Genomic DNA, 114,633 nt, shown 5'->3' with positions numbered 1-114,633 from the left:
CCGCTGACGCTCGCCAGAGACTGCATCGCCCAGCCGTTCAGCATGCCCGCGGCGTAGCGCATCCCCTGATAGTCGCGCTCCCACATAACCGCGTTCATCTGGGTATCGCTGCTGTTCTCGTTGACGTAGCCAGAGCCGTCGATCAGCACATGATCGACGCCCATTGAGATCCAGTTTCTCGCGTTCAGATAGCCCGACGACCAGCTGTCACCGTAGCCGCTCTCGGTGTGATACGCTCCGAGGTTGTAGGAGAACGTGCCGCTCAGGTCGTCAGACTCCGGCGCATCAATGTCCACCTCACGCGGGCGAATATTCACCCCGTAGTCACTCTGCGACAGATTCAGCAACAGGCGCATTTTTTTCTGATCCAGTTCGAACGCCGAACCCGCGCTAACCGGAATACGCATCTGGTCATCAAACTGCTTATCGTTAATGCTTTGCAGTAACGCCCGCATCTCTTTTGACAGACGAATGCCGTTATCAGACTCCTGGACCTGAACATCCCTCAACCCCAGCTTCAGATCTTTTGCAAAGAGCGTCACGTCACCGATACGAACATATTCGTTCGCCGTGCCTTCGTGGTTCCCTTGTTGTGCTGAGTGTGGACGCGTATTCACCAGATAAACGGGAATTTTGATCCCCTGCTCCAGCAGTGCATAAAGCGAGTCGGGAAAACGGTAATTAGCGATAACCACGGAGCTTGAGGCTGCATGCGCAAGCGCGGGCAGCGTGCCGGATGCGCAAGCCATCATCACCGGCAACACTAATTTATTTTTCACCATGCATCCTTACTTAACAGGAATGAACTGTTTCAGGTCCCATATTCCGAGATGAAAATGGTTATCCGTAACGTTGATATCCTCGATAGCGCGCGAGGTCTCTGGCATCAGGTAGAAGTTTTTGCTACACGGCGTGCCGGGGGATTCCGGATTCGGCTTCAGGCAGGTCCCGGTCGCATTGACGCGAAACGAGGTGTTCCCTTTATTGGTTATTTTTCCCGCCACATAGACGAAATCAATCTTCTTATCCCGGGGCTGAACCACCAGAATGGTGCTCACCACCGCACGCGTCATCCCGGTGCCGTTTTTTGGCGAACCGCTGTCCACCTCTTCGCTTACCCCTTCATCCGTGAAGGTAATGCGGTAGTAACGCTCTTTGTTATCGGCGTTCCCGTGATAGTAAAATTTGACGATATTGCTGGTACCGGCGGGCATTACCATGCGCGTGGGCGTCAGCAACAGTTCGTCCACTTTCTCCGGATTAATGACGATCCCTTCATCCATTGGGCTGCTGATCCGCTGTGCGCGAACAGAAACAATACGCACGCTGTCTGCTTCGTTTTTTATTTCCTTGGCGGTGGAGTCAGCATCCGCAGAAATAATGGTGGTGACTTTTCCCACATTAATGGCCAGCGCGGAGGAAGAGATAAATAATAAAAATAAGAAGGTGGATTTGAGGTTAAACATGCTATTTCCCTAAACAGGGGCTTGCGCCCCTGGATCGATCAGGCCTTAGCCCCAGGTTGCGCGGAACGCAACAGACACGGTCCCTTCCCACAGGCTGTTGGTCAGGTCTTTGAACTCTTTCGCAGTACCCGCGTTGTCCTGAGCGGAGTCAACGTAGAAGACGAATTTGTCCTGGCCGGTAATTTCGGTATCTGCCGCCGCGCCTGCGCTGGTGGTCAGGTTCCACAGGCCAGAAGAGACGCCGGTGTTAGAAGAAGAATCAACCAGCGTGGTCCATGCGGTCGATTTCGCCCCCACGGTGCCACCGATAGAGCCCAGGTCGTTACCGCCCCAACGCGCACCCACTTTCAGCTTGGTCGCTTCACCACCCACGCTGAACAGCGTGTTGTTTGAATCGTCGAGGATAGCTTCGAGTTTGAAGCTGGTCGCCGTAGAGTGATCGCCACGGATAGCCACATCAAACAGACCGGTATCGGTGTTGAAAGATTTGGTATTGGCGCTGTAAACGAAGTTCAAAGCACGCGTTGGCGTAACAACCAGATCGGATTCGCTGTCTTTGGTCGCGGTTGCCTGCCAGGTGGCAGAAGCCGTCGTTTCAGCTGCATTAACTGCGCTCAGGGCAGAAACAGACAGCAGGGAGCCCAGAACGATAGCGTTCAGTTTGTTCATTTATTTAGTCCTTCAAAAAAGAATCCACGTGTATAAAAAGGGGAGCCCCTTTTTCGAGGCGGAGTATAGACAGCCGCAAAATAACGAGGCAATACAGAAAAATTCACTCGACGGAGAGTAACAATAAAAATATAAATAAATTTCTCGTATCTTATTGTTACGTATTGAGTAAATTACTCAATTTCCCGAGTAATAGATAAATATCGATTTTTCAATAAAGAGAAATATCAGGACGTCGGGACAGCTACACACATCATTACAGGCAACACCAGCCCCTTAATTAACCACGCATGTTTTTTTACGCTGGTAATATAGAAGAAGTTGATATTATCAAGTAACATTTCGTTTACAACGCCATCCGGCGCCGCATCATCTTCAGATTTATTCAGCTTTTTATCCTTAATATAAAAGATATTGCTGCCGTCGACCTTTTCCACGCTGAGCGTGTAATTTCTGTCAATCAGGTAGCTTTTGCCCTCTTTCTTGAGTACGCCTTTATGAATAACCGTCACAACATCTTTGTTGTTAAACAGGAAAAGCGTGGTTAGCGACATATCGGTTGACTCACCCGTGGAATAGGTTTTCCAGGAAATGGTATCTGACTGGCAGCCAAACCCCTCATCCTGCGTTCTGGTAAAATAGACCCATAACAACGCGATGACAGACAGCGCCAGTACGATACTGAACAGTACACTCATTTTAGTCCTTGACATATTTTAACTCCCGGTCAGGCTTCTGTAAGAAATGCAGTTCTTATAATCGTCGATACTGTCCTGCTGATAACAGATGGCCAGGAAATAATTTTCTATCTGCGACTTTTTAAACCTGGAATAGTAAGCATCTGCAACCTGATGCTGACAGTCGATATGTTGACTGGCGATGACCTCTTTTACGTGATTAAAGTAGTGCTGTCGCGGCTGATACATATTCTTATCGATCAGGTATATCGTACACCTGTCCACTTTACCGAGCAGATGCATATCAGAATCTTTCAGGCTCTCGGCATAGGAATCCCGTTGGTGCAACAGTAAAACAGCGGTGCCGGTAACAATAATCAGTAATAACGTGCAGAGAGAAATAAAGAGTCTGTGCAGCGATATTATTTGTTTAGGCGGATCGGCATCTTTCTTATGCGCTAGCGTATCGAATGCTTCAGAGGCAGATTCTTCGCTAAGCGTTGAAATAACCGGCGGCCTGACCGTGTGGTGTTCAATATGCGCGGCAAGGCTAAATCCCTTGCCACGTATCGTTTTTATCAGTAAAGGGTCGCAGCCTAATGTACGAAATGCTTTTCTGATTTCACTTATGGCAACATTTAGACTCACCGAAGAACCAGAGAAACCATGATCCTCCCAGACCTTCTTTATCAGGTCGTCTCTGTCGAGTGTTTTACCATTATTGATGATAAGTTCATAGAGCAGACGACCCGCCTGGTTAGATAACTTAATGGATGACTCTTCCTCTCCATTAATCATGATCATACCGGTGTCGACTTCATAAAGCATTGTAAGATCAATGAGATACTTCATATTATTATTACGCCATTGTTAAATTTTTGTGCATTTGCCAGGCAATAATAAGTCTAAAGTTTGTGTGGTCAAGTCGCGTGATATTAATTGAGAGATGAATTCATAAAGCTTCATTAATTAACGATTATTAAAGCATTAATAAAAATCTTCGAACCAACGTATTTAGGTTAAAACATTAAAAAAAACATACTGACAAGATTATAATCTTAAACTTTAGAAGTTATTGGAATAATGTTTTGTTATGTACTTTTTTAGTGCAACATAATATCGTCAAAGCATTCTCCCGAGTCGCCATGCGTCTAGCCGGTACATCAGGGACATGTGTAGCCGATTAACATTCATTTTAAATAACACAAATCTTCATGGAGTTTATCATGTTCAAATCGATCATGACCGTATCACTGCTGGCCGCCGCTATTGCCTCTACCAGCGCAGTGGCCGCAGACAATTCGGCGGGTGGTATCATTAACTTTACCGGCGCTATTACCGATACAACCTGTACCATTAACGGCGGTAAAAGCGCGGACTTTACCGTTGCGCTTTCCCCTATTTCGGTAAAAGATGCGGGCACAACGGTTGGCCTGATCACCCGAAATAAAAAATCTATTGCGCTGACATTCTCTGGTTGCTCACCAGCAGCCGGAACGACCGGTACCCCGCTGAAAGTTTATTTCTCCAGCGCGGATAATATTTCCACTGACGGTAAATACCTGCTGAATAACAGCGTGAACGAAAGCGATGCCAGCGTGGCACGTAATGTCGGCTTTGCGTTAGTGGAGCCAGGTTCGTCTACGCCTATTACCCTGAACCAGCCTTATACGACAAATATTATGGGTACAGCGACCGCGCCAGATTCCGAAACGCTGACGCTGGACGTTTATTACTATAAAACAAACGCCGCTGCCGCCACCGTGGGCGAGTTAAGCTCCAACGTAACGTATACCATTTCCTACCTGTAATAGTGATTATTCAGGCTCTGTTTTCGCAGAGCCTGTATTTAAGGTTGCAATCATGCGCAAGGCAATTTTGCTGGCAGGCTTACTGCTAAGCACGGGTCACTCATGGGCCAATATTGTCATTAATGGCACCCGTGTCCTTTATCCTGAAAATAACAAAGAGGTGATCGTCCAGTTAATGAATACGGGCGATGCGCCGGCTCTGGTACAATCCTGGATAGATGACGGTGATATTAATTCCACGCCGGAAACAGCCAATGTGCCGTTTCTGTTGTCGCCGCCGGTGATAAAGGTTAACGAACATAATGGTCAACAGCTTCGTATTAAAAAGCTACCGTCCAGCTTGCCTGCGGATCGCGAATCCGTCTTTTTCCTGAATGTCCTCGACATTCCGCCCAGACCTGAAAATCTGCAAAACCAGAATACCGTTCAGCTGGCGATTAAATCCCGTATCAAACTTTTTTATCGGCCCGCTGCGCTGAAAGGCACGCTGGATGACGCGGTGGCGAAACTGACGCTCGCCGCCGACGGCGATCGCTTTCGCATTACAAATAACAGTCCGTTCCATATTACGGTCGCCAATATTTCGCTGGGTAAAACGAAATTGCTCCAGGAGTCCCCGATGGTTTCCCCGTTTGGGCAGCTGACGGTCGCCGCCAAAAATACGGTTAAGCGCGGACAGACCTTCCAGCTGATGTATGTGGACGATCTTGGCGCGTATAAAACCCGGACTTTCACCAGTCAGTGATCGGAAAGACTCACCATGAAAATGAAACAAAACAGACTCTGTCTGCTGGCAGTCTGCACGCTTCTGCTTTCGCATAAATCAGGGGCCGTCTCGTTTGATCCCTCCCTGCTTGCTGGCGCATCCGGTGAGTCCGATCTGTCTCGCTTTTCCGAAAACAACGCCATGCCTGCCGGCAGTCAGGAGATGGATATCTACGTAAACGGCAGCTGGAAGGGACGTTATACCGTCATCTACGGCGAGCAGCGTGACGACATCCGCCTTGCCTGGAAAGATGCCCGGTCGCTTGGCATCAACACCACGTCCGTGCCTGCGCCCGCCATTGCGCACGGGCAGGTCCAGCTGCGCGATCTGGTTCAGGGCGGTGAAGTCAAAACCGATACCAGCACCCTGAGTCTGGCGCTTACCGTTCCGCAGGCGGCCGTGCAGCGTACTGAAGAAGGTTACATTGCCCCCCAGTTCTGGGACGAGGGGATCCCGGCGCTGATGCTCTCGTGGAACACGACCTGGTACAACACCCGCGCGAAAGGCACTGCGAAAGACACAAATGATGATTTTTATGCCGGGCTGGATTCCGGCGCCAACCTGTTCGGCTGGCAGTTTCGCGACAGCAGCGCCTGGCGGAAAACCGCCAGCGGAGAGAGTAGCTGGCAGAATAATACCCGCTACCTGCGCCGTCCCCTGGCCTCGCTGAAATCCAACCTGACGCTGGGTGACTTTTATATTCCTGGCGATCTGTTTGATTCCCTGCGCGTGCGCGGCGTGTCGCTGGCGTCGGATATGAAGATGCGCCCAAATTCACAGCAGGGTTTTTCACCGGTGGTTCACGGCGTGGCAAGGACGAACGCCCTGGTGAAAGTTATCCAGAATGGCAACGTGATCTATCAGGAGAACGTGCCGCCGGGCCAGTTTACCCTCGACAGCATTCAGCCTACCGGGTCCGCGGGCGATTTGCTGGTGGTGGTGCGTGAAGCGGACGGTTCACAGCAGTCCTTCACGGTGCCGTTTTCCGCCGTGCCCGGGATGCTAAAAGAAGGGGTGAGCCAGTACAGCGTAGTGGCGGGTAAAGTGCATCAGAACACGCTCGATGCCGAACCCGCATTCATGCAGGCCACGCTGCGCTACGGGTTTAATAACCTCATCACCGGGTATACCGGGACGATTATTAGCGATAACTACCAGGCCGGGCTTGTCGGTACCGGGTGGAACCTTCCGTTTGGCGCGGTTTCGTTTGATGTCACCCACGCCAAAACCACCCTACAGGATCGCACCAGCAGCGGTCAGAGTTATCGCGTGTCGTACAGCAAATTTATCGATACCACCGCCACCAACTTCACCCTGGCGGCCTATCGCTATTCCACTAAAGGCTATTACAGCTTCAGCGACGCGCTCTATTCGCGCGAAGGGTATCAGCGCCTGAGAGCGCAGTACGACGACTATGAAGATCGGTTTGGCGTTGCGCCCGACATGTCGCTAAGCACCTGGGACGCCCTGCGCGCGGCGCAGCCCAAAAATACCTTTACGCTTAACCTTAATCAGCGCCTGCTCAATAACTGGGGCACGGTGTTTGTCTCCGGCACACAGCGCGATTATTGGAACTCACAGCAAACCACGCGCGAATATCAGATGGGCTATTCCAACGCCATCGGTCGCGCCAGCTATACCCTGTCGGCCAGCCGGGTACGGAACAGGGACAGTGAAGAAGAGACGCGCCTTTACCTCTCCCTCAGCCTGCCGTTCTCGCTGTTTGATAATAATGCGTGGATCACCTCCAGCCTGACGGCCAGCGATTCGCATTACGAACAGAGCAATATCAGCATGAGCGGGAACGCGCTGGCGTCGAACCGCCTGAGCTATACCCTCTCCGGCAGTAATGCGCGTGGGGGTAAAAATGCGGCAAGCGTTAACGCCGCGTACCGTTCGAACTTCGCGACACTCGGTGGCTCTTACAGCGAATCCTCCGACTACCGCCAGACCGGGCTCAGCGGGCGCGGAAGCCTGGTGGCCTACCCGTGGCACGTTCTCGCCTCAAACGAAACCGGCACAACCATGACTATCGTCGATGCGCCAAAGGCGGAGGGACTGATGGTGAACGGCGATGAAAGCATTATGACGAACCGCGATGGCGTGGCGCTGGTCCCTTACGCCACCCCGTATCGCAAAAACGCCATTACGTTAACTGAAACGGAAAACAGCACTGGCGCGGAGGTGATCGGCAATATGGCTAACGTGGCTCCTTACGACGGGGCGGTGAGTTATATCCGCTTCGACACCGATAAGCGCCAGTCATGGGTACTTCATGCGACGCGCACCGACGGCAAACCGCTGCCGTTTGGCACCGAAGTGCTGGATGAACACGGTGGATCTGTCGGGTATGTCGGCCAGGCCAGCGTACTGTATATCCGTGCTGAACAGCCGCCACGCGCGCTCAACGTGCATCTCCGCGGCGGAAAGTGCGAAATCTCCTCCCCGGCCTGGGGGCTGAACAGCTCCTCATCGGTTTGCCATTAATTACGGATTATCAAAATGTTACGATCATTCATGTTCCTGCTCCTCACCAGCATTAGCGGAATGAGCTATGCCACCTGCTCCGGCAGCAGCATCGTTTATGGCACACCGATTACCATTGATTTATCGGATAAGCTGAGCCCGGCCACGCCCACATGGACCGGCAGCTTCAGCACCCAGTACAGCGGCTCGTTCAACTGTACGACGGGTAACAGTGAATTTTCTTACACGCCGATCCTCTCGACCGACAGCAAATACGCTACCATCCTCGGGTTCAGCAATAACAAGTATATGGTGCGGGCGGAGATCACCAATCCCCCGGCCAATAAAACCCTGTCTGCCAGCGGTAGCCATACGGCATCTGAGCTGAACACACCGTTTACGGTTCGCTTCACCCTCGTTAACCAGAGCGGTACCACCCTGACGGGGGATACGGCGAACATGAGCGACGTTCTGTTCGTCAGCGACATGAGCGGGTTATCCATCTGGGAAATCATCACCTGGCCAATCAATCAGGTCATCAAGATAGCACAGTGGTTATTCAGCGGGTTCAAGTGGCCTTACGACAACCGAGATATGTTTGGTCAACCGATGATCATCAAATACGCGCCGAAACTGACTACCTGTTCCTTTGATAATGCGGGGCTGACCGTGGCGCTGCCGACGCTCGGCATTCCCCAGCTCAGTGCATCCTCACAGCCGGGGCTGACGCCTTTTTCACTGAACATGAGCTGTCAGAACGTCGGGGTTAATGGCAATTCCGATCGGGCAATTGAGATGTTTCTGTCCAGCACGCAGCTGCTCTCAACCGACAGCTCGGTGCTGATCGACAGCAGCAGTAGCGCGGCGCAGGGCGTGGGGCTCCGCCTGATAAAACGTGACGCCCCGCAAACGCCGGTGACCTTCTCTACCTCAACCACCAGCCGTGGCAACGCCACGATGATTTTCAGCGTGGCGGCTGGCGCGGCGCTGGACGAACATTTCACCCTTCCGATGGCGGCGTACTATTACGTGTGGGCGCCCGCCCAGGTGAGCCAGGGTAAGATCAATACATCGGCTACGCTGAATATTATCTATCCCTGATGTGAACTATTCCTCCATCTTTCCAACCGCTTGCACATACTTAATCAGTTCGCTGTGGTTGGAAAGATTCAGCTTTTTCATTGCATTGTGTTTCTGTGTCGCAATGGTACTGACCGAACGGTTTCGATGACGGGCAATCTCCGTCGTTGAAAATCCTTCCACGATAAGATGAAGCACCTCCCACTCTCTGGCCGAGAGGATGGAACGCGCCCGGGAGCCGGACCGCATTACCCGCCTGAGCCACGAAGAGATCGACGGTTTTTGCCCGTCCGCCATGAGCAACGCGGGTAATTCCTTTTTCAGTTCAGTCAATTCATCCTGCTGACTGATGGTTAATTCAAATTTCATCTCCAGAACTTTTTTTAACAGCCCGTAAGGCAGCTCGGGCACCAACAGAACACGCCTGACGTGATGGGTTTTACATAAAGATGTAAAACGGCTGCTGACCTCCGCACTCCACTCTTTATGATTAAGCAGATAATTAAATTCAGTGAAGAAAACATCCACGTTATTATCCGCCACCGCCGCCAGCGCCTGTTCTGTGGAATCGACCTGAGTAATGTTCAGTATGTAATCGGGTAAAAGATCCTGGAGCGCCCGGAATATTATCTCTTTAAATATATTTATTTTGTAAAACACCATTACCCTTACGATACGTTCAGTATTATTCATGTCTTTTCTAAATTCTCGTGACCGGAGGAAAATGATAATAGTTTATGTACTCACCACTCACAACCTCTTCGCGCCAGGATTTTATCCTTCTCAGGCTTAAAAATCTGAACAAGGACATTAAATTCATAGAAAAAATTCTATTTTATTCTGCGCGCCGTTTCCCCTCGCAGATAAAGCCCTGTCGATAACCCTGCCACGATCACAATTTTTCTTACAGAAACAGCAGTAAATCACTGAAAAGGCGGTGGATTAACCCCATTAATCAACCTTCTGATGCTTATTATTCTCTCATTTACAGAATAAAAATCTGGCATGAATATTATTAGAAGATTAAAACAATTGCATATACCATTAAAACCATTTTTCAATTTTATCTTCCGCTAATAATTGGCTTCAGCTTTACTCGACGGTTTGTATTGGCTTACATTGATGCCATCGCATCGCGTTATTTAAAAAAGTGCTCGCTATTCTTTTAATAAGAGAGTGCGAACCGCCATTTTCTCTTATATGGACTGTTTACTCAGCGAAAGGAGAATGCCAATGCAAAATAAAAAAACAATTCACGTTGCCGTTGTTGACAGCTGCGAATTCACGATGATTGGCCTGCAATCGCTTGGAAAGCGTGAGCCTAATGAAAAACACGACGTTATTTTCCATGGATTTACCCATATCGAAGAACTTGCTATGAGTGAACAACTCTTTGATATCATCATTTATGATCCGTTGAATACGCGTCATTTCCGGGTGACGACGAATGACGACATTCTCTGTATTAAACAGAAACAAGTGACGGCGAAGATCTATATCTATTCGTTATCCGCCGGCTATTTGAAATTCAAACATGTTGATGGAGTCATCAGCAAAAGAGTCTCCCTGGGGGATATCAAAGCGCTGTGGCAAATACTGATGAGCCAGACGCCGCAAGAGTCTGGCCGTTACAACGTAGGCATGACGACCCGCTTACGCACCCCGGCGAGGCTGTCCAGCGAGGAGGCAAGCGTATTGCGCGGCTATTCCTGTAATCTCAAAACCAAGCAAATCGCCCGTCAGCTGGGGTGTAACGTCAGGCTGGTTTACTTTTATAAGAACAACGCCATGAACAAGCTTAAGGCCGTGCGTGGCCCCTCGTTTTACCAGAGCATTCGCTGGATCCTGAATTAAGAATTTGACCGTGTGTCGTTTGCCTTTTGTTCCCGTGTCCGCGGGAACCTTTTTTCATTTCCTGAAGGCTGTTCCATGTATACCGTTCTTCCCTCTCCCCTGTTGCAACGTATCTCAGGGCTGCGATTCCAGCCTCTTGTCGATCTTCATTCGGGCCAGGTGTTCGCGCATGAAGTTCTCGTGGAGATCCATAACGTCAATCTTGAGGTGCTGTTTGCCTCGCTGCCCTCGCGCAGCGCGCTGCAAATCTTCTTCTGGCAGGCCAACACCCTGTTACAGATACCCGCCCGGGACGCTTACTGGCTAAACCTTCCGGCAGAACACCTTCTCAACGAACGCGCTATCCGGTTGTTGCTAGCGTTACGCCATCAGCAGCGGTTAACGATTGAAATTCAGGATCCCCTCACCATCACACGGCTGAGCGAGGATGAGCAACGTCGCCTTCATGCCACGCTTGTTCGGTTAAAAGAGGCGGGATGGCAAATCTGGCTGGACGATTTAACCCGGGAGTTGGCGGAGGCGTTCGCGCGGCTTGCGCTGCCGCTGGATGGGGTGAAAATTGACCGCTCAGCGCTGCGCGAGCGCGCGCCGCTTGCCCCGTTTGTACAGGAGGTCAGGGCAGGTATCGCGCAATCAATTCTTATAGAAGGCATCGAAAACTCGCGGGATCTGGCGCGCGCCCGCACGTCCGGCGCACAGTCTGGTCAGGGTTTTCTGTGGCCCGAAAGCCGAACCGATGCCCGCGTAACGCTTTGACGGCCAGCGGAGCGCTGGCCTTTTTACCGGGGCTTACCAGCCCGGCACCGCGCCACCGTTAAAAATGGTCTCCGCCGCTTTCGCCACTTCCGGCGACTGATAGGACTGGATAAATTCCTTCACGTTTTCGGCGTCTTTGTTCTCTTCACGCGTGACCACAATATTCACGTAGGGTGAGTTTTTGTCTTCGATAAAGACGCTGTCGTGTACCGGGGAAAGCCCCGTTTGCTGGAGATAGGTGGTACTGATGATGGCCACATCCACTTTCGGATCGTCCAGCACGCGCGGCAGCTGCGCCCCTTCCAGCTCCATAATCTGTAAGTTTTTCGGGTTCGCGGTAATATCCAGCGCCGTTGGCAGCAGGCCAACATCCGGTTTAAGGGTAATCAGCTTCTCTTTTTGCAGCAGCAACAGCGCGCGGCCAAGGTTGGTGGGATCGTTTGGAATCGCAATGGTTGCGCCGTCCTTCAGCTCAGAGACCGATTTAATCTTTCGGGAGTAACCCGCCATCGGGAAGACGAAGGTATTGGCCACGGCGACCAGCTTGTAATTGTGCGCCTTGTTATCTTCTGCGAGGAACGGGCGATGCTGGAAGACGTTGGCGTCCAGTTCGCCCTGGTTGGTGGCATCGTTGGGCAGCAGCGAGCCGCTAAAGCCCACCAGCTCAACATCCAGACCGTATTTCTCCTTTGTCACCTTTTTGGCGACTTCCGCCACGTCCTGCTCAGCGCCATTGATCACGCCGACTTTAATGTGTCTGGCATCATTGCCGCCCTGATCACAGCCCGCGAGCAGCAGGCCAGTCAGGAGAAGCGCACCCAATCGAAGTTTCACGAGACAGTTCCTTTTGATAGACGTTATGAAGACTATATCGACAACGAGACGGCAGGCTAAAAAACGAAAAGGAATCAGTAAGACGGTTAAGTTATATGCGGCCTGTTGCCGGGTGGCGCTGCGCTTACCCGGCCTACGTAACGGGCGAAGTGTAGGCCCGATAAGCGTAGCGCCACCCGGCGATGGGCATCAGGCTACGGTAGTCCAGGCGCAAGCAGAACCGCTTCCCTCACGCCTGCCGACGCAGCGGCGCTTCGCGCAAAAACCACGACAGCACAAACGCCAGCACCATAATCCCCGCCGCCAGCATGAATACCGCATGGATCGCCGAGCCGAACGCATCCAGATAGTCCAGACGCAGGGCATCAGGCAGATGGTGTATGGCAACGGGATTAAGTTCGCGCGGCAGTTCCGCCCCTTCCGGCAGCCTGTCGATCAGGCCTGATTGCAGAATATGGGTGAACACCGCGCCAAACAGCGCAACGCCAATCGCCCCGCCAATGGAACGGAACAGCGTCACCCCAGACGTCGCGACGCCGTATTGATCGGCTGACACGCTGTTCTGCACCGCCAGCACCAGCACCTGCATCACCAGTCCCAGCCCCATGCCCAGCACGCCGGTAAACAGGTACAGCTGCCAGGTTGGGGAGGTGATTGAAATGCGCGTCAGTAATACCATCCCCACCACGCCGAGCAGCGTGCCGAGGATCGGGAACAGACGATATTTCCCGGTACGGCTGATGATGCGCCCGCTGATAATGGAGGTGAGCAACAGCCCCCCCATCAGGGGGATCAGCTGCAAACCGGCCTGCGTCGGCGTGGCGTCTTTTACCACCTGTAAATAGAGCGGCAGGAAAGTGACGGAGCCAAACAGCGACATGCCGATAATAAAACCGATCAGGCTACAGAGCAGGAAGCTGCGGTCGCGGAAGAGCGACAGCGGGATAATCGGCTCCCACGCCAGCCGCTCTTCGTAGATAAACCCGGCGATCCCCGTCAGGCCGAAGGCCAGAATGCACCACAGCTGCGGGTCGCTCCATTGGCGGATCGTCCCGCCCTCGGTGGTAAACAGAATGATGCACAGCAACGCCATGCTGAGGTAAATCGCCCCCAGGTAGTCAATCTCATGCTTGCTGCGCCGCGCGCTGCCGTGGAAAACCGCGCCAATCACCAGCAGGGCAAACAGCCCCAGCGGCAGGTTGATGTAGAAAATCCAGCGCCAGGATGCGTGCTGAACGATAAACCCGCCGATCAGCGGCCCTATCACCGTCGCCAGGCCAAACACGCCGCCAAACAACCCCTGATAGCGACCCCGATCGGCAGGCGGGATCACGTCCGCCACGGCAGCCATGCTGATCACCATCAGACCGCCGCCCCCCAGCCCTTGCAGGGCGCGCATCAGCACCAGCTGGGTCATGTTCTGCGCCAGACCGCACAGCGCGGACCCTACAAGAAACAGCACAATCGCGATTTGCAGAACGATTTTTCGGCCAAACAGATCGCCGAATTTGCCGTACAGCGGCACCACGATGGTCGAACTGAGGATATAGGCCGTTACCACCCACGAGAGCTTATCCAGCCCGCCCAGCTCACCGACGATGGTCGGCAGCGCGGTGGAAACAATGGTCTGATCCAGCGCCGAGAGCAGCATCACCAGCAGGAGTGCGCTGAACAGCAGCTTAATCGACGGCGCCTTTTTCGCAGGTTGAGTCATTACGTCGGACTCCATAAGACATCACTTGAAATTAATTAATCGTATAATTAATATTTGTGGAAGTGATGAATAAGATCAAGAGATACGGTGACCATGCCAGCACAAAAGGACAATTCTGAACCCCGCCGCCCCGGTCGGCCACGCGGCGGCAAGCGCGTTACCGCGAGCCGTGAACAGCTGCTGGACATCGCCCTGAACCTCTTTTCCCGCCAGGGGATCGCCAATACGTCGTTGAACGCTATTGCCCGCGAAGCAGGCGTGACGCCCGCCATGCTGCACTACTACTTCAACTCCAGAGAACAGTTACTGGATGCGATGATTGAGGAGCGCTTCCTGCCGTTACGCGAGCGGATCGGGGCGATTTTCGCCGACAACCGGGATTCGCCGGTGGATGCCCTGACGGAAATGGTCAGGGTGCTGGCCGAACTGGCGGAAAAGTATCGCTGGTTTGCCCCGCTGTGGATGCAGGAGGTGATTGGCGAGATGCCGGTACTGCGCACCCATTTGCAGGCACGCTTTGGCGATGAGAAATATCACACCACGCTGGCAACCATCAAAGGCTGGCAGCAGGAAGGAAAGCTGAATCCGGCGCTGGCCCCCGAACTGCTGTTCACTACGCTGCTGAGCCTGGTGCTGGTGCCGTTCTCCCGCATGCGCAATGACGAGAGGCTTAGCGCCCTCTCGCCGGAGATCGTGGTGCGCCACGTGTTAGCCGTGATAGGCACCGGGATAGGCGGTTAAAGATTTTTGGACAGATAATGTCTCTGCATTCCCTGATAAGGGTAATCCTGCAAGGACATCTGCACCTGATAACCCTGCTTTTCATAGAACGGGCGCGCCTGGAAGCTGACCGTATCCACCAGCGCGTGACGACAGCCTTTGCGACGGGCCTCCTCTTCAGCCGTTTTGATAAGCTGGCTTCCCACGCCCGTTCCCCGCACGCTGTCGCTGACCCACAGATAGTCGATGTTCAGCCAGTCGCCTTTCCGTACGCCGATTAACCCGCCCAGCATGACGCCATTGTCGTCTCGCATATATACGCCAATATCGCCGCCAAATGTCGACAGATCTAAAAACTGCGCGTTATAGGCTCTTAGCCCCGTTAATAATTCTTCTTTTTCTTCGGCTGTGACATTATCTGTAATGCTCAGATGCATAATTCTCTCCTTATTTTCAGCGCAATCTGAATATCTCACAGCTTAACCTTCATAAAAACTCCTTATTTTCTCCATTGTTTATACCTGGAAATATTCATTCAATATGTAAATAAAAAAAGCCTTTCCAATAGTCTCCGAAAACGTATAATGAGAACGATCATTCTCACTTTTTACGGTAGCCGACAATGAGTACAAAGCTGGAAGAACGACAAAAACTGCGGCAGGACGAAATCATTACCGCCGCGCGCCGCTGCTTTCGCGCCAGCGGGTTTCACGCTGCCAGCATGTCGCAGATCGCCAGCGAAGCCAGGCTCAGCGTCGGACAAATCTATCGCTATTTCAGTAACAAAGACGCGATTATTGAAGAGATGATCCGGCGCATTATCGACTCACGTATTGAAGAGATGCAAGGCAAAACCCTGGTTGAAGGGATGCCGCAGGCGCTTGCCTGGCGCCAGACGCTTAACGAAGACGATGACGCGCTGATGCTCGAAATGTCCGCAGAGGCCACGCGCAATCCGCTGGTGGCAAACATGCTGATCGAAGCCGAAGCCCGCATGTTCGCCAATGCCTGTGAGCACCTGAAAAAGCAGTTCCCTCACCTGAGCGATGAGCATATTCGCTGCTGCGTGGAGATTACCGCCGTGATGATCGAAGGCACGATTTACCGTCGACTCACGCCTTTAAAAGTACCATCAGAACAATTAGAGCCTATATACCAGAATATTTTAAATATGATTTTCTCTGCGAAGTAATCGCATGTGAATAATTAGCGGAAATAAGTAATTCCCTTTTTCATTTCTGGCTCAGCCAGAGATGCGGGATCGCTGTGCTTTTAATTAGCCCTCCTCCCTGTTAAGCGATTAACAGGGCAGGCTTCGTTCACCCTGGAAAAAGATTATGAAAACCATAACAACCTCCATCGCGGCATTACTCCTCCTGACAGGGTGCGATAATGCGCAAACATCTGCTCCTCAACGTCCTCTTCCGGAAGTGGGGATTGTCACACTCATGAGCCAGCCGGTGTCCGTCGTCAGCGAGCTGACCGGCCGCACCGCCGCCGCAATGAGCGCCGAAGTGCGCCCCCAGGTAGGTGGCATTATCCAGAAGCGCCTGTTCACCGAAGGCGATACGGTCAAGGCCGGGCAGGCGCTGTATCAGATCGATCCTTCCAGCTACCGCGCCGCGTATGATGAAGCCGCCGCCGCACTGAAACAGGCGCAGGCGCTGGTGCAGGCCGACTGCCAGAAAGCCCGGCGTTATGCGCAACTGGTGAAGGACGACGGCGTATCACGTCAGGATGCGGAAGACGCGAAGTCCACCTGCGCGCAGGACAAGGCCAGCGTCGAGTCAAAGAAAGCCGCGCTGGAAAGCGCCCGCATTAACCTCAACTGGACCACCGTCACCGCGCCGATTGCCGGACGTATCGGCATCTCCTCTGTGACCCCCGGCGCGCTGGTGACCGCCCAGCAGGATACCGCGCTGGCCACCATTCGCGGGCTGGACAGTATGTACGTCGATTTAACCCGTTCCAGCGCCGATCTGCTGCGTTTACGCAAGCAAACCCTCGCCAGCAACAGCGATACGCTGAACGTGTCGTTGATTCTCGAAGACGGCAGCAGCTACAGCGAAAAAGGCCGCCTGGCGCTGACCGAAGTGGCGGTGGAAGAGTCTACCGGCTCAGTCACCCTGCGCGCCGTCTTCCCGAACCCGCAGCATCAGCTTCTGCCGGGCATGTTCGTCCGCGCCAGAGTGGATGAAGGCATCATGAATGACGCGATCCTCGCCCCGCAGCAGGGCATCACCCGCGACGCCAAAGGCACCGCCACCGCGCTGGTGGTGAACGCCAGCAACAAGGTCGAACAGCGTCAGCTCGAAACGGGCGACACCTACGGCGACAAATGGCTGGTGCTGAGCGGTTTGAAGGCGGGCGATAAGCTGATTGTGGAAGGCACCGATAAAGTCACCGCCGGGCAGGAAGTGAAAGCTGAAGAGATGAAAACCAACGGAGGAAACGCCTGATGTTTTCCCGTTTCTTCGTGCGTCGCCCGGTCTTTGCCTGGGTTATCGCCATTCTCATCATGCTCGCCGGAATGCTGGCGATCCGCACGCTGCCCGTTGCGCAGTACCCGGACGTGGCTCCGCCGTCGATCAAAATCTCCGCCACCTATACCGGTGCCTCCGCACAGACGCTGGAAAACAGCGTGACGCAGGTGATCGAGCAGCAGCTCACCGGGCTGGATAACCTGCTCTACTTCACCTCCACCAGCAGCTCGGACGGGTCGGTGAGTATTAACGTCACGTTTGAACAGGGAACCGATCCGGACACCGCTCAGGTACAGGTGCAGAACAAAGTCCAGCAGGCGGAATCGCGCCTGCCGACCGAGGTGCAGCAGTCCGGGATCACCGTCGAAAAATCCCAGAGCAACTTCCTGCTGATCATGGGCGTATATGACAAAACCGACACCGCCAGCAGCTCGGATATCGCCGACTGGCTGGTGAGTAATATGCAGGATCCGCTGGCGCGCGTGGATGGCGTCGGTAGCCTACAGGTGTTCGGTGCAGAATACGCGATGCGCATCTGGCTCGACCCGGCGAAGCTGGCGTCGTACTCGCTGATGCCCTCCGACGTGCAGAGCGCGATTGAAGCGCAGAACGTGCAGGTTTCCGCCGGTAAAATCGGCGCACTGCCCTCGTCGAACGCCCAACAGCTGACCGCCACCGTCCGCGCTCAGTCGCGTCTGCAAACGGTCGATGAGTTCAAAAAGATCATCGTCAAGAGCCAGTCCAACGGTGCGGTGGTGCGCATCAGCGACGTCGCGCGCGTGGAGATGGGCAGCGAAGATTACACCGCCACCGCGAAGCTGAACGGCCATCCGGCGGCGGGTATGGCGGTGATGCTCTCACCGGGCGCCAACGCGCTTAACACCGCCACGGCGGTAAAAGATAAGATCGCCGAGTTCAAAAAGTCGATGCCGGAAGGCTACGATGTGGCCTACCCGAAAGACAGCACCGAGTTCATCAAGATCTCCGTTGAGGACGTGATTCAGACGCTGTTCGAAGCCATTATCCTCGTGGTGGTGGTGATGTACCTGTTCCTGCAAAACATCCGTGCGACGCTGATCCCGGCGCTGGCGGTGCCGGTGGTGCTGCTGGGCACCTTCGGCGTGCTGGCGCTGTTCGGTTACTCCATCAACACCCTGACGCTGTTTGCGATGGTGCTGGCGATAGGGCTTTTGGTGGATGACGCCATCGTGGTGGTGGAAAACGTCGAGCGTATTATGCGCGACGAAGGGCTGCCCGCCCGGGAAGCGACCGAAAAATCGATGGGCGAAATTTCCGGCGCGCTGATCGCCATTGCGCTGGTGCTCTCTGCGGTATTCCTGCCGATGGCCTTTTTCGGCGGCTCCACCGGGGTGATTTACCGTCAGTTCTCGGTCACCATTATTTCGGCGATGTTCCTCTCCGTGGTGGTGGCGCTGACCCTGACGCCCGCGCTGTGCGGCTCGATCCTGAATCACACCGCTCCGCACAAAAAGGGCTTCTTCGGCGCGTTTAACCGCTTCTACAGTAAGACCGAGCACGGCTATCAGAACAAGGTGCTGCGCGCCCTGCGCCGTTCCGGTGGCATGCTGGTGATCTACGCCCTGCTCTGCGGCGCGATGGGGTTCGCCATGCTAAAACTGCCGGGCAGCTTCCTGCCAACCGAAGACCAGGGTGAAATCATGGTGCAGTACACCCTGCCCGCCGGCGCAACCGCGGTGCGTACCGCCGAGGTAAGCCGCCAGGTACGCGAGTGGTTCCTCACCAAAGAGAAAGCCAATACCGACGTGATCTTCACCATTGAAGGCTTCAGCTTCAGCGGCAGTGGCCAGAACGCCGGGATGGCGTTCGTCTCCCTGAAAAACTGGTCAGAGCGCAAAGGCGATGAGAATACCGCCCAGGCCATTGCCCTGCGCGCCACGCAGGAGCTGAGCACCATTCGGGATGCCACAATTTTCGCCATGACGCCCCCGGCGGTGGATGGTTTAGGCCAGAGCAACGGCTTTACCTTTGAGCTGATGGCCAGCGGCGGCACCGACCGCGACGCGCTGCTGAAACTGCGTAACCAGCTGATTGGCGAAGCCAACCAGGACAACTCGCTGCACGCCGTGCGCGCCAACGATCTGCCGCAGATGCCGCAGCTTCAGGTGGATATTGATAACAACAAAGCCGTGTCGCTGGGGCTCTCCCTGAGCGATGTTACCGACACCCTCTCCAGCGCCTGGGGCGGCACCTACGTGAACGACTTCATTGACCGTGGCCGCGTGAAAAAGGTCTACATCCAGGGCGACAGCGACTATCGCGCGGTGCCATCGGATCTTAACAAATGGTATGTGCGCGGCAGCGACAGCACCATGACCCCGTTCTCCGCCTTCGCCACCACCCGCTGGGAGTATGGCCCGGAAAGCCTGGTGCGCTACAACGGCTCGGCGGCGTATGAGATTCAGGGCGAAAACGCCAGCGGCGCCAGCTCCGGTACGGCGATGAGCAAAATGGAGCAGCTGGCGAATAACCTGCCGTCCGGCAGCACCTGGGCATGGAGCGGTTTGTCGTTGCAGGAAAAACTGGCGAGCGGTCAGGCAATGAGCCTCTATGCCCTCTCGATCCTGGTGGTGTTCCTGTGCCTGGCGGCGCTGTATGAGAGCTGGTCGGTGCCGATTTCGGTCATCATGGTGATCCCGCTAGGGGTGCTTGGCGCAGCGGTTGCCGCCTCCCTGCGCGGCCTGAACAACGACGTCTATTTCCAGGTGGCGCTGCTGACCACCATCGGTCTGTCGTCGAAGAACGCCATTCTGATTGTCGAGTTTGCCGAAGCCAAAGTGGCCGAAGGCTACTCCCTGACGCGCGCCGCCCTGCGGGCCGCCCAGACGCGTCTGCGTCCGATCATCATGACCTCGCTGGCGTTTATCGCAGGCGTGACGCCGCTGGCGATTGCCACCGGCGCCGGGGCCAACAGCCGCGTGGCGATCGGTACCGGTATTATCGGCGGGACGCTGGCCGCGACGCTGCTGGCCATCTTCTTTGTTCCTTTATTCTTTGTACTGGTGAAACGTCTGTTCTCCGGTAAGCACGCAAACCGGAGGTCATAATGTTTCGTGTAACCGTATTAACGTTAGCGCTGCTGAGCGCGGGCTGTGTGTCATTAGATCCCACGTATCAGCGCCCGGACGCCCCCGTCCCGGCGACGTTGCCGGGCGCCCATGGCGAAGCCAACGCCGTGGTGAGCCAGTGGCAGCAGGTGATGAATGATGCGCGGTTGAAAAGCGTGGTGACGATGGCGCTCAACAGCAACCGCGACGTGCAAAAAGCGATTGCGGATATCGACGCCGCCCGTGCCCAGTATGGCGAAACGCGCTCATCCCTGTTCCCGACGGTGGACGCGGAACTGAGCCACACCCGCAGCCGCACGCTGGCGAGCGGCGTCGCGACAAGTGACGAAGCCAACGGCGCGGTCTCCAGCTTCGAACTGGATCTGTTTGGCCGCAACCAGAGCCTGTCGCGTGCCGCGCGTGAAACCTGGCTTGCCAGCGAATTCACCGCGCAGAACACGCGCCTGACGATGGTCAGCGAGCTGACCACGGCCTGGGTGACGCTGGCGGCGGATAACAGCAATCTGGCGCTGGCGAAGTCCACCCTGGAGAGCGCCGCAAACTCGCTCAAGATTGTGAAGCGCCAGCAGGAAGTGGGTGTGGCAGCGGCAACGGACGTCAGTGAAGCGATGGCGGTTTACCAGCAGGCGCGCGCCAGCGTGGCGAGCTACCAGACGCTGGTGATGCAGGACAAAAACGCTCTCAACCTGCTGGCGGGCGATACGGTGCCCGAGAACCTGCTGCCCGGCACGCTGGAGAGCCTGAGCGACAACGCCATCACGCTGATCCCGGCGGGCGTCAGCTCCAGCGCGCTGCTGCGTCGTCCGGACATTCAGGAGGCGGAACATAACCTGCTGAGCGCCAACGCCAACATCGGCGCGGCGCGCGCCAACTTATTCCCGACCATCTCGCTCACCGCCAGCGCGGGCGTCGGCAGCGATTCGCTGTCGTCCCTGTTCAGCCACGGGATGAAGGTCTGGTCGTTTGCACCTTCCATCACCCTGCCGCTGTTCAGCGGCGGCAACAATATGGCGCAGCTGCGCTATGCGGAAGCCGAGAAAAAAGGGTTAATTGCGACCTATGAGAAAACCATCCAGAGCGCGTTCAAGGACGTGGCCGACGCGCTGGCCCGGCGCGAAACGTTGAGTGAACAGCTTGATGCCCAGCGTGAATACGTGGCGGCGGAGCAAAAAACGCTGGATGTGGCGACGCGCAGTTACAAGGCTGGCGCGGGCGATTATCTGACGGTGCTCACCGCGCAGCGGTCGCTGTGGTCGGCGCAGGAATCACTGATTGCCTTGCAGCAAACCGACCTGGAAAACCGCATCACGCTGTGGCAGTCGCTGGGCGGCGGGATTCAGTAACATCACTGCCGGGCGGCGCAACGTTGCCCGGCCATCAGAGTAAATACCTATGGCAAAACTATCTTTTTCTTTCGCGGCCATCCTTGGCCTGCTGACGGCTATCGGGCCGCTGTGTTCCGATTTTTATCTTCCGGCGCTGCCGGAGATCGCCACCCAGCTCAACACCTCCACAACGCTGACGCAGCTTTCTCTTACCTCGGCGCTGATTGGCCTGGGGCTGGGACAACTCTTTTTCGGCCCGCTAAGCGATCGCATCGGACGTAAAACGCCGCTGCTGTTCTCACTTTTGCTGTTTGTACTGGCTTCAGTGCTTTGTGCCAGCACGCAGAATATTTACGCCCTGATCGGCTGGCGATTTGTGCAGGGCATTGCCGGGGCGGGCGGCTCCGTACTTGCCCGCTCCATCGCCCGTGATAACTATCATGGCACGATGCTAACGCAGTTTTTTGCCCTACTGATGACGGTCAACGGCATCGCGCCCGTGGTGTCCCCGGTACTCGGTGGCTATATCGCGTCGCATTTCGACTGGCGGATGCTGTTCTGGGTAATGGCAGGAGCGGGTCTGGCGCTGCTGATCGCCAGCCAGCTTTTTATCCGCGAGTCCCTCACAGAGAAACAGGGCGGGGGATCGCTGACGCAAACCGCCAGGACGGTACTTAAAAATCGTCGCTTTATGCGCTACTGCCTGATCCAGGCCTTCATGCTGGCGGGGCTGTTCGCCTATATCGGGGCATCCTCCTTTGTGATGCAAAACGAGTATGGCCTGAGCGCCATGCAGTTCAGCCTGCTGTTCGGTGTGAACGGTATCGGCCTGATCGTCTCAGCGCTGATTTTCTCCCGTCTGGCACGCCGACACCCGGCGGAAGGGTTAATGCAAATAGGTCTGGTGTTGGCCGTAACCTGCGCGGGGCTGACGTTGCTCTTTGCGTGGATGCAGCTTTCCGTTCCGGCACTGATTGCACTCTTTTTCACCGTCGCATTTAACAGCGGGATCAGCACCATTGCGGGTTCAGAAGCGATGAGCGCAGTCGACGCGAAGGAGTCCGGCACAGCGTCAGCCATTCTGGGCATGCTGATGTTTTTATTCGGCGGGATCGCAGCGCCTCTCGCCGGTATCGGCGGAGAAACGATGCTGAAAATGAGTCTCGCGGTGTTAGTAAGCTATGGCATTGCACTGGCGATCGGATCTCGCACGCAGAATGCGTAAATTCATACTTTTGGCTTGAATCGCGTTGATGAATGTAACGATATATTTCAGGGGAAGCATGTGACTTTCAAAGGAGGTTTCGATGAAATCTGCACACCTGGTTTGCCTGCTCGTTTGCCTGATTTTCGCTGCGTTTGTTCACGCGCAGGAGAAGAGCGCTCCGGAGAAAGAGGCCCAGATAAAACAGCAGGTCCTGAAAGATGTGAAGAAAACCTGTACCCCGCAGAAAAAGCAGAGCGATAAGGCCTGGCAGGCGATGATTTTGTCGTCTGAGGCCAATCAGCTGCTGATCAAAAACGCCATCACCGCCGTGAAGCGTGACAACCTGGACGCCTACTGGGATGCAGTAAGTCAGGTGGATTGTATGGAAGATTACTGAGGGTTGAGGGCACCAGACCGCACCCTACAAGGTTTTGTAGGCCGGGTAAGCGTAGCGCTACCCGGCAAGATCCCATGTTATGCTACAAAAAAACCAACATAACAGGGGAGAACATGGGTTCCACACGCAAAGGGATGCTCAACGTCCTGATCGCCGCCGTTTTATGGGGCAGTTCCGGGGTTTGCGCGCAGTACATCATGGAGAAAAGCCACATCTCTTCGCCTTACCTGACCATGGTTCGTCTGCTTTTTACCGGCGTGATCCTGCTGACGCTCTCCTTCGTTCACGGCGACAAGATTTTCTCGGTCATCAAAAACCGCAAAGACGCCCTCAGCCTGCTGTTTTTCTCGCTGGCTGGCGCGCTTACCGTGCAGCTCACCTTCCTGCTGACAATTGAAAAATCCAACGCCGCGACGGCCACCGTGCTCCAGTTTCTGTCGCCGACCATTATCGTGGCATGGTTCGCGCTGGCGCGGAAAACGCGTCCCGGCATATTTGTCTTATCCGCGATTTTCACGTCGCTTGTGGGTACCTTCCTGCTGGTAACCCACGGCGACCCGACGTCGCTCTCCATCTCGCCGGCCGCGCTGTTCTTCGGTATCGCCTCGGCGTTTGCCGCGGCGTTTTATACGACGTACCCGTCGACGCTTATCGCCCGCTACGGCACGCTGCCGATTGTCGGCTGGAGTATGTTGATTGCGGGACTAATGCTGACGCCGTTCTACGCCGGACGCGGCACCACCTTCGTGATCGACGGCGGCCTGCTGCTGGCGTTTTTCTACCTGGTGGTGATTGGCACCGCGCTGACGTTCAGCCTGTATCTGAAAGGCGCACAGATGATCGGCGGGCCGAAGGCGAGCATTCTGAGCTGCGCCGAGCCGCTGAGCAGCGCGCTGCTGTCGGTGGTGTTGCTGGGGGTGGCATTCACCCTGCCGGACTGGCTGGGGACGCTGCTGATTGTGTCGTCGGTGGTGCTGATTTCGATGGATTCGAGAAGACGGGTTCAGACATCGGCGTAGCCTGATGCCCTCACCCCAACCCTCTCCCACGGGAGAGGGAGAAAAGCACTACTTCGCCTTAACCTTCCCCGCCACCAGCAGCGCGGTCAGCAGCATCAGCGTGCCGGAAATTACCAGCGGCGAGGTCAGCCCCAGGTGGTCGAGCGCTACGCCGCCCACCGCCGCGCCGCAGGTATTCGCCAGCTGGATCACCGCCACCTGAATCGACCCGGCTTTTTCCGCCTGATCGGCAAGCGAGCGGGTGATCCACGTCGACCAGCCCACCGGCACCAGCGCAAAGGCAAAGCCCCAGATAATCGCGATCGCCGAAGCCACCCACTTATCGCTGCCCCACAACACCAGCACCGCGGCGCTGATCGCCAGCACCAGCGGGGCACCCGCCAGCGCCACCTTCAGGGAGCGCTTCAGGAACTGGGACGACAGCGAGGTGCCGACAAAACTGGCGATCCCGAAGCTCAGGAGCACCAGCGTCAGGCCGTCCACGTCAAAGCCCGCCATGGTCATATACACCGGGCGGATATAGGTGAAGAAAGCAAACTGCCCGGCAAAGGCCATGAAGATGGCGGTCATCCCCGCCAGCACGCCCGGGCGCTTCAGCAGCGCGAACATGTTCTGTTTGTGGTGCGCCGCTTCCCCCGGAAGGGACGGCAGCGCCTTCCACACCCAGATAATGCACAGCACGCCCATCACCGCCGCCGCGTTAAAGACGTTGCGCCAGCCGATAATTCCACCGAGGAAACTGCCCAGCGGCGCGGCGATCACCAGCGCGATCGAGACCGCACCGAAGATAACGGACAAGGCTTTTGGCACCGTACGCGCAGGCACCAGGCGCATGGTCAGCGAGGCGGACATCGCCCAGAAGCCGCCTAATCCCAGCCCCAGGCAGGCACGGCCGAGCAGCAGCAGGGTGAAGCTTTCAGCGAAAGAGACCAGCAGGCAGGAGAGCGTCAGCAGCACGCTGAACAGAATAACCACCTTGCGACGGTCAATGGTGCCGATCGCCTGCGTGATAAACAGGCTGGCGAACATCGCCACAAACGCGGTGACGGTCACCGACTGCCCCGCCACGCCCTCGGAAATGCCCAGATCCTGCGCCATCGGCGTCAGCAGGCTGACCGGCAGGAACTCGACGGTGATCAGGCAGGCGACGCAAAATGCCACGGAGAAAACCGCCGACCAGTTGGGGCGTGAAACCTCTTTGGCCTGCGGTGTAGTCGTGGGCTGGGTATGTTCTGTCATGGCATCACCTGAAGATAAAAACGTGCGGAAAAGTCGCGCAGTTTATCATCAAAAGTGTGACGAATTTAACGTTTCGACAACTTTTGTCGTTTTTTAATGCCGGGCGGCGCTGCGCTTGCGCCGGCCTACGGGCTTGTAGGCCCGGTAAGCAAAGCGCCACCGGGCAAAATTACCCGCGAGCCTTAAGAGCGGCATTCGCTAATCCCACGATCCACTCCTGATGCCCGTTAATCATTGGGTTCGGCACCGTGCGCGCTAATTCCTGTGCCGGCACGCCTTTCTGCGACTCCTGAGTCAGAATGCGCACGCGGTTTCCCGGCAGGTCTTCAAACAGCCAGGCGTGGATCACGTCCAGACGCGAATTTGCATCCCCTTCTACCCAACCGTGCCACGCGATACGCGCGGCTTCGCCCTCCACGGGCGGAACATACTCCGTCACCTGCGCCTCAACCGGAAAGCCAAAGGTGGTGAAGCGGAAGCGGGCGTTGGCGCTCAGCGCCGGGCCGCTGCCGTCGTGAAAACGGATATCTTCGGCGTTGCTGTAGTAGTTCGGCCACAGGGTGGTGTCGTTGAGCTGCGCCCAAATCTCTTTTGCGCTCAGCCCGGCGACGATGATTTCGTTGGAGGCAAAGTTATCGGTGGTGCCGGGCAGGTAGTCGTTCGGCCAGATAATGGCGGATTGTTTCATGGTTCACCTCATCGGTTAGTTGATAAGGTGATGGTGCGCCTGCGGGTGATATAAATCTAATGACGATGCTTTATACTCTTCATCACGTTTTGTGATATCAGTGCAGGTAAAACACGCCCTCTTCCGGCAGGAAAAGCTGGTTGTAGCGCAGCTGGAAGGCGTTGAACTCCTGCGGGTCTGGCTCTATCTCGCGCATAAAGCCGAGCGCGAGGCGGATTTGCGCGTCGGTGATCGGCGCGGCCAGACGGGCTTTACGCAGCATGCGGTGCCAGGTATGCAGATTCTCTTCGCTGGCGTCGACGATGCAGACCTGCCAGATCAGCAGCACCTGGGCGGCATTTTGCAGATGCGCCTCGTCGGGGCGTTCAAGATAGCGGATAAACTCATTGCCCGGCGTTTTACCGAACTGGTCAATCATCGACTCGACCGGCATCGGGGTGATCCCCAGCCGCTCGCTTAAACGTTTGATGGCGCGGCGGGAGTCTGAGGTCAGGACACGAAATCCAATCACAAACACCACGGCAAGCGTTGCCAGCATTATCCAGACCATGCGTTCTCCTTAGACTAGCCGCCCATCATAGCGGGAAACGCAGCGCGTCAACAGCGGGCAGCGCCATAATAGTAAACGGAAAAGAGGTGGAAAAACGTCATGAAAGCGGATCTGCGCACGCTGGATCTTAACCTGCTGAAAACGCTGGATGCCCTGCTGGACGAACGCAGCGTCACCCGCGCGGCGGCGCGTCTTGCCCTGACCCAGCCAGCGGTAAGCGGCATGCTTAACCGCCTGCGGGATTACTTTGAAGACCCGCTGTTTATCCGCGCGCCGCACGGCATCGTGCCTACCACCCGGGCGGAAGCAATGGCGGCTCCCGTCAAACGCATTCTGGCAGATATCGACGAGCTGCTTCAGCCGATCGCCTTTGATCCGCTCACCGCAACGTTCACCTTCACGCTTGCCGCGACCGACTACGCCCTGCGCGCGGTCGTCGTGCCGTTTATCGCTGCGCTTAAGGTACAGGCGCCGGGTATTCGCGTGCGCGTGGTGCCTGTGGAATCTGACCGTCTGGTCAGCCAGCTCGAACAAGGCTCTGTCGACGTGGCGCTGATCACCCCGCACACCACGCCAGATGAGCTTCACAGCCGGGCGCTTTATGATGAACGGTACGTTTGCATGATGCGTGCCGACCATCCGGATGCCGGACAGCCCATGACGTTAGACCGGTTTTGCGCCCTGGAGCATGTGCTGGTCTCTTACGAGGGCGACGGTTTTCGCGGCGTAACGGATGGCGCGCTGGAGAAAACTGGCCGAACGCGGCATGTTGGCTTATCAGTGAGTAACTTTTTAGTCCTGCCGGACGTGCTGGCCCTCAGCGATATGATTGCCGTTGTGCCATCACGCATAGCGGAAAAGCAGACGGGGATGTTCGTCTGCGAGACGCCGGTTCCCGTGCCCGGTTTTACCAAAAGCATGGCCTGGCACGGCAGAACGCACCGCAACCTCGCGCAGGCGTGGCTGCGCGGGCTGTTGCTGGAGACCAGTCAGCGCGCCTGAAGCCCTTTCAGCAGCACCTCGTGGAAGCGGGCAGGATCCTGCATCTGCGGCGCGTGGCCCATGTCGTTAAATTCAACCAGCGTCGCGTGCGGAATGCGCTTCGCCGTCTCTTTACCCAGCACCGCGTAATTGCCGAGCGTCTTGCGGATCTCCGGTGGGGCGAGATCCTTCCCGATGGCGGTGTTGTCCTTCGTGCCGATCATCAATAATACCGGCATCTTCAGCTCGCTAAATTCATAGACGACCGGCTGGGTATAAATCATGTCGTAGAGCAGCGCCGAGTTCCACGCCACGCGCGCTTTGCCCGGCCCGTTGTTTAACCCGGCAAGCATGGTGACCCAGCGCTCGTACTCCGGCTTCCACTCCCCGGCGTAGTAGGTGTTTTTCTCGTACTGACGAACACCGTCGGCACTGACCTTCAGCTCACGCTGGTACCACTGGTCGACCGTAATATGCGGCACGCCGCGCGCTTTCCAGTCTTCAAGCCCTATTGGATTCACCATCACCAGCTGCTCCACCTGCTGCGGCCACATCAGCGCGTAGCGGGTCGCCAGCATGCCGCCGGTCGAGTGGCCGATGACCGTCACGCGATCAACGCCGAGCGTTTTCAGCAGCGCGTGGGTGTTATCCGCCAGCTGCTGGAAGGTGTACTGATAATGCTCCGGCTTGGTGGATTTGCAGAAGCCGATCTGGTCGGGTGCGATCACGCGATACCCGCTGGCTGAAAGCGCGCGGATCGTGCTGTCCCAGGTGCCAGCGCAGAAGTTTTTGCCGTGCATCAGCACCACGGTGCGGCCGTTGGGTTTTTCCGGCTTCACGTCCAGGTAAGCCATATCCAGAGGCTGGTTCTGCGAGGTAAAGGTAAAGTGTTTTACCGGCCAGCCGTAGTCAAAACCTTCCAGCTTCTCGCCGTAGGTGGGGGCATCCGCGGCCATTGCGGGGGAGGCCAGCGCCATCAACAGCGCCAGGCAGGACAATCGTCGGGTCAACATGCAAGCTCTCCGTTAGCAAAAAGGGCTAAGGCTGCACGAAAAGCGGCAGCAAAAAAAACTGTAGAGCATACGGGGGAGCGGGTGTGTAAAGCGGGGTAAAGGTAAAAGGCAGGCCGTGAAAAATAAAAAAGCCCGGCATCACACACCGGGCAAAGAAGTTACCTGCACACTCAGGCTACTTTTAATTTCTGCGCACGATTCTCTCGGCGGATTTTACGTTCTTCCAGCACCGCAACCATCGCCATCAGGACGATACAGCCAATCGCTGCCGCATCCAGCGCGGCGAAGGTGCCCGCCCAGCCGGTGAGGCCGAAAATTGGCGTGCCGTCGGCGATCATGCCCAGACCGAGCTTGGCGAAGCTGTCGCCGATCAGGTAGGCGAAGGTGCCCTTAATCCCATCGGCTGCGCCGATCGCTTTTTTCGGCACAAAGCCAACCGCCGCCACGCCGATCAGCAGCTGCGGACCGAACACCAGGAAGCCGAGCGCAAACAGCGACGCCAGGTAAACGTACTGGTTGCTGGCGTGCTGGTAAACGCCGAGCGTGGCGATAATCAGCGCCAGCGCGACGCAGGCCACCAGCGCGCGACGGCCGTTGGCAAGATCGGAGAGCCAGCCCCACAGCAGGGTGCCGACCAGCGCGCCTACTTCGAACAGGGTGAAGCCCTGAATCGCGACCTCTTTCGAGAGCTTCAGCTCCTGGAAGGCATACACGGTGGACCACTGGTCGATACCGATACGCACCACGTACAGGAAGATGTTCGAGAAACATAACAGCCAGATCACTTTGTTTTTCAGCACGTACTCAACAAAGATCTGCCATTTGGACATCTCGTTTTCTTCGGTCTCTTTGTCCTCCTCGCTGATCTCCTCCCCGAACAGCTCTTCTGCTTTGCCGAGGCCGTACGATTCCGGTGAATCACTGCCGTAGCGCAGGCCGATAAAGCCGACAATCAGGGCGATAATCGACGGGAAGATAAACATGCCGATCACGTGGCCGTCGAACAGGTAGTTCGCACCGAACAGCGCCACGCCGGCCGCGCCCGCTCCGCCGAGGTTGTGGGAGATGTTCCACATGCCGAGGTACGAACCCCGCTTGCGGCGCGGGGTCCATTTGGTGATGGTGGAGTAGCTGCACGACCCGCCGGTACTCTGGAAGAATCCGCTCAGGGCGTAGAAGGCGATCATCAGGAACAGGCTGACGGAGCCCGCGCCCATGCTGGCGCTGAAGCCGAGCATACAGATGGCGGAGAGGATCAGCATAAACGGCAGGAACTGCTTGGTGTTTTTGCCGTCCGCGTAGTAGGACACAACCGTTTTCCCCACGCCGTAGGTGATGGAAAAGCCCAGGCCAATCATCCCCAGCTGCGTCATGCTCAGCCCGTAGGTGGAGATCATGTCGTTCTGCGCGATGTTAAAGTTTTTGCGGATCAGGTACATGGTCAGGTAGCCGATGAAGACCACCAGATAGGACTGCATGAACGGTTTGAACCACATCTTGCGCCGCACGTCGAGCGGCAGATCCAGGGTCGGCTTGCGCACCTGATTTAAGAAGGCCAGCATGACTGAGTTACTCCTGAGCTGATTTTTGCAGCATTGTAAAAACCAGCCAGGAGAGATGCCTGAGACAGCGTCCAGGTGAAACCGGGAAAATTTCTTAGTTTTGCGCGTCTCGGCAGCAAAAGGTGAGGCGCGTCACGCTTCGCGCGGTGCCTGCGCGTGCAAAAACGGCAGCAGCAGCAGGGCGGAAATCCCCGCCGCGATGGCGATCACCGCAAAGAAACCGCTCCAGTGCCAGATATCGATTACCCGTGCCAGCGGCCAGCCGGAGAGCGACGCGCCGAGGTAGGCAAACAGCCCGACAAAGCCCGTCGCCGCGCCAGCCGCCTCTTTGTGGGAACACTCCGCCGCCGCCATGCCGATCAGCATCTGCGGGCCAAAGACGAAGAAGCCGATGGTGAAGAAGCACGCCGCCTGCATCACGTAGCTGGCGAACGGCATCAGCCACAGCGAGCCGACGGAGAGCAAAATCCCGGCGGCGAAGATCAGGTTCATCGGGCCGCGGTTGCCGTTGAACAGCTTGTCCGAGCCCCAGCCCGCCACCAGCGCGCCGATAAACCCGCCCAGTTCAAACATGGTCACCGCCGAGTTGGCGGTCACCAGGTCCACGCCGAGCGTTTCGGACATGTACAGGTTGCCCCAGTCGTTGATGGCCGCGCGCACCACGTAGACCAGCACGTAGCAGAGCGACAGCAGCCAGATGTAGGGGTTTTTCAGCACGTATTTGGTGAGGATCTCCTGGCGGGACAGCCCGGCGCCTTCCTGCTGCTGGGCGATCTCCATCTCGTCGTGCCGCCAGTCGCCCACCGCTGGCAGGCCGACGGTTTGCGGCCTGTCGCGCAGGCGCCAGCAGAGGTACAGCCCGGCGACAATCGCGAGGCCACCGGCAATCATCATCCCCGCGCGCCAGCCGTAGTGCAGCGCCGCCGCGCCGACCACCATCGGGATCAGCGCCCCGCCGACGTTATGCGCGGTATTCCAGATTGCCCACCAGCCGCCGCGCTCGTTGCGTGAGTACCAGGCGGTGAGCAGGCGGGCGCAGACCGGCGCGCCCCAGCCCTGGAAAAAGGCGTTCAGCGCCCACAGCAGGGCGAAGGCCCACAGCGAGGTGGAGAAACCAAACAGGATGTTCACCACGCCGGTGGCGATCAGCCCGACGCCCATAAAATAGCGCGCGTTGGAGCGGTCGCTGACGATGCCGGAGAAGAACTTCGACAGGCCGTAGGTGATGTAAAACAGCGTCGCCAGCAGGCCGATATCAGTGCGCGTCATCACGCCGCTGGCGAGGATTTCCGGCGCGGCGGCGTTGAAGCTTTTGCGGGTGAAGTAGAACAGCGCGTAGCCGAGCCAGATGGTAATCAGGATATGGCGACGCCAGTAGCGGTAGCGGGCATCGATTTCCGCTTTGTTGCTTAGCGGGGCGGCGCTGGCGGGGGTTTTAAACATGGTGCGTCCTTAACGGCAAACTGACGCTGACGCGCGTCCCGTGGGTGCAGGAGATCGTCAGCGTGCCGCCCAGCGCCTTTACGCGCTCGCGCATGCCCGCCAGGCCAAACCCCTGCTGGCCGGAGCCCGGCGGCAGGCCGCAGCCGTCGTCTTCAATCACCAGCATCAGGCGCTCGTCCTGCTGCCAGCCCTGGATCGTTACCGCGCTGGCGCTGGCGTGTTTGACGATGTTGTTCAGCCCTTCCTGGCAGACGCGGAAAAGGGTCACGCGCTGGCCTTCGCTCAGGGTAGCTTCATTGATGCGCCAGTCGAGATGGCTGACAATCCCGCGGCTCTCCAGCTCCATCTCACGCATCAGAGAGCGTATTGCCTGCTCGAGCGAGAGATCGTCAAGCTGGCGCGGGCGCAGCCGCCCTAACAGGCGACGAACGGAGTCATAGACACCCAGCGAAAGCTGTTCGATATGCGCCCCGCCCTGCTTCACGCCCGCGTTTTCTGCCGCCAGGCGCTGAACAATGCCCGCCTGGGTGCGGATGGCGGTGATGGTCTGGCCGATGTCATCGTGCAGCTCGCGAGCAACCTCCTGGCGCACGCTCTCTTCCGTCTCCAGCAGACGCTCCGCCAGACGGCGGTTGCGCGCCAGCTCGGCTTGCAGAGACTGGTTCAGCTCGCGCAGGCGCTGTATGCCCGCGCCGAGCAGCAGCCCGGTCAGGCTTTGGGCCAGCAGCGAGAGCAGCAGATCTACCGGGTGATCGTGCCAGGTCTGGCTGGCAATCAGCGCGATGGCGTTCATCAGCGTGGCGATCAATGCGCCCTGCCAGCCGTAATGCCAGGCAAGGGCGATGATCGGCAGCGCCAGACAAAACGGCGTAAAGCGTGATAATTCAGCGGGCAGACCAAGCTGCAACCACAGGCTCACCATAAACAGCAGCAGATACCAGATCAGGTGCCGGGCGCGCCAGTTCACCGGCTGGGAGACCAGCGCCGGGCCGAGCGGCTGCCAGACGGTGCTGGTAAGGTAATGCCAGAAAACCAGGCAGGTCGGGGCCAGCGTCAGGCCGCCGGTGAGGGTCAGCAGCAGGGCGTTGAGCCCCTCCTTTTCACCCACCCACGGCAGGGACTGCAACAGCGCGGCGGCAATTAGCGCCGCACCCTGACGCAGCAGCGTGCGCCAGTCGCGCTGGTGACGGTAGCGGGAAATCAGGGCGACCGGGATAAGCGTGAGCAGGCTTCCGGTCATCAATAAAGGCAGGTGCGCGAGGGCCACTTCCTGCGCCAGCCAGATCAGCATCAGCCACTCTGCGCCCAGCAGCACCGGCCAGTAGCCGCGCGGGCATTGCAGCATTAGCCCCAGCCGCAGGCCAAAGGGGAACAGCAGCACCGCCAGCTCCGGGCGCTCGACAAGATGCAGGCTGATACTCCACAGACAGAACCACGCGGCGGAGAAGATGAAAAAGCTGGCAACAACGGCGATCAGCCGCGAAAACAGGGAGTTCATTGCCAGCTGTCAAACATACGGCGCGCCAGCTCGACATCGTTACTGACGTTGAGTTTTTCCATCAGGTTGGCGCGATGAACGTGAACGGTCTTTGGCGACAGCCCCAGCTCTACGGCAATCTCTTTCACCGACATGCCCTGGGCAAGTTTCTCTGCCACCTGGCGCTCGCGTCTGGTGAGCGGATCCTGCCGTCCCGCCGCCAGCTTGATGGCAATATCCGGCGTCAGGTAGCAGCCGCCGGTGGAGACGGTACGCACGGCGGCAATCAGCTCGTCCGGGCTACAGCGTTTAGAGAGAAACCCGCGCGCCCCCGCGTTGAGCGCCTGCTCGACCAGCGCCGGGCTGTCGTGGACCGAGAGCATAATCGTCGCCATCCCTTTCGGCAGCTGGCTTAAAAGCTCCAGCCCGGAGAGGTCCGGCATTGAGATATCGCAGATACAGACCTGCACCCCGCGTCCCGGCAGGCCCGCCAGCGCCTCGCGTCCTGAGCCAAACTCGGCCACGACCTGAAAATCCGGTTCGAGGTTTAAAAGCTGGGCAAAGCCGGAGCGAACGATAAGGTGGTCGTCGATAAGGGCGATGGTGGTCATGGTTTGATCCTGATGCGTGAACGCGCCGGATGGCGGCGCAAACGCCTTATCCGGCCTACGTGTAACGTCCTTGCAGGCCGGATAAGCGCAGCGCCATCCGGCAAAAGCCTCTTACCTTAAGTGATTTACTCAAAAAACACCGCAATTTTGTTAAACATGGTGGGATCGGACTGGTTGCGTGCCACTTTGGTGACGTCCTCCAGCTTGTCGATCTGCGCCATCATCTGCTCCAGACGCTGGTCGTCGTTCACCAGTAGCCAGATGCGGCTGTGCTCGCTGCCCTGAATCGGCAGGCACAGAATGCCTTCCACGTTAAACGCCCGACGGGCAAAGAGCCCACAGACGTGGGTCATGACGCCTGGGTGGTTGCGGACGGTGAGTTCCAGAATGACGTTATCACATTGTTTCTGCATGGCTTATTCCCCCACCATCTCAGTATTTGCCGCACCCGGCGGCACCATCGGATACACTTTTTGTTCAGGGTCGATACGCACGTGGATCAGCGCCGGGCCAGGGCGAGAAATCGCATCCTGCAACGCCGCGTGGGCATCTTCTTCGGCGTTCAGATCGCAGGTGTGCAGGCCAAAACCAGCGGCAATCTGCATAAAGTTGATCATCCCCGGATAGGTCGCCGCAAACACGCCCTGCTTATAGAACAAGCTCTGCTGCTGGTGCACCAGACCCAGCGCCTCGTTGTTCATCAGAATGATTTTAACGTCTAACTGGTTTTCGGCCGCCGTCGCCATCTCCTGAATATTCATCATCAGGCTGCCGTCACCAGAGAAGCAGATCACCTTGCGCTCCGGGTTGGCGAGCGCCGCGCCAACCGCTGCTGGCAGGCCGAAGCCCATGGTGCCAAGGCCGCCGGAGGTCAGCCACTGGCGCGGACGGTTCAGCGGATACGCCTGAGCGGTCCACATCTGATGCTGGCCGACGTCGGTGGTGATAATCGCGCTGTCATCCACGCAGGCGGCGACGGCGTTGATAAGACCATAGTGGCTCAGCGGGTCGCCCTCGGTTGGGATAGCGCCCGGGAACTCCCGTTGCAGATCGGCCACCAGCTGGCGCCAGTCGGCGCGGTCGGTTGCCTCCGTCTGCGGGATCAGCTGCGCCAGCACCTCGGCCACGTCGCCCTGGATCGCCACGTGCGGCTGCTTGATTTTACCCAACTCGGCGCGGTCGATATCCACGTGAATGATTTTGGCGTTCGGGCAGAACTGCTCGGTTTTGCCAATCGCCCGGTCATCAAAACGCGCCCCCATAACTATCAGCAAATCCGCCTCTTGCAGGATGTAGTTGGTGCTGCGCGCGCCGTGCATGCCCAGCATGCCGAGAGAGAGCGGGTGCGCTTTTGGCAGCATACCCAGCGCCATCAGGGTCATGGTGGTGGGCAAATTAGCTTTTTCAGCGAACTGGCGGATTTCATCCGCGGCGTTGATCGTCCCGCCGCCCAGATAGAGCACCGGGCGTTTGGCGGCGTTGATCATCGCCGCCGCATCGCGCACGCTCTCAGCGCTGAATTCTGGCGCGGGGGCACGGTCACCCGGCTCCGGCAGAACGTCGATCTCAATTTCTGCGGTCTGGACATCCTTAGGAATGTCTATCCACACCGGGCCCGGGCGGCCAGACTGCGCAATGCGGAACGCATCGCTGATAACCTGAGGCAGCTCGCTGATATCGCGAACTAAATAGTTATGTTTGGTGATGGGGATAGAGATGCCGTAGGTGTCGACTTCCTGGAACGCATCGGTGCCGATCATCGAGGACGGCACCTGGCCGGTAATGCAGATCAGCGGAATGGAGTCGAGACGCGCATCGGCGATGGCGGTCACCAGGTTAGTGGCGCCCGGCCCGCTACAGGCCATACAGACCGCCGGTTTACCCTGGGTACGCGCCATGCCCTGGGCGATAAAGCCTGCGCCCTGCTCGTGGCGCGCCAGCACGTGGCGGATCTGTGTGCTTTGGCTTAACGCATCATACAGCGGCAGTACGGTCCCACCCGGGATGCCCGCAACGGTGGTGATGCCCTGTCGTTCCAGTAAATGAACAATCAGCTGCGCGCCTGTAAAACGCGTCTTTGTGGATGTTGTGCCCGAACTTGCCATGCTCCAGTCCTTTTCTTCTGAGCCAGCCTTCCGGGGAGGGTCCTAAACGAAAAACCCCGCCCGGTTTGCGCCGGCGGGGTTTTGGATTCGTGTGTTGATCCAGTCCCTACGGCGCATTGCCGACGACCACCACCACACGCACGACGACCACTGCGGCAGGTTGCGCAGTTTTTAGTAGGGTCGAAGTGAAGATGGATGAAGTCATTGGGGACCTGTGTTTGGAATCATTGATTGAATTTATACAAACACAGGTTTTCGGATGTGACAATGGAAATATTTTCATCTGCGCAAAAATGCGTCAGGGATCACGTTTCAGTACGTTGCTCGCTCATTCCAGGTGTCACTATAGATGACATTGCCGTCGCAATGCTTCCAGGTGATTTTCTCGTAGCGTATGAGAACCGTTTCAAGGTGGGTTCCGGTGTTTGCGCCGGGATACAGGTCTGGTGTGATTGAGGTTATTTTCACATTCTCCAGGAAGATATTAAAATACTCCTGTTCAAAACCCGCCTCATTAATCTGATACATCTTAATAGTGGCTGACTTGAGCGTTCTTCCCGTACTCAATGCGCGAAAGAGAAGCGGGGTTACACGATCAAATTCTTTTTGAAACATGATGGGCATGTGTATACGCGTACCCGTCAATTTCCCGGTATTCCCGTCGACCGGGACGTTGACATTATGAGTGAACGTTTTAAGTTCAATTGCACCTTCACGCCCTGACACAAGGCAAGGGCCAACCATGGGAGAACCATTTTCATCTTTTAAAAACAAATAAGCTGGGTTTGACATAAAAATCCTTTTAATAACATTTAATCGTATTTATCAAAGTGGCCAAAAATCATCGGGTGAACAATAATAAACACAACGATAGCAATGAATGTTAGTAAGACCCAGTGGTCAGGTACCAACCACAGGAACAAAGAGGCGCACGCAAAAATATAAACAGGGAATAAAATATCCGTAAATAGAATTGATAACAGACTTTTAAACATGCTCCTTGCCCTTTAAGTCTTTATAAATTGCATCGAAATCCTTATAGAATCCCAACTGCACCTTCTTAATGAGTTCAGACAGGAAAGGCTCAAAAAAGTAGTAAAGCATCTCCAGTTGTGCGGCATAGAGGGTGGCGTAATACTTAGGGTCCAATGTTTTCAGGCGACGAGCAGCAAGAGCGCACTTCTGTTCCGTTCCAATCAATTGAAGCGCCATGACAACGTTAGGTACGCGGCGTGCAAGCCTTTCGACGACGATTTCAGACAGCAGGCCAGATTCGGAAAGGGATTTGGCCAGACCCCATGCTATCGCTAAACGCGCGGCCTTGCTGGTCGGTATGTTATTAACAAGCCCGGTTACTTTTGAATCCGTCTTACGAACGCGATTGTGTTCATTTCCATTTTCAGAATCGGAAATAACACTTTCAAAATAAAGATATAGCATGTGGGCTATTACATCGCGATAACGGTAAAGCGAGAGAATTGAGAGGTACATTCTCTTTTCTTCTGAGAGAAGCTCGTCACACACATCGTGATAGCTGGGGATTAAGCATGATGAGTACCAACTTACACGCTCAATTCCTGAGTAAATATCAGAGCCGATCCCCTGTAATGCTTTCCACGTCCCTGCAACGCCCTGCTGCCCATAAATAGCCAACTGCCTGTCGCTTTGGAACTTCATCTTTAAATAATCAGATGCCTGCATAATGTATCCATACTATACGTGTGGTTATAGATAGTACAATGAAAAATCGAATAATTCAAATTAAGGAGGGTTAACCCCGCAAATATTTAAGAAAAATATAAATTAGTTCATTATTATTTACTGCAATTATAGTCGATACCATTTTTTCACTTTCAGAAGAGTATTGATGTCTGGAATGAGTTTATGTATTGAGAGACGTAAACTTGTATAAGTGGCCTAGAACCAGAACCACTGCTTATTAGAACTTATTAAATTAATCATTGAATCATACTGCATGCCAGCCGCACCCATTGCCAATAAGTCAACAAGCACCTTTTCTGGGCTGCCCTGAAAACAAAAAACCCCGCCTAAGCGAGGTTTTTATCAGGGTTTTGCGGTTGGTTGCCGCAGAACACACTGTGTTACGTCAACGCGAAAAGTATACGCGATCGAAGACGAACGCGCAATTCCGGCACGGATTTTGACGTTTTTGAGTATGGATCGCCTTCCAAATTTTGTCCATAAAATACTGTTCATGCATACAGTATTTATCTATACTGAGGGTGTTCGCAGTGAGCGAGGGGGCCGCAGTTTACCGGCGCAACGAAGTCCTGGCTGAAACGGGTGGTGCCGTCAGTGCCTTAACCCCTGAAGTGAGCACACTGTGTTACGTCAATCCAGGTGCTGGCCACAGGCAGCGGAAAGGTACGCCAGCATCGTGCTCCTTTTAACCAAAAGGAGACGCGTATGAGCGTCGTGGATATGGTCATACTTGTCCTCAAACTCATTGTTGCTGTATTGCAACTGCTTGATGCTGTCCTGAAATACGTTCGGTGATTCAGGTTCAAGTCGCACCTGAGAGGGGCGGGCAACCGCCCCTCTTTAATAACGAGGGAATGCTATGTCGCGTCTGTTAATTGAGCCCGTCACGCCCGATGAACCCGGGTATATCGCCCTGAAGGCGGAGAGTATCGCGTTGAATTTCAATATGCTGCGCAGGCTGGAAGAGAACTGGCAGCGGGGTGAAAACCGCTTTAACGCGCCGGGTGAAAAACTGCTGGGGGCGTTTCTTAACGGCAGGCTGGTGGGCGTGTGCGGCCTTAATCGCGATCCGTTCAGCCAGCAGCCGCGCGCCGGACGTATTCGTCATCTTTACGTCAGCGAAAAGTGCCGTGGGCAGGGCATAGGCAAACAGCTTTTGACCGTGGTGATGGCGGATGCCAGCATCTGGTTTGATTTTCTTAATACCCATGCGCCGGAAACCGCGTACGGATTTTACCATCGGGCGGGCTTCAGGCTGGTGTCAGACGAACCCCGGGTGACGCACCGCCTTTTTTGCGCAGTGTAAGCGGCTGGCAGCATCGACGGGTGAATGTTACAGTTGGATGACATTTCACCAACCGATACGCCATGACCATCACCGTTTTCTGCATTTTACTGTTCGCCGCACTGCTGCATGCCAGCTGGAACGCCATCGTTAAAGCCGGAACGGATAAACTCTACTCGGCGATCGGAGTCAGCGGTTCAGCCGCGCTTATTGCCCTGATTTTACTGCCCTTCTCTCCTCAGCCAACTGCCGCAAGCTGGCCATATTTGTTCGTCTCCTGTGCGTTACAGGTGGTGTACACCGTGCTGGTAGCGAAGACCTATCAGGTCTCCGACATGAGCCAGACCTACCCCCTTATGCGCGGGACGGCCCCCCTGCTGGTGGCGCTGATCAGCGTATTGGTGCTCGGGGATCATCTCTCCTGGCTTGCCTGGTCCGGCATTGGGGTCATTTGTCTGTCGATTCTGGCCATGGCGATGAACGGCCGCATGCAGTCACGCAAGGGGATCTGGCTGGCGCTGCTGAACGCCTGTTTTATCGCCGGGTATACCCTGGTGGACGGCACCGGTGTGCGACTCTCGGACACTGCGCTGGGCTATACGCTCTGGACCTTCTTCATGAACGGTTTCTGCCTGCTGAGCTGGGCAATGGTGGCGCGGCGTCGCGAAGCGTCCAGCTACCTGCGCCTGCACTGGAAAAAAGGGCTGCTCGGCGGTGTCGGGACGATGGGATCTTACGGTCTGGCACTCTGGGCGATGACCCAGGCACCGCTGGCTGTGGTCGCGGCACTGCGTGAAACCTCTATTCTCTTCGGCGCATTAATCGCATTTGTGCTTTTAAAAGAGAAGGTTGCCGGCCTGCGCATCGCGGCGGCACTGGGTATTGCTGCCGGTGCGGTCCTGCTGCGCCTGGCGTAATTCGCTGGCAACATTAGTTGCCGATCTTGTTTACAAATCCTGCCTTCACGCCTTCTGTCATTCATCACAGTAATGCTTAAATTGTCATCTCTCTGTGGTAGATTCCTCGCGCATTTATGGGAATGCGTAGTCACTTATTCTTTATTTATCTCTTTTGGCAAAAGTATTCAGCGACATGAAAAAGCAACGGAACGTGAACTTATTGTTGATGCTGGTGTTACTGGTGGCCGTCGGGCAGATGGCACAAACCATCTACATTCCGGCGATTGCCGATATGGCAAAAGATCTGAGCGTCCGCGAAGGTGCAGTCCAGAGCGTGATGGCAGCCTATCTGCTGACCTATGGCGTTTCACAGCTGGTTTATGGTCCCCTGTCCGATCGCGTCGGGCGTCGTCCGGTCATTCTGGTGGGCATGAGCATTTTCATGGTAGCGACGGTGATTGCCATTACCACTCACAGCCTGACCGTCCTGATTGCCGCCAGCGCCCTTCAGGGCGTGGGCACCGGCGTTGGCGGGGTTATGGCGCGTACCCTGCCGCGTGATATGTACCAGGGCACACAGCTTCGTCACGCCAACAGTCTGTTAAATATGGGCATTCTGGTCAGCCCGCTGCTGGCCCCGCTGATTGGGGGTCTGCTGGACACCGTCTGGTCCTGGCGCGCCTGTTACGCCTTCCTGCTGGTGCTGTGCATTATTGTCACCTTCAGCATGGCGCGCTGGATGCCGGAAACCCGCCCAAAAGACGCGCCGCGCACGAAGCTCATCGCCAGCTACAAAACGCTGTTCGGTAATGGGTCCTTTACCTGTTATCTGTTGATGCTAATCGGCGGCCTGGCGGGAATTGCGGTGTTTGAAGCCTGTTCCGGCGTGCTGCTGGGCGCAGGCCTTGGCCTGAGCAGCATGGTGGTGAGTATTCTGTTTATTCTGCCGATCCCGGCGGCGTTCTTCGGCGCATGGTTCGCCGGACGTCCGAACAAGCGTTTCTCCACGCTGATGTGGCAGTCGGTGATCAGCTGTCTGCTGGCCGGGCTGATGATGTGGATCCCGGGGCTGTTTGACGTGATGTCGGTCTGGACGTTGCTCATCCCGGCGGCGCTGTTCTTCTTCGGCGCGGGCATGCTGTTTCCCCTCGCCACCAGCGGCGCGATGGAGCCGTTCCCGTTCCTCGCAGGCACGGCAGGCGCGCTGGTGGGCGGTTTGCAGAACATCGGTTCCGGCGCGCTGGCCTGGCTTTCGGCTATGATGCCGCAGACCGGGCAGGCGAGTTTAGGCTTGCTGATGACCCTGATGGGGCTGCTGATTTTGCTGTGCTGGCTGCCGCTGGCGTCGCGTGTCTCGCATCACGAACAGCCGGTTTAACCGCATGATGGCCCGGCTTCTCGCCGGGCTTTTCACAGACGGGCGCAATCATCGCCTGCAATAGCCGCTCTGAGGCAGGCCGCCACGCCCCCTCTTCCCCGTCATAAAACTGAACATCGGCGTTTATTGCATACGGGATGTTGGCCTGTTTCAGCTCGCACGCCATAAACGTGGTAAACGCCATCTGCGAGGCGGTTGGCATCAGGCTTTTCGATTCGCCCACCCCCCAGCCGCCAACCCAGCTCACATGCCCGGTTTTTTGTTGCCAGTGCAGCGCGGCGTTGATTCGGTTACGGATAGCCGCTTTCTCAGCCGCAGTTCCGGACGTCCACGGGTATTTACCGTTCGTTTTCAGCGGGCCCCAGGGGAAAATATGCCACTCCGCCAGAAGGTAATTCTGGCTGTGCGCGGGCAGCTTCAGGCTGGATAAATCCTCCGGCGCGGCGCGCAGACGAGGGGCGATAAAAATCATGCGGCTGGCATCAATGGCGTGAATGTCTTTGATCGCTTTCTCATACACCCGGTTGAGCGAAGCAACGTTGTGGTTGAGCTTGTCCGCCGGTTCGTAGATCAGGTCGAAGCCCAGCAATGGCGAGCGCTGACCAAAATAGTGCGCCACGGCAATCCACCAGTTAATCACCTCTTTTTCGGTATCCGCTTTCGGGTCGTTTTTATATTCATCGGCCTGATAAGCGATGATGGGGATGACGCCGTATTGCTCGCAGGCCTCCACCAGCTTACGCAGGTGAATCAGCCGCGCTTCCGTCGGTTCGCCCGCCACCCGAATACGGACATGGTGTATGCCTTTCGCCTGAAAATCACGGACCACCAGCGGGTCGAACTCGCGGATACCGCGCTCGGTGCGTGCCCAGTCGACATCCATTCCGACGCCCAGCATCTGCGCGTAACGGGCAGCCGTCAGCGGCGGCTCAGCGGCAATCGCCCAGCCGGAAGAGAGTAAGATCGCAGTGGCAATAAAAGGCTTTAACACGGTTTACCCTGGATAAATCAAAAGCATTACCTGTATTTAGCACGCTTTTTCACATTTGGTGTAGAGCGAAAGCGTAATAATTCTTCAACCCGCCAGCTCTCTTAGCCAGCCGATAAAGGCGTCAATTTTCGGCCACTGACGGCCGGGAAGCGTTGAGACGTAATAATGCTGATGGCACTTGAGAGTTTTCCCATCAAAGGGTGCGATCAACTCCCCCCGTTCGAGACGTTTTTGCACCAGCCGCTTTCTCCCCATCGCCACCCCCACATTATTCATGGCCGCGATAATGGCTAAATCAGAGCGATCGAAGCCAATACCCGATGATAACGGCATATTCGCCGCGTAATGCTGCGCCCAGCTCAGCCACTCATCCGTACCGGAATCATTGCTCCAGGCCTGACGGTCGTGCAGTAACGTGCAGTGGCTGAGGTTATGGGGGTTTTTCAGCAGTTCATGCTCCCGGGCATACGCCGGCGAGCAGACGGGCAAAATCTCTTCATCCATCAAAAAGTGATGAGAAAGGTGGTTTGGCGGCGTATCGTCGAAATAGAGCGCCAGATCGATGCCGGTTCGCTGCATGTTGACGTAATCATTACCAGTCAGAATAGTAAGTGAAATCGACGGGTAGCGGCGGGTAAAATCCCCCAGCATCGGCACCAGCCAGCACTGGGCGATCGACGGCCGGGAGTACACCGTTAGCGTACCTGACAGCGCCTGGTTTTTAATATCCAGGATCTCCTGATTCAGGGTGTCGAGGGACGATTTCAGCGTCCAGTAAACGCGCTTGCCTTCCTGCGTCAGCTCCACTTTACGGTGTGAGCGGACAAACAGCTGAATGCCCAGCTCCTCTTCCAGCAGGTTTATGCGGTGGCTCACCGCGCTGGGGCTGAGCGACAGCTCCGCCGCCGCCAGCGCGAAGGACTCATGCCGGGCGGCCACTTCAAAGGTGTACATTTTCGACAGTTGCCAGCCGTTTAACAGCCGGTTTCTGCCTTCATTCGCATCGGTCATCACAATTCCCACACGTAATTTCTGCGTTCAGCATACCGCTCAAGAATGAATTTATGTGAACCTAATACGAGTTAAGTGCGCTTTTTAGAACACAGTCACTCAGTTGATCCAATCTGGCTCATCTGAACGCCAATTTATATCGTTTGTCAGCCCACGCCGTTTTTTCGTCCAATACCCCCAGATGACATAAGGGTGAGGTGAGATATGGGATCTCAGGTCTGGGTTGTGGCAACGCTGCTTGTCAGCATCGTATTGATTGTTTTAACCATCGTAAAACTGAAGTTTCACCCGTTCCTCGCGCTGCTGCTGGCAAGCTTTTTCGTCGGCGCGATGATGGGGATGAGCCCGCTGGATATGGTGAACGCCATTGAGAGCGGGATTGGCGGTACGCTGGGCTTCCTGGCGGCGGTTATCGGTCTTGGCACTATTCTCGGCAAAATGATGGAAGTCTCCGGCGCGGCAGAGCGCATCGGGATTACGTTGCAGCGCTGCCGCTGGCTGTCGGCGGACGTGATTATGGTCCTGGTCGGCCTGATCTGCGGCATTACGCTGTTTGTGGAAGTGGGCGTGGTACTGCTGATCCCGCTGGCGTTTTCCATCGCCAAAAAGACCAACACGTCGCTGCTCAAGCTGGCCATTCCGCTCTGTACCGCACTAATGGCAGTGCACTGCGTGGTGCCTCCGCATCCGGCCGCGCTGTTTGTCACCAATAAATTAGGGGCGGACGTCGGGACGGTGATTGTCTACGGTCTGGTGGTGGGCCTGATGGCGTCTCTGGTTGGCGGCCCGCTGTTCCTGAAGCTGCTCGGCGATCGTCTGCCCTATAAGCCGGTTCCGGCGGAATTTTCAGACCTGAAGGTGCGGGAAGAACACACGCTGCCATCGCTGAGCGCCACGCTGTGCACCGTGCTGCTGCCGATTGCCCTGATGCTGGTGAAAACCATTGCCGAGCTGAACATGGCAAAAGAAGGCACGCTTTATACCCTGCTGGAGTTTATCGGCAACCCTATCACCGCGATGTTTATCGCCGTGTTTGTCGCCTACTACCTGCTGGGGATCCGCCAGCACATGGGCATGGGCGCAATGCTGACCCATACGGAGCACGGCTTTGGCTCTATCGCCAACATTTTGCTGATTATCGGCGCGGGCGGCGCGTTCAACGCCATCCTTAAAACCAGCGGTCTGGCGGAGACGCTGGCGCATATTCTCTCGAACCTGCATATGCACCCTATCCTTCTCGCCTGGCTGGTGGCACTGGTGCTGCACGCCGCCGTCGGTTCGGCAACGGTAGCGATGATGGGTGCCACGGCGATAGTGGCGCCGATGCTGCCGCTCTACCCGAACGTAAGCCCGGAGATCATCACCATTGCCATCGGGTCCGGCGCTATTGGCTGCACGATCGTGACCGATTCTCTCTTCTGGCTGGTGAAGCAATACTGCGGCGCGACCCTGAACGAGACCTTCAAATACTATACGACGGCGACGTTTATCGCCTCGGTGCTTGCACTTGGCGGCACATTCCTGCTTTCTTTCATTATCTGAGCGCGAAGAGACGTATTATGGAAAACGCAACTATCACTACTTTAACCGCACAGTTTCCTCTGGTTGAGGATCTGATTGCCCTGAAAGAAACCACCTGGCTTAACCCGCGCACCACGACGCTGGCGGAAGGATTGCCGTATGTCGGGCTGACCAAAGCCGACGTGGACGACGCGCACGCGCGCCTGAAACGCTTCGCGCCGTATCTGGCGAAAGCGTTCCCGGAAACGGCGGCAACGGGCGGGATTATCGAATCCGACCTGGTCGCGATCCCGGCGATGCAGGCGCGGCTGGAGAAAGAGTCCGGTAAGGCCATTCCAGGCACGCTGCTGCTGAAAAAAGACAGCCATCTGCCGATTTCCGGCTCGATCAAAGCGCGCGGCGGCATCTATGAGGTGCTGACCCATGCGGAGAAACTGGCGCTGGACGCCGGGTTGCTGAGCCTTGAAGACGACTACAGCGTTCTGCTGGAGCCGCGCTTTAAGAACTTCTTCAGCCAGTACAGCATCGCGGTGGGCTCAACCGGCAACCTGGGGATGTCCATCGGCATTATGAGCGCCCGCGTTGGCTTTAAGGTGACGGTGCATATGTCCGCCGACGCCCGCGAGTGGAAGAAAGCCAAACTGCGCAGCCACGGCGTGATGGTCGTGGAATATGAGCAGGATTACGGCGTGGCGGTGGAGCAGGGACGCAAAGCGGCGGAAAGCGATCCGAACTGTTTCTTCATTGACGATGAAAACTCCCGTACGCTGTTCCTGGGCTATGCGGTTGCTGGCGAGCGCCTGAAGGCGCAGTTTGCCGAGCAGGGCCGCGTGGTGGATGCCGATCATCCCCTGTACGTCTACCTGCCGTGCGGCGTCGGTGGTGGCCCCGGCGGCGTGGCGTTTGGCCTGAAGCTGGCCTTTGGCGATAACGTCCACTGCTTCTTCGCGGAGCCAACGCACTCCCCGTGCATGCTGCTGGGCGTTTACACCGGCCTGCACGATGAGATTGCCGTGCAGGATCTGGGCATTGATAACGTGACGGCGGCGGACGGTCTGGCGGTAGGACGTGCCTCCGGCTTCGTGGGCCGCGCGATGGAGCGCCTGCTCGACGGGTTCTATACCCTCTCCGATCAAAGCATGTACGACATGCTCGGCTGGCTGGCGCAGGAGGAAGGGATTCGCCTGGAGCCGTCGGCGCTGGCGGGGATGGCCTGGCCGCTGCGCGTCGATGCCGATGAGAACGTTACCCACCTGGTGTGGGCGACCGGCGGCGGCATGGTGCCGGAGGATGAGATGGCGAAGTATTTAGCTAAAGGGAAGTAATTATGCCGGGTGGCGGCTACGCCTTACCCGGCCTACAGTTCGCGGCAGTTGTAGGCCCGGTAAGGCGCAGCCGCCACCGGGCTTATAAGCTCATAATTTGCTGAATGTGAGTAACTGCAAAGAGTAAAGACAGAGACAGCACAGCCAACGCAATCAGGAACTTATCCCGCACCGCTTTCGGCTGCGCAAAGTCGTTCTGCGCCACGTCCATCAGGTTACGGCTGCGGGTGTAGCGCCATAAAATGACGGCTACCAGCGCCAGCACAACAATGGAGATCCAGAATGGCGCCCCCGTGCGGTGCCAGTTGTGCTTAATGGCAAGAGCGATCAGCGCGCCATACCCCAGCAGCGTGCGCAGCCAGGCCAGCGAGGTTCGCTCCGGCTGAAGCCCGGGGTCCGCTTCCCGCCGCGCTTTGCGGCTATCCGGCATACAACACCAGTAACATCACTACGCCCGCAACCATCAGCAAAATCGTACTAATGATGAGCAAGCCGCGCGTGTAGGGGAGATCCTGCTTCAGACGCATCGCCTTTTCATTTCTAAGCCAGCGCAGATAGCCATAAATCGCCAGCACGCCGGCAATCAGGCACAGCAGCAGGGCCAGCACTTCGCGAATCAATGGGGTGGCAAAATCGGGGGCGAGCTGATCAAGACCGACACCTGCGGCCAGAAAGCCCAGGGCGGTGCGGATCCACGCTAAGAACGTGCGTTCGTTAGCCAGTGAGAAGCGGTAGTCCGGCGCTTCACCGAGACGGGAAATGTTCATCAAGGTTCCTTGTCGTGCTGCATGCAGGCTTCAGCATAGCGTAATTCAGCCTGGACAAGGAGACCGGCATCAGGCGATGCCGGTCAGAAAGATTAGTACAGCTCTGGCCAGTAATCCTTATTCGCTTCAATCAGATCGTCCAGAATCGCCTTCGCCACCGATGCGCTCGGTACGGTTTTCGACAGGGTAATCGCCTGCCAGAGTTTCTGATACGAGCGCTGCTCCCAGGCGTCCACCACCAGTTTTTCCACTGCCACCTGCTGGCTCATGAGCCCTTTCTGGAAGTGCGGAATATCACCCACGGTCAGCGGCTCCGGTCCGTTGTGGCCGACCAGACAAGGGATTTCTACCATCGCGTCGGCGTCAAAATTATGGATAGCCCCATTGTTAGGCACAATCAGCAGCATGCGTTCCTGGGTATTAAAGGCGATCGCGGTCGCCAGATCGACGATGTACGACGCATGTTCGTCGATTTCCAGTTCACCGGCAGAAGAATGACCGGCTTCGATAATCGCCCGGCATGAACTGAATACATGCTTCTCACGGTGATCCATCACTTCATTGGCGCGGGTACGCTCCGGGTTGGAATGGGCGACCACATAGTCCGGGAACAGGTAATACTTCAGGTAGGTGTTCGGCATGGTGTCCGGATCCAGCGCCTGTACGTCTTTAGCCTTGGCGAATGTATCATTCCAGCTCGCTTCAGTATGCGCATCTTCCGAAGGCGGAACATAACCGTTTTTCGCCACGTATTCGCGCAGTTTCGGCATCAGATCGTTGCCGTTCAGATCTTCAATCGACGTCCACCAGCCGAAGTGGTTCAGACCGTAGTAGCGCACGCGCATCTCTTTGCGGTCTTTCAGACCGACGATTTGCGCCATACGTCCTTCAATGCCGATCGGCATGTCGCAGATGTTGAGAATTTTCGCATTCGGACGCAGGCGGCGCGTGGCTTCCGCGACAATCGCCGCCGGGTTGGAGTAGTTCAGCATCCACGCGTTCGGGGAGTACTGCTCCATGTAATCCACCAGCTCCAGCACGCCGCCGATGGAGCGCATGCCGTAGGAGATGCCGCCCGGCCCGCACGTTTCCTGGCCCAGCACGCCGTGGCGCAGCGGGATTTTTTCATCTTTTTCACGCATGGGGTATTTGCCCACGCGAATATGCGCCATCACGAAATCCACATCGGTAAAGGCCGCTTCAGGATCGGTGGTGTAACTAAATTCAATCTCCGGCGCCTGCTCCTTAAGGATGATTTTGCACGCCTCGGCGATGATCTCCTGACGTGCTCCGTCATTGTCATAGAACTTCAGCGCACGCAGCGGGAAACGGTCACGGTTGGCTAACAGCATCAGGACGATACCAGGCGTGAATGTACTGCCGCCGCCTGCAATAACAACTGAGAATTTTTTCATGATATAGCCTCTGTCAGAGTGGTTTGTTCGTTTGTTAAAGGGGTTTTCATCAGCGATTCCAGCTGGTCGCGCACCTGAGGAACGTGCAGACCGACAATCACCTGTATGCCGTTGCCGCGCCGCACCACACCGTGTGCGCCCAGGGCTTTGAAGACGTCGTCGCTTTGGGTTTTCGTCATATCCACCAGGGCGATACGCAAGCGGGTGGCGCAGTTATTGATACTTTCGATGTTTGCTGCGCCGCCGAGCGCCTGTAAGAACCCAGCAGCCTGCCCGACCTGCTGGCTGGCTGCCGCCGGGGCGGTGGTTTGCCCGCGCGCGGCCTTATAGTCGGCTTTGTTGTAGAGTTTGATTTCGCTCTCTTCCCGGCCCGGCGTTTTGAGATTCAGACGTTCGATAAGCGTTCTGAAGACCACGAAGTAGATCCCGGTGAAGCAGAGGCCGATGCCAATCTGGGTGAATACCGTCGAGGCGTGGTTATGGAACATCGGGATCCAGTTTTGCGGCAGGAACTGGTCCAGCAGACCGCCCCCCATGTTCCCCACCACCCCGAAGGTATACATCACCGTCGCCATCGTTGCGGCCAGCACGGCGTGGATGGCAAACAGCAACGGCGAGATAAACAGGAAGGTGAACTCCAGCGGTTCGGTAATGCCCACCAGCACGGCGGTAAGCGTGGCCGGGATCAGCAGACCTGCCACTTTGACGCGGTTCTCCGGCGACGCGGTATACCAGATAGCCAGCGCAATACCGACTGAGCCAAACACCTTAGAGTTGCCGTGCAGCGCGAATCCGCCCTCCGGGAACAGCGTTTTCAGCGGCACAATGCTCTGGCTGAATTCCTGAAGGTGCTGTGCCCAGTAGACCTGAATGCCGCCTTCTACCGCAGCCGGGCCGAAGATAAACGGGCCGTAGACAAAGTGGTGTAATCCGGTTGGGATCAGAATGCGTTCCAGGAAGGTATAAACCCATACGCCCAGCGCGCCAGCGGTACGTAGAAAGGCCTGCAACGACTCAATGCCCATCTGCACTTTCGGCCATCCCAGCAGCGTCAGCCAGGCGCAAGGGATCATGACGAAGAACGCGAGGATAACGACAAACGAGGTGCCCTGGAAAATCCCCAGAAAGACCGGCAACGGCTTGTCGAAAAATCGGTTGTGGATGGCGGTGACGAGCCCGGAAATGATAATCGCCCCGATGATGCTGGTATCAAGCGTTTTGATTCCGGCAATCATCGCCAGCCCGCTGCCGGCATTGGGTTCAGCAGAGAAGTCGACGCCAAAGAAGTGACCCCAGGTCATCCCCATCGCGTTGATAAAGTAGTTCCAGGTCAGGAAGCTAATCAGCACCGCCAGACAGGCGCGGCCCTGCGCCTGCTTTGCCAGGCCAATCGGTAAGCCGACAGCAAAAATCAGCGGCATATTACGGAACACCGCCCAGCCGCCCTCTTCGATGATGTGAACAATTTGCGCGAACAGATTATCCGGCGCGGTTAAGGCCTCACCGACAAACAGCGGATTGCGAAGCATGATGGCGATCCCAACCACGATCCCGGCAAAGGGAAACAGCAAAACCGGGGTGAACATGGCGCCGCCAAAACGTTGTATTTGACTGAGCATTTTTAAATCCTCATGAAACAACCTGTAGGGGATAGAGGCCTTTATGGTTTTTTACTGGCCTGAGGTGAGCATAAGAACTTACTGATGCAGCAACATGGTATGCCGCTGCGATTCGTGATCGCATTCATGGTTTTAATTTGACCAATAAGGTCTACTTTTTAAACTAAACATAGACAAGTTAAGACGTAATCCACGCCATGATGTGCGCAGAGAGGTCTACTGGTGATCTACAAATCAATTGCCGATCGGCTACGGCTGCGGCTGAATTCCTCGGACTACAACATTGGCAGTCCGTTACCCGGAGAAAAAGCGCTGGCAAAGGAGTTTGGCGTAGCCCGGATGACCATCCGCAAGGCGCTGGATCTGCTGGTAAGCTGGGGGCTGGTTGAACGTCGACACGGCAGCGGGACGTTCGTGGCGCGCAAAGACGTTCATCATGAAACGACTAACCTGACCGGGCTGGTGGAGGTGCTGCGCCAGCAGGGGAAAGAAGTGCAGAGCAAGGTGTTGCAGTTTGAAGTGATGCCCGCGCCGCCCGCTATCGCCAGCCAGCTGCGGATTCAGGTTGATGAGCGGATCTATTTTTCAAGGCGGGTGCGTTACGTGGACGGAAAACCGCTGATGCTGGAGGACAGCTTTATGCCGGTGAAGCTGTTCCGCAATCTTTCCCTGGCGCATCTCGAAGGGTCTAAGTTTGATTACATCGAGAAGGAATGCGGGATCACCATCAGCGGCAACTACGAGAGCCTGACGCCGGTGCTGGCAGATAAACAGCTGGCCGGTTATATGAATGTGCCGGAACAGACGCCGCTGCTACGCATCACCTCCCTTTCCTACAGCGACAGCGGCGAGTTCCTCAATTATTCCGTGATGTTCCGGAACACCAGCGATTACCAGGTGGACTACCATCTGCGGCGCATCCACCCGGAAGACTTGTTAGCCCATCCCCCAGAACAGCACCGCCAGTAGCTGCGGGGTGATGATGCGCAGAAACATCACCAGCGGATAAACCGTGGCGTAGGACAACGCCGCCGCGCCGCTGGTGGCGTGCAGGTTGTTGGCGAACGCCAGCGCGGGCGGATCGGTCATGGAACCGGCCAGCATGCCGCACAGCGTGAGATAGTTCATTTTAGCGAAGATACGTGCCAGTAATCCGACCGTTATCAGTGGGATAGCGGTAATAAATATGCCGTATCCTACCCAGCTCATCCCTTCGCCGTTGACCAGAGTATCGACAAAATCGCCGCCGGATTTCAGCCCCACCACCGCCAGAAACAGCACGATGCCTAACTCCCGCAGCGCCAGGTTAGCACTCGGCGGCATAAACCAGTAGAGCTTACCGATGGAGCCGATACGCCCGAGGATCAGCGCCATAATGAGCGGCCCGCCTGCCAGACCCAGCTTCAGTGCTACCGGGAAGCCGGGCACGTACAGGGGGATGGAGCCAAGCATGACGCCAAGCCCGACGCCGATAAAGACCGGCAGCATCTGCACCTGCTGGAGTTTTTGCTGGGCGTTGCCTACCATGTCCGCTACGGCATCAATGGATGAGGGACGCCCGACGAGGTTGAGAATATCACCGAATTGCAGGCTGGCATCCTGGCTGGCCACCAGCTCGACACCGGCGCGGTTAAGCCGGGAGATCACCACGTCATAACGCTCTTTAACCTGCAAATCGCGTATTTTCTTGCCCAGGACTTTCTCATTGGTCACTACCACCCGCTCCACGCGCATGTCCGTTCCACGGGTTGAGAGTGAGGTATCCACCTCCTGACCAATCACCAGCCGGGCATTGTTTAAATCCGCCGGTTGCCCTACCAGATGCAGGAGATCGCCGTGCTGAATAAGGGTATCCGGTGAAGGCACCATCAGCGTTTCATCACGTTTCAGGCGGGAACAGATAATGGTCGCGCTGTTCAGAATGGGAACATCCTGAATCGCCATATTGTTCAGATTAGGGTTTTCGACGCGAATATTGATAGTTTTAATGAGCGCATGGCCGTTGGTCAGCGTGCTTTCATGCTCTTTTGCCTCCTGCTCGACGTTAACACGGAACAGCACGCGCACCAGCCACATCGAGAGCAAAATACCGCAAATGCCAAACGGATAGGCCATGGCGTAGCTCATCCCCATCTGATCGACGACATCAGCAGGGATACCCAGATCGCGCAGAATTTGCTGGCCCGCCCCGAGCGCGGGCGTATTCGTGACGGCGCCGGAGAAGATGCCCAGCACAACGGGCAGCGGAATCGCGAAGAGTTTATGCAGAATGGCGGTAACCAGCCCACCCATCACGACGATGCCGAAGGCAAAGAGATTAAGGCGTAAACCGGAGACGCGCAGGGAAGCGAAGAAGCCCGGCCCCACCTGAATACCGATGGTATACACAAAGAGGATCAGGCCGAACTCCTGGATGAAATGCAGCATATCGGCGCTGAGCACCCACCCAAGCTGGTCGGCAAAATGGCCGACAAAAATCCCGCCGAACAGCACCCCGCCGATGCCAAATCCGACGCCGCGGATTTTGATATTCCCCAGCCATAGCCCCACTACCGCGACAAGGGCCAACACGCTAACGGTTAACGCGATATCACTCATGATCCACATCCTGTGTATAACCATAGTTATGCTAAGGATTCTCTCAGAGCTGACGGCGGTTGTATGGGCGATGGCGCACAAAAAAGCCGAAGGTAAAAGCAAAACGGTCACCCGAAGGTGACCGTTTTTAGTGTTTGCACCCTCTCCCTGTGGGGAGAGGGGCGGGGTGAGGGCACCAGCCCGCACACGATTCGTTTTGTAGGCCGGGTAAGGCGTAGCCGCCACCCGGCAAAAACGTGGTTTAGCTGTTCAACGCCGGGCGTTCGCTAATGGCGATGCGCTGAGGCGCAATGGCTTCCGGCACGTTACGGGTGAGGTCAATGTTCAGCAGCCCGTTAGTGAACGTCGCGCCAGAAACTTCCATATGGTCTGCCAGGGTAAAGCTCAGGCTAAACGGCTGAGTGACAAGCCCCTGATGCAGCCATTTGGTCTCGGTGTCTGGTTTTTCCGGTGACCCTTTCACGGTCAGGCGCGTACCCTCCAGCTGGATGTCGAGATCTTCCTGGCGGAACCCGGCCAGCGCAAGCGTGATGCGGTAGTGGTTATCATCGCTTTTTTCGATGTTGTACGGTGGAAAGGTCTGCTGTTCGGTTGCGCTTTGCAGCGCGTTAGCCAGTTTGTCAAAACCGATCCACTGACGCAGCAGGGGGGATAAATCGTAGTTACGCATACTAAATCTCCTTCTGAGAAGCGAGTGCGGCACAGTTTAATTTTGTGCACAGTTGTACCTGCAAACCCTTGTGGATTCGCATATGCTCCCGTTACGGCAAGCAAGTCCGGGTGGGCCGCTCACGCGACCCGCGTAATTAGTTGATTTCGATACGACGCGGTTTTTTCTCTTCCGGAATCACACGTTCCAGTTCGATAAACAGCAGGCCGTTCACCAGGTTCGCGCCCTTGACGTGGATGTTCTCAGCCAGCTGGAACTTGCGCTCAAAGTTGCGCTCTGCGATGCCCTGGTAGAGGTAGGTTCGTTCTTTCTGCTCGGCCGTATGGGAGCCTTTCACCACCAGCAGATTGTCCTGCGCGGTGATCTCCAGTTCGCTCTCTGCGAAACCGGCAACAGCAATCGCAATGCGATAGTGGTTTTCGTCAACCAGTTCAACGTTGTAAGGAGGATAGCCGTTGCTCTGGCTCTGGTTGTTTTCTAAGTGGTTGAACAGACGATCGAAACCAATGGCAGAACGGTATAGCGGAGAGAGATCGAAATTACGCATGGATAAATGCTCCTGAAATCAGCGAGAAAATGTAGCCTTCCACCATGGACAGGCTTCTGCTTCCCCGAACACCCATCAGGCGTGTCCGTTATCGGGTTACATTCTTAAAATGGGTCTGGATACGGCCTTTTCAAGACTGTTGATGTGAGATTTTTTTGCACTTTGCTGGTTGTCGCATAGACTCAGGGGCACAGCACAAAGGGTTAAATTGCGATGACGACCACAGTGCGGGAGTTTTGAGCTATCCATTTTGGACGCGCCTCGCTATAACCCTGAGTTGCAGGTCAATGCCGTGCTACTAAAGATGACTGAGTGATGATGAGAAATGTTCTGATTAAGCTGGCGTCGTTCAGCGGGGTTGTTTTACTTTGCGGGTGTTCGAGCGTGATGTCGCACACCGGCGGTAAAGAAGGAACATATCCGGGGACGCGCGCCAGTGCCGCAATGATCTCTGATGATGAGACAAACTGGGGTACCAAATCTCTGGCGATTCTTGATATGCCGTTTACGGCGGTTGCCGATACGCTTCTGCTGCCGTGGGATATGTTCCGCACCGACAGCTCAGTGCGTTCGCGCGTTGAGAAAAGCGAGCAGGAAAAGCTGGCGACCAATTCCGTCATCCCGCCCGCAGAGATGCCTCCACGCTAATTCTGTGCGGTTTCCGTTAGCCACAGCTGGCGGAAACCGTCCTTCTCTTCCATCCATGCAATAAATCGTCCGTCCGGGGAAAACACCACAGCGTCAGCAGACGGCGGATTGCCGTGATCGGACGTCAAAAACGTCACCTCTCCGGTCTGCGCATCGCAGCAGGCAATACGGCCTGCAAGCACAAATCCCAGCCCGTTGCCGGAAGGATGCCAGTTAAAGGCCGACTGAATATCACGCTCAGTGTGGGTCAGCTGACGCGGCTCGCCGCCCTCAGGGGAGATAAGCCACAGCTGCACAACGCCGTTATCGTCCCGCATTAAAAACGCAATCTGCGTCCCCTGCGGATTGCTGCGCACCCAGTGGCGCGGTACGTTCACCAGCCCCGGATACGCCTTCTGATGGGTGAAGGTTAAGCGACGTTGCGTTACACCCGCAGGCGGCGCGGGCATTGTATCAGGCGTTCCCTGCAACGGCGCATCGCCCGCCCGTTTCCAGCCCTGCTCGTCTTTGGGGAGATCGACAATAAACAGTTCGGGCACTTTCTCGCCTTTCGCAGACACCGTATCGCCGATAAACGCCAGCCTGTCGTTGCCCACCCAGCCCTCTTCATAGGCGCGGTTTACCTCATCGCTGCCCGGTTTCGGGTTCGGCGTTGCCCGGCTTACCAGTACGCTCCAGAAGGTGCCGGCATATTCCCGCGGATGGTTCCCCTGTGGGTTTACTGGGCCAAAAGGCGCCGCCACCCCGACATTACGCAAATCCAGCTGCGGATCGCGCGCGTGCAGCACATGGTCGTTGTAGGTAAAGCTGACGAACTGCCCGTTCGGGCTAAAAACGTGGACGTGGCTGCCGCCACGCAGCGCGCCTGCGGTGTAAGGCGCGGTGATATCCATCGCATCAAGATTGCTCACCTGACCATTGTGCGCAATCACCCCCTGACGATGGTGAAAATCATACTGCCAGTCTGCATCCGGGTTTTTCGGGCCGTGGATAAAAACATATTTTTCCTGCGCCGGATGAACGGTTACCACGCCGACATGCGCGCCGTCAGTCGCACGGTAGATCACCTCAACCTCGCCCGTACTGACATTGACCCGCTCAATGGTTTCACCGGTAAACGACGCGCCGGACGGGCGGACATCATAGACAAGCCACTGGCTGTCTGGCGTCCAGGTGTTAATGTTGGTGAGCTGGTGGTTGCGGGAAGCGAAGGTGATTTGTTTCATGAAAATACCCTGATGCGCGGTTATCGCATCAGGGTAAAACATCCGAAGGGATTAGCCCACTCGTTTAACGTCGCCGACCAGCAGGATGTAGGAGAGCGCGCCGATCAGCGCCACGGCAGAGATATACACCAGCGCCGGACCAAAGCCGTAGTCCTGCGCCAGGTAACCGATGACCAGCGGTACGGTGATCCCGCCCAGGCCGCCAACGAAGTTAAACACGCCACCGGTCAGGCCGATCAGACGCATCGGCGCCAGCGACGACACCAGCGACCAGGTGATAGAGGCAAAACCGTTTCCGAAGAACGCTACCGCCATCAGGGTCATGATCCACACCGGATCGTTGGTGTAGTTCGCTCCCATGATGCAGGTAGAGATCAGCAGTCCGCAGATAATCGGCGTTTTACGCGCAACGCCCAGTGAGAAGCCTTTTTTCACCAGCTTATCCGCCAGCCAGCCCGAGAGCAGCACGCCGAAAAACGCCGCAAGGAACGGTACGGTGGTCATAAAGCCCGCCTTCAGCGCGGTAATCCCCTTCTCCTGCGTCAGATAGTTCGGGAACCAGGTGAGGAAGAACCATAGCGTGGAGGTCACCGCGAACTGGCCCAGATATACGCCCACCAGCTTACGGTGGAAGACCAGCTTCCAGTCCGCTTTGGTTAACGGCTGGCGCGCCTCTTTTTTCACGGGCGCATCGCCGTCCACCAGGCCACCGCCGTCGCGGATGTAGTCCAGTTCGGCTTTGGAGATGCTTTTGGTCAGGCGCGGCGGCTGATACACCTTAAACCAGATTAACGACCAGATAATGCCGATCCCGCCGGTGACGATGAACACCCAGTGCCAGCTCAGCAACTCCTGGATCCAGATTAACAGCGGCGTCAGAAACGCCAGACCAACAAACTGCCCGGAGGTGTAAAAGCCGACGGCAGAGGCTCGCTCATGTTCCGGGAACCAGCTGGTAACCATGCGGTTGTTGGTCGGAAACGCGGGCGCTTCAAACACCCCGGTGATGGCGCGCAGGCCAATCAGCGACATCAGTCCGGTCGCGAAGCCCTGGAACAGGGTCGCCACGGACCAGCCAAAAATAGCGATAAAGTAGGTCAGACGTGAACCCACGCGGTCAAGGAACCAGCCACCGGGGATCTGACAGAGCGTATACAGCCAGGCAAACGCCGAGAAGACGTAGCCCATTTCCGCTTTGGTGATGCCAAACTCTTCCTGAATATGAGCCGATGCCACGGCAAGGTTGGCGCGGTCGACATAACAGATGACCACGGTAATAAAGATCATGATCAGCGTCAGGTAACGACGACGCCCGGTTTTTGCAGCAGTAACTGGAATATCCATCGCAATCTGTCTCCAGATTTTGGGCATAGCGAAGCCGCTCACCATGCCCTGTAATTTACAGAGGGTTATATTTTTTCTATGTACGTTTTTTTGCCCGGTGGCGCTTCGCTTACCGGGCCTACGAGAGAGTAGGCCGGATAAGCGTAGCGCCATCCGGCGATTTACCACTCGGCTACGGAACCGTCTTCATGACGCCACAGTGGGTTACGCCAGTCCGGCGCACTTTTACTCAGCTCAATGACTTTGGCTTCGTCGATCTCCACGCCAAGGCCCGGCTTCGTTAACGGTTTAAAGAAACCACCTTCCATGCTGAAGTCTTCTTTGTTTTTCACAAAGTCGAGCAGCTCCGCGCCCTTGTTATAGTGAATGCCCATGCTTTGTTCCTGGAACACCGCATTGCGGGAGACGAAGTCGACGTGCAGGCAGGCCGCCAGCGCAATCGGCCCAAGCGGACAGTGCGGCGCCAGCGCCACATCGTAGGCTTCTGCCATTCCGGCAATTTTGTAGCATTCGGTGATGCCGCCCGCGTGGGAGAGGTCCGGTTGCAGGATCGCAATGCCGCCCGCTTCCAGCACGCGTTTAAACTCGAAGCGCGAGAACATGCGTTCCCCCGCCGCGATGGGAATGTGCGTCTGTTCAGCCAGTTTCGGATAGTATTCCGCCTGCTCGGCCAGCACCGGCTCTTCGATAAACAGCGGGCGATACGGCTCCAGCTCTTTAATCAGCACTTTGGCCATTGGCGCGCTGACGCGGCCGTGGAAATCCAGACCAAACTCAATCTCGTTGCCGAAGGCTTCACGGATTTGCGCCACGGTATTCACCGCCCGGTCTACCGCGCGCGAGTTGTCGATAACGCCCATTTCTTCGCAGCCGTTGAGTTTGAAGGTGTCAAAACCGATGTTGCGCAGTTGCCGGATACCGTCGATCACTTCCGCAGGGCGGTCACCGCCCACCCAGCTGTAGGCTTTGATTTTGTCGCGCACCAGGCCGCCCATTAATTGCCAGACCGGGGCATTGAGCACTTTGCCTTTGATATCCCACAGCGCCTGATCAATACCGGCGATGGCGCTCATCAGAATCGGCCCCCCGCGGTAGAAGCCCGCGCGGTACATCACCTGCCACAGGTCGTTGATGCGCGCCGGATCCTGGCCAATCAGGTATTCGCCCAGCTCGTGCACCGCGGCTTCAACGGTGCGCGCACGGCCTTCAATCACCGGCTCGCCCCAGCCAACCACGCCTTCGTCGGTTTCGATTTTCAGGAACATCCAACGCGGGGGTAAACGGTACGTGGTGAGTTTGGTTATTTTCATTGCACTGCCTCTCGATACGCTTTCACAAATGCTGCCGCCTGCTGTGCGGTACGCTCAACGGGCTGACCGGCACGATAGAGATCGCTGCCCAGCCCCACGCCCACACAGCCCGCGCTCATCCACTGGCCCAGGTTTTCCGGCGTGACGCCGCCCACGGCAAAGACCGGCACGCTGGCGGGTAAGACCGCTTTCAGCGCTTTGATGTAATCCGGACCAAAGGCCGACGACGGGAAAATTTTGAGAGACTGTGCGCCCGCATCGAGGGCGGCAAAGGCTTCTGTGGCCGTGGCGCAACCCGGGCAGACGGTCATGCCGTAATCCACCGCCCGGCGGATCACCTCGGGGTTGATATTCGGTGTGACGATAAGCTTGCAGCCCATTTTCGCCAGTTCATCCACCTGCTCCGGTTGCAGCACGGTGCCTGCGCCAATCAGCGCCTTATCACCAAACGCCTTCACAATTGCCGGAATGCTTTTTTCCCACTCCGGGGAGTTGAGCGGGATTTCCACCGCGTCGAACCCGGCGTCGATCACCGCGCCAACGTGCGCTAAGGCCTCACCGGGCGTGATACCGCGCAAAATCGCGATCAGGGGAAGTTCAGTTTGCCACTGCATGAGCGATGCTCCTTATGCCTGCCTGAAATGCCGTGTCGCCTTCCACCGCAGCAACATCCCGTCCGATAGCGTGGAACGCCTGGCGGTAACGAGACGTCAGCGATGAACCCGCGACGAGCGTGATGGCCTGCTGCCCGGCGAACGCGTCGCTCAGAGTGGCGACTTCTGCGCCAATCAGCAGGCCGGACAGAAATTCGCTGACCTGTTCGCGCGGAAGATTTCCCAGCACGTGCGAGGCGCGAACCTCAAAAAGTTGCGGCAAAACGGCAGGGGATGCGATCCCGCGCTCAAGCCCGGCGGCAAACGCTTCCGGCGAAGGGGTCTGCTCCGGCAAACCGGCCCCCACCAGCGAATGCTTAAGCAGCAAGTGGTGCAGTTCGCCGGTCATCACGGTGCGGAAATCATGAATTTGCTCAGCATCCGCCTGGACCCATTTGCAGTGCGTCCCGGGCATGACGTAGACAGAAGAAGGAGAAAGGGTGCGCGCCCCGAGCAGCTGCGTCTCTTCGCCGCGCATCACATTATGGTTATCGTCGCGAGAGACGCATAAACCGGGAATAATCCAGACATTGTCGCCAACGGACGTTAACTGCTCGCCAACGGCGGTGAAATGCACCGGAACTGACAGGTAAGGCGCGACCTTCCACCCCACGTTACTGCCGACCATTCCGGCCATCACCACTGGCGTAGTACCGTCGCGCCAGTTTTGTGTCAATTCTGCTAACACCGCTGCGGGGGATTTACCGTTCAGGCGCGTCACACCTGCTTCTGATTGCCTGCTTTCCAGGCACTGCTCACCCTGGTAGAGCCAGGCGCGCAGATTGGTCGATCCCCAGTCAATTGCGATGTAGCGTGATGTCATGTGATTTCCTTCAGCCTTCGTGTCGAGCTGGCGATCATGGTCAGCGCCGCCTGCTCTGCCGCATCGCCGTCCTGATGCCGTATCGCATCGAACAGCGCTTTATGTTCCTGAAGCGTTTTCGGCATGTTGGCCTCATCGCCCATCCAGGTACGTTCAAATACTGCTCGCTGTAGCGAGCTGATCGCCACGCTAAGCTGCTGTAAAACCGGGTTATGCACCGACTGCAATACCGCTTCGTGGTAACGAATGTCCGCTTCGTTGAACGCCTCCCGATTCTGGTTATTGGCGATCATGTCGTTTAAAGCCGACTCAATCTGTGCCAGGTCACCTGACGTTGCGCGCTCTGCCGCCCAGCGGGCGATGGCCGGTTCCACCAGATTTCGGACTTCGCTCATCGCGCCGATGAGCCGTGGGTCGTAGTCGTTTTCCAGCACCCATTGCAGAACATCGGTATCGAGGTAGTTCCACTGGTTACGCGGCGCCACAAACGCGCCGCGATAGCGCTTCATTTCAATCAGCCGCTTCGCCATCAGCGAGCGGAACACTTCCCGAATGATGTTGCGCGAGGTTTCAAACTCCTCGCACAGTTCCGCCTCTGCTGGCAGCGGCGAACCGGGAACGTATTTGCCACCCACAATCTGAGTGCCCAGCGTGATGACAATGCGATCGGTTTTATTGAGTGTCATGGAGAGTCCTTGTGCTCTGTAAGTCCATCACTACTTTACCGCGACCGCTGAATTTCGCCTCACTTTTGCAGTACAAACGTGAGGCCTTTCGTCTTTGCTGTGGTGACAATGTAGTACAATCAGTTAATGTTGTACTACAATCCAGATCACAAAAAGAACAATTTGATAAATTCAGGGCCAAAAAAAGCCCCGGTTAATAACCGGGGCTAATCTTTCAAAGCACTTGTTACGACAGAACGAATTTCTCGATCGCCCAGGCAACGCCGTCTTCCAGGTTAGATTTAGTCACGAAGTTCGCCACTTCTTTTACCGACGGGATGGCGTTATCCATCGCCACGCCCATGCCCGCATATTCGATCATCGCAATATCATTTTCCTGGTCGCCCAGCGCCATGATCTCCTCAGGCTTGATGCCCAGCGCATCGGCAAGCGATTTGACGCCCGTGCCTTTATTGACGCGTTTATCAAGGATTTCGAGGAAGTACGGCGCACTTTTCAGCACGGTGTATTTCTCTTTTACCTCAGCCGGAATGCGTGAGATGGCTTTGTCGAGAACCGCAGGTTCATCAATCATCATCACTTTCAGGAACTGGGTCGCCGGGTCCATTTTCTCCGCTTCGCAGAACACCAGTGGAATGGTTGCAACGTAGGACTCGTGCACCGTGTAGTAGCTGATATCGCGGTTGGCGGTGTAAAGCGTATTGCGATCGAGCGCGTGGAAGTGAGAGCCCACGTCGCGGGAGAGTTTTTCCAGGAAACGGTAGTCATCATAGCTCAGTGCAGTTTGCGCCACCGTGCTGCCATCGGCTGCCTTTTGCACCAGCGCGCCGTTATAGGTGATGCAGTAATCGCCAGGCTGGTTCATGTGCAGCTCTTTCAGGTAACTGTGCACCCCGGCATACGGGCGTCCGGTGGTGAGCACCACGTTCACGCCTTTTTCGCGTGCGGCGGCGATCGCATTTTTAACGGCAGGAGAGATAGTGTGGTCTGGCAGCAGCAGCGTGCCGTCCATATCGATTGCAATGAGTTTGATAGCCATGAGGTCCCCGGGATAAATGAGTGCTACCTCATGCTAACGCGATTAAGCACACAAAAATAGAGCTACCTTGCGCAACAAAAAGCCCCTTTTACGTTTATCCCGGGAACGGGAACTCACTCGCGGGTGAGAACGATTTTGCCAAACGCACCGCGATCCAGATGTTCAAGCGCCTGTTCCAGCTCGTCAAAGCGGTAGCGATGATCAATCACCGGTTTTAACTCCGTGATATCAACAGCACGGACAAAATCTTCCAGCGCCCGGCGATGTCCAACCCCAATCCCCTGAATGACGGGAGATTTCAGCAACAGCTCGCTTGCAGGCAGAGAAATTTCTGTCCCGGCCAGCACGCCAATGACCGATATCCGCCCATGAACGGCAACGGCGCGCAGGGAATGTCTCAGGTTCTCCCCACCCACCGTTTCGATAATATGGTCGATGCCGCGATCCTGCGTCAGTGCCAGCGTATTTTCAGCCCAGTCGCCTTTCAGTCGGTTGATGCCCTGGCTGGCCCCCAGCTTTTTGGCCCGCGCCAGTTTTTCATCACTCCCCGACGTAACAATAACTTCTGCGCCGTGCGCTTTTGCTATCTGCAAAGCGAATAGCGCCACACCGCCCGTCCCTTGTACCAGCACCGATTGCCCGGCGCGCAGCTGACCACGTTCCACCAGCGCAAACCAGGCGGTGAGCCCCGCGCAAGGAAGCGTGCTGGCCTCAGCGTCATCCAGGCTTTCCGGGGACGCCACCAGCGCGTTTTCACTCACAATCACATATTCGGCCAGCATGCCCTGGAAGTATCCACCGGACGTTTTATAGGGCAAATCGCGCGCGTCTGCCTGCGGCTTGCCGTCGATCCATTCCGGGAAGAAGGTTGAGATGACGCGTGCGCCGGGCTTGAAACGCGTAACGCCTTCGCCGATGCTGTCCACCACGCCTGCCATGTCAGATGCTGGGGTAAACGGGAAGGAAAGCGGAATCGGCATCGTGCCTTCAATCACCATTTTATCCCGGTAGTTGAGCGCAACGGCATTAACCCTTACGCGAACCTCCCCCGGGCCTGGCTGTGGAACAGGCTCCTGAACGAGCCTGAGGCTTTCACGACCAAGGGCATCCATTGACCAGCGTTGCATTGTTTCAGTCATTTTTTTCTCCTGTCATCAGATGATTTTCAGTTCTGACAGTCTACCGTTGACTCAGCGTCGCCAGTGGCGATAAGTTTTCCCTTCATTGATGACCAAATTGACACAATCCGTCCATGACCGATACGCTGAAAGATATTCCCGTTTTCGTTGCCTCCGTTGAGGCAGGAAGTTTTGCCCAGGCCGCCGTCCGTCTGCATTTGTCGCGCTCGGCGGTAGGAAAAAGCATTGCTCGTCTTGAAGAGAGGCTGGGGGTTCGTCTGTTTCATCGGACCACCCGCAGTCAGAGGCTGACCGATAACGGCGCGCTTTTTTATGAACGCTGCCTGCGCGCGCTGGAGGAGATCCGTGGCGCTGAATCGCAGCTTGAAACCGGAAAACATCAGGTCAACGGTCGGCTGCGTGTTGCCGTGCCGGTGCTGTTTGGTCGCCAGTGTATCGCCCCGCTGCTAATAGAGCTGGCGCAGGAGCATCCCGGGCTTGAGCTTGAAATGTCCTTCAGCGACCGCGTCGTGGATCTCGTGGAAGAAGGGTTTGATATGGCGGTGCGCAATGGCGCTCTGGCTGACAGCAGCGTGCTGGTCGCCAGAAGGCTGGGGGAGCACCGGATGGTGCTGTGCGCCGCGCCGGATTATCTGCTTAAGAATGGCCAGCCGCAAACCGTTGATGATTTACGCCAGCATACGGCCATTAACTACACGCGTGCGGGCAGAGTCCTACCCTGGCAGCTGATGGATTACGATGGCACGTCGCGCACGTTTATTCCCCGCTCATCGCTCAATATGGATGATTTGCAGGCGATCTGCGACGCGGCGCTGGCCGGCCACGGCCTTGCATGGTTACCCTGCTGGATGGTCATTAAAGAAATTCAGCAGGGAGATCTTGTCCCGCTCTTAAAGCAGGCCCCGGATGTACGCTTCGACGTTCATGCCGTCTGGCAGCAGACGCCACACCTGCCGCTAAGGGTAAGAATTGCCATAGATATGCTGGTCAAACGTTTACCGGCAGTGATGTCGCTGGAGTTTCCTGCGTCCATAAAAAAGCCGCGCTGAAGCGCGGCCAGTTATGCTGTCGTAAAGCGACGATTAAATATCGATATTCGCCGCCTTCAGGGCGTTCTCTTCGATGAAGGCGCGACGTGGTTCAACCGCATCGCCCATCAGGGTCGTGAATAGCTGATCCGCTGCGATTGCGTCTTTAACGGTGACGCGCAACATGCGACGGCTTTCCGGATCCATGGTGGTTTCCCACAGCTGATCCGGGTTCATTTCGCCCAGGCCTTTATAACGCTGAATAGAGAGACCACGACGGGACTCTTTTACCAGCCACTCCAGCGCCTGTTCGAAGCTGGCTACCGGCTGACGACGTTCGCCACGTTCGATAAACGCATCGTCTTCGATCAGACCGCGCAGCTTCTCGCCGAGGGTGCAGATACGGCGGTATTCCGGACCGGTCACAAATTCGTGCTCCAGCGGGTAGTCGGTATCGACGCCGTGGGTACGCACGCGGACGATCGGCTCGAACTGCTGCTCAGCGTTCTGCTGAACGTCGAACTTCCACTGGCTGCCATGCTGCTCTTTCTCGTTCAGCTCGCTCACCAGGGTGTTCACCCAGCGGGTGACGGTCTGCTCGTTGCTCAGATCGGCTTCGGTCAGGGTCGGCTGGTAAATCAGCTCTTTCAGCAGCGCTTTCGGATAGCGACGCTCCATACGGCCAATCATTTTCTGCGTGGCGTTGAACTCGGAGACCAGACGCTCCAGCGGCTCACCGGCCAGCGCTGGCGCGCTGGAATTTGCGTGCAGGGTCGCACCATCAAGGGCGATCGCGATTTGGTACTGATCCATCGCGTCGTCATCTTTAATGTACTGTTCCTGCTTGCCTTTCTTCACTTTGTACAGCGGCGGCTGGGCAATGTAGACGTGGCCGCGCTCAACGATTTCCGGCATCTGACGATAGAAGAAGGTCAACAGCAGCGTACGAATGTGCGAGCCGTCGACGTCCGCATCGGTCATGATGATGATGCTGTGATAGCGCAGTTTGTCCGGGTTGTACTCGTCGCGACCAATGCCGCAGCCGAGCGCGGTGATGAGCGTCGCCACTTCCTGAGAAGAGAGCATCTTGTCGAAGCGCGCTTTCTCAACGTTAAGGATTTTACCCTTCAGCGGCAGAATCGCCTGGTTCTTGCGGTTACGGCCCTGCTTCGCAGAACCGCCCGCGGAGTCCCCTTCCACAAGGTACAGTTCAGACAGCGCCGGGTCGCGTTCCTGACAGTCAGCCAGTTTGCCCGGCAGGCCTGCCAGGTCCAGCGCGCCTTTACGACGGGTCATTTCACGCGCTTTACGCGCCGCTTCACGGGCACGCGCCGCATCGATAATTTTACCCACCACGATTTTCGCGTCGGACGGGTTTTCCAGCAGGTATTCGCTCAGCAGTTCGTTCATCTGCTGTTCAACCGCCGATTTCACCTCAGAAGAGACCAGCTTGTCTTTGGTCTGTGAGGAGAACTTCGGATCCGGCACCTTCACGGAGACCACGGCAATCAGGCCTTCACGGGCATCGTCACCGGTGGCGCTGACTTTCGCTTTTTTGCTGTAGCCTTCTTTGTCCATGTAGGCGTTCAGGGTTCGGGTCATCGCCGCGCGGAAGCCCGCCAGGTGCGTACCGCCATCGCGTTGTGGAATGTTGTTGGTGAAGCAGTAGATGTTTTCCTGGAAACCGTCGTTCCACTGCAAGGCCACTTCCACGCCGATACCGTCTTTTTCAGTAGAGAAGTAGAAGATATTCGGGTGAATTGGCGTTTTGTTCTTGTTCAGATACTCAACGAACGCCTTGATACCGCCTTCGTAGTGGAAGTGGTCTTCTTTGTTATCGCGCTTGTCGCGCAGACGAATCGACACACCGGAGTTCAGGAACGACAGTTCACGCAGGCGTTTCGCCAGAATGTCGTACTCGAATTCGGTGACGTTGGTGAAGGTTTCGAGGCTCGGCCAGAAACGCACCATGGTACCGGTTTTCTCGGTATCGCCCGTGACGGCCAGCGGCGCTTCAGGCACGCCATGCTGGTAGATCTGACGGTGAATTTTGCCTTCGCGCTGGATAACCAGCTCCAGCTTCTGCGACAGGGCGTTTACTACGGATACGCCTACGCCGTGCAGACCGCCGGAAACTTTATAGGAGTTATCATCGAACTTCCCGCCTGCGTGCAGAACGGTCATGATGACTTCCGCAGCAGATACGCCCTCTTCCGGGTGAATACCGGTTGGGATACCACGACCGTCATCGGTAACGGACACGGAGTTGTCCGCATGGATCGTGACCACGATGTCTTTACAGTGACCCGCGAGCGCTTCGTCGATAGCGTTATCTACCACCTCGAATACCATGTGGTGCAGACCGGTGCCGTCATCCGTGTCGCCGATATACATACCCGGGCGCTTACGCACCGCATCCAGCCCTTTCAGGACTTTGATACTGGAGGAGTCATAAGAATTCGACATCAACGTTTCTCGCTCATTTCAACTTGGGTTAATCCGTTATTTTACCCTTTTCCACGGTAAACATCTTCGAATTTTCGTCCGACATGTCTATAACGTGTTCAGCGCTAATGGCGCTGACGAAAACCTGCGACTGCGTGGCTTTTAAGCGGCTGGCAAGCAGCCCGCGCCGCGCGTCGTCAAGTTCCGAGGCAAAATCATCTATCAGGTACAGGCAGCGTCGCCCGCTCTCTCGAGTGAGGAACTCCCCCTGCGCCAGGCGCAGCGCGCACATCAGGAGCTTCAGCTGCCCGCGCGACAGCGTGTCTTCCACCGGCGCACCGTCGGCACGAATGCGGAAATCCGCCTTGTGCGGGCCGTGCGCGGTGTAGGTCAACATGCGGTCGCGCTCGAAGCTTCTCTCTAACACCTCGGCATAATCCGTCTCTTTTTCCCAGCCACGCTGGAAAGAGAAGGTGAGAGAGAACTCGGGTAAAAACTGTTTGCAGGTGTCGGCCATGTCTTCGGCGATACCTGCGCTGTATTCGGCACGCCAGCGGCTGATTTGTTCCGCGAGAGGGATTAATTCCCTATCCCACGGACGCAGCTGAGCGTAGCGTGTAACCTGGCGCAACGCGGCGTTACGCTGCTTTAGCAGGCGCTTCAGGTTGCTCCAGGCGTTAAAGAAACCGGCTTCGTTGTGAAAGCATCCCCAGTCGAGGAACGCTCTTCTGTATTTGGGGCCGCCGTTGAGTAAAGTAAACCCCTCGGGCGTAATCAGCTGCATCGGCATCAGCAGCGCCAGCTCCGCCACTTTGTGGCCATCGGTGCCGTCGATGCGCACCTTGCTGTCGCCCTGCTTGTCTTTGGTCAGGCCGATGGCGGTTTCCCGCTCTGCGCCCTGCAAACGCCCGTGCAGAACAAAAGATTCCTGCTCGTGGCGAATCACGCGACCAATCTGCAAACTGCGAAACGCCCGGCCATGGCCGAGCGTATAGATGGCTTCCAGCACGCTGGTTTTGCCGCTGCCGTTCGCGCCAACCAGGAAGTTAAAGCCAGGGGATAAAGCGAGATCCGCGCTTTCGATATTGCGAAAGTCGCGGATCAACAGACGGGTGAGCGACATTACAGTCTCATTGGCATGACAACATAAGCAGCCGACTGCGATGCGGCATCTTCAATCTGTACGCTCGAAACGGAGTCAGTCAGCAGGATGCGAACGTTCTCGCATTTCAGTGCATTCAGCACATCCAGCACATAGCTGACGTTGAAGCCGATTTCCATCTCAGCCCCGGCGTAGGTGACGTCCAGAATCTCTTCTGCCTCTTCCTGCTCCGGGTTGTTGGCGGTGATTTTGATCTGGTTTTCACTCACGTACAGACGTACGCCGCGGAATTTCTCGTTGGAGAGAATAGCGGCACGCGCGAACGCCTGCTTGAGGATGTCGCAACCCGCCTCCAGCGTTTTATCCGGGTTCTTCGGCAATACGCGGCGATAATCCGGGAAACGACCGTCTACCAGCTTCGATGTGAAGACAAAATCGCCCACGTGGGCACGAATATTGTTGCTGCCGATCTGCACGCGCAGCGGCGTTTCACCGCCGTCGAGCATACGCATCAGTTCAATTACGCCTTTACGCGGTACGATCACCGAATGGTTTGGCAGTGAATCGCCAATCGGCATGGAACAGACCGCCAGACGGTGACCGTCGGTAGCCACGGTACGCAGCTCTTCACCTTCGGTTTCGAACAGCATGCCGTTTAAGTAGTAACGAACGTCCTGATGCGCCATGGAGAACTGCGTGGCTTCAATCAGACGCTTCATCGTCGCCTGCGGCAGGGTAAATTCAACTTCGCTCTGCCAGTCATCCAGGTTCGGGAAGTCCGCAGCGGGCAGCGTGGAGAGGGAGAAACGGCTACGGCCAGAGCGCACCAGCATGCGGTCGCCCTCCAGCTGCACGGCGATTTCAGCGCCTTCCGGCAGCCCACGGCAAATATCAAAGAATTTACGTGCCGGAACCGTGGTCGCGCCCGCGTCGTGCGGCTGAGTCAGCGTAACGCGCGCGATCATTTCCATTTCCAGATCTGTGCCGGTCAGCGACAGCGTACCGTCCGCGACCTGAAGCAGCAGGTTTCCAAGAATAGGCAGCGTAGGGCGGCCGCCTAATGGGCCACTCACCTGTTGCAGCGGTTTTAATAAATGTTCACGTTCAACGGTAAATTTCATAGCGTCACGATGATAATGTTCTGATTAAATTGGAAAAATCTTCTTTTATGTCGTGGCTTTCTTCGCGTAACTGCTCGATCTTGCGACAGGCGTGCAGCACGGTCGTATGGTCACGGCCACCAAACGCATCACCGATTTCCGGCAGGCTGTGGTTGGTTAGCTCTTTTGCCAGCGCCATCGCCATCTGACGCGGACGCGCCACCGAGCGGGAACGACGTTTAGACAGTAAATCTGCCACTTTGATCTTGTAGTACTCAGCCACCGTCTTCTGAATATTGTCGATAGTGACCAGTTTTTCCTGCAAAGCCAATAAATCGCGCAGCGCTTCACGCACAAAATCGATGGTGATCGCCCGACCGGTGAAGTTGGCGTTGGCGATAACGCGGTTCAGCGCCCCTTCCAGCTCACGCACGTTGGAACGCAGGCGCTTGGCAATGAAGAACGCCACTTCACCCGGCAGGCGAATGTCGTTCTCGTCGGCTTTTTTCATCAGGATCGCGACGCGGGTTTCCAGCTCCGGCGGCTCGATCGCCACGGTCAGGCCCCAGCCGAAGCGGGATTTGAGACGATCTTCAACGCCGTTGATCTCTTTTGGATAACGATCCGAGGTCAGAATGATCTGCTGATTGCCTTCCAGCAGGGCGTTAAAGGTATGGAAAAACTCTTCCTGCGATCGTTCTTTATTGGCAAAGAACTGAATGTCATCGATCAGCAGCGCATCAACGGAACGGTAGTAGCGTTTAAACTCTTCGATCGCATTGTTTTGCAGGGCTTTTACCATGTCCTGAACGAAGCGTTCGGAGTGCATATACACCACTTTGGCATTGGGCTTACGCGCCATAATGCCGTTGCCCACCGCATGCAGCAGGTGCGTTTTACCGAGACCCGTGCCGCCATACAGGAACAGCGGGTTATAAGCGCCACCGGGGTTATCGGCAACCTGACGAGCCGCCGCGCGTGCCAGCTGGTTCGACTTACCTTCAACGAAGTTATCGAACGTGTGTTTCACGTTAACGTTAGAGCGGTAGGTAGGCTCAGCGGGGGCCGGAACGTTATCCCAGCCCTGACGAACCGGTGCAACGCGAGGCGCTGGAGCGGGCGCCGCCTGTGCAGGGGCTGCCACATTGACAACTTCACGAACGGTTTGGGTGACCGGCTTTGTGCCCACTTCAAAACGCAGCTGTGGGGCATCTGACCCGCAGAAATCGTTCAGCAGTCCATTGATGTTATTAAGGTATTTATCCCTTACCCAATCGAGCACGAAACGGTTTGGCGCATACAAAGCCAGCGTGTTATCGCTCAGTTCCGCCTGCAACGGGCGGATCCACATACTGAATTCTGTGGCTGGTAACTCATCCTGCAATCGGGCAAGACACTGCTGCCAAAGCGAAAGTGACACGGCGGACTCCAATCGAACAATAAAAGAAAACTATTGAATATTCATGATTGTTGGCGCACATCGACATGACCCCATCAGGGTGATGTGCGAACCGCTATCTGCGGTTATACACGCTATCGTTGATACAACCTGAACGATGTTGTGTTTATGCCCGACCAGGATCGCTGGATCCCGATCGGGACCGCGGATCATAGCCTAAACTGAGCCAGAGATCTTCTGTTTCTCACAGATTCTTCCCGATTTATCCACAGGAAGATCCGGAATCGGGTAAGTGTAAACGATCCTGACGCGAGTGCCTCGCGATTTAGGCCGCATATTGGAAAATTTAATGAGCACAGACAATTTTTGGCTTAAATGATCTAACGAAGATCCGGGGCGATCCTTGCGCTTTATCGTTGAGCCCGTATAATCCTCGACCCGGCGCGTGATGCTCATCTTCCTGCGTCGTCCGCTGCTCATTTTCCACGCGAAAACGTGCGGAAATACACAGGGATTTAAGGAAAGAGAATTGACTCCGGAGTGTACAATTATTACAATCCGGCCTCTTTAATCACCCACGGCTTCGGCGTCCGTCATTCGAAACTCGGTCGGGCATCCGCAAAAGTCATGAATTTTTTCAAGTTTAGGTAGAAATCGCCATGAAACGCACTTTTCAACCGTCTGTACTGAAGCGCAACCGTTCTCACGGCTTCCGTGCTCGTATGGCTACTAAAAATGGTCGTCAGGTTCTGGCACGTCGTCGTGCTAAAGGCCGCGCTCGTCTGACCGTTTCCAAGTAATAAAGCTAACCCCTGAGTGGTTAAGCTCGCATTTCCCAGGGAGTTACGTTTGTTAACTCCCACTCATTTCACTTTCGTCTTCCAGCAGCCATTACGGGCTGGCACGCCGCAAATCACCATCCTCGGCCGCCAAAATTCGCTGGGGCATCCCCGCATCGGTCTCACAGTCGCCAAGAAAAACGTTAAGCGTGCGCATGAACGCAACCGGATTAAACGTCTGACGCGTGAAAGCTTCCGTTTACGTCAGCACGAACTGCCTTCAATGGATTTCGTGGTGGTGGCTAAAAAAGGGGTTGCCGACCTCGATAACCGTGCTCTCTCGGAAGCGTTGGAAAAATTATGGCGCCGCCACTGTCGCCTGGCTCGCGGGTCCTGATAGCCCTCATTCGGGTCTATCAACGCCTGATTAGTCCGCTACTCGGGCCACACTGCCGTTTCACGCCAACATGCTCAAGCTACGGAATTGAGGCATTGCGCAGGTTTGGAGTGATAAAAGGCAGTTGGTTGACGGTGAAACGCGTATTAAAATGCCACCCTTTACACCCAGGTGGAGACGACCCCGTCCCTCCAGGACCTTTTGATACCAGAGAACACTAACGATGGATTCGCAACGCAATCTTCTTATCATCGCTTTGTTGTTCGTGTCTTTCATGATCTGGCAGGCATGGGAGCAGGATAAAAATCCTCAACCCCAGCAGCAGACCACGCAGACCACGACCACCGCAGCGGGTAGCGCCGCCGACCAGGGCGTACCGGCCAGTGGCCAGGGGAAACAGATTACGGTTAAGACCGATGTGCTTGAGCTGACTATCAACACCCGTGGTGGTGATGTTGAGCAGGCGCTGCTGTTGACCTACCCGAAAGAGCTGAAGTCTACCGAACCGTTCCAGTTACTGGAAACCACGCCTGAATTTATCTACCAGGCGCAGAGCGGCCTGACCGGTCGTGATGGCCCGGATAACCCGGCTAACGGTGCGCGTCCACTGTATAACGTCGAGAATGACACGTTTGTGCTGGCTGATGGTCAGAACGAACTGGTTATCCCGATGACCTACACCGACGCGGCAGGCAACACCTTCACCAAAACCTTCACCCTGAAACGCGGTGAGTATGCGGTGAACGTGGGCTACAGCGTACAGAACGCCGGTGCGAAACCACTGGAAATCTCTACCTTTGGTCAGTTGAAGCAGTCCATCAATCTGCCGTCTCACCGTGACACCGGAAGCAGCAACTTTGCGCTGCATACCTTCCGTGGCGCGGCTTACTCCACGCCAGATACCAAGTACGAGAAATACAAATTCGACACCATTGCCGATAACGAAAACCTGAACGTCAGCTCTAAAGGCGGTTGGGTCGCAATGCTGCAACAGTATTTCGCGACGGCGTGGGTACCGAATAACGACGGTACGAACAACTTCTACACCGCGAACCTCGGCAACGGTATTGCAGCCATCGGCTACAAATCTCAGCCGGTTCTGGTGCAGCCGGGTCAAACCGGTAAACTGGCAAGCACCCTGTGGGTCGGCCCGGAAATCCAGGACAAAATGGCTGCCGTTGCGCCGCACCTGGATCTGACCGTCGATTACGGTTGGTTGTGGTTCATCTCTCAGCCGCTGTTTAAGCTGCTGAAGTTCATCCACAGCTTCCTGGGTAACTGGGGCTTCTCCATCATCGTTATCACCTTTATCGTTCGTGGCATCATGTACCCGCTGACTAAAGCGCAGTACACCTCCATGGCGAAGATGCGTATGCTACAGCCGAAGATTCAGGCTATGCGTGAGCGTCTGGGCGATGACAAACAGCGTCAGAGCCAGGAGATGATGGCCCTGTATAAAGCAGAGAAAGTGAACCCACTGGGTGGTTGCTTCCCGCTGCTGATTCAGATGCCAATCTTCCTTGCGCTGTACTACATGCTGATGGGTTCCGTTGAGCTGCGCCACGCACCGTTCGCTCTGTGGATCCATGACCTGTCCGCACAGGACCCGTACTACATCCTGCCGATCCTGATGGGCGTGACGATGTTCTTCATTCAGAAGATGTCTCCGACCACCGTGACCGACCCGATGCAGCAGAAGATCATGACCTTTATGCCGGTCATCTTCACCGTGTTCTTCCTGTGGTTCCCGTCAGGTCTGGTGCTGTACTATATCGTCAGCAACCTGGTGACCATCATCCAGCAGCAGCTGATTTACCGTGGTCTGGAAAAACGTGGCCTGCATAGCCGCGAAAAGAAAAAGTCCTGATTCGGTAACTTAACGCTAAAATAAGGGCGGTCGATTGACCGCCTTTTTTATTTGTATTGAACGAGAGCAACCATGAGCCATAACGACACTATCGTCGCCCAGGCAACCCCACCGGGACGCGGTGGTGTAGGCATTCTGCGCATCTCCGGCCTGAAGGCGCGTGAGGTGGCCGAAGCGGTGCTGGGTAAACTGCCAAAGCCGCGCTACGCTGATTATCTGCCGTTTAAGGATGCCGACGGCACACCGCTGGACCAGGGCATCGCGCTGTGGTTCCCCGGCCCAAACTCCTTCACCGGCGAAGACGTGCTGGAGCTTCAGGGTCACGGCGGCCCGGTGATCCTCGACCTGCTGTTAAAACGTATTCTGACCCTGCCTGGCCTGCGCATTGCAAAGCCGGGTGAGTTCTCCGAGCGTGCTTTCCTCAACGATAAGCTCGACCTGGCGCAGGCCGAGGCGATTGCCGACCTGATCGACGCCAGTTCCGAACAGGCAGCCCGCTCCGCGCTGAACTCGTTGCAGGGGGCATTTTCCGCACGCGTGAATCACCTTGTGGAAGCACTTACTCACCTGCGAATCTATGTCGAAGCGGCTATCGACTTCCCGGACGAGGAGATCGACTTCCTCTCAGACGGTAAAATTGAAGCTCAGCTCAACCAGGTGATGAACGATCTCGATGCCGTTCGCGCCGAAGCGCGCCAGGGCAGCCTGCTGCGTGAAGGAATGAAGGTGGTGATTGCTGGTCGCCCCAATGCCGGAAAATCGAGCCTGCTGAACGCCCTGGCGGGCCGTGAAGCGGCGATCGTGACCGACATAGCCGGCACCACCCGCGATGTCCTGCGCGAGCATATCCATATCGACGGCATGCCGCTGCACATCATCGACACCGCTGGCCTGCGCGATGCGAGCGATGAAGTCGAGCGTATCGGTATCGAACGCGCCTGGCAGGAGATCGAGCAGGCCGACCGCGTGCTGTTTATGGTGGACGGCACCACAACCGACGCCGTTGACCCGGCTGAAATCTGGCCAGACTTTATCGCCCGTCTCCCGGCTAAACTGCCGATCACCGTGGTGCGCAACAAGGCCGACGTTACCGGCGAAACGCTGGGCATCAGCGATGTGAATGGTCACTCACTTATTCGCCTGTCGGCCCGTACCGGTGAAGGCGTGGAAGCCCTGCGTAGCCATCTCAAACAGAGCATGGGCTTCGACACCAGTATGGAGGGCGGCTTCCTGGCGCGTCGTCGTCACTTGCAGGCGCTGGAAGAGGCGGCACGCCACCTTGAGCAGGGTAAAGCCCAGCTGATCGGCGCGTGGGCGGGTGAACTGCTGGCGGAAGAGCTGCGTCTGGCGCAGCAGAACCTGAGCGAGATCACCGGGGAGTTTACGTCGGACGATCTGCTGGGACGGATTTTCTCGAGCTTCTGTATTGGTAAGTAATTCCCGTTAATACAGGGTGATTTCCTCCAGGGAAATCACCATTGTCCAAATGGCAACTCGCTTAATCCCTCCACGCCCCCTATCCTGCTTGCCTGCATCTATGGGGGATTTATGGCTCGTTTTCTGTTCTGTAGTTTTGCGCTGGTTCTGCTGTATCCGTCCGGCATTGATATGTATCTGGTGGGGCTACCGCATATTGCCCGCGATCTGGGCGCCAGCGAGGCGCAGCTGCACATCGCGTTTTCGGCCTACCTCGCGGGAATGGCGTCGTCGATGGTGTTTGCCGGGAAAATCGCGGATAAAGCAGGCCGTCAGCCCGTCGCCATTACGGGTGCAGTTATCTTTGCGCTGGCATCAGTACTGTCTTCAGTAGCTCAGGAAAGCACAATGTTCCTGTCAGGCCGTTTTATCCAGGGCATTGGCGCGGGTGGCTGTTACGTGGTGGCGTTTGCTATTCTTCGCGATACCTTAAGCGCCCAGCGCCGCGCTAAAGTGCTGTCGATGCTGAACGGCATTACCTGCATCATCCCGGTGCTGGCACCGGTTGTAGGCTACCTGATTATGCTTAAATTTCCGTGGCAGAGTCTTTTCTGGACCATGGCCGCAATGGGCGCCATCGTCTTTATCCTGTCCGTGACGGTGCTGAAAGAGACCCATCCCGGTTCGCAACAGCCATATCACACCGCAACCCTCCATCCGGCTGAAAAGCTGATGAATCGCTTTTTCCTGAGTCGGCTGACAATCACCACGCTTAGCGTGGCGGTGATCCTCACCTATGTAAACGTTTCCCCGGTGTTGCTGATGGAGACGATGGGCTTCAATCGCGGTGAGTATTCGACGGTGATGGCGCTAACCGCGATGGTGAGCATGGCGGTTTCATTCTCCACGCCCTTTGCGCTCAACATCTTCCGCCAGCGCACGCTGATGCTCACCTCACAGACGCTGTTCCTCGCCGCAGGCGTGATCCTGGCGACCGCCACCTCACACGCTGTAATGCTGGTGGGCATTACTCTGATCTGCGCCGGATTCTCCGTCGGCTTTGGTGTGGCGATGAGTCAGGCACTTGGCCCGTTTTCATTGCGGGCAGGCGTGGCAAGCTCGGTGCTGGGCATTGCGCAGGTCTGCGGTTCGTCACTGTGGATTTGGCTGGCGGCGGTGATCGGCCTTAACGCGCTGAATATGCTGATCGGGGTTCTGATTGGCTGTAGCATACTCTGCATTACCTTACTTATGGTCATCCAGCCCGCGGCGCACTATGAAGAAGCCCATCAGCAGTCTCGATCTTAATCTTTTACTTTGCCTGCAACTTTTGTTGCAGGAGCGCAGCGTCACCAAAGCCGCGAAGCGGATGAACGTGACGCCGTCCGCGGTGAGTAAATCGCTGGCGAAGCTGCGCGACTGGTTCGACGATCCGCTGTTTGTGAAAACGCCTTTAGGGCTATTGCCCACACCGCTGACGGTGAGTCTGGAACAGGATTTGGCCGACTGGATGCAGATTGGCAACCAGATCCTCGATAAATTCCACCATAGCTCTCCTGGCGGGCTTAAGTTTGTGCTCGCCGCCGAAACACCGCTGATGCTGATCCGCTTTAATACCCTGCTGGAGCAGGTGAATGAACGCTACCCACAGGCGACGGTGAAGCTGCGCCAATGGGATTACGATTCGCTGGACGCCATTACGCGCGGAGAAGTGGATCTGGGCTTCACCGGGCGTGAAACGCACCCTCGCTCGCGCGAACTGCTAAAGCTGATGCCGTGGTTTATCGACTACGAAATCCTGTTCAGTGACCGTCCGTGCGTGTATTTGCGCGAGGATCATCCCGCGCTCCAGGAAGCATGGGATCTGGAGACGTTTCTGCGCTACCCGCATATCAGCATCTTCTGGGAACGCAGCGACACCTGGGCGCTCGACGAGGTGCTAAGAGAGATGGGTCGGGAGCGTAACATCGCCATGAGTTTGCCCGGTTTTGAACAGTCGATGTTTATGGCGGCCCAGCCGGATCACAACTACATTGCCACTGCGCCGCACTACTGCCATCACTACAATCAACTCCACCAGCGTAATCTGGTCTGTCTGCCCATTCCCATCGATGAGGCGCAGGCAGAAAAGCTCACCGTCCCCTTCACGCTGATCTGGCATAAACGGAACAGCCATAATCCGAAAATCCTCTGGCTGCGCGAGACGATCAAAGCGCTGTATACCGCACCAGGTCAGGTTTTTGCCTAAGATAATGTAAAGTTCGGTGCTCAGGCTTCTCTTATTTCCATTTACTGATTAAAACAGAAGCTGAGTTAAGCGATAATCATGTAACCGTTTAACCGACTACGACCATTATCAAGGAGCGAAAAATGGCTACGCACTTTGCACGAGGAACATTAACGGAAGGGCATCTCGTATCGGCCAGACTTTCTTCAGCCTGTCACAGTGAGGCGCTCAAACTACCTGAACACCGCAGGACGCGGTTTTTAGCTTCCAGAGCGCTCCTCGCAGAACTGCTTTTTATGCTCTACGGCACCAGCGAATTACCGGACATACTCACCCAGCCAGAAGGTCGTCCGGTTTTTGCGGACCCGGCACTCCCCCATTTTTCCATTGCGTACACCGGCAACATTGTTGGCGTCGCGCTGACGACGGAAGGTGATTGCGGCCTGGATATGGAGCTACAACGCGTCACGCGCAGCTTCCATGGTGCTAACGCGCTCGATGAATACCCGCTCTCCAGCAATGAAAAGCTGTGGATACGTAACCAGAACGACCCCGTTGAAGCCAGAGCGCAGCTCATCACCCTTCGCCAGAGCATCCGCAAACTGAGCGGCGCGGCGTCAGACGACGCCAGCCTGTTGCAGCTGCTCCCCGGCTCCGGACGCCTGCGCGCGACAAAAGCCTCGCTGGTAGAGGCACTCTGCGACGCTGAGGACGTACTGATCTGGTCCGTTGCGGTGACCCCCGCCATCGAACGGCTGAAAATCTGGGAGTTTGACAGCACTCGCGGTTGGCGTAGTCTTCCGGATGTACCTGAGCGCGCCAACGAGCCCGCCGCGCGCCTGATGCGATTAACCAGTTTACCGGCAGAAAAAGCATACACCCATAGCTGATCCGTCCAGGATCATCATGATGAAACAGGAGTAATCATGTCTGATACGTTGAAAGTTGTTACGTTACTGGGAAGCCTGCGCAAAGGTTCTTTTAACGGGATGGTTGCCCGTACGCTGCCGCAGCTGGCGCCTGCGGGAATGGAGATCAGTGCCCTGCCGTCCATTGGCGACATCCCGCTTTATGATGCTGACGTTCAGCAGGAAGAAGGGTTCCCGCAGAGTGTGGAAGCGATAGCCGAGCAAATCCGTCAGGCTGACGGCGTGGTGATTGTGACGCCTGAATATAACTACTCGGTGCCGGGTGGTCTGAAGAACGCCATTGACTGGCTGTCCCGTTTACCGGAGCAGCCGCTGTCTGGTAAACCTGTGCTGATCCAGACCAGCTCAATGGGCGCCATCGGCGGCGCGCGCTGCCAGTATCACCTGCGTCAGATCCTGGTGTTCCTGGATGCGATGGTGATGAACAAGCCGGAATTTATGGGCGGCGTGATTCAGAACAAGGTCGACCCGCAGACGGGTGAAGTGGTGGATCAGAGTACGCGTGACCATCTCTCTGGCCAGCTGACCGCGTTTGGGGATTATATTAAGCGGGTGAAGGCCTGATAAAAAAGCCCGGTGGCGCTAGCGCTTACCGGGCCTACACTCGTCAGTAGGTCAGGTAAGCGAAGCGCCACCTGACACCACCAGCATCTTAGTGTGCATCAATAAACACAATCTTCAGCACAAACAGCAGCGCCACAATAATCACGCACGGGCTAAGTTCGCGGAAGCGGCCGGTACCGATCTTCATCACGCAGTAAGAGATAAAGCCCAGCGCGATACCTTCGGTGATCGAGAAGCTGAACGGCATCATCACCGCGGTAATAAATGCCGGAACGGCTTCCGTCAGATCTTCCCACTTCACGCGCGCCAGGCTTGAGGTCATCAGCACGCCGACGTAGATCAGCGCGCCGGCTGCCGCGTATGGTGGCACCATCCCCGCCAGCGGAGAGAGGAAGATCACCAGCAGGAACAGCAGACCCACAACTACCGCAGTCAGGCCGGTACGACCGCCCACGGACACACCGGAAGAGGATTCAATGTAAGCGGTAACAGACGAGGTACCGATGAAAGAGCCTGCAACGGAAGAGATGCTATCCACATACAGCGCCTGCTTCATGCGCGGGAATTTGCCTTTTTCATCTGCCAGACCCGCTTTGTCGGTCACGCCAATCAGCGTACCGGAGGAGTCAAACAGGTTGACCAGCATGAAGGAGAAAATCACCCCGGCCAGTCCCAGGTTCAGCGAGCCCGCCAGATCAACGTGGCCAATCACGGTAGAGACGCTCGGTGGCGCAGAGACGATACCGTTGTAATGCACGTCACCCAGCATCCAGCCCAGCAGCGTGGTCACAATGATAGAGACCAGCACCGCAGCATGGATGTTGCGCGATGCCAGGATCGCGATGATAAAGAAGCCCAGCACGCCCAGCAGCACGCTGTGAGAGGTCAGGTTACCAATGCTCACCAGCGTTTCCGGGTTCGCCACGATAACGCCAGCGTTTTTCAGCCCCATCATGCCGATGAACAGACCGATACCGCTGGTGATGCCCACGCGCAGGCTCACGGGAATGTTCGCAATCATCCAGTAGCGCACGCGGAAGATGGTCAGCAGCAGCAGGCCGACCGCGCCCCAGAAAATAGCGCCCATCCCAACCTGCCACGGCAAGCCCATCGCCTGAACCACCACGAACGCAAAGAACGCATTCAGACCCATTGCCGGGGCCAGCGCCACGGGCAGATTAGCGAAAACGCCCATCAGGATGCTGCCAAGGGCCGCGATTAGACAGGTGGTTACAAAGACGGCGCTGGTGTCCATGCCAGCCACGCCCAGAATTTGTGGGTTAACGAAAACGATATAGACCATCGTCAGGAAGGTAGTAAAACCGGCGATCACTTCGGTGCGTGCCGTTGTGCCGTGCTCGCGCAGTTTGAACACGCGCTCAAGCAGCCCCTGACCAGACGTCTGGGTAGTGTGTTGTTGACTCATCATCAATTTCCGAACAAGGAGGGAAAATTCGTCGCTATCCTATACCAAAATGCGACAATAGTGGCGGTTACGGGATACTTTTTTCATTGATTTTGCTTATACGGCAACGATTGCGTCCCGGTGAACTGCCGTACGAAAACGTTAAACTTGTTAAAAGGGAAAGGCATGTCCGGAATTGAAGCGGTATTTTTCGACTGTGACGGTACGCTGGTCGACAGTGAGGTCATTTGTTCCCGCGCGTATGTCGCCATGTTCCAGGAATTTGGTATTACGCTCGATCTCGAAGAGGTGTTTAAACGCTTTAAGGGCGTGAAGCTGTACGAGATCATCGACATCATTAACGAAGAGCACGGGGTGGATCTGGTGAAAGCGGATCTGGAACCGGTGTACCGCGCCGAGGTCGCACGCCTCTTCGACGCCGAGCTGGAAGTTATCGCCGGCGCTAACGCACTGCTGGATGCGATGACGGTGCCGATCTGCGTAGTCTCTAACGGACCGGTCAGCAAAATGCAGCACTCGCTCGGCAAGCTGGAGATGTTGCACCACTTCCCGGAAAAACTGTTCAGCGGCTACGATATCCAGCGCTGGAAGCCCGATCCGGCGCTGATGTTCCACGCGGCGAAGGCGATGAACGTCAACGTGGAGAACTGCATTCTGGTGGATGACTCATCTGCCGGCGCGCAGTCAGGGATTGATGCGGGGATGGAGGTGTTTTACTTCTGCGCCGATCCGCACAACAAGCCGATCGACCATCCAAAAGTGACAACCTTTACCGATCTGGCGCAACTGCCAGCGTTGTGGAAGGCGCGCGGGTGGGATATTACGCGTTGAATTAACGTAGGGCGGGTAAGCGTTAGCGCCACCCGCCACACATATCACTCTTTCGGATCTTTACCCGCCAGCAGCTTGTCCAGCTCGTCGCCGCCCACGTGTCGGAAATCCTGCCCCTTCACGAAATAGAAAATGTATTCGCAAATGTTCTGGCAACGGTCACCGATACGCTCGATGGAGCGCGCACAGAACAGCGCGGTCAGTACGCTTGGAATGGTACGTGAATCTTCCATCATGTAGGTCATCAGCTGACGCACAATGCCTTCGTATTCCTGGTCAACTTTCTTGTCTTCACGGTAGATACGGACCGCTTCGTCCAGATCCATGCGCGCGAAAGCGTCCAGCACGTCGTGCAGCATCTGCACGGTGTGGCGCCCGAGAGACTCCAGGCTCACCAGCAGCGGCTGGTGCTGCTGGGAGAATTTCTCCAGCGCGGTACGGCAGATTTTATCCGCCACGTCACCGATACGCTCCAGCTCGGCGATGGTTTTGATGATCGCCATCACCAGACGCAGGTCGCTCGCCGTCGGCTGACGCTTCGCAATGATGCGCACGCAGGCTTCGTCGATGGCGACTTCCATCATATTGACGTTGTGGTCGCCTTCAATAACGCGCTTCGCCAGCTCGCTGTCCTGGTTGTGCATCGCCGTGATCGCATCAGAAAGCTGCTGCTCGACCATGCCGCCCATGGTCATCACCTGGGTGCGAATGCTTTCCAGCTCTGCGTTAAACTGGCCGGAAATGTGTTTATTAAGATTGAGGTTGTCCATGGTTTCTCCACATGCACTAAGGCAAATCAACCGTAGCGGCCAGTAATATAATCTTCGGTTTGTTTCTTCGCCGGACGAGTGAACAGCGCGTCCGTATCGCTGAACTCAATCAACTCGCCCAGATACATAAACGCCGTGTGGTCAGAACAACGTGCAGCCTGCTGCATGTTGTGGGTCACGATCACCACGGTGTAATCCTGCTTCAGCTCGGTGATCAGCTCTTCGATACGCCCGGTTGAGATCGGGTCCAGGGCTGAGCACGGCTCATCCAGCAGCAAGACTTCCGGGCGAATGGCGATACCGCGCGCAATGCACAGACGCTGCTGCTGACCACCGGAGAGAGAGTACCCGCTCTGGTGAAGTTTATCTTTGGTTTCGTTCCATAATGCGGCCTTGGTCAATGCCCACTGCACGCGCTCGTCCATATCCGCACGGGAGAGCTTCTCAAACAGACGCACACCAAAGGCGATGTTGTCATAGATCGACATCGGGAACGGCGTGGGTTTCTGGAATACCATCCCCACTTTCGCACGCAGCAGGGCGATATCCTGGGTATTGGTCAGGATGTTGTCACCGTCCAGCAGAATTTCACCTTCTGCGCGCTGCTCCGGATAGAGCGAATACATTTTGTTAAAGGTGCGCAGCAGCGTGGATTTGCCACAGCCGGACGGACCGATGAATGCCGTTACCTGGTTCTTTGCGATATCCAGGTTGATATTCTTCAGGGCATGGAATTTGCCGTAGTAGAAGTTCAAATCACGAACCTGAATCTTACCCGGGGCAGTATCAACCATACTCATTGACTCATTTCCTCATTCGGCGCCGCGATGTGCCGCGCCGTAAAAATTTAACCGTGTTTCTTCTTCGCGAAAATGACGCGCGCCAGAATGTTCAGCAACAGTACGCAAAGGGTGATGATCAGCACCCCGGCCCAGGCCAGCTGCTGCCATTCCGCGAATGGGCTCATCGCAAATTTAAAGATCGTCACCGGCAGGTTGGCGATCGGCTGCATCATGTCCGTGCTCCAGAACTGATTGGAGAGGGCGGTAAACAGCAGCGGTGCGGTTTCACCGGCGATACGGGCGATAGCCAGCAGGATACCGGTCATGATCCCCGAGACGGACGCTTTCAGGGTGATAGCCGAAATCATCTTCCATTTAGGCGTACCCAGCGCGTAAGCCGCTTCACGCAGGCTGTCCGGCACCAGTTTCAGCATGTTTTCAGTGGTACGAATAACGATAGGCACCTGCAACAGCGCCAGCGCAATCACACCCGCCCAGCCGGAGAAGTGTTCCATTTGCGCCACCACGATGGTGTAAACAAACAGACCCACGACAATCGACGGGGCAGAAAGCAGAATGTCGTTAATGAAGCGGATGACTTCAGCGATCCAGGACTTGCGGCCATATTCCGCCAGATAGATACCCGCCATGATGCCCAACGGCGTACCGAAAACAGTCGCCCACAGGATCAACAGGCCGCTGCCCGCCAGAGCGTTTGCCAGACCACCACCCGCCGTGTTCGGCGGCGGCGTCATCTCGGTGAACAGCGCCAGGGACATTCCATCAATACCCCGGGTGATGGTGGACATCAGTATCCAGATCAGCCAGAACAGGCCGAACGCCATCGTTGCCATGGAAAGCGTCAACGCAATGCGGTTTTTAATCCGGCGCTTTGACTGCATTTTGCGACGGGATTCCGCAAGCTGAGCGGTGTTTTGCATGTCGAGAGTTGCCATTAGCGTGCCCCCTCGTTTTTAGCCAGACGCATAATCATCAGCTTGGAGATAGCCAGCACAATAAAAGTGATAACAAACAGGATCAGACCCAGTTCCATCAGCGCGGCGACGTGCAGCCCGGATTCCGCTTCGGCAAATTCGTTCGCCAGCGCAGAGGTAATACTGTTCCCCGGCATATAAAGCGAGGCGCTGTCGAGCTGGTAGGTGTTGCCGATGATAAAGGTGACCGCCATGGTTTCACCCAGCGCGCGGCCTAAGCCCAGCATAATGCCGCCAATCACCCCGTTTTTGGTGAACGGAAGGACGATGCGCCAGATAACTTCCCAGGTGGTGCAGCCGATGCCGTAGGCGGACTCTTTCATCATCACCGGGGTTTGTTCGAAGACATCGCGCATGACCGCCGCAATGTACGGAATAATCATGATGGCGAGGATCACACCTGCCGCCAGAATGCCGATACCGAATGCCGGGCCGGAGAACAGCGCCCCCACAAACGGAATGGCAGAGAGAACGTTACCGACCGGCTCCTGGAAGTACGTCGCAAACAGCGGCGCGAAGATAAACAGGCCCCACATGCCGTAAACGATACTTGGGATGGCCGCCAGCAGTTCAATGGCGATACCCAGCGGACGTCGCAGCCAGCCTGGCGCCAGTTCCGTCAGGAACAGGGCAATACCAAAGCTCACCGGAACCGCAATCAGCAGGGCGATAAAAGAGGTCACCAGCGTGCCGTAAATCGGCACCAGCGCACCATAAATATCGTTCGGCGCATCCCACTCTTTGGTCCACAGGAAGGCGAAACCAAATTTTTGAATGCTCGGCCAGGAGGAGAAAATCAGGGACACGATAATGCCGCCCAGCAGCAATAGCACAATCAGCGCAGCCAGTTTCACCAGCGCGCTGAAAATCATGTCACCTTTTTTACCCGGAGGGTTAAATGCAGGCTTGGTTGCAGCCATAAATTACTCTTCTGTTTGAGACGTTTTTACGAATATGCCCGGCGGCGCTGACGCTTACCGGGCCTACAGAGTAAACCGTAGGGCGGGTAAGCGCAGCGCCACCCGCCATCTTCGTTAAATATATCCTGTTAGTACAGCGCTTTACCGCTGCTGTCTTTCACGTTGGTTTTCCATGCAGCACGGATCTGCTCAACCACGCTGTCTGGCAGGCTGGCGTAATCCAGATCGTTAGCCTGTTTGCCGCCATTTTTATATGCCCAGTCGAAGAACTTCAGCACTTCAGCACCCTGCTCAGGCTTCTTCTGCTCTTTGTGGACCAGAATGAAGGTGGTAGACGTGATAGGCCATGCATCGTCGCCTTTCTGGTTGGTCAGGTCCTGCGCGAAGGATTTGCTCCAGTCAGCGCCTTTCGCGGCGTTGGCGAAGTTCTCTTCGGTCGGGCTAACCGGTTTGCCGTCGGCAGAAACCAGTTTGGTGTAAGCCAGGTTGTTCTGCTTAGCGTAAGCGTATTCTACGTAACCGATGGAGCCTGGCAGACGCTGTACGAAGGCTGCGATACCGTCGTTGCCTTTACCGCCCAGACCGGTTGGCCAGTTAACGGTAGAGCCGGAACCGACTTTAGATTTCCACTCTTCGTTCACTTTCGCCAGGTAGCTGGTGAACACGAAAGAGGTACCAGAGCCGTCAGCACGACGAACCACCGCGATATTCTGCGAAGGCAGCTTAACGCCCGGGTTCAGCTTAGTGATGGCTTCGTCATCCCATTTTTTGATTTTGCCCAGGTAGATGTCACCCAGGGTTTTGCCGTCCAGCACCAGCTCGCCTGATTTCAGGCCAGGGATGTTAACAGCCAGCACAACGCCGCCGATCACGGTCGGGAACTGGAACAGGCCTTCCTGATTCAGTTTCTCATCAGACAGCGGAGCGTCGGATGCGCCGAAATCAACGGTATTCGCGGTAATTTGTTTTACGCCACCGGAGGAGCCGATACCCTGATAGTTGACCTTGTTACCGGTCTCTTTCTGGTAGGTATCCGCCCATTTGGCATACACCGGCGCAGGGAAGGTTGCACCAGCGCCAGTCAGGCTTGCTGCTGCAAAGGCAGAGAAAGCGCTCATTGATAAGGTCGCGGCGACAACAGTTGCGACAGTGGTACGCATAACTTTCATAATGTCTCCTGCAAGGATTTCGTAAATCATTGTTTAAGTGGCTACGATGAGCAAAATAGGACAAACAGGTGACAGATAAATGTACTAAATATGACAGTTTTATGACAAAGAAAGTTTCACTTAAAGAAAACCAAAAAGATCTTTAATTATCATCCACTTAAATGGAAACGTGACGGCAGGATTTCAGTAATATTTTCTTTATGTGACACTGAAAAAATAGCTGAAAATGACAGGTTGTCATAAAAAAAACTCCACCCGAAGGTGGAGTCTGAAGGAGTTATTCTACGGTAACAGACTTCGCCAGATTTCGCGGCTGGTCAACGTCGGTGCCTTTGATCAGCGCGACGTGATAAGCCAGCAGTTGCAGCGGAACGGTATAGAAGATCGGCGCAATCACCTCTTCCACATGCGGCATCTCGATGATGTGCATGTTGTCGCTGCTGGCGAAACCGGCATCTTTATCCGCAAAGACGTACAGAACACCACCACGGGCGCGCACTTCTTCGATGTTAGATTTCAGTTTTTCCAGCAGTTCGTTGTTCGGTGCCACCACGATAACCGGCATATCCGCGTCGATCAGCGCCAGCGGGCCATGTTTCAGTTCACCTGCCGCGTAAGCTTCAGCGTGAATGTAAGAGATCTCCTTCAGTTTCAGCGCGCCTTCCAGCGCAATCGGATACTGATCGCCACGCCCCAGGAACAGGGAGTGATGTTTGTCAGAGAAATCTTCCGCCAGCGCCTCAATGCGTTTGTCCTGAGACAGCATCTGCTCGATACGGCTCGGCAGCGCCTGAAGGCCATGCACAATGTCGTGTTCAACGGAGGCATCCAGACCTTTCAGACGCGCCAGTTTCGCCACCAGCATCAGCAGAACGGTTAACTGAGTGGTAAACGCCTTGGTGGAAGCCACGCCAATTTCAGTACCGGCTTTGGTCATCAGCGCCAGATCGGATTCACGTACCAGCGAAGAGCCCGGCACGTTACAGATGGCCAGCGAGCCCAGGTAACCCAACTCTTTAGACAGACGCAGCGCCGCCAGGGTATCAGCCGTTTCGCCAGACTGAGAAAGGGTGATCATCAGGCTGTTACGACGCACCGCAGATTTGCGGTAGCGGAACTCAGACGCGATTTCCACATCACACGGCACGCCCGCCAGGGATTCAAACCAGTAGCGCGAGACCATACCGGAGTTATAAGAGGTACCGCAGGCCACGATCTGAATGTGCTCGACTTTGCCCAGCAGTTCGTTGGCATTGGCGCCCAGCTCGCTCAGATCCACTTCGCCGTGGCTGATGCGCCCGGTCAGGGTGTTTTTAATGGCGTTTGGCTGTTCGTAGATCTCTTTCTGCATGTAGTGACGGTAAGCACCTTTGTCGCCCGCGTCGTATTGCAGGTTTGATTCGATCTCCTGACGCTTAACCTGCTCGCCTTTCGTGTCGAATACGGTCACGCTGCGACGTGTCACCTCGGCAATGTCTCCCTCTTCCAGGAAGATAAAGCGACGGGTAACCGGCAACAGCGCCAGCTGGTCGGAAGCGATAAAGTTTTCACCCATGCCCAGACCAATCACCATCGGACTACCGGAACGCGCGGCCAGCAGCGTGGACGGGTCGCGGGAATCCATGATCACCGTACCGTAAGCACCACGCAGCTGAGGGATAGCGCGCAGCACCGCATCACGCAGTGTACCGCCCTTTGCCAGCTCCCAGTGCACCAGGTGAGCAATCACTTCGGTGTCGGTTTCAGAGACGAAGGTATAGCCGCGCGCTTTCAGTTCTTCACGCAGCGGTTCGTGGTTTTCGATAATGCCGTTATGCACCACCACGATGTGTTCAGACACATGCGGGTGTGCGTTGCCTTCAGATGGCTCACCGTGGGTCGCCCAGCGGGTATGTGCAATACCGGTGCCACCGTGCAGCGGATGTTCTTCCGCAGCCTGGGCCAGCATCTGCACTTTACCGAGACGACGCAGACGGGTCATATGACCTTCTGCATCGACCACAGCCAGACCGGCTGAGTCGTAACCACGGTATTCCAGACGACGTAAACCTTCGAGAAGGATTTCAGCAATATCACGCTGCGCAACTGCGCCAACAATTCCACACATAGTTAGATTTCCTGATTATGGCGTTATGCCATGCGTTGTCGCTGACCTGTATTTGCCCTTTCCGGGCGCCCCGAGCCTTGTAGAGAGTGGGGTTATTTTTATGGGTACTGCTTGTGGGGGGAGATATATATTTATCTCCTCTCCCGGGTTTGCCTGATGTCGGCTACGCCTTATCAGGCCTACTCAATCGTAGGGCGGGTAAGCATAGCGCCACCCGCCTTGTTGTTACTTCTTCTTCACCGGGCGTTTCCAGCCCTGCTTGCTGACCTGCGGCACACGGCTTAACACCAGCTCGTTCTCGGCCACATCGCGCGTAACGGTTGTCCCGGCGGCAATGGTCACGCCTTTGCCCACGGTGACGGGCGCCACCAGCTGGGTATCGGAGCCTACAAACACATCATCACCGATGATGGTTTTAAACTTATTGGCACCGTCATAGTTACAGGTGATGGTTCCAGCACCGATGTTTACGTTGTCGCCAATTTCCGCATCGCCCAGATAGGTCAGATGACCGGCTTTCGAGCCCTTACCCAGACGCGCTTTTTTCATTTCCACAAAGTTACCTACGTGAGCGCCTTCCAGCAGCTCAGCGCCCGGGCGCAGACGCGCAAACGGGCCGATGGTACATGCCGCCTCAAGATGGGCATCTTCCACCACGCTGTACGGGCTGATTTCGCAGTCGTCACCGATCACGCTGTTTTTAATCACGCAGCCAGTGCCGATTTTGACGCGGTTGCCCAGCGTGACGTTACCTTCCAGGATAACGTTAGTATCTATTTCAACGTCGCGCCCGTGGGTCAGCGTGCCACGCAGATCGAAACGCGCCGGATCGCGCAGCATAACGCCCGCGAGCAACAGCTTTTCTGCCTGCTCGGACTGGTAAATACGCTCCAGGCGAGAAAGCTGGAGACGGTTGTTTACCCCGTCCGTTTCGCTGATACGAGCCGGGTGAACGGCGGCAATCTCACGCCCTTCCTGGTACGCCATCGCAATGATGTCGGTGATGTAGTATTCACCCTGCGCGTTGTTATTGTTGAGTCTGGACAGCCAGCGCTTCATATCCGCACCGTTCGCAATCAGGATGCCGGTGTTGATCTCCTGAATCTGGCGCTGTTCGTCAGTGGCATCTTTATGCTCAACAATCCCGGTTACCTTGCCGTTTTCACGCGTAATGCGGCCATAGCCGGTTGGATCGTCCAGCACGACGGTCAACAAACCGATGCCGCCCTGCGGTTTGGCTTCACGCAGGCGAGTGAGGGTTTCAACGGAGATCAGCGGGACGTCGCCGTAGAGCATCAGGATATCTTCATCATCAGCGAAGAAGGGTGCAGCCTGCTGCATCGCATGGCCTGTACCCAACTGTTCTGCCTGTAGCACCCAGTTGAGATTGTCGTCATGCAGCGTTTTTTTCAGCAGATCGCCGCCATGTCCATAAACCAGATGCACCTGGCTGGCGCCTAATTCATTCGCTGCATCAATAACATGCTGAACCATTGGCTTTCCTGCCAGCGTGTGGAGCACCTTAGGCAGATCGGAATACATGCGGGTACCTTTGCCTGCGGCAAGGATCACCACGCTCATCGCACTGTTTAACATACGCATCCTGACGGTAGTTTGTGTGAGAAGTAAAAACGTTTGATGCTTAAAATTCTACATCTTTTTCATCATGAATTAAGGCCGAAAAAAAAAGCCAGCCTGGGATCCAGACTGGCTTTTGTGCTTTTCAAGCCGGTGTTACATCGCTTTTTTGGTCAACTCGATAACGCGCAGTTTCGCGATCGCTTTGGCCAGCTCCGCAGACGCCTGAGCGTAATCCACGTCACCATGAGAGCTGCTAATGTGCTCTTCAGCCTTACGCTTCGATTCCAGGGCTCGCGCTTCGTCGAGATCCTGGCCACGAATAGCGGTATCGGCCAGAACGGTCACACTGCCTGGCTGCACTTCAAGAATGCCGCCGGACAGATAGATAAACTCTTCATGACCGAACTGTTTAACGATGCGGATCATACCAGGCTTAATGGCGGTGAGCAGCGGTGCGTGACCCGGGAAAATACCCAGTTCACCTTCACTACCCGTTACCTGGATTTTCTCGACCAGACCAGAGAACATTTGTTGCTCTGCGCTGACGACGTCCAGGTGGTAAGTCATTGCCATATCACCCTCCGATTAAGGCGTTAAAGTTTTTTGGCTTTTTCCACGGCTTCTTCGATGGAACCAACCATGTAGAACGCCTGCTCTGGCAGGTGATCGTATTCGCCTTCCATGATGCCTTTAAAGCCACGGATGGTGTCTTTCAGGGAAACGTATTTACCAGGTGCACCGGTGAATACTTCCGCAACGAAGAACGGCTGGGAGAGGAAGCGCTGGATCTTACGCGCACGTGCTACCACCAGTTTGTCTTCTTCTGACAGTTCATCCATACCCAGGATGGCGATGATGTCTTTCAGTTCCTGATAACGTTGCAGCAGGGACTGTACGCCACGCGCGGTGTCGTAGTGCTCCTGGCCAACAACCAGTGGATCCAGCTGACGGCTGGTGGAGTCCAGCGGGTCAACGGCCGGGTAGATACCCAGAGACGCGATCTGACGGCTCAGTACCACGGTTGCATCTAAGTGAGCAAAGGTGGTGGCTGGGGATGGGTCAGTCAAGTCATCCGCAGGTACGTATACCGCCTGAACGGAGGTGATAGAACCGGTTTTGGTAGAGGTGATACGTTCCTGAAGAACACCCATCTCTTCCGCCAGCGTAGGCTGATAACCTACCGCTGAAGGCATACGACCCAGCAGTGCAGATACTTCAGTACCGGCCAGGGTGTAACGGTAGATGTTATCAACGAACAGCAGAACGTCACGACCTTCGTCACGGAACTTCTCAGCCATGGTCAGGCCGGTCAGCGCAACGCGCAGACGGTTTCCTGGTGGCTCGTTCATCTGGCCGTAAACCAGGGATACTTTATCCAGAACGTTGGAGTCGGTCATTTCGTGGTAGAAGTCGTTACCCTCACGAGTACGTTCACCCACGCCCGCAAACACGGAGTAACCGGAGTGCTCGATCGCGATGTTACGGATCAGCTCCATCATGTTTACGGTTTTACCTACACCCGCACCACCGAACAGACCGACTTTACCGCCCTTCGCGAACGGACACATCAGGTCGATAACTTTGATGCCGGTTTCCAGCAGTTCCTGAGAGCTGGACAGCTCTTCGTAGGAAGGTGCCGCGCGGTGGATAGCCCAACGCTCTTCTTCACCGATGTCGCCTTTCATGTCGATTGGCTGACCCAATACGTTCATGATACGACCCAGTGTTGCTTTACCTACCGGGACTTCGATCGGGTGCTCAAGGTCTTTTACTTCCAGACCACGACGCAGACCGTCGGAAGAACCCATGGCGATGGTACGCACGATACCGCCGCCGAGCTGCTGCTGAACTTCCAGCACCAGGCTCTCGTTACCATTCTGTACCTCAAGCGCGTCGTACACGCGTGGTACGGCGTCCTGAGGGAACTCGACGTCCACCACGGCGCCGATTACCTGGACAATCTTTCCAGTAGCCATCTTGAATCCTCTACGTAATTCGTAAACCTGGTTAAACCGCGGCGGCCCCCGAGACGATCTCGGTGAGTTCCTGAGTAATGCTGGCCTGACGAGCTTTGTTGTAAACCAACTGCAGCTCTTTAATCAGGCTGCCGCCATTATCGGTCGCGGCTTTCATCGCCACCATTCGTGCGGCCTGCTCGCTGGCCAGGTTTTCTACAACGCCCTGATAAACCTGAGATTCAACGTAACGACGCAGCAGGGTATCCAGCAGCGGTTTCGGATCGGGTTCATACAGGTAATCCCAGGCTTTCTGTTTCAGCTCGTCATCTTCTGATGCCGGTAACGGCAGCATCTGAGTGAGCGTAGGCACCTGAGACATGGTGTTAATAAATTTGTTGCTGACAACGTACAGTCTGTCCAGACGGCCTTCATCGTAGGCCTGCAACATCACTTTAACCGGGCCGATCAGTTCGGACAGGGACGGGTTATCACCCATCCCGGTCACCTGAGCGACAATGTTGCCGCCAACGGAGTTAAAGAAAGAGACGCCTTTAGAGCCAATCAGTGCCAGATCGCACTGAACGCCTTTATCGGACCAGCCTTTCATATCCGCCAGCAGTTTTTTGAACAGGTTAATGTTCAAGCCGCCACACAGACCACGGTCAGTCGACACCACCAGGTAGCCCACGCGCTTAACGTCGCGTTCTTCCAGGTAAGGGTGCTTATATTCCAGATTACCGTTTGCAAGGTGACCAATCACTTTGCGCATGGTCTCTGCATAAGGACGGCTGGCCGCCATGCGATCCTGCGATTTACGCATTTTGGAAGCGGCGACCATCTCCATCGCTTTAGTGATCTTTTGCGTGTTCTGGACGCTTGCGATCTTACTACGTATCTCTTTTGCGCCGGCCATGAGCTTCTCCTCAATGCCAGACGGCTTGTCCTGAGACAAGCCGCCGGACGATTACCAGGATTGGGTTGCTTTGAAGGAATCGAGGATAGCTTTCAGCTTGCCTTCGATTTCGTCGTTATAGCCACCGGTCTGGTTGATCTCTTGCATCAGCGGAGCGTGATCACGGTCGACGTAAGCCAGCAGAGCGGCTTCGAAGCTACCGATTTTCGCCAGTTCCACATCTTCGAGGTAACCGCGTTCAGCCGCGAACAGTACCAGGCCCTGCTGAGCAACAGACATTGGCGCGTACTGTTTCTGCTTCAGCAGCTCGGTCACTTTCTGACCGTGGCTCAGCTGTTTACGGGTTGCTTCGTCCAGATCGGATGCGAACTGAGAGAACGCAGCCAGTTCACGATACTGTGCCAGCGCGGTACGGATACCACCGGACAGTTTCTTGATGATCTTGGTCTGAGCAGCACCACCCACACGGGATACGGAGATACCCGGGTTAACCGCCGGACGAATACCGGAGTTAAACAGGTTGGTTTCCAGGAAGATCTGACCATCGGTAATGGAGATTACGTTGGTCGGAACGAACGCAGAAACGTCACCCGCCTGGGTTTCAATGATCGGCAGAGCGGTCAGAGAACCTGTTTTACCCTTCACTTCACCTTTGGTGAAGTTCTCGACGTATTCCGCGTTAACGCGGGAAGCACGCTCCAGCAGACGAGAGTGGAGGTAAAATACGTCGCCCGGGAATGCTTCACGTCCTGGTGGACGACGGAGCAGCAGGGAAACCTGACGATAAGCAACGGCCTGTTTAGACAGGTCATCGTATACGATCAGCGCATCTTCACCGCGGTCACGGAAGTATTCGCCCATTGCGCAACCGGCGTATGGCGCCAGGTATTGCAGTGCAGCAGATTCAGACGCGGTTGCTACCACAACGATGGTGTTAGACAGTGCGCCGTGCTCTTCCAGTTTACGAACCACGTTGGAAATGGTGGACGCTTTCTGGCCGATAGCCACGTACACACATTTGATGCCGGAGTCACGCTGGTTGATGATGGCGTCGATAGCCATCGCGGTTTTACCGGTCTGACGGTCACCGATGATCAGTTCACGCTGACCACGACCGATTGGGATCATGGCGTCAACGGACTTATAACCCGTCTGCACTGGCTGATCAACGGACTGACGGTCGATAACGCCTGGTGCGATAACTTCGATTGGGGAGAAGCCATCGTGCTCAACCGGACCTTTACCGTCGATTGGCGCACCCAGGGTGTTAACAACGCGACCCAGCAGGCCACGGCCAACCGGTACTTCCAGAATACGGCCAGTACACTTAACCTTCATGCCTTCGGCGAGGTCAGCGTATGGACCCATCACAACGGCACCTACGGAGTCGCGCTCCAGGTTCAGTGCGATAGCGTAACGGTTACCCGGCAGGGAAATCATCTCACCCTGCATACAATCGGCCAGGCCGTGAATGCGGATAACACCGTCACTTACAGAAACAATAGTACCTTCGTTGTGAGCTTCACTCACAACATTGAACTGAGCAATGCGCTGCTTGATCAGTTCGCTGATTTCGGTGGAATTCAGTTGCATGCTCCAGTCCCCTTAAGACTGCAAGACGTCTGCAAGGCGTTCAAGACGGCCGCGTACGCTGCCATCAATGACCATATCACCCGAGCGGATGATTACGCCTGCCATTACAGACTTATCGATTTTGCAATTCAGCTTAACTTTGCGTGACAGACGTTTTTCCATCGCGGCGGTGATTTTCGCAAGCTGTTCGTCACTCAGTTCAGTCGCAGAAGTTACTTCAACTTCAGCGGTAGCTTCACTAAGGGCACGTAAGTGCTCAAACTGCTCGAGAACATCCGGGAGCACACGGAGACGACCATTTTCCGCCATCACCTTAATCAGGTTCTGGCCGTTGGCATCCAGTTGCTCTCCGCACACGGCGATAAACGACGCGGCGAGGGTTTCAGGCGCTAACGCACCAGAAAGCAACTCGGCCATTTGTTCGTTTTTCGTCACCTCAGCGGCAAACGCCAGCATATTCTGCCAGCGATCGACATTTTGGTGTTCGACAGCAAAGTCAAAAGCTGCTTTGGCGTAGGGGCGAGCTACCGTAACAAATTCAGACATCAGCCCCTCCCTCCTTACAGTTCAGCGACAAGTTTGTCCACGATGTCGCTGTTAGCAGCTTCATCCACGGAACGTTCGATGATCTTCTCGGCGCCAGCAACAGCCAGAATCGCAACCTGCTTACGCAGTTCTTCACGAGCACGTTTACGCTCAGCTTCAATTTCAGCCTGAGCCTGTGTCACGATCTTAGTACGTTCCTGTTCTGCTTCAGCTTTGGCTTCGTCCAGGATCTGAGAACGGCGTTTGTTAGCCTGTTCAATGATTACCTGAGCTTCAGCTTTCGCTTTTTTCAGCTGGTCTGTCGCGTTGGCCTGTGCAAGGTCCAAATCTTTCTTAGCGCGTTCTGCGGAAGCCAGACCGTCAGCAATTTCTTTCTGACGTTTTTCGATGGCAGCCATTAAAGGCGGCCATACATACTTCATGCAGAACCAGACAAAGAGAATAAACGCGATGGCCTGGCCGAGGATTGTTGCGTTCATGTTCACAGCACAATACCTCTTAAATTTCTGTGGCTTGGGGTTTTAAAACAACTACTACGCGACAGCAAACATCACGTACAGACCCAGACCTACAGCGATCATTGGGATTGCATCCACCAGACCCATAACGATAAAGAACTGAGTACGCAGCAGAGGAATCAGATCAGGTTGACGCGCTGCGCCTTCCAGGAATTTGCCCCCGAGGATGCCGATACCGATCGCAGCACCGATAGCCGCCAGACCCATCATCACAGCGGCAGCCATGTACAGCAGATCCATATTCAGGTTTTCCATGACAGTCTCCAGTTTGTTTCAATTAAAACGTAGTAGTGTTGGTAAAAAATCAGTGCTCTTCAGACGCCATCGACAGATAGACGATCGTCAGAACCATGAAGATAAAGGCTTGCAGCGTAATGATCAGGATGTGGAAAATGGCCCATGGCACATTCAGAATCCACTGTGACCACCACGGCAGAAGACCCGCGATCAGAATGAAAATCAGCTCACCCGCATACATGTTGCCGAACAGTCGCAGACCCAGTGAAACAGGTTTGGACAGCAGGCTAACGCCTTCCAGGATCAGGTTGACCGGAATAAACGCCCAGTGGTTGAACGGCTGCAAGGTAAGCTCTTTCACAAAGCCGCTTACGCCTTTCATTTTGATGCTGTAGAACAGAATGAGGATAAATACGCCCAGCGCCATCGACAGGGTGATGTTCACGTCGGCAGACGGAACCACGCGCAGTGCAGGCAGGCCGAGTACGTGCTCACCGATCCAAGGTAAGAAATCGATAGGCAGGAGGTCCATCAGGTTCATCAGGAAGACCCAAACGAACACGGTCAGGGCCAGCGGAGCAATCAGTTTGCTCTTACCATGGTACATGTCTTTCACGCTGCCATGGACGAAGCCGATGATCATCTCGATGAACGTCTGGAATTTCCCTGGAACACCGCTGGTCGCCTTTTTAGCAACGCTGCGGAACATGGCCAGGAACAGAAGACCCAAAACCACCGAGAAGAACATGGAGTCGATGTTGATCGTCCAGAAGGTGGCCGGGGGGTTATGTGGATCCACCAGCGAGAATGTACGCAGGTCCAGCTGAAGGTTATTCAGATGGTGACCTATGTAATCCTGCGGCGTCATATTTTCTGAAGCCATGATGCCTTTTACCCTTTGTTATTGATTACAGCTGGAGCCAGAACTTGTACCACCAGCACCAAAACCCACGTTGCTATCAGCGGCATGAATACCACTTTCAAAACCGCCAGCGCCATCACCAGTAGAGCAAAGGTCAGCAACACCTTACACACTTCGCCGAGAGCGAAGGACCAGGCCACGCGGCCTTTGGCGGGTGTATGCGCCTGATGACGCCAGGCAAAAATCATAAACAACACGTTTGGCAGAACCACCGCCAAACCGCCGCACGCGGCGGAGATGCCCCAGAAGGGGTCTTTGAGGCTAAACAGCAGTCCACTTGCTATCACAGCCAGAAACTGAATGAACAGAAGCTTACGAGCAACGTTTCTACTCAAGAGCGACACAGACATCACGTTTTTACTCCTGCTCCCTTCGAGGTATGCCGCGTGTCGTATAAAACGTCCTTTAAGGCTCAGAGTCAAGCATCAAAAAGCGGTCAAATTATACGGTGCGTACCCGTGATTTCAAACATTAAGTAGCGAAAAGGTGAATAAATGTTTAAATATTTTTCCCCAGTCCTATTTTTCAACTTTTGACCTAAGTGCCGACCTTCAGGCAAAACTGCAAACAGCGCGGAAACGTTGGTGATAAAGCGTGCACGAGATCACAAAATACACATTTGCGATAAAGTGGTATTTATCAAAGACGTAAAACGATTTATTTCATCTGTATGAAATTAAAGCAAAAAAATCGCAACTATTTTTAAAACAGACCCGTATACAACAAAAACCTTTTATTGACATTCTTAATAAATATTTAACATTCCATTCTTGTTGCCTTTACCCACTTTTAGCAGGCTGATATTTTCATGGTTGATTATCCTCAGAGTGAACAACTCACTTCAGGTTAACCATAAGAAAACCCATGGTAACAACAAGGTTAAATTAACAACGGCCAAAACAGACGGGATGTGCTGCTTTTTAACACGATCAGAACAGCACAAATTCCACATTTTTTATTAATTTTTAAAAAGTGTTTGGCTTAATTATCACCAGATGACGCTCACCTTCGAGCTGAGGGATCTGAAGTTTCTCAATGGATTCGACAGCAAAACCGTCCGGAAGCAGCTCGATTTCGTCCCCCGGAAGTTGCCCTTTCAGCGCATAAAAACGCCCCTTCTCCGCCGGCAGGTGTTTGCACCAGCTCACCATGTCATTGAGTGACGCAAATGCGCGGCTGATAACGCCGTCAAACGGTGGCTCAGCCGGGAACTCCTCTACCCTGCTCTGCACGGGCGTGATGTTTTCCAGCTTCAGCTCATGCTGGACCTGGCGTAAAAAGCGTACGCGCTTACCCAGGCTGTCCAGCAGCGTGAATTGACTCTCCGGTCGAACAATAGACAACGGAACGCCCGGCAAGCCCGGGCCGGTGCCCACGTCGATAAAACGTTCCCCGTTCAGATATGGCGCCACGACGATGCTATCGAGAATATGGCGAATCAGCATCTCGTTGGGATCGCGTACGGAGGTGAGGTTGTACGCTTTATTCCATTTGTTCAGCATATCGACATAGGCCACCAGCTGATTTTTCTGGTGATCGGTGAGCGAAATACCTGCCTGTTCCAGCAGACGAGAGAGTTTATTGAGCACGGTGGATACCTGTTGAGAAACTTAAGTGGCGGGTGGCGCTTCGCTAACCCGCCCTACGGGTTCAGTAGGCCCGGTAAGCGCAGCGCCACCGGGCAATTTTCAGAGCATTACGCGCTGCGGCGCAGCATACCTTGCTTTTTCAGCCACACCAGCAGAATCGAAATCGCGGCAGGTGTGACGCCGGAGATACGTGAGGCCTGGCCAATCGACACAGGTTTGTGATCGTTCAGCTTAGCGATCACTTCGTTGGAAAGGCCCGTCACCTGACGATAGTCCAGCATTTCCGGCAGCAGCGTGTTTTCGTTGCGTTGCTGTTTTTCGATCTCATCCTGCTGACGCGCGATGTAGCCTTCGTATTTCACCTGGATCTCGACCTGTTCAGCCGCTTCCGCGTCTTCAAGGCCCGGCGCGAACGCGGTCAGTTTGACCAGATTCTCGTAGGTGACTTCAGGACGGCGCAGCAGATCTTCCCCGCTGGCTTCGCGCGACAGCGGTGCTGTTAAGTGAGCGTTTACTTCGGCAGCGGTTTCCGCCTGCGGATTCACCCAGGTGGTTTTCAGGCGCTGACGTTCCTGTTCGATACGCTCGAGCTTCTCGTTGAAGCGCGCCCAGCGTTCGTCATCCACCAGACCCAATTCGCGGCCCACCTCGGTCAGACGCAGATCGGCATTGTCTTCGCGCAGCATCAGGCGATATTCCGCACGAGAAGTAAACATGCGGTACGGTTCTTTGGTCCCCAGCGTGCAGAGATCGTCGACCAGAACGCCCAGGTAAGCCTGAGAACGCGCCGGTGCCCAGCCCTCTTTCTCGGCAGAGAAGCGAGCGGCGTTCAGACCGGCCAGCAGCCCTTGCGCGGCAGCTTCTTCGTACCCGGTGGTGCCGTTAATCTGGCCTGCGAAGAACAGACCCTGGATGAATTTGCTTTCCAGGGTTGGCTTCAGGTCACGCGGATCGAAGAAATCGTACTCAATAGCGTAGCCAGGACGAACGATCTTCGCGTTTTCCATGCCCTGCATTGAACGCACAATCTGCATCTGCACGTCGAACGGCAGGCTGGTGGAGATGCCGTTTGGGTAAATTTCGTTAGAGGTCAGCCCTTCCGGTTCGAGGAAGATCTGGTGCTGGTTACGATCGGCAAAGCGCATCACCTTGTCTTCGATCGACGGGCAGTAGCGCGGGCCGATCCCTTCGATCACGCCAGCATACATTGGGCTGCGATCGAGGTTATTGCGGATCACGTCATGGGTTTTTTCATTGGTGTGCGTGATGTAGCACGGCACCTGCTGCGGATGTTGCGCCGCATTGCCCATGAACGAGAATACCGGCATCGGGTTATCGCCGTGCTGCTGTGCGAGCACGCTGAAATCAATGGTGCGCGCATCAATACGCGGCGGCGTACCGGTTTTCAGGCGGCTTACGCGCAGCGGCAGCTCACGCAGACGACGAGATAACGGAATCGACGGCGGATCGCCAGCACGGCCACCGCTATAGTTGTCCAGACCAATATGGATTTTTCCGTCCAGGAATGTCCCGACGGTCAGCACAACCGCTTTTGCGCGGAACTTGAGACCCATCTGGGTCACGGCGCCAACAACACGATCGTTCTCCACGATAAGATCTTCTACCGCCTGCTGGAAGATCATCAGGTTCGGTTGGTTTTCCAGCGCGGTGCGCACAGCCTGACGGTAAAGCACGCGGTCTGCTTGCGCACGGGTGGCGCGAACAGCCGGACCTTTACTCGCGTTTAGTATCCTAAACTGGATGCCCGCATGATCGATCGCTTTCGCCATCAGGCCGCCAAGCGCATCCACTTCTTTTACCAGGTGTCCTTTCCCAATGCCGCCAATCGCCGGATTACAGGACATTTGTCCCAGCGTGTCGATATTGTGTGTCAAAAGCAGGGTCTGCTGACCCATTCGCGCTGCGGCCATTGCGGCCTCAGTGCCTGCGTGACCCCCGCCAATGATGATGACGTCAAAAGGATCCTGATAAAACATGGTGGTCTGCCTCGCGTAAAGCGGTATGAAAATGGATTGAAGCCCGGGCCGTGGATTCTACTCAACTTTAGTCTTTCGAGAAAGCATTGGGATCCTGGGCTATTAAAAAGAAGATCTTTTTATTTAGAGATCTGTTCTATTGTGATCTCTTATTAGGATCGCAGACCTCTGTGGATAAGTCCGATCCCATAAATAAGATCATGCAGTTAGGAAGGATCGTTTGCTGTGAATGATCGGTGATCCTGGACCGTATAAGCTGGGATCAGATCGCCACTTTATACACAGGTCAAAAACTAAACCAACGTTGTTCTTTGGATAACTACGGCTTAATACGAGCTTTTAACCAGAGTTATCCACATCTGATCGCACGATCTTTAATCGTTTTTGAGTAAATTTTTCCATTCCGCGAGCCAGATCTCGGCTGGATCTTCGGGAATGTCATGATCGAGGATGTTGATCTTCAGCGTTTCACCCAGCTGTTTTGCTCCGCAGGCGGTCACCGCAGCTTCTACTTTCTCTATGGCGCCACAGAAAGTGTCATATTCACGGCTGCCGATCCCCACAGCGCCAAACCGGACGTTTGACAGATCGGGCTGTTGTTCCAGCAGTTCGTCATATAAAGGTTGCAGGTTATCCGGCAGATCGCCCGCGCCGTGCGTGGAGGTGATCAGCAGCCAGACCCCGTCAGTCGGGAGATCTTCCAGCAGCGGTCCGTGCAGCGTTTGTGTAGAAAAGCCCGCGTCTTCCAGCTTCTCAGCCAGATGTTCCGCTACATATTCCGCACCGCCCAGGGTGCTGCCGCTGATAAGAGTAATGTCCGCCATTGATCGCTCGCTCAGATAAAGAGGCGGCCATTGTACGCTGTGAACGAGCTGGGATCTACCTGTGGAAAATGTGGGAATGAAATTGCCCGATCACGGGCGGATAGTACGCATGATCGGGTTTTGCAGGGAGATCAGGGTTTCAGTGGACTGAATTTCATCGATTGTTTGGATCTTGTTGATAAGTACCTGCTGGAGGGCGTCAATGGATCGGCACATCACCTTTATAAAGATGCTGTAGTGCCCGGTGGTGTAGTACGCCTCGGTGACTTCATCCAGCGCGTTCAGTTTCTCCAGCGCGGAGGGGTAATCTTTGGCGCTTTTCAGAATAATGCCAATGAAGCAGCAGACGTCGTAGCCAAGTTGCTTCGGGCTGACATCAATGCGTGCGCCGGTGATGATCCCGGCCTGCTTCATTTTCTCGACGCGAACGTGAATGGTCCCCGGGCTGACGCCAAATTGTTTCGCCAGTTCGGCATACGCGGTGCGTGCGTTGGCCATTAGCGCTTCCAGAATGCCGCGGTCCAGATTGTCGATCTGATAATTTTCCATAGGTTTTTCTTATGAAGATTAATGATTCCCTCTATTCTAGCGTCTTATTTTAACGAATCAAAAGTGAAGCCGGCTTTTTGTTGATGGGTTATTGAATTAAGCGCCTGTTCTGTTGCTTAATCAGTATCAACAGGACGCAGGAGTATAAATAATGAAAACCGCTTACATCGCAAAACAACGCCAGATCAGTTTCGTAAAATCCCATTTTTCCCGCCAGCTGGAAGAGAAGCTTGGCCTTATTGAAGTTCAGGCGCCGATTCTGAGCCGCGTGGGTGACGGGACGCAGGATAACTTGTCTGGTTGCGAAAAAGCGGTACAGGTAAAAGTGAAAACACTGCCAGACGCCCAGTTCGAAGTGGTTCATTCCCTGGCGAAGTGGAAGCGTCAAACCCTGGGACAACACGACTTCAGCGCGGGCGAAGGGCTTTACACGCACATGAAAGCCCTTCGCCCCGATGAAGACCGCCTTTCCCCGATTCACTCTGTCTACGTTGACCAGTGGGACTGGGAGCGCGTAATGGGAGATGGCGAGCGTCACGTCGGTACGCTGAAATCCACCGTTGAGGCGATCTACGCCGGGATCAAAGCAACCGAAGCGGCCGTGAGCAAAGAGTTTGGTCTGGCACCGTTCCTGCCGGAAACGATCCACTTTGTTCACAGTCAGGAATTGCTGAGCCGTTTCCCGGATCTGGATGCCAAAGGCCGTGAACGCGCGATCGCCAAAGAGCTGGGCGCGGTATTCCTTATCGGCATTGGCGGGAAATTGTCTGATGGTAAACGTCACGACGTCCGTGCGCCGGATTACGATGACTGGAGCACCGTGGGCGAAAGCGAATATGCCGGTCTGAACGGCGATATTCTGGTCTGGAACCCGGTTCTGGAAGATGCGTTTGAACTCTCTTCGATGGGGATCCGCGTGGATGCTGAAGCACTGAAGCGTCAGCTGGCCGTGACCGGTGATGAAGATCGTCTGCAACTGGAGTGGCACCAGGCACTGCTGCGCGGTGAAATGCCGCAGACCATCGGCGGTGGTATTGGCCAGTCTCGTCTGACCATGCTGCTGCTGCAACTGTCTCACATTGGTCAGGTGCAGTGTGGGGTGTGGCCGCAGCAGGTACGTGAGAGCGTCGGTTCTCTTCTTTAATTAACGTCGCCAGCGTCTGAGCAGGCGGCTACGCAACCCGGTATCAAAGCGCCAGATGTGATCGAAGATGCGCATGATGCCGGGTTTTCCATGTGCAGACATCGCCACGGCATGGAAACGGTGCTGGTGCACGCGCTGCATCTCCTTCACTTTATTCACGACGTCGTCCGGCAGCCGCTGGGCAATAAAATCGGAAATCACCACCGCATCCGCGTCGTACCAGTCACCGCCCTGCATGCGCTCAATGATGCTGCGAAAACAGCTGGCCAGATCGGTGCCGCCGCGAAAGCGCTGGCTTAAAAAGCGGATCGCCTGCTCCAGCCCCTGTGGGCTGGTCAGTTCATACCCAACAACTTCGCTGGAAAAGAGCATGATGTAGCAGCGACGACGATCGGCAAGCGCCACGCGCATCAGAGCCAGGCAGAACGCTTTTGCACACTGTTCATTAAAGCCCCCCATCGATCCAGACGTATCGACGCAAACAATGAATGGGCCGCGCGGTTGCTCATCAAAATCCTGGTGTACCACCGGACGCTGGCTGATCTTCTCGCGCCAGGCTTCGCCATGCAGTCGATAGGTAATGAGCTGTTTTTCCACCAGCCGACGATAAAACTCATACTCCAGTTCGGTCATGCCCAGCGTGCTGAGTTCCGTAGGCAGCAGGCGCAGGATGTCATCGCTTTGCTGTAGCCCGTCCACCTGCTCCGGTACGGTGGAGGGTTCACGTACCAGCGTACGAAAGGTCTCCATCGGCGCATCTTTCTTTGGGACCGACCGGGCCTCCCGGGAGCGGCCGAGCTGTTCTGCGAGCTTCATCAGCTCCGGCTGTTGTGCCAGAAAGTCGCCGTACTTCACGATCAGCTGATAATCGCCCCGCTTTAACTGGCCGGCACTCATATCCCAGAGTCGACCGGCGGCGTTTTCATTCTCCACCAGCACCTGTTCTAACTGGCCGCTCAGGGTCATTCGCTCCTGGACTTCACTGAGCAACTGTTCGCGCTCTTCGTCCAGCAACTGCTGATTAAGGGCCGTGGCCTGGACCACAAGGCTCAGTCGCCAGCGCTGTAAAAACAGCGTATGCAGGGCGGGAGTGAAGCTGGGGTTATCCGTGACCAGCGCTCTGGCCTGGCTGGCAAACGGGGAGTGAACGTTATCAAGCAGCGTCAGGGTTTGCTGTAGCCGGGCAATAAACTGCGGCGTTGAAAGCCGCTGGCACTGCTGGTAACCAGCCACTTCCTCTGTCAGTTCCGGCGGGACTTCCGTCTCCTTAAACCGCTGGCGCAGGTTATCGCGCCAGCGGGGAAGATCGTCCGTCATTGCTTTTCGGAGCTTCGGGAATTTTTCAAAGAAGGCCGCCAGCTGCGGTGAAGCGAGCAGGGTAATGACGACCTCTTCGATCAACCCTTCCTCGCTAACCGCCAGCATGACGTTAAGCGTGTCCAGCGTTAGCATTGACGCGCCTGTTTGATCTGCGCGCTGACATCCTGCAAGCTGGCTTCAATGCGACCTAACCAGTCGCTATGGATAAAGAGGCATTTCTGCTGCTCGCTGAAGCGCGTGTGCTGCTGATGCCATTCGTTATCCAGCGCTTCGAGCTGCTGTTTGATCTCCTCCGGAAGAGTATCGGAGGCCGTGCCCGGCAGCGCCAGGCGCGATCCCTGAAGGCTGACGTCGCGGATCACAAGGTGCTGGCTGCTGTCGACTTCCATCGTCAGCGGCTGTGCAAAGCCGATACCGTTGAGTTTACCGCGGATCTCACCGCCCTTATCCAGCCACTGAACCAGCGCAACGCGTTCGATCGTCACGTGCACAACCTGCATATCATGAAGCTTCAGCGGTTGCTGAAGAAGAAGCGTGAGCGAGGCGTCAGTCAGCCCGGCGGGCAGTTCGTAGTGCGGTTTACGGGCAAACATCCCGCCAAGACGGTTCACCTTCAGCGCGGTTTTATCACTTTGCTGCTGCTGGAGCTGAAGGCGACGTTGGGCAATCGCGCCCAGTTGATTAAGCATGGATTGCTGACCCCACGCGTGTCCGGTCATCAAAACGTCCAGCTGCTGCTGCATCATATTCATCCCTTCTGCGTCATGCCACAGACAGTCTTTCAGCAGGATAAGATCGATTGGAGCGACAGCATCGCGGCCGCTAAACAGCGCGCTTGCCTGGAGCAGGCGAATGGCTTTTTTCCAGCGACGATCGGAGACGTACGGCGCGGAAGGCAGCAAATCAAGCTGCTGGCGCAGCATGAAGATCAGCTCAAAAACGGGATCGGGCAGTTTTATCTTGCCGATCTCCTCCTGCCACTGGTGGTATTCCTCGTCCGTGACCTGCAATGACGCTGCCACCGGGTTTTCGTTTTCATCCTGCTGGCTTACCAGCATGGAACGGAAGTTTGATTTATCCTGGACTTTATCCAGCCACAGGCGGATCAGCATACGGTCATACAGTGCTTCCAGGCTGCTGTCGGCTTCGGGCAATTCGTTAGACGCGGCCACCAGCAGGCGCATGGGGATCTTCTCTTCGCTGGCGCCGTTGCGGAAGCGGCGTTCGTTAATTGCCGTCAGCAGGGTATTCAGAATGGCCGGGCCGGCTTTCCAGATCTCATCAAGAAAGACGATTTCCGCTTCCGGGAGATAGCCCGCCGTCAGACGTTCATAGCGTCCCTCATCTTTTAACGCCTGAATGGAGAGTGGGCCGAAAACTTCTTCCGGCGTGGAGAAGCGCGTCATCAAATACTCGAATGCGCGCGCGTTCTGGAAAGCGAATTTGAGGCGGCGTGCGATCAGACTTTTGGCAATGCCCGGCGGGCCCAGCAGAAATACGCTTTCCCCACTCAGCGCCGCCAGTAAACAGAGGCGAATGGCGTGGCTACGCTCGTAAAGGCCTTTCTCCAGCGCACTGCTGAGGCGGGAAATTCTTTCTGCTAATAAATGTGAGTGAGCCATAATAGTTTTGCATCCTTTCGCCGTCGTGGCGGCTAATTGAAGCGAGTATAGACGTTTCGGTCTGGCCTGGTAATAGGCTGAAGTGCGGCGCTATTTTCTTTGCGCTACATTAATGCGGCTGCATTTAGGGGTACGATTTTGCATTGAATCGTGCATACTGTGCGCTTTTTGTGGGCCAAGGGACTAAGCACACATTTGTTATTCAAACGAAAAGACTAGTCTATGAGCACTGATAATAAGCAATCATTACCCGCAGTAACGCTTGCGGCGATCGGGGTTGTCTACGGTGATATCGGCACCAGCCCGCTTTATACGCTTCGTGAATGTCTGTCCGGTCAGTTTGGTTTTGGTGTAGAGCGTGACGCCGTATTTGGTTTCCTCTCGCTCATTTTCTGGCTGCTGATCCTGGTGGTCTCCCTTAAGTATCTCTCTTTCGTAATGCGGGCTGATAACGCGGGCGAGGGCGGTATTCTGACCCTGATGTCCCTTGCCGGGCGCAATACGTCCGCAAGAATGACCTCCGTGCTGGTCATCATCGGCCTGATTGGCGGCAGCTTCTTCTATGGAGAAGTCGTGATTACGCCGGCGATTTCTGTAATGTCGGCCATAGAGGGGCTGGAGATTGTCGCGCCACAGCTTGATACGTGGGTGGTGCCACTCGCTATTATTGTGCTGACGTTGCTGTTTGCCATACAAAAACACGGTACCGGGCTGGTGGGTAAGCTGTTCGCGCCTATTATGCTGGCCTGGTTCCTGATCCTGGCGGCGCTGGGCTTACGCAGTATTATCGCCAACCCGGATGTCCTGCACGCGCTGAACCCAATGTGGGCGGTGCATTTCTTCCTTGAATATAAAGTGGTGTCGTTTGTGGCGCTGGGCGCGGTGGTGCTTTCCATTACCGGTGTTGAAGCGCTGTATGCGGATATGGGCCACTTCGGGAAACTCCCTATTCGCGTCGCCTGGTTTAGCGTGGTCTTGCCTTCACTGGTGCTGAATTACTTCGGTCAGGGCGCGCTGCTGCTTGCACACCCTGAAGCGATTAAAAACCCGTTCTTCCTGCTGGCGCCGGACTGGGCGCTGGTTCCGATGCTGATCCTGGCGACGCTGGCGACGGTCATTGCCTCTCAGGCTGTCATTTCCGGCGTATTCTCCCTGACGCGTCAGGCCGTGCGTTTGGGTTATCTCTCCCCAATGCGCATTATCCATACCTCGGAGATGGAGTCTGGCCAGATCTACATTCCGTTCGTCAACTGGCTGCTCTATTTCGCGGTGGTGATTGTTATCGTCAGCTTTGAGCACTCCAGTAATCTGGCGGCGGCGTACGGTATCGCGGTAACAGGAACGATGGTGTTGACCTCTATTCTCTCCACCACCGTGGCGTACCGTAACTGGCACTGGAATAAGTTCCTCGTGGGGCTGATCCTGGTTGGCTTCCTCTGCATCGACGTGCCGCTGTTCTCTGCGAACCTCGACAAGATTGTCTCCGGCGGCTGGCTGCCGCTGACGCTGGGTCTGGTGATGTTTATTGTGATGACGACGTGGAAGAGCGAACGTTTCCGCCTGCTGCGTCGTATGCACGAGCACGGTAACTCTCTGGAGGCGATGATCGCCTCGCTGGAGAAATCCCCACCGGTGCGCGTGCCGGGCACGGCGGTGTATATGTCTCGCGCGCTGAACGTAATCCCGTTTGCGCTGATGCATAACCTCAAGCACAACAAAGTGCTGCACGAGCGCGTGATCCTGCTGACGCTGCGTACCGAAGATGCGCCGTACGTTCACAACGTGCGTCGCGTACAGATTGAACAGCTATCGCCAACCTTCTGGCGCGTGGTGGCAAGCTACGGCTGGCGCGAAACGCCGAACGTGGAAGAGGTGTTCCACCGCTGCGGTCTGGAAGGCCTGAGTTGCCGCATGATGGAGACGTCGTTCTTTATGTCCCACGAGTCGCTGATCATCGGCAAGCGCCCATGGTATCTGCGCCTGCGCGGCAAGCTGTATCTCATTCTGCAACGTAACGCCCTGCGTGCGCCTGACCAGTTTGAGATCCCGCCTAACCGCGTGATTGAGCTGGGGACGCAGGTCGAGATTTAACCCTTCTGAATATGCCGGGTGGCGCTGCGCTTACCCGGCCTACCAGACCCGTAGGCCCGCGCAAGCGTAGCGCCGCCGGGCAATTTTCCTCTATTGCATTTCACTTAGCGAAACGTTTCGACGTTGATCACAAATCCGTTACGTCATGATGGTTTTCTGAACACTTCTGCGGCTACACTGTTTTTAGCGAAACGTTTCGCTAGTGGAGCAAAAAATGAAGAAAGGCACAGTACTCAACTCAGAAATCTCATCGGTGATTTCCCGTCTTGGGCATACCGATACGCTGGTGGTTTGCGATGCAGGCTTACCGGTTCCGCGCAGCACAACCCGTATCGATATGGCGTTAACGCAGGGCGTACCCTCGTTCATGCAGGTACTGGAAGTGGTCACCGCGGAGATGCAGGTTGAGGCGGCCATTCTCGCGGCGGAAATCAAACAACATAATCCGCAACTCCACGAAACGTTGCTCAGCCACATTGAGCAACTGCAACAGCACCAGGGAAACACCATAGAAATTCGTTACACAACGCACGAGCAGTTCAAACAACAAACCGCAGACAGTCAGGCGGTGATTCGCAGCGGGGAGTGCTCCCCGTATGCGAATATCATTCTCTGTGCTGGCGTCACCTTCTGAGGCCATCATGGACGCATTACTGCAACTCAAAGGGATCGATAAGTCGTTCCCGGGCGTAAAAGCCCTCTCCGGTGCGGCGCTGAACGTCTATTCCGGGCGCGTCATGGCGCTGGTGGGCGAAAACGGCGCCGGCAAATCCACCATGATGAAAGTGCTGACCGGTATCTACCAACGCGATGCCGGTTCGCTGCTGTGGCTGGGTAAAGAGACCACCTTCAACGGCCCGAAATCCTCTCAGGAAGCGGGCATCGGCATCATCCACCAGGAGTTGAACCTGATCCCGCAGCTCACCATTGCGGAGAACATCTTCCTCGGCCGTGAGTTCGTGAACCGGTTTGGCAAAATCGACTGGAAAACCATGTATGCCGAAGCGGACAAACTGCTGGCGAAGCTGAATCTGCGCTTTAAGAGCGACCGACTGGTGGGCGACCTTTCCATCGGCGATCAGCAGATGGTGGAAATCGCGAAGGTGCTGAGCTTCGAGTCGAAGGTCATCATTATGGATGAACCGACCGACGCCCTGACCGATACCGAAACCGAATCCCTGTTCCGCGTGATCCGTGAGCTGAAATCCCAGGGCCGCGGCATTGTCTATATCTCACACCGCATGAAAGAGATCTTCGAGATCTGCGACGACGTCACCGTCTTTCGCGACGGGCAGTTTATTGCCGAGCGCGAAGTGGCAACCCTGACCGAAGATACCCTGATTGAAATGATGGTGGGACGTAAGCTCGAAGATCAGTATCCGCATCTGGAGAAAGCGCCGGGAGAAATCCGCCTGAAGGTGGATAATCTCTGCGGGCCGGGCGTGAATGACGTCTCCTTTACCCTGCGCAAGGGCGAGATCCTTGGCGTCGCGGGCCTGATGGGCGCGGGGCGCACCGAACTGATGAAAGTGCTCTATGGCGCACTGCCGCGCACCAGCGGCTACGTTACCCTTGACGGCCATGAGGTGGTCACCCGCTCGCCGCAGGATGGCCTGGCGAACGGCATTGTCTATATTTCCGAAGACCGTAAGCGCGACGGCTTAGTGCTGGGCATGTCGGTGAAAGAGAACATGTCCCTGACGGCGCTAGGCTATTTCAGCCGCAGCGGCGGCAGCCTGAAACACAAAGATGAGCAGCAGGCGGTCAGCGATTTTATCCGTCTCTTTAACGTTAAAACCCCATCGATGGAGCAGGCGATTGGCCTGTTGTCCGGCGGGAATCAGCAGAAAGTGGCGATTGCCCGCGGGCTGATGACGCGCCCGAAAGTGTTGATCCTTGATGAACCTACCCGCGGCGTGGACGTGGGCGCGAAGAAAGAGATCTATCAGCTGATTAACCAGTTCAAGGCCGACGGTCTGAGCATCATTCTGGTCTCTTCCGAGATGCCAGAGGTATTAGGCATGAGCGATCGCATTATCGTCATGCATGAAGGGCATCTCGGCGGTGAATTCACTCGCGAGCAGGCCACCCAGGAAGTTCTGATGGCTGCCGCTGTGGGCAAGCTTAATCGCGTGAATCAGGAGTAAGAAGATGACTACCCAGGCTGTTTCTGGTCGCCGCTATTTCACAAAGGCATGGCTGATGGAACAAAAATCGCTGATTGCCCTGCTGGTGCTGATCGCGATTGTCTCGACCATGAGCCCCAACTTTTTTACCGTCAATAACCTGTTCAACATTCTTCAGCAGACCTCCGTCAACGCCATTATGGCGGTGGGGATGACGCTGGTGATTTTGACCTCGGGTATCGATCTGTCCGTCGGTTCCCTGCTGGCCCTCACCGGCGCGATCGCCGCGTCGATTGTTGGTATTGAGGTCAACGCGCTGGTGGCCGTTGCCGCTGCCCTGGCGGCAGGTGCGGCAATTGGCGCCGTAACCGGCGTGATTGTGGCGAAAGGTCGCGTTCAGGCATTCATCGCCACGCTGGTGATGATGCTGCTGCTGCGCGGTGTGACCATGGTGTACACCAACGGTAGCCCGATTAATACCGGTTTTACCGATAACGCCGATCTGTTTGGCTGGTTCGGTATCGGTCGCCCGCTGGGTGTCCCGACCCCGGTCTGGATCATGGCTATCGTCTTCCTGGCGGCATGGTACATGCTGCACCATACCCGTCTGGGTCGTTATATCTATGCGCTGGGCGGTAACGAAGCGGCAACGCGCCTGTCCGGTATCAGCGTTAATAAAGTCAAAATTATCGTTTACTCCCTGTGCGGCCTGCTGGCGTCTCTGGCGGGCATCATCGAAGTGGCGCGCCTCTCTTCCGCGCAGCCAACGGCGGGTACGGGCTATGAGCTGGATGCCATCGCGGCAGTGGTTCTGGGCGGTACGAGCCTTGCGGGTGGTAAAGGTCGCATTGTTGGGACATTGATCGGCGCACTGATCCTCGGTTTCCTGAATAATGGTTTGAATTTGTTAGGTGTTTCCTCCTATTACCAGATGATCGTTAAGGCAGTGGTGATTTTGCTGGCGGTACTGGTAGACAACAAAAAACAGTAACTGACGACACTACAGGACATCTTAGATATGAACATGAAAAAACTGGCTACCCTGGTTTCTGCTGTCGCGCTGAGCGCAACCGTAAGTGCTAACGCCATGGCGAAGGACACCATCGCGCTGGTTGTCTCTACCCTGAACAACCCGTTCTTCGTCTCTCTGAAGGATGGCGCGCAGAAAGAAGCAGATAAACTGGGCTACAACCTGGTGGTGCTGGATTCTCAGAACAACCCGGCGAAAGAGCTGGCTAACGTTCAGGACTTAACCGTTCGTGGTACCAAAATCCTGCTGATCAACCCAACCGATTCCGACGCGGTCGGTAACGCCGTGAAGATGGCAAACCAGGCGAAGATCCCGGTCATCACCCTTGACCGTCAGGCAACGAAAGGGGATGTGGTCAGCCACATTGCGTCTGATAACGTACTGGGCGGTAAAATCGCCGGTGACTACATCGCGAAGAAAGCAGGTGAAGGCGCGAAAGTGATCGAGTTGCAGGGTATCGCCGGGACTTCCGCAGCCCGTGAACGTGGTGAAGGCTTCCAGCAGGCTGTAGCGGCGCACAAATTCAACGTGCTGGCGAGCCAGCCGGCAGACTTCGACCGTACAAAGGGCCTGAACGTCATGCAGAACCTGCTGACCGCGCATCCTGATGTGCAGGCGGTATTCGCACAGAACGACGAAATGGCGCTCGGTGCGCTGCGTGCGCTCCAGACTGCGGGTAAATCAGATGTGATGGTTGTCGGATTTGACGGCACGCCGGATGGTGAAAAAGCAGTAAATGATGGCAAACTGGCTGCGACCATCGCTCAGCTGCCTGAGCAGATTGGCGCGACTGGCGTGCAAACTGCCGATAAAGTGCTGAAGGGCGAAAAAGTTCAGGCCAAATATCCTGTTGACCTGAAACTGGTCATTAAGCAGTAAAGGCGATTCAGGCAGTCGCTGGCTGCCTGAGGGACACCAAATAAAAGAAAAGTGTGGCATACGCCACCGGGTAAGACCGGTGGCGCTCTCAGATGGACACCTCAATACATGAAAACCGCAGGCAACCTCGTCGTCCTTGGCAGTATCAATGCCGATCACATTCTTAACCTTGAAACGTTCCCCACTCCGGGCGAAACCGTCACTGGCAATCAGTATCAGGTGGCGTTCGGCGGTAAGGGCGCAAACCAGGCGGTTGCCGCCGGACGCAGCGGGGCGAATATCGCGTTTATCGCCTGTACGGGTGATGACGATACCGGCGAGCGCGTACGCAAACAGCTGGCAAGCGACAACATCGACATTGCACCCGTCAGCGTGGTTGCAGGGGAATCTACCGGCGTGGCGCTGATTTTCGTCAATGCGGAAGGTGAGAATGTCATCGGTATTCATGCAGGGGCTAATGCCGCGTTAACGACTGAACGCGTCGAAGCGCAGCGTGGAATCATCGCCGGAGCGGAAGCCCTGCTGATGCAGCTGGAGTCACCGGTTGAAAGCGTGCTGGCCGCCGCGAAAATTGCGCATGAAAATCATACGTCTGTCGTACTTAACCCTGCGCCTGCCCGTGTATTATCAGACGAGCTGCTGGCGCTGGTGGATATCATCACCCCGAACGAAACCGAAGCGGAAAAGCTGACGGGTATCCGTGTCGAAAATGATGACGATGCCGCGCGTGCCGCGCTTGCACTGCATGAAAAAGGCATCGGCACCGTAATCATCACCCTCGGCAGCCGTGGGGTGTGGGCTAGCGTCAATGGCGAAGGCCGTCGCGTACCGGGCTTTAAGGTCAAAGCCATTGATACCATCGCCGCAGGAGACACCTTCAACGGTGCACTGGTAACGGCGCTGCTGGAAGGAAAAGCAATGGATGACGCGATCCGCTTCGCGCATGCCGCCGCTGCGATTGCGGTGACGCGTAAAGGCGCTCAGCCTTCTGTTCCATGGCGTAAAGAGATTGATGAATTCTTAAGTCAGCAGGGGTAACGCTTGGCCACAATGAAAGATGTCGCCCGTATGGCGGGCGTTTCTACCTCGACTGTCTCCCACGTAATCAATAACGATCGCTTCGTCAGCGAGGCGATTCGGGAGAAAGTTGACGCTGCAATTAAAGAACTCAACTATGCGCCGTCTGCGCTGGCCCGCAGCCTGAAGCTCAACCAGACGCGCACCATCGGCATGCTGATCACGGCCAGTACCAACCCTTTTTATTCTGAACTGGTGCGCGGCGTGGAGCGCAGCTGCTTCGAGCGCGGCTACAGCCTGGTGCTGTGCAATACCGAAGGCGATGAGCAGCGCATGAACCGTAACCTGGAAACGCTGATGCAAAAACGCGTCGACGGGCTGCTGCTGCTCTGTACCGAAACGCATCAACCTTCGAAAGAGATCATCCAGCGTTACCCTTCTATTCCCACGGTGATGATGGACTGGGCGCCGTTCGACGGCACCAGCGATCTAATCCAGGATAACTCGCTGCTGGGTGGCGATATGGCGACTCAGCATCTGATCGATAAAGGTCATACCCGCATTGCCTGTATTACCGGCCCGCTGGATAAAACCCCGGCGCGCCTGCGTCTGGAAGGCTATCTTTCGGCCATGGAACGGGCGGGGCTTGCCATTCCTGATGGCTATCGCATCACCGGCGATTTCGAATTTAACGGTGGATTTGAAGCAATGCAGAAACTGCTGGCGCAAGAGCTGCGCCCGCAGGCGGTGTTTATCGGTAACGATGCGATGGCATTCGGAGCTTATCAGGCGCTGTATCAGGCGGGATTACGTGTTCCGGACGACATGGCGATCGTCGGTTACGATGATATCGAACTGGCGCGCTACATGACGCCCCCACTGACCACCATCCATCAGCCGAAGGATGAACTGGGCGAGCTGGCCATCGATGTGTTGATCCACCGCATGGCCCAGCCCACGCTGCAACAGCAACGTTTGCAGCTTACTCCTGTTCTGATGGAACGCGGTTCGGTTTAGCCTTCTCTTTGTGACGCTCTTTAATCAGGTTCCGGCCGTCTTTTGGTTTTAACAACATAAAGACCACCGCCGATACCACGGTAAGCGCGCCCATAGTGATAAAGGTATAGTGGAACTGCTCAACGGTATTGGTTCCCTCGAACCCTTCATAAAACCGCAGTACCGCCGCGCTCACGGCAACCCCGAGGCTGATCGACAGCTGTTGAGTGACCGCCAGTACGCTGTTGCCGCTGCTGGCATTCTCGTCGGTGAGGTCCGCAAGGGTGATGGTGTTCATCGACGTAAACTGCGTCGACATGGCCATACCCAGCACAAACAGCGGCAGGATCAGCATCCAGATTGGTAACGCCGCAGATTGCAGGGAGAACTGCGCAATCATCAATCCGATAAAGATCGTCACGCCAACCAGCGTCTTACGATAGCCAAACCAGCGCAGCACCTGCGTGACCGTCGATTTTGCCAGAATCGAGCCCATCGCCGTGGGCGCCATCATGCAGCCAGCAATCAGGGCCGGATAGCCGAAACCGACCTGGAGCATCAGCGGCATCAGGAACGGTACGCAGCCCGTGCCCAGACGCGAGGCAATATTGCCCGCGATCCCGACGGAGAACGTTCGGGTGTTAAACAGAGATAAAGAGATAAGCGGTGTCGGATGGCGACGCGCATGACGTATATATAGAAGGAACAGCAGAATACCGCTGAGGATGACGGCCAGTGCCAGCCACGTCGCTACGATTTTCTCGCCAAACAGCTCCATCCCGCTGGAGAACAGGACCAGGCTCAGGCCAAACAGGAAGAAACCACCCATATCGAAGCTGCGTCTTGGCGTGGTGAAGTTCGGCATATATTTGCGGGCATAAATCAGCCCTGCCACACCAATCGGAATATTAATCAGGAAGATCCAGTGCCAGCTAGCCCAGGTCACCAGTACGCCGCCGAGAACCGGGCCAAGTATCGGGCCGACCAGCCCCGGCATAGTCACAAAGTTGAGCACCGGGAGCAGTTCGCTGCGCGGATAGGCGCGTAATAACGCCAGACGCGCGACGGGCATCATCATCGCGCCGCCTATCCCCTGTAGAACGCGGAAGATAACCAGTTCCGTCAGCGAGGTGGAGAGGGCGCAAGCCAGAGAACCGAGCGTGAACAGCGTCACCGCCAGCATGAACACTTTGCGTGTGCCAAAACGATCGGCTAGCCAGCCGCTGACCGGAATAAGCATCGCCACTGTCAGGGTGTAGCTGATGATGGCGGATTGCATCGCCAGCGGGGAGCGGTTAAGGCTTTGGGCTATGGCGGGAAGGGCGGTATTGAGGATAGTGGCATCCAGTGCCTGCATAAAGAACGCCATGGCTGCAATCCACGGCAGTCCGGCCATACTGCGTGCTTTTTTCTCTGTCATTTATTTACCTGCTGGTGGGTTGGCGCGGCCAGCAACGCCTGGCACGCACTCAGGGCTCGCTGCCCGTCGCTCTCCTGAATGGCATCGACTATCGCCTGATGCAGATCCAGCTTCACCACCTCATCCTGCGTGATAGAGGTAAAGTAAGTGTGGTACACAGAATGGAATAAAGAAGCAAAGGAGGTCAGGAAAGGATTTCCGCTCATATTATAGATATGTTCATGCCAGGCCATATCGACCGCTATCCAGCGCTCGCGGTTAAAGTGCTTTTTCAGATCCACCATCTCTTCCATCAAAGTATTGAGCTGCGCTTTTTGCTCGGCTGTGCCGAGCGTGGCGGCAAGCAGGCAGGCCTGAGGCTCAAGACTGCTGCGCATGACCAGAAAGTGATCGACGACCTGATTAAAGTTATCTTCGGTCATCCACCAGGTGAGTAACTCCTGATCGAGAAAGTTCCAGTTTCCCTGAGGCATAACGCGGGTGCCAATGCGCGGGCGTGGAAGCACCATCCCTTTCGCCGTTAATGTTTTTACCGCTTCGCGAACGGCGGTACGGCTAACGCCAAACTGATCTCCCAGCTCCATCTCGCTTGGCAGGATGCTACCTGGAGCATATTTACCCGCTAAGATCAGCTGCGCCAGTTTCTCTGCCAGCACATAGGACAGGTTTTTTTGAGCTGCCAGCTGTTGTGCGCTTAATGGCATCGCTTTTATTCCTTAAATATTGATGCGGTTAATTATGCCATCTCAGGTGTGATTGTGGTTGCAGATACATCAAATAGAACAATTTGTAGCTTGAACTCATCGCTTTTGGTGAAAAAAAACACGGTCAGAAACTTTTTTTAAATTTCCTCTTGTCACTTCAGAAGAACT

General features: G+C 55.8%; 109 protein-coding genes, 1 pseudogene and 1 other annotated feature (1 of these 111 only partly in view). Of the genes and pseudogenes, 42 read left to right on the top strand and 68 right to left on the bottom strand.

Translation table 11 applies throughout. The features are described 5' to 3' along the window. From IM290_RS05715 to IM290_RS05695, 5 genes are all read right to left on the bottom strand, one after another. Positions 1-782 carry the start of a CS1-pili formation C-terminal domain-containing protein gene (locus IM290_RS05715; protein WP_015570084.1) on the bottom strand. The gene continues 1,813 nt to the left of window position 1, outside the view, so the window shows 782 of its 2,595 coding nt (coding positions 1-782); it begins with the start codon at positions 780-782; the stop codon falls past the left edge of the window. 6 nt (positions 783-788) lie between these two features. Next, a complete protein-coding gene (locus IM290_RS05710) occupies positions 789-1,466 on the bottom strand; it encodes a pilus assembly protein (RefSeq protein WP_015570085.1) in 678 nt (225 codons plus the stop codon). A 45-nt stretch (positions 1,467-1,511) separates the two neighbouring features. Continuing rightward, positions 1,512-2,135 (bottom strand): common pilus major fimbrillin subunit EcpA, encoded by a 624-nt coding sequence (locus IM290_RS05705; protein WP_003860995.1) that lies wholly within the window; start codon positions 2,133-2,135, stop codon positions 1,512-1,514. Between the two features lie 227 nt (positions 2,136-2,362). Further along, entirely contained in the window at positions 2,363-2,833 is a 471-nt protein-coding gene (locus IM290_RS05700; protein WP_017383656.1) for a hypothetical protein, read from the bottom strand. 18 nt (positions 2,834-2,851) lie between these two features. Continuing rightward, the gene (locus IM290_RS05695) at positions 2,852-3,664 is read right to left on the bottom strand and encodes a winged helix-turn-helix domain-containing protein (protein WP_015570087.1); all 813 of its coding nucleotides are present in this window, start codon (positions 3,662-3,664) and stop codon (positions 2,852-2,854) included. A gap of 374 nt (positions 3,665-4,038) precedes the next feature. Here IM290_RS05695 and IM290_RS05690 point away from each other — a divergent pair, with 374 nt between their 5' ends. The 4 genes from IM290_RS05690 to IM290_RS05675 are packed head-to-tail and all read left to right on the top strand — an operon-like array spanning position 4,039 to position 8,956. Beyond that, complete coding sequence (locus tag IM290_RS05690; RefSeq protein WP_017383657.1) at positions 4,039-4,623, top strand: fimbrial protein; 585 nt, start codon at positions 4,039-4,041, stop codon at positions 4,621-4,623. Positions 4,624-4,675: 52 nt separating this feature from the next. Beyond that, positions 4,676-5,368 carry a molecular chaperone gene (locus IM290_RS05685; RefSeq protein ID WP_015570089.1) on the top strand — a complete coding sequence of 231 codons (693 nt, stop codon included), beginning with the start codon at positions 4,676-4,678 and terminating at the stop codon, positions 5,366-5,368. Between the two features lie 15 nt (positions 5,369-5,383). After that, the gene (locus IM290_RS05680) at positions 5,384-7,876 is read left to right on the top strand and encodes a fimbria/pilus outer membrane usher protein (RefSeq protein ID WP_193042210.1); all 2,493 of its coding nucleotides are present in this window, start codon (positions 5,384-5,386) and stop codon (positions 7,874-7,876) included. Between the two features lie 15 nt (positions 7,877-7,891). After that, positions 7,892-8,956: a fimbrial protein gene (locus IM290_RS05675; RefSeq protein WP_032668888.1), complete on the top strand. Its 1,065-nt coding sequence runs from the start codon at positions 7,892-7,894 to the stop codon at positions 8,954-8,956. Between the two features lie 6 nt (positions 8,957-8,962). Here IM290_RS05675 and IM290_RS05670 read toward each other — a convergent pair whose 3' ends face one another. Further along, complete coding sequence (locus tag IM290_RS05670) at positions 8,963-9,598, bottom strand: LuxR C-terminal-related transcriptional regulator (RefSeq protein WP_045356877.1); 636 nt, start codon at positions 9,596-9,598, stop codon at positions 8,963-8,965. A 570-nt stretch (positions 9,599-10,168) separates the two neighbouring features. On the opposite strand from IM290_RS05670, the gene IM290_RS05665 reads away from it, so the two are divergent. Beyond that, positions 10,169-10,789 (top strand): LuxR C-terminal-related transcriptional regulator, encoded by a 621-nt coding sequence (locus IM290_RS05665; protein WP_193042211.1) that lies wholly within the window; start codon positions 10,169-10,171, stop codon positions 10,787-10,789. A 75-nt stretch (positions 10,790-10,864) separates the two neighbouring features. Further along, positions 10,865-11,545, top strand: coding sequence for an EAL domain-containing protein (locus tag IM290_RS05660; protein ID WP_193042212.1), 681 nt, complete (start codon positions 10,865-10,867; stop codon positions 11,543-11,545). A gap of 33 nt (positions 11,546-11,578) precedes the next feature. Here IM290_RS05660 and nlpA read toward each other — a convergent pair whose 3' ends face one another. Together nlpA and IM290_RS05650 are read right to left on the bottom strand one after the other, a co-directional pair. Next, complete coding sequence (gene nlpA, locus IM290_RS05655; RefSeq protein WP_193042213.1) at positions 11,579-12,379, bottom strand: lipoprotein NlpA; 801 nt, start codon at positions 12,377-12,379, stop codon at positions 11,579-11,581. Positions 12,380-12,608: 229 nt separating this feature from the next. Continuing rightward, positions 12,609-14,108 (bottom strand): MDR family MFS transporter, encoded by a 1,500-nt coding sequence (locus IM290_RS05650; protein ID WP_015570095.1) that lies wholly within the window; start codon positions 14,106-14,108, stop codon positions 12,609-12,611. Between the two features lie 78 nt (positions 14,109-14,186). Between IM290_RS05650 and IM290_RS05645 the strand changes: the two genes are divergently transcribed. Then, positions 14,187-14,834: a TetR/AcrR family transcriptional regulator gene (locus IM290_RS05645; protein WP_017383663.1), complete on the top strand. Its 648-nt coding sequence runs from the start codon at positions 14,187-14,189 to the stop codon at positions 14,832-14,834. Here IM290_RS05645 and IM290_RS05640 read toward each other — a convergent pair. Next, positions 14,831-15,250 (bottom strand): GNAT family N-acetyltransferase, encoded by a 420-nt coding sequence (locus tag IM290_RS05640; RefSeq protein ID WP_017383664.1) that lies wholly within the window; start codon positions 15,248-15,250, stop codon positions 14,831-14,833. The two genes, IM290_RS05645 and IM290_RS05640, sit on opposite strands and share 4 nt — an antisense overlap. 185 nt (positions 15,251-15,435) lie before the next feature. On the opposite strand from IM290_RS05640, the gene IM290_RS05635 reads away from it, so the two are divergent. The 7 genes from IM290_RS05635 (at position 15,436) to IM290_RS05605 (ending at position 24,351) form a co-directional block, all read left to right on the top strand. Continuing rightward, positions 15,436-16,005 (top strand): TetR/AcrR family transcriptional regulator, encoded by a 570-nt coding sequence (locus IM290_RS05635; protein WP_000104919.1) that lies wholly within the window; start codon positions 15,436-15,438, stop codon positions 16,003-16,005. 145 nt (positions 16,006-16,150) lie between these two features. Beyond that, positions 16,151-17,272 carry an efflux RND transporter periplasmic adaptor subunit gene (locus tag IM290_RS05630; protein WP_193042214.1) on the top strand — a complete coding sequence of 374 codons (1,122 nt, stop codon included), beginning with the start codon at positions 16,151-16,153 and terminating at the stop codon, positions 17,270-17,272. Next, the gene (locus IM290_RS05625; protein WP_017383666.1) at positions 17,272-20,382 is read left to right on the top strand and encodes an efflux RND transporter permease subunit; all 3,111 of its coding nucleotides are present in this window, start codon (positions 17,272-17,274) and stop codon (positions 20,380-20,382) included. Before IM290_RS05630 ends, IM290_RS05625 begins: the two co-directional genes overlap by 1 nt. Next, positions 20,382-21,746, top strand: a complete 1,365-nt coding sequence (locus IM290_RS05620) for an efflux transporter outer membrane subunit (RefSeq protein WP_193042215.1) — start codon at positions 20,382-20,384, stop codon at positions 21,744-21,746. The genes IM290_RS05625 and IM290_RS05620 overlap by 1 nt, the downstream gene beginning before the upstream one ends. 49 nt (positions 21,747-21,795) lie before the next feature. Continuing rightward, positions 21,796-22,953, top strand: coding sequence for a multidrug effflux MFS transporter (locus tag IM290_RS05615; RefSeq protein WP_193042216.1), 1,158 nt, complete (start codon positions 21,796-21,798; stop codon positions 22,951-22,953). A gap of 82 nt (positions 22,954-23,035) precedes the next feature. Beyond that, on the top strand, positions 23,036-23,332 hold the full coding sequence (locus tag IM290_RS05610) for a YicS family protein (protein ID WP_003861030.1): 297 nt from the start codon (positions 23,036-23,038) through the stop codon (positions 23,330-23,332). Positions 23,333-23,445: 113 nt separating this feature from the next. After that, positions 23,446-24,351 carry an EamA family transporter gene (locus tag IM290_RS05605; protein ID WP_032103766.1) on the top strand — a complete coding sequence of 302 codons (906 nt, stop codon included), beginning with the start codon at positions 23,446-23,448 and terminating at the stop codon, positions 24,349-24,351. 48 nt (positions 24,352-24,399) lie between these two features. On the opposite strand, the gene nepI is transcribed toward IM290_RS05605, so the two are convergent. The 3 genes from nepI to IM290_RS05590 all read right to left on the bottom strand — a co-directional run bounded on the left by nepI (position 24,400) and on the right by IM290_RS05590 (position 26,828). Beyond that, positions 24,400-25,590: a purine ribonucleoside efflux pump NepI gene (nepI, locus tag IM290_RS05600; protein WP_015570108.1), complete on the bottom strand. Its 1,191-nt coding sequence runs from the start codon at positions 25,588-25,590 to the stop codon at positions 24,400-24,402. Positions 25,591-25,759: 169 nt separating this feature from the next. After that, positions 25,760-26,278, bottom strand: coding sequence for an SRPBCC domain-containing protein (locus IM290_RS05595; protein WP_017694007.1), 519 nt, complete (start codon positions 26,276-26,278; stop codon positions 25,760-25,762). A gap of 97 nt (positions 26,279-26,375) precedes the next feature. Next, positions 26,376-26,828 carry a DUF1198 domain-containing protein gene (locus IM290_RS05590; protein WP_193042217.1) on the bottom strand — a complete coding sequence of 151 codons (453 nt, stop codon included), beginning with the start codon at positions 26,826-26,828 and terminating at the stop codon, positions 26,376-26,378. 99 nt (positions 26,829-26,927) lie between these two features. Here IM290_RS05590 and IM290_RS05585 point away from each other — a divergent pair, with 99 nt between their 5' ends. After that, positions 26,928-27,830 carry a LysR family transcriptional regulator gene (locus tag IM290_RS05585; RefSeq protein ID WP_015570111.1) on the top strand — a complete coding sequence of 301 codons (903 nt, stop codon included), beginning with the start codon at positions 26,928-26,930 and terminating at the stop codon, positions 27,828-27,830. Here IM290_RS05585 and IM290_RS05580 read toward each other — a convergent pair. From IM290_RS05580 to IM290_RS05535, 10 genes are all read right to left on the bottom strand, one after another. Beyond that, entirely contained in the window at positions 27,818-28,822 is a 1,005-nt protein-coding gene (locus IM290_RS05580; protein WP_193042218.1) for an alpha/beta fold hydrolase, read from the bottom strand. The two genes, IM290_RS05585 and IM290_RS05580, sit on opposite strands and share 13 nt — an antisense overlap. Positions 28,823-28,992: 170 nt before the next feature. Then, positions 28,993-30,384: a hexose-6-phosphate:phosphate antiporter gene (uhpT, locus tag IM290_RS05575; protein ID WP_006808805.1), complete on the bottom strand. Its 1,392-nt coding sequence runs from the start codon at positions 30,382-30,384 to the stop codon at positions 28,993-28,995. A 132-nt stretch (positions 30,385-30,516) separates the two neighbouring features. After that, entirely contained in the window at positions 30,517-31,827 is a 1,311-nt protein-coding gene (locus IM290_RS05570) for an MFS transporter (RefSeq protein WP_193042219.1), read from the bottom strand. After that, positions 31,820-33,325: a signal transduction histidine-protein kinase/phosphatase UhpB gene (gene uhpB / locus IM290_RS05565; protein ID WP_193042220.1), complete on the bottom strand. Its 1,506-nt coding sequence runs from the start codon at positions 33,323-33,325 to the stop codon at positions 31,820-31,822. Before uhpB ends, IM290_RS05570 begins: the two co-directional genes overlap by 8 nt. Further along, positions 33,322-33,915, bottom strand: a complete 594-nt coding sequence (gene uhpA, locus IM290_RS05560; RefSeq protein WP_003861054.1) for a transcriptional regulator UhpA — start codon at positions 33,913-33,915, stop codon at positions 33,322-33,324. The genes uhpB and uhpA overlap by 4 nt, the downstream gene beginning before the upstream one ends. Positions 33,916-34,040: 125 nt before the next feature. Then, entirely contained in the window at positions 34,041-34,328 is a 288-nt protein-coding gene (ilvN, locus tag IM290_RS05555; RefSeq protein ID WP_015570113.1) for an acetolactate synthase small subunit, read from the bottom strand. Between the two features lie 3 nt (positions 34,329-34,331). Further along, positions 34,332-36,020: an acetolactate synthase large subunit gene (gene ilvB, locus IM290_RS05550; RefSeq protein ID WP_193042221.1), complete on the bottom strand. Its 1,689-nt coding sequence runs from the start codon at positions 36,018-36,020 to the stop codon at positions 34,332-34,334. A 106-nt stretch (positions 36,021-36,126) separates the two neighbouring features. Beyond that, positions 36,127-36,225: an ilvB operon leader peptide IvbL gene (gene ivbL / locus IM290_RS05545; protein ID WP_057979964.1), complete on the bottom strand. Its 99-nt coding sequence runs from the start codon at positions 36,223-36,225 to the stop codon at positions 36,127-36,129. A gap of 107 nt (positions 36,226-36,332) precedes the next feature. Beyond that, a complete protein-coding gene (locus tag IM290_RS05540; protein WP_045339525.1) occupies positions 36,333-36,812 on the bottom strand; it encodes a type VI secretion system tube protein TssD in 480 nt (159 codons plus the stop codon). A gap of 195 nt (positions 36,813-37,007) precedes the next feature. Continuing rightward, on the bottom strand, positions 37,008-37,721 hold the full coding sequence (locus IM290_RS05535) for a hypothetical protein (RefSeq protein ID WP_045339524.1): 714 nt from the start codon (positions 37,719-37,721) through the stop codon (positions 37,008-37,010). A 726-nt stretch (positions 37,722-38,447) separates the two neighbouring features. On the opposite strand from IM290_RS05535, the gene tisB reads away from it, so the two are divergent. From tisB to emrD, 4 genes are all read left to right on the top strand, one after another. Then, positions 38,448-38,537, top strand: coding sequence for a type I toxin-antitoxin system toxin TisB (gene tisB / locus IM290_RS21790; protein WP_017383683.1), 90 nt, complete (start codon positions 38,448-38,450; stop codon positions 38,535-38,537). Between the two features lie 64 nt (positions 38,538-38,601). Next, the gene (locus tag IM290_RS05525) at positions 38,602-39,048 is read left to right on the top strand and encodes a GNAT family N-acetyltransferase (RefSeq protein ID WP_003861064.1); all 447 of its coding nucleotides are present in this window, start codon (positions 38,602-38,604) and stop codon (positions 39,046-39,048) included. Between the two features lie 62 nt (positions 39,049-39,110). Continuing rightward, positions 39,111-39,944 (top strand): DMT family transporter, encoded by an 834-nt coding sequence (locus IM290_RS05520; protein WP_015570117.1) that lies wholly within the window; start codon positions 39,111-39,113, stop codon positions 39,942-39,944. 175 nt (positions 39,945-40,119) lie between these two features. Continuing rightward, positions 40,120-41,304 (top strand): multidrug efflux MFS transporter EmrD, encoded by a 1,185-nt coding sequence (emrD, locus tag IM290_RS05515; protein WP_015570118.1) that lies wholly within the window; start codon positions 40,120-40,122, stop codon positions 41,302-41,304. Here emrD and IM290_RS05510 read toward each other — a convergent pair. Together IM290_RS05510 and dsdC are read right to left on the bottom strand one after the other, a co-directional pair. Continuing rightward, a pseudogene (locus IM290_RS05510) lies at positions 41,210-42,295 on the bottom strand (cellulase family glycosylhydrolase); the annotation flags it as partial. The gene emrD and the pseudogene IM290_RS05510 overlap by 95 nt on opposite strands. An 84-nt stretch (positions 42,296-42,379) precedes the next feature. Beyond that, positions 42,380-43,306: a DNA-binding transcriptional regulator DsdC gene (gene dsdC, locus IM290_RS05505; protein ID WP_023302824.1), complete on the bottom strand. Its 927-nt coding sequence runs from the start codon at positions 43,304-43,306 to the stop codon at positions 42,380-42,382. A 204-nt stretch (positions 43,307-43,510) separates the two neighbouring features. Here dsdC and dsdX point away from each other — a divergent pair, with 204 nt between their 5' ends. Both dsdX and dsdA read left to right on the top strand, forming a co-directional pair. Next, a complete protein-coding gene (gene dsdX, locus IM290_RS05500) occupies positions 43,511-44,848 on the top strand; it encodes a D-serine transporter DsdX (protein WP_193042222.1) in 1,338 nt (445 codons plus the stop codon). 17 nt (positions 44,849-44,865) lie between these two features. Further along, on the top strand, positions 44,866-46,152 hold the full coding sequence (gene dsdA, locus IM290_RS05495; RefSeq protein ID WP_193042223.1) for a D-serine ammonia-lyase: 1,287 nt from the start codon (positions 44,866-44,868) through the stop codon (positions 46,150-46,152). A gap of 82 nt (positions 46,153-46,234) precedes the next feature. On the opposite strand, the gene IM290_RS05490 is transcribed toward dsdA, so the two are convergent. The 4 genes from IM290_RS05490 to IM290_RS05475 all read right to left on the bottom strand — a co-directional run bounded on the left by IM290_RS05490 (position 46,235) and on the right by IM290_RS05475 (position 49,953). Continuing rightward, positions 46,235-46,582, bottom strand: a complete 348-nt coding sequence (locus tag IM290_RS05490) for a DUF202 domain-containing protein (RefSeq protein WP_017383689.1) — start codon at positions 46,580-46,582, stop codon at positions 46,235-46,237. Further along, positions 46,572-46,919 (bottom strand): YidH family protein, encoded by a 348-nt coding sequence (locus IM290_RS05485; protein WP_003861080.1) that lies wholly within the window; start codon positions 46,917-46,919, stop codon positions 46,572-46,574. The genes IM290_RS05490 and IM290_RS05485 overlap by 11 nt, the downstream gene beginning before the upstream one ends. Positions 46,920-47,011: 92 nt before the next feature. Beyond that, positions 47,012-48,334, bottom strand: a complete 1,323-nt coding sequence (locus IM290_RS05480) for a 6-phospho-alpha-glucosidase (RefSeq protein ID WP_193042224.1) — start codon at positions 48,332-48,334, stop codon at positions 47,012-47,014. After that, complete coding sequence (locus IM290_RS05475; RefSeq protein WP_193042225.1) at positions 48,331-49,953, bottom strand: alpha-glucoside-specific PTS transporter subunit IIBC; 1,623 nt, start codon at positions 49,951-49,953, stop codon at positions 48,331-48,333. The genes IM290_RS05480 and IM290_RS05475 overlap by 4 nt, the downstream gene beginning before the upstream one ends. 222 nt (positions 49,954-50,175) lie before the next feature. Here IM290_RS05475 and IM290_RS05470 point away from each other — a divergent pair, with 222 nt between their 5' ends. Then, positions 50,176-50,922 (top strand): GntR family transcriptional regulator, encoded by a 747-nt coding sequence (locus IM290_RS05470; protein WP_017383690.1) that lies wholly within the window; start codon positions 50,176-50,178, stop codon positions 50,920-50,922. Here IM290_RS05470 and IM290_RS05465 read toward each other — a convergent pair. The 3 genes from IM290_RS05465 to ibpA all read right to left on the bottom strand — a co-directional run bounded on the left by IM290_RS05465 (position 50,890) and on the right by ibpA (position 53,768). Continuing rightward, positions 50,890-52,551, bottom strand: a complete 1,662-nt coding sequence (locus IM290_RS05465) for a putative transporter (protein WP_017694020.1) — start codon at positions 52,549-52,551, stop codon at positions 50,890-50,892. The two genes, IM290_RS05470 and IM290_RS05465, sit on opposite strands and share 33 nt — an antisense overlap. 241 nt (positions 52,552-52,792) lie before the next feature. Continuing rightward, positions 52,793-53,221, bottom strand: a complete 429-nt coding sequence (ibpB, locus tag IM290_RS05460) for a small heat shock chaperone IbpB (protein ID WP_015570126.1) — start codon at positions 53,219-53,221, stop codon at positions 52,793-52,795. 136 nt (positions 53,222-53,357) lie between these two features. Next, complete coding sequence (ibpA, locus tag IM290_RS05455; protein WP_006177605.1) at positions 53,358-53,768, bottom strand: small heat shock chaperone IbpA; 411 nt, start codon at positions 53,766-53,768, stop codon at positions 53,358-53,360. Beyond that, positions 53,762-53,836: a sequence feature (ROSE (Repression Of Heat Shock gene Expression) occurs in the 5'-region of heat shock genes and acts as an RNA thermometer to modulate expression.), on the bottom strand. Its footprint overlaps the gene before it by 7 nt. A gap of 247 nt (positions 53,837-54,083) precedes the next feature. Between ibpA and IM290_RS05450 the strand changes: the two genes are divergently transcribed. Next, positions 54,084-54,416, top strand: a complete 333-nt coding sequence (locus IM290_RS05450) for a YceK/YidQ family lipoprotein (protein ID WP_017383693.1) — start codon at positions 54,084-54,086, stop codon at positions 54,414-54,416. Here the strand turns inward: IM290_RS05450 and IM290_RS05445 are convergent. From IM290_RS05445 to IM290_RS05410, 8 genes are all read right to left on the bottom strand, one after another. Continuing rightward, entirely contained in the window at positions 54,413-55,642 is a 1,230-nt protein-coding gene (locus IM290_RS05445; RefSeq protein WP_202951925.1) for a DUF3748 domain-containing protein, read from the bottom strand. The two genes, IM290_RS05450 and IM290_RS05445, sit on opposite strands and share 4 nt — an antisense overlap. Positions 55,643-55,693: 51 nt before the next feature. Beyond that, a complete protein-coding gene (locus IM290_RS05440) occupies positions 55,694-57,031 on the bottom strand; it encodes an MFS transporter (RefSeq protein WP_080454100.1) in 1,338 nt (445 codons plus the stop codon). A 116-nt stretch (positions 57,032-57,147) separates the two neighbouring features. Continuing rightward, positions 57,148-58,296: a galactonate dehydratase gene (gene dgoD, locus IM290_RS05435; RefSeq protein ID WP_003861103.1), complete on the bottom strand. Its 1,149-nt coding sequence runs from the start codon at positions 58,294-58,296 to the stop codon at positions 57,148-57,150. Continuing rightward, on the bottom strand, positions 58,293-58,910 hold the full coding sequence (locus IM290_RS05430) for a 2-dehydro-3-deoxy-6-phosphogalactonate aldolase (RefSeq protein ID WP_193042227.1): 618 nt from the start codon (positions 58,908-58,910) through the stop codon (positions 58,293-58,295). Before IM290_RS05430 ends, dgoD begins: the two co-directional genes overlap by 4 nt. Beyond that, complete coding sequence (locus IM290_RS05425; protein ID WP_058700872.1) at positions 58,894-59,772, bottom strand: 2-dehydro-3-deoxygalactonokinase; 879 nt, start codon at positions 59,770-59,772, stop codon at positions 58,894-58,896. Before IM290_RS05425 ends, IM290_RS05430 begins: the two co-directional genes overlap by 17 nt. Further along, positions 59,769-60,458 carry a D-galactonate utilization transcriptional regulator DgoR gene (gene dgoR / locus IM290_RS05420; protein ID WP_003861109.1) on the bottom strand — a complete coding sequence of 230 codons (690 nt, stop codon included), beginning with the start codon at positions 60,456-60,458 and terminating at the stop codon, positions 59,769-59,771. Before dgoR ends, IM290_RS05425 begins: the two co-directional genes overlap by 4 nt. 226 nt (positions 60,459-60,684) lie before the next feature. Continuing rightward, positions 60,685-61,497 carry a sugar-phosphatase gene (yidA, locus tag IM290_RS05415; protein WP_023295661.1) on the bottom strand — a complete coding sequence of 271 codons (813 nt, stop codon included), beginning with the start codon at positions 61,495-61,497 and terminating at the stop codon, positions 60,685-60,687. Positions 61,498-61,610: 113 nt separating this feature from the next. Further along, a complete protein-coding gene (locus IM290_RS05410) occupies positions 61,611-62,636 on the bottom strand; it encodes an NAD(P)-dependent alcohol dehydrogenase (protein ID WP_193042228.1) in 1,026 nt (341 codons plus the stop codon). A 113-nt stretch (positions 62,637-62,749) separates the two neighbouring features. Between IM290_RS05410 and IM290_RS05405 the strand changes: the two genes are divergently transcribed. After that, positions 62,750-63,685, top strand: coding sequence for a LysR family transcriptional regulator (locus tag IM290_RS05405; RefSeq protein WP_032668922.1), 936 nt, complete (start codon positions 62,750-62,752; stop codon positions 63,683-63,685). Positions 63,686-63,718: 33 nt separating this feature from the next. Here the strand turns inward: IM290_RS05405 and gyrB are convergent, their stop codons facing one another. From gyrB to dnaA, 4 genes are read right to left on the bottom strand one after another with little or no spacing between them, the layout of a single operon-like run. Then, positions 63,719-66,130 carry a DNA topoisomerase (ATP-hydrolyzing) subunit B gene (gyrB, locus tag IM290_RS05400; RefSeq protein WP_003861119.1) on the bottom strand — a complete coding sequence of 804 codons (2,412 nt, stop codon included), beginning with the start codon at positions 66,128-66,130 and terminating at the stop codon, positions 63,719-63,721. A 28-nt stretch (positions 66,131-66,158) separates the two neighbouring features. After that, positions 66,159-67,232 (bottom strand): DNA replication/repair protein RecF, encoded by a 1,074-nt coding sequence (recF, locus tag IM290_RS05395; protein WP_193042229.1) that lies wholly within the window; start codon positions 67,230-67,232, stop codon positions 66,159-66,161. Next, a complete protein-coding gene (gene dnaN / locus IM290_RS05390; protein WP_015570134.1) occupies positions 67,232-68,332 on the bottom strand; it encodes a DNA polymerase III subunit beta in 1,101 nt (366 codons plus the stop codon). Before dnaN ends, recF begins: the two co-directional genes overlap by 1 nt. Positions 68,333-68,336: 4 nt before the next feature. After that, entirely contained in the window at positions 68,337-69,731 is a 1,395-nt protein-coding gene (dnaA, locus tag IM290_RS05385) for a chromosomal replication initiator protein DnaA (RefSeq protein ID WP_017383700.1), read from the bottom strand. 638 nt (positions 69,732-70,369) lie between these two features. Here dnaA and rpmH point away from each other — a divergent pair. The 9 genes from rpmH to IM290_RS05340 all read left to right on the top strand — a co-directional run bounded on the left by rpmH (position 70,370) and on the right by IM290_RS05340 (position 77,889). Next, positions 70,370-70,510 carry a 50S ribosomal protein L34 gene (gene rpmH / locus IM290_RS05380; protein ID WP_000831330.1) on the top strand — a complete coding sequence of 47 codons (141 nt, stop codon included), beginning with the start codon at positions 70,370-70,372 and terminating at the stop codon, positions 70,508-70,510. 16 nt (positions 70,511-70,526) lie between these two features. Beyond that, a complete protein-coding gene (gene rnpA / locus IM290_RS05375) occupies positions 70,527-70,886 on the top strand; it encodes a ribonuclease P protein component (RefSeq protein ID WP_006808764.1) in 360 nt (119 codons plus the stop codon). Further along, positions 70,850-71,107 carry a membrane protein insertion efficiency factor YidD gene (yidD, locus tag IM290_RS05370; protein WP_001307474.1) on the top strand — a complete coding sequence of 86 codons (258 nt, stop codon included), beginning with the start codon at positions 70,850-70,852 and terminating at the stop codon, positions 71,105-71,107. The genes rnpA and yidD overlap by 37 nt, the downstream gene beginning before the upstream one ends. Positions 71,108-71,109: 2 nt before the next feature. Next, a complete protein-coding gene (gene yidC, locus IM290_RS05365; RefSeq protein ID WP_003861138.1) occupies positions 71,110-72,753 on the top strand; it encodes a membrane protein insertase YidC in 1,644 nt (547 codons plus the stop codon). Between the two features lie 72 nt (positions 72,754-72,825). Then, positions 72,826-74,190, top strand: a complete 1,365-nt coding sequence (gene mnmE / locus IM290_RS05360; RefSeq protein ID WP_015570136.1) for a tRNA uridine-5-carboxymethylaminomethyl(34) synthesis GTPase MnmE — start codon at positions 72,826-72,828, stop codon at positions 74,188-74,190. A gap of 111 nt (positions 74,191-74,301) precedes the next feature. Then, positions 74,302-75,477, top strand: coding sequence for an MFS transporter (locus tag IM290_RS05355; RefSeq protein WP_193042230.1), 1,176 nt, complete (start codon positions 74,302-74,304; stop codon positions 75,475-75,477). Then, on the top strand, positions 75,446-76,417 hold the full coding sequence (yidZ, locus tag IM290_RS05350) for an HTH-type transcriptional regulator YidZ (protein WP_017383702.1): 972 nt from the start codon (positions 75,446-75,448) through the stop codon (positions 76,415-76,417). The genes IM290_RS05355 and yidZ overlap by 32 nt, the downstream gene beginning before the upstream one ends. A 122-nt stretch (positions 76,418-76,539) precedes the next feature. Continuing rightward, the gene (locus tag IM290_RS05345) at positions 76,540-77,286 is read left to right on the top strand and encodes a 4'-phosphopantetheinyl transferase superfamily protein (protein ID WP_017694032.1); all 747 of its coding nucleotides are present in this window, start codon (positions 76,540-76,542) and stop codon (positions 77,284-77,286) included. Between the two features lie 36 nt (positions 77,287-77,322). Then, entirely contained in the window at positions 77,323-77,889 is a 567-nt protein-coding gene (locus tag IM290_RS05340) for an NADPH-dependent FMN reductase (RefSeq protein ID WP_003861147.1), read from the top strand. Positions 77,890-77,977: 88 nt separating this feature from the next. On the opposite strand, the gene adeP is transcribed toward IM290_RS05340, so the two are convergent. Beyond that, positions 77,978-79,315, bottom strand: a complete 1,338-nt coding sequence (adeP, locus tag IM290_RS05335; protein WP_017383704.1) for an adenine permease AdeP — start codon at positions 79,313-79,315, stop codon at positions 77,978-77,980. Positions 79,316-79,480: 165 nt separating this feature from the next. On the opposite strand from adeP, the gene yieH reads away from it, so the two are divergent. After that, a complete protein-coding gene (gene yieH / locus IM290_RS05330; RefSeq protein WP_017383705.1) occupies positions 79,481-80,146 on the top strand; it encodes a 6-phosphogluconate phosphatase in 666 nt (221 codons plus the stop codon). 44 nt (positions 80,147-80,190) lie between these two features. Here the strand turns inward: yieH and phoU are convergent, their stop codons facing one another. From phoU to asnC, 20 genes are all read right to left on the bottom strand, one after another. Next, positions 80,191-80,916 (bottom strand): phosphate signaling complex protein PhoU, encoded by a 726-nt coding sequence (gene phoU / locus IM290_RS05325; RefSeq protein ID WP_003861153.1) that lies wholly within the window; start codon positions 80,914-80,916, stop codon positions 80,191-80,193. A 26-nt stretch (positions 80,917-80,942) separates the two neighbouring features. Beyond that, positions 80,943-81,716, bottom strand: coding sequence for a phosphate ABC transporter ATP-binding protein PstB (gene pstB, locus IM290_RS05320; protein WP_003861154.1), 774 nt, complete (start codon positions 81,714-81,716; stop codon positions 80,943-80,945). A gap of 47 nt (positions 81,717-81,763) precedes the next feature. Next, entirely contained in the window at positions 81,764-82,654 is an 891-nt protein-coding gene (gene pstA / locus IM290_RS05315; RefSeq protein WP_003861156.1) for a phosphate ABC transporter permease PstA, read from the bottom strand. Then, positions 82,654-83,613, bottom strand: a complete 960-nt coding sequence (gene pstC / locus IM290_RS05310) for a phosphate ABC transporter permease PstC (RefSeq protein WP_015570141.1) — start codon at positions 83,611-83,613, stop codon at positions 82,654-82,656. The genes pstA and pstC overlap by 1 nt, the downstream gene beginning before the upstream one ends. Positions 83,614-83,741: 128 nt before the next feature. After that, positions 83,742-84,782 carry a phosphate ABC transporter substrate-binding protein PstS gene (gene pstS, locus IM290_RS05305; protein ID WP_017383706.1) on the bottom strand — a complete coding sequence of 347 codons (1,041 nt, stop codon included), beginning with the start codon at positions 84,780-84,782 and terminating at the stop codon, positions 83,742-83,744. 277 nt (positions 84,783-85,059) lie between these two features. Continuing rightward, a complete protein-coding gene (gene glmS / locus IM290_RS05300) occupies positions 85,060-86,889 on the bottom strand; it encodes a glutamine--fructose-6-phosphate transaminase (isomerizing) (protein WP_015570148.1) in 1,830 nt (609 codons plus the stop codon). Positions 86,890-87,114: 225 nt separating this feature from the next. Beyond that, the gene (gene glmU, locus IM290_RS05295) at positions 87,115-88,485 is read right to left on the bottom strand and encodes a bifunctional UDP-N-acetylglucosamine diphosphorylase/glucosamine-1-phosphate N-acetyltransferase GlmU (RefSeq protein WP_032652020.1); all 1,371 of its coding nucleotides are present in this window, start codon (positions 88,483-88,485) and stop codon (positions 87,115-87,117) included. A 138-nt stretch (positions 88,486-88,623) separates the two neighbouring features. Next, positions 88,624-89,043 (bottom strand): F0F1 ATP synthase subunit epsilon, encoded by a 420-nt coding sequence (locus IM290_RS05290; RefSeq protein ID WP_006177560.1) that lies wholly within the window; start codon positions 89,041-89,043, stop codon positions 88,624-88,626. A gap of 20 nt (positions 89,044-89,063) precedes the next feature. Continuing rightward, complete coding sequence (gene atpD, locus IM290_RS05285) at positions 89,064-90,446, bottom strand: F0F1 ATP synthase subunit beta (protein ID WP_015570150.1); 1,383 nt, start codon at positions 90,444-90,446, stop codon at positions 89,064-89,066. Positions 90,447-90,477: 31 nt separating this feature from the next. Beyond that, positions 90,478-91,341, bottom strand: coding sequence for a F0F1 ATP synthase subunit gamma (gene atpG, locus IM290_RS05280; protein ID WP_003862364.1), 864 nt, complete (start codon positions 91,339-91,341; stop codon positions 90,478-90,480). Between the two features lie 51 nt (positions 91,342-91,392). Next, positions 91,393-92,934, bottom strand: a complete 1,542-nt coding sequence (gene atpA / locus IM290_RS05275; protein ID WP_003862367.1) for a F0F1 ATP synthase subunit alpha — start codon at positions 92,932-92,934, stop codon at positions 91,393-91,395. 12 nt (positions 92,935-92,946) lie between these two features. Beyond that, positions 92,947-93,480 carry a F0F1 ATP synthase subunit delta gene (atpH, locus tag IM290_RS05270; RefSeq protein ID WP_003862369.1) on the bottom strand — a complete coding sequence of 178 codons (534 nt, stop codon included), beginning with the start codon at positions 93,478-93,480 and terminating at the stop codon, positions 92,947-92,949. Between the two features lie 14 nt (positions 93,481-93,494). Beyond that, complete coding sequence (gene atpF, locus IM290_RS05265; protein WP_003862370.1) at positions 93,495-93,965, bottom strand: F0F1 ATP synthase subunit B; 471 nt, start codon at positions 93,963-93,965, stop codon at positions 93,495-93,497. Positions 93,966-94,013: 48 nt separating this feature from the next. Further along, positions 94,014-94,253 (bottom strand): F0F1 ATP synthase subunit C, encoded by a 240-nt coding sequence (atpE, locus tag IM290_RS05260; RefSeq protein ID WP_000429386.1) that lies wholly within the window; start codon positions 94,251-94,253, stop codon positions 94,014-94,016. Between the two features lie 49 nt (positions 94,254-94,302). Continuing rightward, positions 94,303-95,118 (bottom strand): F0F1 ATP synthase subunit A, encoded by an 816-nt coding sequence (atpB, locus tag IM290_RS05255; RefSeq protein WP_003862373.1) that lies wholly within the window; start codon positions 95,116-95,118, stop codon positions 94,303-94,305. A gap of 8 nt (positions 95,119-95,126) precedes the next feature. Then, complete coding sequence (atpI, locus tag IM290_RS05250; RefSeq protein ID WP_003862375.1) at positions 95,127-95,507, bottom strand: F0F1 ATP synthase subunit I; 381 nt, start codon at positions 95,505-95,507, stop codon at positions 95,127-95,129. Positions 95,508-96,122: 615 nt separating this feature from the next. Then, positions 96,123-96,746 (bottom strand): 16S rRNA (guanine(527)-N(7))-methyltransferase RsmG, encoded by a 624-nt coding sequence (rsmG, locus tag IM290_RS05245; RefSeq protein ID WP_017383708.1) that lies wholly within the window; start codon positions 96,744-96,746, stop codon positions 96,123-96,125. A 107-nt stretch (positions 96,747-96,853) separates the two neighbouring features. After that, positions 96,854-98,743: a tRNA uridine-5-carboxymethylaminomethyl(34) synthesis enzyme MnmG gene (gene mnmG / locus IM290_RS05240; RefSeq protein ID WP_003862379.1), complete on the bottom strand. Its 1,890-nt coding sequence runs from the start codon at positions 98,741-98,743 to the stop codon at positions 96,854-96,856. 374 nt (positions 98,744-99,117) lie between these two features. Beyond that, on the bottom strand, positions 99,118-99,567 hold the full coding sequence (gene mioC / locus IM290_RS05235) for an FMN-binding protein MioC (protein ID WP_003862381.1): 450 nt from the start codon (positions 99,565-99,567) through the stop codon (positions 99,118-99,120). A 90-nt stretch (positions 99,568-99,657) separates the two neighbouring features. After that, entirely contained in the window at positions 99,658-100,116 is a 459-nt protein-coding gene (gene asnC, locus IM290_RS05230) for a transcriptional regulator AsnC (protein ID WP_003862383.1), read from the bottom strand. A 151-nt stretch (positions 100,117-100,267) separates the two neighbouring features. On the opposite strand from asnC, the gene asnA reads away from it, so the two are divergent. Then, on the top strand, positions 100,268-101,260 hold the full coding sequence (asnA, locus tag IM290_RS05225) for an aspartate--ammonia ligase (protein WP_003862385.1): 993 nt from the start codon (positions 100,268-100,270) through the stop codon (positions 101,258-101,260). Here asnA and viaA read toward each other — a convergent pair whose 3' ends face one another. Next, the gene (viaA, locus tag IM290_RS05220; protein ID WP_193042609.1) at positions 101,261-102,712 is read right to left on the bottom strand and encodes an ATPase RavA stimulator ViaA; all 1,452 of its coding nucleotides are present in this window, start codon (positions 102,710-102,712) and stop codon (positions 101,261-101,263) included. Then, the gene (gene ravA / locus IM290_RS05215; protein WP_193042608.1) at positions 102,706-104,202 is read right to left on the bottom strand and encodes an ATPase RavA; all 1,497 of its coding nucleotides are present in this window, start codon (positions 104,200-104,202) and stop codon (positions 102,706-102,708) included. Before ravA ends, viaA begins: the two co-directional genes overlap by 7 nt. A 222-nt stretch (positions 104,203-104,424) precedes the next feature. Between ravA and kup the strand changes: the two genes are divergently transcribed. The 7 genes from kup (at position 104,425) to rbsR (ending at position 112,362) form a co-directional block, all read left to right on the top strand. Next, a complete protein-coding gene (gene kup / locus IM290_RS05210) occupies positions 104,425-106,293 on the top strand; it encodes a low affinity potassium transporter Kup (protein ID WP_006808744.1) in 1,869 nt (622 codons plus the stop codon). 214 nt (positions 106,294-106,507) lie between these two features. Continuing rightward, entirely contained in the window at positions 106,508-106,927 is a 420-nt protein-coding gene (gene rbsD, locus IM290_RS05205) for a D-ribose pyranase (RefSeq protein ID WP_003862392.1), read from the top strand. A gap of 7 nt (positions 106,928-106,934) precedes the next feature. Beyond that, positions 106,935-108,440 (top strand): ribose ABC transporter ATP-binding protein RbsA, encoded by a 1,506-nt coding sequence (rbsA, locus tag IM290_RS05200; protein WP_015570154.1) that lies wholly within the window; start codon positions 106,935-106,937, stop codon positions 108,438-108,440. A 4-nt stretch (positions 108,441-108,444) separates the two neighbouring features. Continuing rightward, positions 108,445-109,410 carry a ribose ABC transporter permease gene (gene rbsC, locus IM290_RS05195; protein ID WP_003862395.1) on the top strand — a complete coding sequence of 322 codons (966 nt, stop codon included), beginning with the start codon at positions 108,445-108,447 and terminating at the stop codon, positions 109,408-109,410. A 27-nt stretch (positions 109,411-109,437) separates the two neighbouring features. Beyond that, positions 109,438-110,328, top strand: a complete 891-nt coding sequence (gene rbsB, locus IM290_RS05190) for a ribose ABC transporter substrate-binding protein RbsB (protein ID WP_003862397.1) — start codon at positions 109,438-109,440, stop codon at positions 110,326-110,328. Between the two features lie 108 nt (positions 110,329-110,436). Beyond that, on the top strand, positions 110,437-111,366 hold the full coding sequence (gene rbsK, locus IM290_RS05185) for a ribokinase (RefSeq protein WP_015570155.1): 930 nt from the start codon (positions 110,437-110,439) through the stop codon (positions 111,364-111,366). Between the two features lie 3 nt (positions 111,367-111,369). After that, positions 111,370-112,362 (top strand): ribose operon transcriptional repressor RbsR, encoded by a 993-nt coding sequence (gene rbsR, locus IM290_RS05180; protein ID WP_017694038.1) that lies wholly within the window; start codon positions 111,370-111,372, stop codon positions 112,360-112,362. Here rbsR and mdtD read toward each other — a convergent pair. Then, positions 112,328-113,761, bottom strand: a complete 1,434-nt coding sequence (gene mdtD / locus IM290_RS05175) for a multidrug transporter subunit MdtD (protein ID WP_015570156.1) — start codon at positions 113,759-113,761, stop codon at positions 112,328-112,330. The two genes, rbsR and mdtD, sit on opposite strands and share 35 nt — an antisense overlap. Continuing rightward, positions 113,758-114,465, bottom strand: coding sequence for a FadR/GntR family transcriptional regulator (locus tag IM290_RS05170; RefSeq protein ID WP_003862405.1), 708 nt, complete (start codon positions 114,463-114,465; stop codon positions 113,758-113,760). The genes mdtD and IM290_RS05170 overlap by 4 nt, the downstream gene beginning before the upstream one ends. Positions 114,466-114,633 lie beyond the last annotated feature (168 nt).

Source organism: Enterobacter cloacae complex sp. S1 (assembly GCF_014930525.1).
Taxonomy (GTDB): domain Bacteria; phylum Pseudomonadota; class Gammaproteobacteria; order Enterobacterales; family Enterobacteriaceae; genus Enterobacter; species Enterobacter hormaechei_C.
Note: the sequence above shows the minus strand (reverse complement) of the source record. Positions and strands in the feature narration are given on the sequence as shown.

What these genes read in the sequence shown, in the direction of transcription:
- rbsB (WP_003862397.1), top strand. Translation starts at nt 109,438, where the DNA reads ATGAACATGAAAAAACTGGCTACCCTGGTTTCTGCTGTCGCGCTGAGC.
- IM290_RS05520 (WP_015570117.1), top strand. Translation starts at nt 39,111, where the DNA reads ATGACCATCACCGTTTTCTGCATTTTACTGTTCGCCGCACTGCTGCAT.
- IM290_RS05430 (WP_193042227.1), bottom strand. Translation starts at nt 58,910, where the DNA reads ATGCAGTGGCAAACTGAACTTCCCCTGATCGCGATTTTGCGCGGTATC.
- ilvB (WP_193042221.1), bottom strand. Translation starts at nt 36,020, where the DNA reads ATGGCAAGTTCGGGCACAACATCCACAAAGACGCGTTTTACAGGCGCG.
- IM290_RS05650 (WP_015570095.1), bottom strand. Translation starts at nt 14,108, where the DNA reads ATGGAGTCCGACGTAATGACTCAACCTGCGAAAAAGGCGCCGTCGATT.
- yieH (WP_017383705.1), top strand. Translation starts at nt 79,481, where the DNA reads ATGTCCGGAATTGAAGCGGTATTTTTCGACTGTGACGGTACGCTGGTC.
- pstC (WP_015570141.1), bottom strand. Translation starts at nt 83,613, where the DNA reads ATGGCTGCAACCAAGCCTGCATTTAACCCTCCGGGTAAAAAAGGTGAC.
- pstA (WP_003861156.1), bottom strand. Translation starts at nt 82,654, where the DNA reads ATGGCAACTCTCGACATGCAAAACACCGCTCAGCTTGCGGAATCCCGT.
- IM290_RS05605 (WP_032103766.1), top strand. Translation starts at nt 23,446, where the DNA reads ATGGGTTCCACACGCAAAGGGATGCTCAACGTCCTGATCGCCGCCGTT.
- IM290_RS05615 (WP_193042216.1), top strand. Translation starts at nt 21,796, where the DNA reads ATGGCAAAACTATCTTTTTCTTTCGCGGCCATCCTTGGCCTGCTGACG.
- recF (WP_193042229.1), bottom strand. Translation starts at nt 67,232, where the DNA reads ATGTCGCTCACCCGTCTGTTGATCCGCGACTTTCGCAATATCGAAAGC.
- atpE (WP_000429386.1), bottom strand. Translation starts at nt 94,253, where the DNA reads ATGGAAAACCTGAATATGGATCTGCTGTACATGGCTGCCGCTGTGATG.
- IM290_RS05485 (WP_003861080.1), bottom strand. Translation starts at nt 46,919, where the DNA reads ATGAACATTTCCCGTCTCGGTGAAGCGCCGGACTACCGCTTCTCACTG.
- yidC (WP_003861138.1), top strand. Translation starts at nt 71,110, where the DNA reads ATGGATTCGCAACGCAATCTTCTTATCATCGCTTTGTTGTTCGTGTCT.
- IM290_RS05595 (WP_017694007.1), bottom strand. Translation starts at nt 26,278, where the DNA reads ATGAAACAATCCGCCATTATCTGGCCGAACGACTACCTGCCCGGCACC.
- asnC (WP_003862383.1), bottom strand. Translation starts at nt 100,116, where the DNA reads ATGGAAAATTATCAGATCGACAATCTGGACCGCGGCATTCTGGAAGCG.
- asnA (WP_003862385.1), top strand. Translation starts at nt 100,268, where the DNA reads ATGAAAACCGCTTACATCGCAAAACAACGCCAGATCAGTTTCGTAAAA.
- viaA (WP_193042609.1), bottom strand. Translation starts at nt 102,712, where the DNA reads ATGCTAACGCTGGACACGCTTAACGTCATGCTGGCGGTTAGCGAGGAA.
- ravA (WP_193042608.1), bottom strand. Translation starts at nt 104,202, where the DNA reads ATGGCTCACTCACATTTATTAGCAGAAAGAATTTCCCGCCTCAGCAGT.
- IM290_RS05570 (WP_193042219.1), bottom strand. Translation starts at nt 31,827, where the DNA reads ATGTTTAAAACCCCCGCCAGCGCCGCCCCGCTAAGCAACAAAGCGGAA.
- yidA (WP_023295661.1), bottom strand. Translation starts at nt 61,497, where the DNA reads ATGGCTATCAAACTCATTGCAATCGATATGGACGGCACGCTGCTGCTG.
- uhpB (WP_193042220.1), bottom strand. Translation starts at nt 33,325, where the DNA reads ATGAACTCCCTGTTTTCGCGGCTGATCGCCGTTGTTGCCAGCTTTTTC.
- uhpT (WP_006808805.1), bottom strand. Translation starts at nt 30,384, where the DNA reads ATGCTGGCCTTCTTAAATCAGGTGCGCAAGCCGACCCTGGATCTGCCG.
- IM290_RS05425 (WP_058700872.1), bottom strand. Translation starts at nt 59,772, where the DNA reads ATGACATCACGCTACATCGCAATTGACTGGGGATCGACCAATCTGCGC.
- atpB (WP_003862373.1), bottom strand. Translation starts at nt 95,118, where the DNA reads ATGGCTTCAGAAAATATGACGCCGCAGGATTACATAGGTCACCATCTG.
- IM290_RS05440 (WP_080454100.1), bottom strand. Translation starts at nt 57,031, where the DNA reads ATGGTGAGCGGCTTCGCTATGCCCAAAATCTGGAGACAGATTGCGATG.
- glmU (WP_032652020.1), bottom strand. Translation starts at nt 88,485, where the DNA reads ATGTTAAACAGTGCGATGAGCGTGGTGATCCTTGCCGCAGGCAAAGGT.
- dgoR (WP_003861109.1), bottom strand. Translation starts at nt 60,458, where the DNA reads ATGACACTCAATAAAACCGATCGCATTGTCATCACGCTGGGCACTCAG.
- IM290_RS05690 (WP_017383657.1), top strand. Translation starts at nt 4,039, where the DNA reads ATGTTCAAATCGATCATGACCGTATCACTGCTGGCCGCCGCTATTGCC.
- kup (WP_006808744.1), top strand. Translation starts at nt 104,425, where the DNA reads ATGAGCACTGATAATAAGCAATCATTACCCGCAGTAACGCTTGCGGCG.
- IM290_RS05480 (WP_193042224.1), bottom strand. Translation starts at nt 48,334, where the DNA reads ATGAAAAAATTCTCAGTTGTTATTGCAGGCGGCGGCAGTACATTCACG.
- IM290_RS05465 (WP_017694020.1), bottom strand. Translation starts at nt 52,551, where the DNA reads ATGAGTGATATCGCGTTAACCGTTAGCGTGTTGGCCCTTGTCGCGGTA.
- IM290_RS05340 (WP_003861147.1), top strand. Translation starts at nt 77,323, where the DNA reads ATGTCTGATACGTTGAAAGTTGTTACGTTACTGGGAAGCCTGCGCAAA.
- IM290_RS05475 (WP_193042225.1), bottom strand. Translation starts at nt 49,953, where the DNA reads ATGCTCAGTCAAATACAACGTTTTGGCGGCGCCATGTTCACCCCGGTT.
- adeP (WP_017383704.1), bottom strand. Translation starts at nt 79,315, where the DNA reads ATGAGTCAACAACACACTACCCAGACGTCTGGTCAGGGGCTGCTTGAG.
- IM290_RS05705 (WP_003860995.1), bottom strand. Translation starts at nt 2,135, where the DNA reads ATGAACAAACTGAACGCTATCGTTCTGGGCTCCCTGCTGTCTGTTTCT.
- rbsK (WP_015570155.1), top strand. Translation starts at nt 110,437, where the DNA reads ATGAAAACCGCAGGCAACCTCGTCGTCCTTGGCAGTATCAATGCCGAT.
- IM290_RS05610 (WP_003861030.1), top strand. Translation starts at nt 23,036, where the DNA reads ATGAAATCTGCACACCTGGTTTGCCTGCTCGTTTGCCTGATTTTCGCT.
- atpG (WP_003862364.1), bottom strand. Translation starts at nt 91,341, where the DNA reads ATGGCCGGCGCAAAAGAGATACGTAGTAAGATCGCAAGCGTCCAGAAC.
- dnaN (WP_015570134.1), bottom strand. Translation starts at nt 68,332, where the DNA reads ATGAAATTTACCGTTGAACGTGAACATTTATTAAAACCGCTGCAACAG.
- IM290_RS05580 (WP_193042218.1), bottom strand. Translation starts at nt 28,822, where the DNA reads ATGTTGACCCGACGATTGTCCTGCCTGGCGCTGTTGATGGCGCTGGCC.
- nepI (WP_015570108.1), bottom strand. Translation starts at nt 25,590, where the DNA reads ATGACAGAACATACCCAGCCCACGACTACACCGCAGGCCAAAGAGGTT.
- glmS (WP_015570148.1), bottom strand. Translation starts at nt 86,889, where the DNA reads ATGTGTGGAATTGTTGGCGCAGTTGCGCAGCGTGATATTGCTGAAATC.
- mnmE (WP_015570136.1), top strand. Translation starts at nt 72,826, where the DNA reads ATGAGCCATAACGACACTATCGTCGCCCAGGCAACCCCACCGGGACGC.
- IM290_RS05700 (WP_017383656.1), bottom strand. Translation starts at nt 2,833, where the DNA reads ATGAGTGTACTGTTCAGTATCGTACTGGCGCTGTCTGTCATCGCGTTG.
- gyrB (WP_003861119.1), bottom strand. Translation starts at nt 66,130, where the DNA reads ATGTCGAATTCTTATGACTCCTCCAGTATCAAAGTCCTGAAAGGGCTG.
- rbsD (WP_003862392.1), top strand. Translation starts at nt 106,508, where the DNA reads ATGAAGAAAGGCACAGTACTCAACTCAGAAATCTCATCGGTGATTTCC.
- IM290_RS05535 (WP_045339524.1), bottom strand. Translation starts at nt 37,721, where the DNA reads ATGCAGGCATCTGATTATTTAAAGATGAAGTTCCAAAGCGACAGGCAG.
- mnmG (WP_003862379.1), bottom strand. Translation starts at nt 98,743, where the DNA reads ATGTTTTATCAGGATCCTTTTGACGTCATCATCATTGGCGGGGGTCAC.
- dgoD (WP_003861103.1), bottom strand. Translation starts at nt 58,296, where the DNA reads ATGAAAATAACCAAACTCACCACGTACCGTTTACCCCCGCGTTGGATG.
- IM290_RS05290 (WP_006177560.1), bottom strand. Translation starts at nt 89,043, where the DNA reads ATGGCAATGACTTACCACCTGGACGTCGTCAGCGCAGAGCAACAAATG.
- dsdC (WP_023302824.1), bottom strand. Translation starts at nt 43,306, where the DNA reads ATGACCGATGCGAATGAAGGCAGAAACCGGCTGTTAAACGGCTGGCAA.
- pstS (WP_017383706.1), bottom strand. Translation starts at nt 84,782, where the DNA reads ATGAAAGTTATGCGTACCACTGTCGCAACTGTTGTCGCCGCGACCTTA.
- IM290_RS05675 (WP_032668888.1), top strand. Translation starts at nt 7,892, where the DNA reads ATGTTACGATCATTCATGTTCCTGCTCCTCACCAGCATTAGCGGAATG.
- IM290_RS05410 (WP_193042228.1), bottom strand. Translation starts at nt 62,636, where the DNA reads ATGACTGAAACAATGCAACGCTGGTCAATGGATGCCCTTGGTCGTGAA.
- IM290_RS05620 (WP_193042215.1), top strand. Translation starts at nt 20,382, where the DNA reads ATGTTTCGTGTAACCGTATTAACGTTAGCGCTGCTGAGCGCGGGCTGT.
- IM290_RS05345 (WP_017694032.1), top strand. Translation starts at nt 76,540, where the DNA reads ATGGCTACGCACTTTGCACGAGGAACATTAACGGAAGGGCATCTCGTA.
- IM290_RS05540 (WP_045339525.1), bottom strand. Translation starts at nt 36,812, where the DNA reads ATGTCAAACCCAGCTTATTTGTTTTTAAAAGATGAAAATGGTTCTCCC.
- emrD (WP_015570118.1), top strand. Translation starts at nt 40,120, where the DNA reads ATGAAAAAGCAACGGAACGTGAACTTATTGTTGATGCTGGTGTTACTG.
- mioC (WP_003862381.1), bottom strand. Translation starts at nt 99,567, where the DNA reads ATGGCGGACATTACTCTTATCAGCGGCAGCACCCTGGGCGGTGCGGAA.
- tisB (WP_017383683.1), top strand. Translation starts at nt 38,448, where the DNA reads ATGAGCGTCGTGGATATGGTCATACTTGTCCTCAAACTCATTGTTGCT.
- IM290_RS05685 (WP_015570089.1), top strand. Translation starts at nt 4,676, where the DNA reads ATGCGCAAGGCAATTTTGCTGGCAGGCTTACTGCTAAGCACGGGTCAC.
- ivbL (WP_057979964.1), bottom strand. Translation starts at nt 36,225, where the DNA reads ATGACTTCATCCATCTTCACTTCGACCCTACTAAAAACTGCGCAACCT.
- pstB (WP_003861154.1), bottom strand. Translation starts at nt 81,716, where the DNA reads ATGAGTATGGTTGATACTGCCCCGGGTAAGATTCAGGTTCGTGATTTG.
- IM290_RS05590 (WP_193042217.1), bottom strand. Translation starts at nt 26,828, where the DNA reads ATGGTCTGGATAATGCTGGCAACGCTTGCCGTGGTGTTTGTGATTGGA.
- IM290_RS05665 (WP_193042211.1), top strand. Translation starts at nt 10,169, where the DNA reads ATGCAAAATAAAAAAACAATTCACGTTGCCGTTGTTGACAGCTGCGAA.
- IM290_RS05585 (WP_015570111.1), top strand. Translation starts at nt 26,928, where the DNA reads ATGAAAGCGGATCTGCGCACGCTGGATCTTAACCTGCTGAAAACGCTG.
- IM290_RS05625 (WP_017383666.1), top strand. Translation starts at nt 17,272, where the DNA reads ATGTTTTCCCGTTTCTTCGTGCGTCGCCCGGTCTTTGCCTGGGTTATC.
- mdtD (WP_015570156.1), bottom strand. Translation starts at nt 113,761, where the DNA reads ATGACAGAGAAAAAAGCACGCAGTATGGCCGGACTGCCGTGGATTGCA.
- rbsA (WP_015570154.1), top strand. Translation starts at nt 106,935, where the DNA reads ATGGACGCATTACTGCAACTCAAAGGGATCGATAAGTCGTTCCCGGGC.
- IM290_RS05645 (WP_017383663.1), top strand. Translation starts at nt 14,187, where the DNA reads ATGCCAGCACAAAAGGACAATTCTGAACCCCGCCGCCCCGGTCGGCCA.
- IM290_RS05405 (WP_032668922.1), top strand. Translation starts at nt 62,750, where the DNA reads ATGACCGATACGCTGAAAGATATTCCCGTTTTCGTTGCCTCCGTTGAG.
- atpD (WP_015570150.1), bottom strand. Translation starts at nt 90,446, where the DNA reads ATGGCTACTGGAAAGATTGTCCAGGTAATCGGCGCCGTGGTGGACGTC.
- atpA (WP_003862367.1), bottom strand. Translation starts at nt 92,934, where the DNA reads ATGCAACTGAATTCCACCGAAATCAGCGAACTGATCAAGCAGCGCATT.
- ibpA (WP_006177605.1), bottom strand. Translation starts at nt 53,768, where the DNA reads ATGCGTAATTTCGATCTCTCTCCGCTATACCGTTCTGCCATTGGTTTC.
- IM290_RS05660 (WP_193042212.1), top strand. Translation starts at nt 10,865, where the DNA reads ATGTATACCGTTCTTCCCTCTCCCCTGTTGCAACGTATCTCAGGGCTG.
- IM290_RS05450 (WP_017383693.1), top strand. Translation starts at nt 54,084, where the DNA reads ATGATGAGAAATGTTCTGATTAAGCTGGCGTCGTTCAGCGGGGTTGTT.
- IM290_RS05170 (WP_003862405.1), bottom strand. Translation starts at nt 114,465, where the DNA reads ATGCCATTAAGCGCACAACAGCTGGCAGCTCAAAAAAACCTGTCCTAT.
- atpH (WP_003862369.1), bottom strand. Translation starts at nt 93,480, where the DNA reads ATGTCTGAATTTGTTACGGTAGCTCGCCCCTACGCCAAAGCAGCTTTT.
- dsdA (WP_193042223.1), top strand. Translation starts at nt 44,866, where the DNA reads ATGGAAAACGCAACTATCACTACTTTAACCGCACAGTTTCCTCTGGTT.
- IM290_RS05525 (WP_003861064.1), top strand. Translation starts at nt 38,602, where the DNA reads ATGTCGCGTCTGTTAATTGAGCCCGTCACGCCCGATGAACCCGGGTAT.
- rbsC (WP_003862395.1), top strand. Translation starts at nt 108,445, where the DNA reads ATGACTACCCAGGCTGTTTCTGGTCGCCGCTATTTCACAAAGGCATGG.
- yidD (WP_001307474.1), top strand. Translation starts at nt 70,850, where the DNA reads ATGGCGCCGCCACTGTCGCCTGGCTCGCGGGTCCTGATAGCCCTCATT.
- IM290_RS05630 (WP_193042214.1), top strand. Translation starts at nt 16,151, where the DNA reads ATGAAAACCATAACAACCTCCATCGCGGCATTACTCCTCCTGACAGGG.
- IM290_RS05490 (WP_017383689.1), bottom strand. Translation starts at nt 46,582, where the DNA reads ATGCCGGATAGCCGCAAAGCGCGGCGGGAAGCGGACCCCGGGCTTCAG.
- IM290_RS05680 (WP_193042210.1), top strand. Translation starts at nt 5,384, where the DNA reads ATGAAAATGAAACAAAACAGACTCTGTCTGCTGGCAGTCTGCACGCTT.
- IM290_RS05640 (WP_017383664.1), bottom strand. Translation starts at nt 15,250, where the DNA reads ATGCATCTGAGCATTACAGATAATGTCACAGCCGAAGAAAAAGAAGAA.
- uhpA (WP_003861054.1), bottom strand. Translation starts at nt 33,915, where the DNA reads ATGACCACCATCGCCCTTATCGACGACCACCTTATCGTTCGCTCCGGC.
- ibpB (WP_015570126.1), bottom strand. Translation starts at nt 53,221, where the DNA reads ATGCGTAACTACGATTTATCCCCCCTGCTGCGTCAGTGGATCGGTTTT.
- IM290_RS05670 (WP_045356877.1), bottom strand. Translation starts at nt 9,598, where the DNA reads ATGGTGTTTTACAAAATAAATATATTTAAAGAGATAATATTCCGGGCG.
- IM290_RS05710 (WP_015570085.1), bottom strand. Translation starts at nt 1,466, where the DNA reads ATGTTTAACCTCAAATCCACCTTCTTATTTTTATTATTTATCTCTTCC.
- IM290_RS05355 (WP_193042230.1), top strand. Translation starts at nt 74,302, where the DNA reads ATGGCTCGTTTTCTGTTCTGTAGTTTTGCGCTGGTTCTGCTGTATCCG.
- IM290_RS05445 (WP_202951925.1), bottom strand. Translation starts at nt 55,642, where the DNA reads ATGAAACAAATCACCTTCGCTTCCCGCAACCACCAGCTCACCAACATT.
- atpI (WP_003862375.1), bottom strand. Translation starts at nt 95,507, where the DNA reads ATGTCTGTGTCGCTCTTGAGTAGAAACGTTGCTCGTAAGCTTCTGTTC.
- rpmH (WP_000831330.1), top strand. Translation starts at nt 70,370, where the DNA reads ATGAAACGCACTTTTCAACCGTCTGTACTGAAGCGCAACCGTTCTCAC.
- IM290_RS05695 (WP_015570087.1), bottom strand. Translation starts at nt 3,664, where the DNA reads ATGAAGTATCTCATTGATCTTACAATGCTTTATGAAGTCGACACCGGT.
- IM290_RS05635 (WP_000104919.1), top strand. Translation starts at nt 15,436, where the DNA reads ATGAGTACAAAGCTGGAAGAACGACAAAAACTGCGGCAGGACGAAATC.
- yidZ (WP_017383702.1), top strand. Translation starts at nt 75,446, where the DNA reads ATGAAGAAGCCCATCAGCAGTCTCGATCTTAATCTTTTACTTTGCCTG.
- dsdX (WP_193042222.1), top strand. Translation starts at nt 43,511, where the DNA reads ATGGGATCTCAGGTCTGGGTTGTGGCAACGCTGCTTGTCAGCATCGTA.
- ilvN (WP_015570113.1), bottom strand. Translation starts at nt 34,328, where the DNA reads ATGCAGAAACAATGTGATAACGTCATTCTGGAACTCACCGTCCGCAAC.
- phoU (WP_003861153.1), bottom strand. Translation starts at nt 80,916, where the DNA reads ATGGACAACCTCAATCTTAATAAACACATTTCCGGCCAGTTTAACGCA.